General features: G+C 38.2%; 71 protein-coding genes. 49 read left to right on the top strand and 22 right to left on the bottom strand.

What is annotated here, in order from left to right; translation table 11 throughout:
- Positions 1–111: 111 nt before the first annotated feature.
- Positions 112–3,033, top strand: a complete 2,922-nt coding sequence (locus L2567_RS19140; protein ID WP_235299465.1) for a MopE-related protein — start codon at positions 112–114, stop codon at positions 3,031–3,033.
- 138 nt (positions 3,034–3,171) lie between these two features.
- The gene (locus L2567_RS19145) at positions 3,172–5,214 is read left to right on the top strand and encodes a M48 family metalloprotease (RefSeq protein WP_235299466.1); all 2,043 of its coding nucleotides are present in this window, start codon (positions 3,172–3,174) and stop codon (positions 5,212–5,214) included.
- 116 nt (positions 5,215–5,330) lie between these two features.
- On the opposite strand, the gene L2567_RS19150 is transcribed toward L2567_RS19145, so the two are convergent.
- Both L2567_RS19150 and L2567_RS19155 read right to left on the bottom strand, forming a co-directional pair.
- Positions 5,331–6,761, bottom strand: coding sequence for an IPT/TIG domain-containing protein (locus L2567_RS19150; protein ID WP_235299467.1), 1,431 nt, complete (start codon positions 6,759–6,761; stop codon positions 5,331–5,333).
- A complete protein-coding gene (locus tag L2567_RS19155; protein WP_235299468.1) occupies positions 6,754–7,950 on the bottom strand; it encodes a hypothetical protein in 1,197 nt (398 codons plus the stop codon). Before L2567_RS19155 ends, L2567_RS19150 begins: the two co-directional genes overlap by 8 nt.
- A 483-nt stretch (positions 7,951–8,433) precedes the next feature.
- On the opposite strand from L2567_RS19155, the gene L2567_RS19160 reads away from it, so the two are divergent.
- The 11 genes from L2567_RS19160 to L2567_RS19210 all read left to right on the top strand — a co-directional run bounded on the left by L2567_RS19160 (position 8,434) and on the right by L2567_RS19210 (position 18,207).
- Positions 8,434–9,186 carry a DUF6090 family protein gene (locus tag L2567_RS19160; RefSeq protein ID WP_235299469.1) on the top strand — a complete coding sequence of 251 codons (753 nt, stop codon included), beginning with the start codon at positions 8,434–8,436 and terminating at the stop codon, positions 9,184–9,186.
- Positions 9,187–9,361: 175 nt separating this feature from the next.
- Entirely contained in the window at positions 9,362–10,216 is an 855-nt protein-coding gene (locus tag L2567_RS19165; RefSeq protein ID WP_235299470.1) for a sulfite exporter TauE/SafE family protein, read from the top strand.
- Between the two features lie 172 nt (positions 10,217–10,388).
- On the top strand, positions 10,389–10,805 hold the full coding sequence (locus L2567_RS19170) for a VOC family protein (RefSeq protein ID WP_235299471.1): 417 nt from the start codon (positions 10,389–10,391) through the stop codon (positions 10,803–10,805).
- A gap of 647 nt (positions 10,806–11,452) precedes the next feature.
- Complete coding sequence (locus L2567_RS19175) at positions 11,453–12,295, top strand: DUF6090 family protein (protein WP_235299472.1); 843 nt, start codon at positions 11,453–11,455, stop codon at positions 12,293–12,295.
- 9 nt (positions 12,296–12,304) lie between these two features.
- Complete coding sequence (locus L2567_RS19180) at positions 12,305–13,444, top strand: phosphatidylserine decarboxylase (protein ID WP_235299473.1); 1,140 nt, start codon at positions 12,305–12,307, stop codon at positions 13,442–13,444.
- Positions 13,445–13,533: 89 nt separating this feature from the next.
- Positions 13,534–14,028: an RNA polymerase sigma factor gene (locus L2567_RS19185; RefSeq protein WP_235299474.1), complete on the top strand. Its 495-nt coding sequence runs from the start codon at positions 13,534–13,536 to the stop codon at positions 14,026–14,028.
- Positions 14,018–14,644: a hypothetical protein gene (locus tag L2567_RS19190; RefSeq protein WP_235299475.1), complete on the top strand. Its 627-nt coding sequence runs from the start codon at positions 14,018–14,020 to the stop codon at positions 14,642–14,644. The genes L2567_RS19185 and L2567_RS19190 overlap by 11 nt, the downstream gene beginning before the upstream one ends.
- Positions 14,645–14,785: 141 nt before the next feature.
- Complete coding sequence (locus L2567_RS19195) at positions 14,786–16,144, top strand: NAD(P)/FAD-dependent oxidoreductase (RefSeq protein ID WP_235299476.1); 1,359 nt, start codon at positions 14,786–14,788, stop codon at positions 16,142–16,144.
- Between the two features lie 338 nt (positions 16,145–16,482).
- Positions 16,483–17,013, top strand: coding sequence for a serine hydrolase (locus tag L2567_RS19200; protein ID WP_235299477.1), 531 nt, complete (start codon positions 16,483–16,485; stop codon positions 17,011–17,013).
- Between the two features lie 117 nt (positions 17,014–17,130).
- A complete protein-coding gene (locus L2567_RS19205) occupies positions 17,131–17,571 on the top strand; it encodes a hypothetical protein (protein ID WP_235299478.1) in 441 nt (146 codons plus the stop codon).
- A 249-nt stretch (positions 17,572–17,820) separates the two neighbouring features.
- Entirely contained in the window at positions 17,821–18,207 is a 387-nt protein-coding gene (locus L2567_RS19210) for a RidA family protein (RefSeq protein ID WP_235299479.1), read from the top strand.
- Positions 18,208–18,561: 354 nt separating this feature from the next.
- Here the strand turns inward: L2567_RS19210 and L2567_RS19215 are convergent, their stop codons facing one another.
- Positions 18,562–19,929: a hypothetical protein gene (locus tag L2567_RS19215; RefSeq protein WP_235299480.1), complete on the bottom strand. Its 1,368-nt coding sequence runs from the start codon at positions 19,927–19,929 to the stop codon at positions 18,562–18,564.
- Between the two features lie 649 nt (positions 19,930–20,578).
- On the opposite strand from L2567_RS19215, the gene L2567_RS19220 reads away from it, so the two are divergent.
- The 6 genes from L2567_RS19220 (at position 20,579) to L2567_RS19245 (ending at position 24,733) form a co-directional block, all read left to right on the top strand.
- Positions 20,579–21,367: a DUF6090 family protein gene (locus tag L2567_RS19220; protein WP_235299481.1), complete on the top strand. Its 789-nt coding sequence runs from the start codon at positions 20,579–20,581 to the stop codon at positions 21,365–21,367.
- Positions 21,368–21,390: 23 nt separating this feature from the next.
- Positions 21,391–22,149 (top strand): DUF6090 family protein, encoded by a 759-nt coding sequence (locus L2567_RS19225; RefSeq protein WP_235299482.1) that lies wholly within the window; start codon positions 21,391–21,393, stop codon positions 22,147–22,149.
- Between the two features lie 25 nt (positions 22,150–22,174).
- Positions 22,175–22,966, top strand: coding sequence for a hypothetical protein (locus L2567_RS19230; protein ID WP_235299483.1), 792 nt, complete (start codon positions 22,175–22,177; stop codon positions 22,964–22,966).
- Positions 22,967–23,038: 72 nt separating this feature from the next.
- Positions 23,039–23,224, top strand: a complete 186-nt coding sequence (locus L2567_RS19235; RefSeq protein ID WP_235299484.1) for a hypothetical protein — start codon at positions 23,039–23,041, stop codon at positions 23,222–23,224.
- Between the two features lie 6 nt (positions 23,225–23,230).
- Complete coding sequence (locus tag L2567_RS19240; protein ID WP_319942143.1) at positions 23,231–24,181, top strand: DUF819 family protein; 951 nt, start codon at positions 23,231–23,233, stop codon at positions 24,179–24,181.
- 57 nt (positions 24,182–24,238) lie between these two features.
- Positions 24,239–24,733, top strand: coding sequence for a peptide deformylase (locus L2567_RS19245; RefSeq protein WP_235299486.1), 495 nt, complete (start codon positions 24,239–24,241; stop codon positions 24,731–24,733).
- A gap of 188 nt (positions 24,734–24,921) precedes the next feature.
- Here the strand turns inward: L2567_RS19245 and L2567_RS19250 are convergent, their stop codons facing one another.
- A complete protein-coding gene (locus L2567_RS19250) occupies positions 24,922–28,170 on the bottom strand; it encodes a S41 family peptidase (protein ID WP_235299487.1) in 3,249 nt (1,082 codons plus the stop codon).
- A gap of 200 nt (positions 28,171–28,370) precedes the next feature.
- Here L2567_RS19250 and L2567_RS19255 point away from each other — a divergent pair, with 200 nt between their 5' ends.
- The 3 genes from L2567_RS19255 to L2567_RS19265 are packed head-to-tail and all read left to right on the top strand — an operon-like array spanning position 28,371 to position 31,716.
- Positions 28,371–28,916 carry a pyridoxamine 5'-phosphate oxidase family protein gene (locus L2567_RS19255; protein WP_235299488.1) on the top strand — a complete coding sequence of 182 codons (546 nt, stop codon included), beginning with the start codon at positions 28,371–28,373 and terminating at the stop codon, positions 28,914–28,916.
- Positions 28,917–28,938: 22 nt separating this feature from the next.
- Positions 28,939–31,392, top strand: coding sequence for a replication restart helicase PriA (priA, locus tag L2567_RS19260; protein WP_235299489.1), 2,454 nt, complete (start codon positions 28,939–28,941; stop codon positions 31,390–31,392).
- Positions 31,393–31,401: 9 nt separating this feature from the next.
- Positions 31,402–31,716: a DUF6787 family protein gene (locus tag L2567_RS19265; protein WP_235299490.1), complete on the top strand. Its 315-nt coding sequence runs from the start codon at positions 31,402–31,404 to the stop codon at positions 31,714–31,716.
- A 116-nt stretch (positions 31,717–31,832) separates the two neighbouring features.
- Here L2567_RS19265 and L2567_RS19270 read toward each other — a convergent pair whose 3' ends face one another.
- The 7 genes from L2567_RS19270 to L2567_RS19300 form a co-directional block, all read right to left on the bottom strand.
- Complete coding sequence (locus L2567_RS19270) at positions 31,833–32,252, bottom strand: hypothetical protein (protein ID WP_235299491.1); 420 nt, start codon at positions 32,250–32,252, stop codon at positions 31,833–31,835.
- A gap of 8 nt (positions 32,253–32,260) precedes the next feature.
- A complete protein-coding gene (locus L2567_RS19275; RefSeq protein WP_235299492.1) occupies positions 32,261–33,886 on the bottom strand; it encodes a glucose/sorbosone family PQQ-dependent dehydrogenase in 1,626 nt (541 codons plus the stop codon).
- A 71-nt stretch (positions 33,887–33,957) separates the two neighbouring features.
- Positions 33,958–34,710, bottom strand: a complete 753-nt coding sequence (gene truA, locus L2567_RS19280; protein ID WP_235299493.1) for a tRNA pseudouridine(38-40) synthase TruA — start codon at positions 34,708–34,710, stop codon at positions 33,958–33,960.
- Positions 34,711–34,714: 4 nt separating this feature from the next.
- Complete coding sequence (locus tag L2567_RS19285; protein ID WP_235299494.1) at positions 34,715–35,059, bottom strand: PadR family transcriptional regulator; 345 nt, start codon at positions 35,057–35,059, stop codon at positions 34,715–34,717.
- Positions 35,056–35,748: a hypothetical protein gene (locus L2567_RS19290; protein WP_235299495.1), complete on the bottom strand. Its 693-nt coding sequence runs from the start codon at positions 35,746–35,748 to the stop codon at positions 35,056–35,058. Before L2567_RS19290 ends, L2567_RS19285 begins: the two co-directional genes overlap by 4 nt.
- 41 nt (positions 35,749–35,789) lie before the next feature.
- Positions 35,790–36,566, bottom strand: a complete 777-nt coding sequence (locus L2567_RS19295; protein ID WP_235299496.1) for an enoyl-CoA hydratase/isomerase family protein — start codon at positions 36,564–36,566, stop codon at positions 35,790–35,792.
- Between the two features lie 4 nt (positions 36,567–36,570).
- Positions 36,571–38,595 carry an NADPH-dependent 2,4-dienoyl-CoA reductase gene (locus L2567_RS19300; RefSeq protein WP_235299497.1) on the bottom strand — a complete coding sequence of 675 codons (2,025 nt, stop codon included), beginning with the start codon at positions 38,593–38,595 and terminating at the stop codon, positions 36,571–36,573.
- A 364-nt stretch (positions 38,596–38,959) separates the two neighbouring features.
- Between L2567_RS19300 and L2567_RS19305 the strand changes: the two genes are divergently transcribed.
- Genes L2567_RS19305 through L2567_RS19320 form a run of 4 tightly spaced genes read left to right on the top strand, consistent with a single transcriptional unit; the run spans position 38,960 to position 43,357 of the window.
- On the top strand, positions 38,960–39,544 hold the full coding sequence (locus L2567_RS19305) for a hypothetical protein (RefSeq protein WP_235299498.1): 585 nt from the start codon (positions 38,960–38,962) through the stop codon (positions 39,542–39,544).
- Positions 39,541–40,008 (top strand): (2Fe-2S)-binding protein, encoded by a 468-nt coding sequence (locus L2567_RS19310; RefSeq protein ID WP_235299499.1) that lies wholly within the window; start codon positions 39,541–39,543, stop codon positions 40,006–40,008. Before L2567_RS19305 ends, L2567_RS19310 begins: the two co-directional genes overlap by 4 nt.
- A complete protein-coding gene (locus L2567_RS19315; protein ID WP_235299500.1) occupies positions 40,005–42,158 on the top strand; it encodes a xanthine dehydrogenase family protein molybdopterin-binding subunit in 2,154 nt (717 codons plus the stop codon). The genes L2567_RS19310 and L2567_RS19315 overlap by 4 nt, the downstream gene beginning before the upstream one ends.
- Positions 42,159–42,175: 17 nt before the next feature.
- Entirely contained in the window at positions 42,176–43,357 is a 1,182-nt protein-coding gene (locus L2567_RS19320; RefSeq protein ID WP_235299501.1) for a glycoside hydrolase family 16 protein, read from the top strand.
- 36 nt (positions 43,358–43,393) lie between these two features.
- Here L2567_RS19320 and L2567_RS19325 read toward each other — a convergent pair whose 3' ends face one another.
- From L2567_RS19325 to L2567_RS19335, 3 genes are all read right to left on the bottom strand, one after another.
- Positions 43,394–43,603 carry a YwbE family protein gene (locus tag L2567_RS19325; protein ID WP_235299534.1) on the bottom strand — a complete coding sequence of 70 codons (210 nt, stop codon included), beginning with the start codon at positions 43,601–43,603 and terminating at the stop codon, positions 43,394–43,396.
- A 1-nt stretch (position 43,604) separates the two neighbouring features.
- Complete coding sequence (locus L2567_RS19330; RefSeq protein WP_235299502.1) at positions 43,605–44,093, bottom strand: cupin domain-containing protein; 489 nt, start codon at positions 44,091–44,093, stop codon at positions 43,605–43,607.
- Between the two features lie 121 nt (positions 44,094–44,214).
- Positions 44,215–44,592: a T9SS type A sorting domain-containing protein gene (locus L2567_RS19335; protein WP_235299503.1), complete on the bottom strand. Its 378-nt coding sequence runs from the start codon at positions 44,590–44,592 to the stop codon at positions 44,215–44,217.
- A 90-nt stretch (positions 44,593–44,682) separates the two neighbouring features.
- Between L2567_RS19335 and L2567_RS19340 the strand changes: the two genes are divergently transcribed.
- Positions 44,683–45,600, top strand: coding sequence for an oxidoreductase (locus L2567_RS19340; protein WP_235299504.1), 918 nt, complete (start codon positions 44,683–44,685; stop codon positions 45,598–45,600).
- Here L2567_RS19340 and L2567_RS19345 read toward each other — a convergent pair.
- From L2567_RS19345 to L2567_RS19360, 4 genes are all read right to left on the bottom strand, one after another.
- Complete coding sequence (locus L2567_RS19345; protein WP_235299505.1) at positions 45,587–47,824, bottom strand: S9 family peptidase; 2,238 nt, start codon at positions 47,822–47,824, stop codon at positions 45,587–45,589. The two genes, L2567_RS19340 and L2567_RS19345, sit on opposite strands and share 14 nt — an antisense overlap.
- A 3-nt stretch (positions 47,825–47,827) precedes the next feature.
- Entirely contained in the window at positions 47,828–51,082 is a 3,255-nt protein-coding gene (locus L2567_RS19350; protein WP_235299506.1) for a S41 family peptidase, read from the bottom strand.
- A gap of 66 nt (positions 51,083–51,148) precedes the next feature.
- Positions 51,149–51,898: a hypothetical protein gene (locus tag L2567_RS19355; RefSeq protein ID WP_235299507.1), complete on the bottom strand. Its 750-nt coding sequence runs from the start codon at positions 51,896–51,898 to the stop codon at positions 51,149–51,151.
- A 130-nt stretch (positions 51,899–52,028) separates the two neighbouring features.
- Positions 52,029–52,832, bottom strand: coding sequence for a hypothetical protein (locus tag L2567_RS19360; RefSeq protein ID WP_235299508.1), 804 nt, complete (start codon positions 52,830–52,832; stop codon positions 52,029–52,031).
- Positions 52,833–52,969: 137 nt separating this feature from the next.
- Between L2567_RS19360 and L2567_RS19365 the strand changes: the two genes are divergently transcribed.
- The 14 genes from L2567_RS19365 (at position 52,970) to L2567_RS19430 (ending at position 73,028) form a co-directional block, all read left to right on the top strand.
- Positions 52,970–53,518, top strand: coding sequence for an RNA polymerase sigma factor (locus L2567_RS19365; protein WP_235299509.1), 549 nt, complete (start codon positions 52,970–52,972; stop codon positions 53,516–53,518).
- 1 nt (position 53,519) lies between these two features.
- Positions 53,520–54,278 carry a HEAT repeat domain-containing protein gene (locus tag L2567_RS19370; protein WP_235299510.1) on the top strand — a complete coding sequence of 253 codons (759 nt, stop codon included), beginning with the start codon at positions 53,520–53,522 and terminating at the stop codon, positions 54,276–54,278.
- A gap of 85 nt (positions 54,279–54,363) precedes the next feature.
- The gene (locus L2567_RS19375; protein WP_235299511.1) at positions 54,364–55,227 is read left to right on the top strand and encodes a DUF4097 family beta strand repeat-containing protein; all 864 of its coding nucleotides are present in this window, start codon (positions 54,364–54,366) and stop codon (positions 55,225–55,227) included.
- Positions 55,228–55,239: 12 nt separating this feature from the next.
- The gene (locus L2567_RS19380) at positions 55,240–56,049 is read left to right on the top strand and encodes a DUF4097 family beta strand repeat-containing protein (RefSeq protein ID WP_235299512.1); all 810 of its coding nucleotides are present in this window, start codon (positions 55,240–55,242) and stop codon (positions 56,047–56,049) included.
- Between the two features lie 112 nt (positions 56,050–56,161).
- Positions 56,162–56,668 (top strand): pyridoxamine 5'-phosphate oxidase family protein, encoded by a 507-nt coding sequence (locus L2567_RS19385; RefSeq protein ID WP_235299513.1) that lies wholly within the window; start codon positions 56,162–56,164, stop codon positions 56,666–56,668.
- Between the two features lie 102 nt (positions 56,669–56,770).
- Positions 56,771–57,550: a molybdate ABC transporter substrate-binding protein gene (modA, locus tag L2567_RS19390; protein WP_235299514.1), complete on the top strand. Its 780-nt coding sequence runs from the start codon at positions 56,771–56,773 to the stop codon at positions 57,548–57,550.
- The gene (locus tag L2567_RS19395) at positions 57,540–58,367 is read left to right on the top strand and encodes an ABC transporter permease (RefSeq protein WP_235299515.1); all 828 of its coding nucleotides are present in this window, start codon (positions 57,540–57,542) and stop codon (positions 58,365–58,367) included. The genes modA and L2567_RS19395 overlap by 11 nt, the downstream gene beginning before the upstream one ends.
- A complete protein-coding gene (locus L2567_RS19400) occupies positions 58,364–59,008 on the top strand; it encodes an ABC transporter ATP-binding protein (RefSeq protein ID WP_235299516.1) in 645 nt (214 codons plus the stop codon). The genes L2567_RS19395 and L2567_RS19400 overlap by 4 nt, the downstream gene beginning before the upstream one ends.
- A 131-nt stretch (positions 59,009–59,139) precedes the next feature.
- Positions 59,140–63,261: a hybrid sensor histidine kinase/response regulator transcription factor gene (locus L2567_RS19405; protein ID WP_235299517.1), complete on the top strand. Its 4,122-nt coding sequence runs from the start codon at positions 59,140–59,142 to the stop codon at positions 63,259–63,261.
- A 217-nt stretch (positions 63,262–63,478) separates the two neighbouring features.
- Entirely contained in the window at positions 63,479–66,607 is a 3,129-nt protein-coding gene (locus L2567_RS19410) for a SusC/RagA family TonB-linked outer membrane protein (protein ID WP_235299518.1), read from the top strand.
- 17 nt (positions 66,608–66,624) lie between these two features.
- Positions 66,625–68,406, top strand: coding sequence for a RagB/SusD family nutrient uptake outer membrane protein (locus L2567_RS19415; RefSeq protein ID WP_235299519.1), 1,782 nt, complete (start codon positions 66,625–66,627; stop codon positions 68,404–68,406).
- 3 nt (positions 68,407–68,409) lie between these two features.
- Complete coding sequence (locus L2567_RS19420; RefSeq protein ID WP_235299520.1) at positions 68,410–69,840, top strand: sulfatase-like hydrolase/transferase; 1,431 nt, start codon at positions 68,410–68,412, stop codon at positions 69,838–69,840.
- Positions 69,840–71,387 (top strand): sulfatase family protein, encoded by a 1,548-nt coding sequence (locus tag L2567_RS19425; protein WP_235299521.1) that lies wholly within the window; start codon positions 69,840–69,842, stop codon positions 71,385–71,387. The genes L2567_RS19420 and L2567_RS19425 overlap by 1 nt, the downstream gene beginning before the upstream one ends.
- Positions 71,388–73,028, top strand: coding sequence for a right-handed parallel beta-helix repeat-containing protein (locus tag L2567_RS19430; protein WP_235299522.1), 1,641 nt, complete (start codon positions 71,388–71,390; stop codon positions 73,026–73,028). It begins immediately after the preceding gene.
- Positions 73,029–73,332: 304 nt separating this feature from the next.
- Here the strand turns inward: L2567_RS19430 and L2567_RS19435 are convergent, their stop codons facing one another.
- The 3 genes from L2567_RS19435 to L2567_RS19445 form a co-directional block, all read right to left on the bottom strand.
- Positions 73,333–74,877, bottom strand: a complete 1,545-nt coding sequence (locus L2567_RS19435) for a serine hydrolase domain-containing protein (protein ID WP_235299523.1) — start codon at positions 74,875–74,877, stop codon at positions 73,333–73,335.
- Between the two features lie 4 nt (positions 74,878–74,881).
- On the bottom strand, positions 74,882–75,526 hold the full coding sequence (locus L2567_RS19440; RefSeq protein WP_235299524.1) for a GntR family transcriptional regulator: 645 nt from the start codon (positions 75,524–75,526) through the stop codon (positions 74,882–74,884).
- A gap of 111 nt (positions 75,527–75,637) precedes the next feature.
- The gene (locus L2567_RS19445) at positions 75,638–76,786 is read right to left on the bottom strand and encodes an alpha/beta hydrolase (RefSeq protein WP_235299525.1); all 1,149 of its coding nucleotides are present in this window, start codon (positions 76,784–76,786) and stop codon (positions 75,638–75,640) included.
- 536 nt (positions 76,787–77,322) lie between these two features.
- Here L2567_RS19445 and L2567_RS19450 point away from each other — a divergent pair.
- The 7 genes from L2567_RS19450 to L2567_RS19480 all read left to right on the top strand — a co-directional run bounded on the left by L2567_RS19450 (position 77,323) and on the right by L2567_RS19480 (position 84,065).
- The gene (locus L2567_RS19450) at positions 77,323–78,543 is read left to right on the top strand and encodes a multicopper oxidase family protein (protein WP_235299526.1); all 1,221 of its coding nucleotides are present in this window, start codon (positions 77,323–77,325) and stop codon (positions 78,541–78,543) included.
- Between the two features lie 38 nt (positions 78,544–78,581).
- A complete protein-coding gene (locus tag L2567_RS19455) occupies positions 78,582–79,250 on the top strand; it encodes a multicopper oxidase domain-containing protein (RefSeq protein ID WP_235299527.1) in 669 nt (222 codons plus the stop codon).
- Between the two features lie 481 nt (positions 79,251–79,731).
- On the top strand, positions 79,732–80,976 hold the full coding sequence (locus tag L2567_RS19460) for a tyrosine-type recombinase/integrase (protein ID WP_235299528.1): 1,245 nt from the start codon (positions 79,732–79,734) through the stop codon (positions 80,974–80,976).
- Between the two features lie 7 nt (positions 80,977–80,983).
- Entirely contained in the window at positions 80,984–81,760 is a 777-nt protein-coding gene (locus L2567_RS19465; protein WP_235299529.1) for a hypothetical protein, read from the top strand.
- 50 nt (positions 81,761–81,810) lie between these two features.
- Positions 81,811–82,026 carry a helix-turn-helix domain-containing protein gene (locus L2567_RS19470; protein WP_235299530.1) on the top strand — a complete coding sequence of 72 codons (216 nt, stop codon included), beginning with the start codon at positions 81,811–81,813 and terminating at the stop codon, positions 82,024–82,026.
- Between the two features lie 179 nt (positions 82,027–82,205).
- A complete protein-coding gene (locus L2567_RS19475; RefSeq protein ID WP_235299531.1) occupies positions 82,206–82,496 on the top strand; it encodes a hypothetical protein in 291 nt (96 codons plus the stop codon).
- A 3-nt stretch (positions 82,497–82,499) separates the two neighbouring features.
- Complete coding sequence (locus tag L2567_RS19480; RefSeq protein WP_235299532.1) at positions 82,500–84,065, top strand: hypothetical protein; 1,566 nt, start codon at positions 82,500–82,502, stop codon at positions 84,063–84,065.
- 411 nt (positions 84,066–84,476) lie between these two features.
- Here L2567_RS19480 and L2567_RS19485 read toward each other — a convergent pair whose 3' ends face one another.
- Positions 84,477–84,686, bottom strand: coding sequence for a hypothetical protein (locus L2567_RS19485; protein ID WP_235299533.1), 210 nt, complete (start codon positions 84,684–84,686; stop codon positions 84,477–84,479).
- Between the two features lie 339 nt (positions 84,687–85,025).
- On the opposite strand from L2567_RS19485, the gene L2567_RS21375 reads away from it, so the two are divergent.
- Positions 85,026–85,232 (top strand): helix-turn-helix domain-containing protein, encoded by a 207-nt coding sequence (locus L2567_RS21375; RefSeq protein WP_406626731.1) that lies wholly within the window; start codon positions 85,026–85,028, stop codon positions 85,230–85,232.
- Positions 85,233–85,941: the final 709 nt, after the last annotated feature.

Raw genomic sequence — 85,941 nt, forward strand, 5'->3', positions numbered from 1 at the left:
CTATGGAAAAGCCGCATAGTTTTCCACAAAAAAATGTGGAAATTAAAAGAAGCAAAATATTATGATAATAATTAATATGTTATATTAATTCTTTAAGAAAACGGTCCCACTTTGTGGGGACACTTCATTTCTAATGGCAAAATCTATATTGTTACCACTCAGACAGACGAATTGAGTATAGATGTATACAATCAATATGGGGACTCGTTACATTCCGGAAGAAATAATATAACTGACCCATTTATTTTCAATATTGAGATTCTGAATGACTCAATAATAATGGCATGGAATTGGTCCTTCCAACAGAATATAAATGAAGTAAGATTCTTTGATCTTAACGGAAACGATATTAGCAAAAGGTCGCTCGATTTTGATGGTTATCTAGATTTTGGATTGTTAAGTGATGGTGCCATTTTAATAAACGACAGAGATGGAAAGACCCTATTGAAATATAATTATGAAAATGACGAAGTCAAAGAATTTGAATCCAATAATGGAGAGATCATTTTTGTAGAGGAATTAGGGAATTCTAATCAATTCGCCTTGTTAGGTAATCTTTTTACTGCGTTTCAGGTAAGGTTGTTGGATGAAGAGGGAAGTAATCTTCAAGTCATAGTAGATACTTTTGGAACCTATGAAACAAAATATGAATTCGATTTTCCTTTGTTCCCTCAAGGATTAGCAACCAGTAATTCAAATCTTTTGGTTGTTGGAGCAACAATAGAAACTGGTGAAACCACTGAAATTCGATGTTATACAGGAGATTATCAGAACCCTTCAATTTTAAGTTTTACGGATAATGTAGGTAGTTCATGGGATAACAATCGAGGAATTTCTAATCAAACTGGAGGATATACTTTTGGTATATACCGCAAATTCGATACGAATAGTGGACCATTTAATGCTGATTATTATCCAGTAATTATTTCAGTGGATTCGACTTGCGCCATTCAACCTCAAGAATCTTTTAAAGGACGTATTTATCATGATACGAATAGGAACAACATGTTTGATGAAAGTGAAGAAATCATTCCATATAGTCCAATATTGGTCCTCCCAGATTCTTTCTATGTCTATTCTGATGGAAATGGTTTTTATGAGTTTCCCGCGGGAATCTTTGATGTTGATTTTGAATTTTTAGAATCAGATTGTTACGAACGAGGTTCTACTTTATTTGCGTCAATGGACTCGTTAGACAAAGATGGCATTTACAATATACCAGTGTATACCAAACAAAATTCAGGCCAAGCTCCCTATTTGATCTTTAATATGACACGGGCAAGATGTAACGGAGAAGCCGAAATAGATGTAAGTTTGGTTAATTCTACATGTAACCTCCTTGACGGGAAAATCGAAATAACTGATTTGAAACTTGTTGACCTTTTAGATTTGGCACTGCCACTCACTAAAGAGGTAAATGAGCTAGAACCTCAAGGAATAGAAACCTTGACTTTTAAAGTTTCTATTGCCAATGAAGAATTCACTGGTGAAGAATTAGAATTGGCCGTAATTTTTGAAAACGACGACATAGAGATTGACACTACCTTTGGTGAGATTATAAGGTGTGGTTTTGACCCGAATGACAAACAAGTTATTCCAGTGAAGATAGGTAGTGACAGTCTTGATTATTCGCTTATCAGTGATGAAATTTTTTATACCATTAGATTTCAAAATGAAGGGAATGATACCACTTACGATGTAAGAATTGAAGATACCTTATCGAGTATTTACGATATCAATTCCTTTAGGCCGATAAATTCCAGCCATTCCTATAGACTGCAAAGGACTCAAGATCATAAAATACTTTACTATTTTGATGATGTGAAACTCCCTCCTAAAATACAAGATGAGGCAGGAAGTCAGGGTTATCTTACCTTCGCTATCAAAGCATTAGAAGATGTTCCGGAATTCACCGAAGTAAATAATACTGCCTATATTTATTTTGACTTGAACAGACCTATTCAAACAAACACGATCGAACATAGCTTTGTGTCATCTTTCGATAAAGATTTGGATCAATATTATTTCTGGGACGATTGTAATGATAATAATGCTAGTGTATTTCCTGGGGCGGAAGAAATACCCAACAACGACCTAGATGAAAACTGTGATGGAGAAATATTGGTGATCGACGAAGACATGGATGGATTTAACTCGGATGTGGACTGTGATGATAGCAACGCATTGATTAACCCTGAAGCGGAGGAGATTCCGAATAATGAGATCGATGAAGATTGTGATGGAGATGCATTGATCGTTGATAAGGATATGGACGGTTTTAATTCCGATGAAGATTGTGACGATTCCAGTGAATCAATTAATCCGGGAGCACAAGAAATACCCAACAACGACATTGATGAAAACTGTGATGGAGTGATCCTGGTGATCGATGAAGATCTGGACGGTTACAACTCAGATGAAGATTGTGATGACAGTAACGCATTGATTAACCCTGAAGCGGAGGAGATTCCAAATAATGAGGTCGATGAAGATTGTGATGGAGAGGCATTGATCGTTGATAAGGATATGGACGGTTTTAATTCCGATGAAGATTGTGACGATTCCAGTGAATCAATTAATCCGGGAGCACAAGAAATACCTAACAACGACATTGATGAAAACTGTGATGGAGAAATATTGGTGATCGATGAAGACATGGATGGATTTAACTCGGATGAGGATTGTGATGATAATAGCGCTTTAATCAACCCTGAGGCCGAAGAAATTGCGAATAATGGTATTGATGAGAACTGTGATGGTGAAGATTTGATTTCTTCCTTATTTGAAAATGCATCTGATTTTGGGATTGATATCTTTCCGAATCCTTCACGTGGAGAAGTTTATATTCGAAATGAAAAGGAGATTAATTACTTGCTATCTATTTATCTAATTGATGGTAGGAAAATTCTAGATAGAGAGTCCATTAATTATCAGAAAGTGTATAAGAAGAACTTGGAAAAAGGAGCCTATTTCATCATACTTGAAAACAAACAACAGGAAGGAGTCCGATTTGAGAAGTTGATCATTTTTTGATTGCAAATGAAAATTTTTGTCAAAGCCAAGTGGCTTAGAATTAAGAGGAAGAAATAGTTTGATCGTTCGCTCTTTCGCCTTAAAAGTAGGTAATTTCTTTTTGGCGTATTTGTAATTGAATTAAAACCAACAATACCATTGAAAAATATTAAAATCTCATCAAAATTCAGATATCAAACCATCAAATCAGTTGGAGGAATTATACTTTTCCTATTTACTTATCTAATTATGTTAGCACTAGCGATAGCTCTGACAGTCGTCTGCATTTATGCAGCTATTGCAATGATTAGAGCTTCTCCAGGTTTAGTCGTTGGAGCCTTGGGTGTAGGATTGTCAAGTTTAGGTATTCTAGTTTTGTATTTCCTTGTAAAATTTCTTTTCAAGGCCAATAAAGTCGATCGCTCTCTTTTGACAGAAGTTCGGCGTAAAGAGGTACCTCAGTTATTTGATATGATTGATGCCATTGTTAAGAAAGTAGGGACTAGTCCTCCGAAGAAAGTCTATCTCTCATCCGACGTAAATGCTTCTGTGTTTTATGACTCAAGCTTTTGGAGTATGTTTTTCCCAATAAAGAAAAATCTTCAAATTGGACTTGGTTTGGTCAATTCTACCACAATTTCTGAACTTGAAGCCATCTTGAGCCACGAATTTGGTCATTTCTCACAAAAGACGATGAAGGTAGGAAGCTATGTATATCAAGTCAATCAGCTTACTTTCAATTTGTTGTACGATAACGATTCCTATGAAAATATGATAAACAAGTGGGCCAATGCAAGTGGTTACTTCACATTCTTTGTGATCATAGCAAGCAAGATCGTAGATTTGATTAAGTGGATTTTAGCTCAAATGTATGGTCTGGTCAATAAGTCGTATATGGCATTGTCAAGAGAAATGGAATTTCACGCAGATGCGATTGCTGCCTCTGTCACCGGATATGAACCGTTGAAAGAATCGCTTTTAAGGTTATCTCTTGCAGATCATTCCTTTTCAAATGTATTATCCTTTTATGAAAAGAAGGTGACTGAAAACCTTAAGACTGATAATATTTTTAAAAACCACGAATATGTCATGAAGTTTCTCGCTGAAGAGAATGGAGTGAATATAGAAGGTCGTTTTCCAAAGGTTGATGAAAACACATTGACCAAATTCAATAAATCAAAGCTCGTTATAAAAGATCAATGGGCATCGCATCCTAGTACTGAAGATCGCATTAAAAGACTCGAAGCAACAGGATTTATGATGGATGAAAATAAGAGTGATCCAGCCTCTGTACTGTTTGAAAACATCGAGGCGATTCAACAAAAGCTTACCTACAAATTATTTAATGACATTGATAAAAAGTCCGAATTTTCTGTGATTTCACATGAAAGATTTAAATCAGAGTTTATATCTGAATATGAAGATGGTAGCTTTCCTAAAAAATTCAATGGATACTATGATCGTAAAAATCCCACCGCATTTGAAACGAGTGAGATGATGGATTTAAGTGGAGCTCAGCAATTTAACGACTTGTTCTCGAGTACTAAAGTTGAGTGGGTCAATGAATCATTGGCATTGGAACAAGATATTGAAACATTCGAGCAGATTTCGAACGGCTTGATAAAAGTGAAAACTTTTGACTTCGACGGCAAAAAATATAATAAGAAAGATAGTAAAACTCTTGTGCCAAAGTTGAAGCAAGAATTGGACACGATCTACTTAAGAATTAAAGAAAATGACCTTCAAATTTTTCAATACTTTGTGAAACAGGAACGTGAAAAGGAGCTTTCGCCACAATTGCAACGTATGTATGATAAATTGTTTGCTTACGAAAGAGAAATTGATGAAAAGTCTAAGCTGTATAGAGAAATATCCATGGCATTAGACTTTATCAATGTTACAACTCCTTTCGAACAAATAAGAGGTAACTTTGCGAAAGTCGCAGGACTTGAAAGGAAATTGAAAGTGGAAATAAGAATGATGCTTGAAGATAAAAAGTATGAGCAAGTAATAACACCAGATATAAGGGAAAATCTTGATTTATACCTATCCAGGGACTGGACTTATTTCGGCTACGATAAATACAATGAGCAAAGTCTAGAAGTACTATTTTTAGCTATTAATAACTATGTATTTTTATTATCTCAAGGTTATTTTATTTTGAAGAAGAGACTGCTTGTGTATCAAGAAGGATTAATATAAAATGGTCTGTATATTGAAAGTCTTCGGGTGAACATTTTTGCTGGGTATAGAAAGTTTTACAATATCACAATGCAAGATCTTTCTTTAAGATTCTATGGTTTTTATATTGTTATAATCTATTCGAATTTATACGGTATTGCAATGATCTCTTCATACCATGCATTTGTCATTCTTATTTCAATAATGCCTTCGTCTCCCGTTTCAATCCCATTGAATACACTAGTATTTTCTAAAAAAATTGTCACTCCATCGCTGTGATATTCAATGAAATCGTCTTTCCATAATGTAGCCCATCCAGAATTCCAAATCTGAAATTTTGGTCTTGCTGAGTAACTCTCGAAATGATCTACGTATATTCTAATTGAAGATTTATTTTCGATCACTGCAGGCGTAAATGATATAAGTTTTGGATCTTCCGCAATAAAGATACCTAATTCTTCTTTGAAAAAATTCATCACAAGTCTTACTGGAGTTTCTTTTTTCATAATTCCTCTTGGAACAATGGCGACGAACTCTTCTCTTTCAGCAGTGATTGTTGAAGCGTCTGATTCATCTACAAAACTGAGTATAGCTTTATTCTTATCTGCGATGAACCCATTGCCCTTTATAGTAATCGTGTCCCCAGGTTTGCCAGCTAGCACAGTAAATTCAGAAACAATGGGATCTTCAATAAATAATCCGTTGTATGTGTCAACATAACCATTAGATTTAACTTTAATATTTGCTCGTTGCCTATCTACGATCGATCCAATTGTTGTTCGAATCGAATTTTTTGTAAATGAAATTATTTCTGATGGTTTATTTGCAATTTGTAGTTCAAGTCCATCTCCGTAAACATTTTCAACAGAAATATCAATAGTATCATGAAACTTAACATTCTGAACTTCTTCAAAGATCATTGGTTTCGCATAGATAAATTCACTTTTAAATTGTTTGCGTCTTAATCCAGAATTTGGTGCTTTACCAATGACTTGTAACTTAGCCTCAGAACCATTAAATATTGGTTTGACGACAAAATTCAACGTAGTGTCTGTTAGTTCGATAATCTCCTTATTAATACTTCCCAATTTGACGGAAACTTGTTTCAAGTTCTCGAAGTCTTTTCCATAGATAGTAATTGTGTCACCATATCCTGCGGTTTTTGGATTAAAATCAAAAATCTTGAAAGGCGGTTCTGGTTTAAACATAAGTATGCTTGCCTTTCCTTCCGAATGAAAGTCAGCGGTTTCAATGAAAGCATGGGCCTCCACATAGTAATATAGACTCTGGTCAAGTTCAATTACTTTGTGGAACTCTTTTGAGCCCTTTTCAACACTATATTTTGTTTGCTCTGTTTCATCACCATGAGTAATGAAAACAAACCCCATATCAACGATAGGCTCACTTCCAAAGTTGATGACTTCGGCACTTAGATTTAGATTCCCATCTTGCGTTATCGTGATGGGATTGGTCAAAATACGCGGATAATCCTTTTCTAAGACCTCATCTTTATCGCAACCCCAACCGAATGCTAATATGGCCAATAAAAAAAGTAAAAACTTATTCATAGTTCTTATAATATAAAGTGATGCCGTAAAGCAAATCCCGATCAAAGGAATTAAAGAATCCGGTCTTGTTGAAACGATCTCCGAGTCTAATTTTAATATCTGCAGATAACTCAACAATCTTAAAATCGAAAACAAGTGATGTCCCTGCAATAATAGAATTTTGCCATTTGTTTATTACCCAGGGATCTCTTATTTGTGACGTAGTAATCTGGTTTTGCTGAATTTCATCTGTTATGTATCTTATGTCTTGGGATACGAAATCGGTACTAATTCCAAGTTGAAGAAAATTAGATACAAAGCCTTTATTCACTTGATATGTAAAATACATAGGAAACTCATATCGACGAGTATCAATGACCACTTGGTTATCCCTCATTATACCTTCGTTAGAAATAATGTTTGAAGAATAAAATCGCTGCTCATAATATAAGAAGTCCAATTGCAGGCCAAATCTTCGATTGAGTCTTGGAGAATGCAGATGCAAACTTAATCCTGAAAATAAATTATCGGCATGATATTGTTCTTGTACATACTCTTCAAGCCTGCTGCGATTAGAGAATCTAAGCCTTGAATGTCTTTGTCCAAAGGTGGCTCCATACTTAAATCTGGCCCATTCATTGGATTTAGTATATAAGGTCGACGAAAGTGCATAGCATTGATTGTACTCTTCGACTGCGGTGATAAAATTTTTAGTATTGGGCACCAATAAGGTGATCTCTTCAAGGTACGAAGTCTTGCAATCCGCTGTTAGAGCAGTGATGATATTTTTCCATTGTGGATCTATAGTTTGAATTAGGCTATTATTGTCTTCAACGTTTATAGGTGTTGTGTTAATCAAATAAATACGGTCATTCTTTTTGAAGTAAAACAAATCCCCTCTTTGATAGAGTGAAAGTACTCCTTCTACCAAAACTTCCGTATAAGTGTTTTCTACAATTGCTGCTGTGAATTTTCGTCCTTGGTCGTAACTGAAAGTAATGGCCTTTTCATGATCAATCGTTTCTGTTTTTGACCCATTTCTAAATACAAAATCGTCGAATCTGGATTTGAGATCAGCCTGTAAAATCTCACCCTTAATCGTGTCTTCTTCAAGATTTATGTAATATCCAGGAACAAAAACCCTTTGGCCAGTCAGATTAGGTATAGTTAATACGATAAATAAAAAGGATAATAAGTGGTCTCGGTTCATTCTCCATTGTATTTGCAAAAAGCGAAGATACAAATATCATTGAGCAATGCCCAATTAAGTCTTGAAATTCATATTTACTTCTATTGACTTACTTGAATTTTGAGGTAGTTCTTGTCCCAAAACTTTCTTGATATTATTTTGATTACAACGGGGAATAAGTGATTTTAGCATGTACCTTACTTTAGAGCAATTGAAGAAGTCTTAATAGATAGATGGGCACTAGAAAACCACAAATATTGATCTTCAAACTAAATTCAGATACTCTATAAGTTTTTGTCGTAATTGCTCACTTTATCTTGATGCTAAAAGCGATATGCTCTTCCTTTCGTTTCGGCATAGAAGAAAACGATATAAGTCAAAATAGAAAGGACAAGAAATAGAAGAATTAAAGAAACTGTGATTTGCTATACCGTTAAGATATATTAATTTTTATACAATCAATTCCCATTTCGTTACTTTCCGTTATCGACTAACCACTAACCAATGATAAAATTCTTCAGAAAAATTAGACGAAGACTTGTTGCTGAAACCAAATTCAGTAAGTATTTACTTTATGCAATTGGAGAAATTGTTCTGGTCGTTATCGGTATATTAATTGCTTTGCAGATCAACAATTGGAACGAGAAAAGAAAAATCCGGAAAAATGAAATCATTATTTTGGAGCAATTAAATGAAGACCTTTCTAAGAATCTTGAGGAAGTACTTGAAATAAAAAGCATCTTAACTAAAGCATCAGGTAACTCCAAGTCTTTTTTAAGGTTCCTGAATTCCCAAAATAATCATGTGGATTCCATTTCCGTATGGTTAGATAAGCTCGATCGAAATCCCATTTTTAATAATGCAAACACTACCTACAAAAACCTGGAAAACAATCCGAATAAAATCATTTCTAATGATACGCTGCGACTTAGGATAACACTGATGTACGAAAAGGAATTCAAAAATATAGATGTTCGTGAAAACGGCTACAAAACGCACTTCTATCCTGAGTTTAAAAAACATCAGAGAGAAAATTTTACCATGACTACTTCAGTTTCAGAAGATGGTAAAGAAATTATATTCGATTATAACCGACCCAAGAATATTGAAGATTTAAAAAAGAATGATGGGTTTAAAAACGCCTTGATTGATATGTATAATTTTTTAAAACTTAGAATTAATTTTCTGACGATGACCGAAAATATACTATGGGCTTTAATTCAAGATATTGAAAAAGAAATTGCAAGCTTAAAATGATCAAATTCTTTAGGAAAATTTGAATAAAGCATCCACATTATGCTTATTGCAAAACATAAAGTCGTCTACGTTCCGGAAAGGGTACTAATGCTAAGGCATTCTATTTTCAGGAATCGCACCCACTGCTTTTAAAAATCGACGCCTTTAAGTTGATAAATAAACCTAACTTAACTTTATGATCCTTGCTATTTGGATGGGACTCGTTGTCCTCATGATCTTCTTTGTTTATAGATTTGCAAAAGATCTTGTCCTGCACAAGAACTCCATGGAGGAGGTGAGTACATTAAAAACAGCGTTAATTGGTTTTGTGGTCAATTTTTTCGATGTGCTTGGAATCGGAGCTTTTGCCCCACAAACAGCCTTGCTGAAATTCACAAAGCAAACGGAAGACAGGGTTTTGCCGGGAACGCTTAATGTTTCCAATACCATTCCCGTTTTGATACAAGCGTTGATCTTTATACAAATTGTAGAAGTGGATGCAATAACCTTACTCGCCATGCTGGCTTCAGCAACCATTGGAGCGATCTTTGGCGCGGGTTATGTTGCAAGAATGAAGGTCAAAAGAATTCAGCTCATTATGGGATTTGCTCTGCTCGTTACTGCCTTTTTCATGTTGGCAGGTCAACTAGATTGGATTCAGGGTGGAGGAGAGGCGCTTGGTCTAAGAGGGTGGAAACTACTTTTAGCCTGCATGGGGAATCTTATTCTTGGTGGATTAATGACAGTAGGAATCGGCCTTTATGCCCCATGTATGGCTCTGGTCTATGCGCTGGGTATGTCGCCTTTGGTTGCCTTTCCGATCATGATGGGGTCCTGCGCTTTCTTAATGCCACCGGCTTCCGCTAAATTTATAAGTACGGGTAGTTATAATAGAAAAGCAGCATTGGCAATGGCCGTTCCTGGAGCGATTGCGGTATTAATAGCGGCCTTTTGGGTCAAATCTTTGCCTTTGGATACTTTGCGCTGGATCGTAATGGCTGTGATTGTTTATACCTCATTAGTGATGTTTAGATCAAGTATGAAAAGCTAAACTGACGAGTTTGTCCTTCTTTTTCTGAACACCCGACCGATAAAGGAAGGATTATGATATTCTTTTCGGTAGTTGCGGAATTGAATAGTTAGCTTAAGGTCAGTTTTTTGGATGAAAAAGAAATGGATTTCGAATACGAAGAAAAATTGAACAACGAGACAAATCAAGAATTATGATCAAATCTGACATGGATCCTTTTGAAAGCTCAGCCCTAACTACCATTCTAGTGGTTTCAGACATTTCTATTTCCAAGGCATTCTACGTCGAAGTATTAGGAGCAAAAATTTACCGTGAATATGGGGGTGATTCCCTTGTACTAGATTTTTTGGACAATTGGCTTCTGCTCGTGACCTCTGGTGGTCCAACAGAGGATAAACCTAACACGTATTTTATGGTACCCAATAACAAAGATCAGGTGAGTCACTGCTTCACGATTAGGGTCCGGAATTGTATGAAGTCGTATCAGATTTTAAAGGATAGAGGAGCAACTTTCATTACGCCACCTTTAAAAAGAGGAAAAGAGACCAGATGTTTTTTTCGCGATCCTGACCATCATCTTTTTGAAATAAGCGAATATAGTTCCACTTAGGTCTGATATGGGGGGGGACCTGATAAGAACCCCTGATCATAGCATATGCCTCTTCAGATAAATCACCCAAAGCTCTACTCTCCCCTGTGAATTGGAATCACAGCGATGTGCATATGAAGGCTCAGCTCCTGCATTGGTATTTGCAGTATCTGTAGCATTGGCACTTTGAGGAAAATTGTGAGAAGCGAGATTTATATTCCAAGAATTTGGGATTCTAAACAGAATACTATTAAATTAATTAGAAATTGGCGACCATAGTAAATTGCTGAAATCATAAAAAGTAAGCAACACGTTTAAATTGCTATCGCAGAAGAGCCAAAAACGTGCATCATAAGCGCTTGCGTTTGAAGTTAAAATAAAATTTATAAATTTAGCCTAGATCCGATTTGCAGCTGAATCTGAGAAGTGTCTGATTTCGCACAAATCAAAAAGATAACCGTTTAAGAACTTCAAAACTATGCGAAAACACTTCTATTTCATACTAAGCATCATTCTTTGGTTGATCATGCTGATAGGATTTTCGGACAATTGGTTAACTGATATTGGTCAACCAAGCAACTCTCAACCAAAATTTCTTATCCATGCATTTTTCGCTTTTAGCTGGTTCACTATTCTAATCGTTCAAAACGGATTGATTAAGTGTAATAATGTCTAAAACCTTACTTTACCCTTCGTTTCCGTACGCACGTACCATAGCAGGGCTAGTTGTACTTCACCAAAACAAAAAACCAATGATTAAATTCTTTAGAAAAATTAGACAAGACTTTATCTCAGAAAATCCGACTGCCGGGACCAACGGGCGAGCAGGTAAATTCAGTAAATATTTGATTTATGCCATTGGTGAAATCATTCTGGTTGTTATTGGAATCTTGATTGCACTTCAAATCAACAATTGGAATGAAAATCAGAAATCTAAAAAGGACGAACGTTATATCTTGACTGAAGTAATAAAAAACCTGGATGAAGATGGTGGCTTTGTAGATGATATTATTCTACAACGTCAAAAGACAAAAAATGCCTTCATCCCTTTGCGGCAATTCGTAGACTCCATAGGGGTATATAATGATTCACTGCAGTTTCATTTGGCTAATTTACTTACGTTTGAGCGCTACTTCCCCATTAATAATGCTTACGAGATATTAAAATCTAAAGGATTACAACTATCCGATAATACTCTAACAACGAAAATTTCGAGATATTACGATTACGAACAGCCAAAAATGAGCAGCAGTATTTTTGATATAGAAGTCTCCATCCTCAAAATTTATAATGATCCCAATGGTTTAATGCGGTTCATGTCATTCATAGAAAAAGATGAGCGTATGGTGGTGGAAAATCCTGAAGACCCAATTTTTAAGGATGAACTATCTAATTTCCTCATAGCTTTTCAAGATAATAATGGTGGGACTCTCGACAAGTTATTGCAATTTAAAGACCTCAATACAACTTTAAGAGAGCAAATTACAAATGGATTAATAAAACTAAACTAAAACAACATGATGCTCAAAAATGTAATTTGCCTATTTCTAATGTTACTCATTGGATTTACTTTATCGGCACAAAATGAAAGTTTACCGGTTAAGGATCTTAAAAGTCTTTATAACAAAAACGAGGAGTTGAAAAAAACCGTTGACTTAATGCTAAAAAATGTTCATGATTTACCCAATGGGGAGCCTAACCCTTGGAAGGACAAAAATGTGAATGATTTATATGATTTCTTAAACGAATGGTTCTATTTCTTGCCCAATACACATAATGGCCTGGATAAGATTCTACAATTCACCTTTCTGTACTATAAAAATCCTGATGGAATGAAGTTCGTTCTTAGCGAACCAGGACTCAGTTGGTCTAATTCATTCATCGAAGAACGTGGTAAATTTATGGACAGTCCAGAATCAGCTAAAATAATTGAGGACTGGTTATCTGACAACTCTCTCGGGAATGAAGACTTTGTATTGCCAGATGAAGGATTCAAGTCATTCAATGATTTTTTCACCCGAGACTTAAAACCTGGAACACGCCCTATTGATGATCCAACAGATAATGCTGTTCTTGTTTCACCAGCTGATGGAATTATTAATATGATAGCTAATGAGCTGGAATTGGACACAGAAATCCCAACAAAAGGTAGAATGACAATGAGCCTAAATTCACTGCTTGACCATTCGAAATATGCCGATAAATTTGTTGGAGGTTCAGCAATGGCTGTTTTTCTCATGCCAGACAACTATCATCACTATCATTCGCCAACAACTGGAAAAATAGTTGAATCAAAGGAAGAAGTTGGGAACAGACTTTTTGGAATGCCTAATATGCTAGACATGATCAATAATGGCAATCCGGGTTATAATAAGGACTATAGCGTGTTTGAGAATTTTAGACATGGGTATTTTATTATTCAAACCAACGATTATGGATTCATAGCAATGGTTCCTATAGGTTTGCAGACGGTAGGTTCTGTAGTGTTTGAAAATGACTATAAAAAAGTAACAAGTGAAAAACCAATAAAGATTTATAAGGGAGAAAAGCTTGGACATTTTGCGTATGGAGGATCTACAGTATTATTAATTTTTGAAAAGGGCAAGTTGAATTCGATGACTGTTGAACAGGGTCAAAGAATAGGAAAATTTAAAAACTGATCACAAGATATAGCAAGCAACTGCATTAAAATCCAGAAGGTGTGTAATTATTTTTAGCAATCTGCACTAACTACATAAAGATTTGAAAAGTGAGTGAAGATTTCTATTTAAAATACATCAAGCCTTATGAACTCATCATCTATAAAATTACCAGAGCATATACCAATAGCGATGACGACTTTAAAGATTACTATCAGGAAGTTTGTTTGCAAATTTGGAGAAGCCGCAAGAGCTTTCAGGGTAATTCCCAATACTCAACTTGGATTTATCGTCTTACACTTAACATTTGTTTGACACTCAAACGAAAAGAAAAGCAAAGAAAAGAAAGTTCTCTAGAAAATTCCAGTATCTCAATATACGAAATAGAGTCAGAAAATTATTCTTCCGAAATGGATAATCAATTGGCTCATCTCTACCAAGGTATTAAACAGCTCAGTGAAATCGACCGAGCAATTATTCTACTTCACCTTGAGAAAAAAAACTACCAAGAAATCGCTGAAATAATAGGATTAAAGGCTAATAATATTGGAGTGAAAATCAATAGAATTAAAAAAAAATTAAAATCAATAATCAATGGAAGCTAAAAGTATAGAGCAAATTTGGGATCGTGGTTTTTTGCAACAACCCATACAAACAGCAAAAATCAATAATTATTTAGATGTTCGATCAATCAATGTGGTAGAAAAACTTTGTAAATCCTTCAGCAAAGGAGTGAATTTTAACCTTTTGGCTGTGATTACGGTATTTGCCTTGAATATCTGGCTTGATAACGACCATGCTATTCTATGGGGAATTATAGGTTCATTGCCGGCATTGTTTTGGTTCGGGCTGGGTAGAAAGCAATTGCATGAAATCAAACAAATTAACTATCAGAATAATTGCTATGAATACTTGAAATCAGTACATTCAAAAATGGAAATAATAAGAAATTACAACCTTAAGACGGGAGTCATAAGCATTCCTGTTATCTTAACTCCATTGCTTATCTATACCTTTTATAATCAACAAGGGAAAACGCTAGGTCAAGTTTTCGGAATAAATGGCATGGACCTATCCCTGGGATGGATTTTTGTGCTTATTCCACTGTTGACTGTTACCGCCTATTTTGTAAGCAGGATTATTTTAGAATGGCAAAGCCGGAAGCCAAACGGTATCGACACGCTCATAAAAGAAATGGAGATCATAAACACCCTAAAATAAAACAGCGTGAAGGCAATGACGTTTCCGTACGCACTAACCACAACAACGGCAATGAGTAATTGCTTTTTCTTGTCTACTTTAGCGTATCCTTGCAAATCATAACTGCCTATAAACCAGACCGTTCACATGAATATCTAAAAAATGCATAATCTAATCTTTATATTATCTCTTTCATTCACATTATTAGCATGTCAAACCGGTGATAAAATAGAAGACATCGTGGTAATTGGTGGTGGTCTAATGGGCAGTTCAACGGCATGGGAGCTATCAAAATACGGCCAAAATGTTCTATTGATTGAGCAGCAGGATTCAATTTACACTTTTGGCTCTAGTTATGGAGAGGCAAGAATTTCTAGAAGTTTAGGTGCGAGAGATGATATTTTCTCATTCCTGCAACAAACCTCTGTAGCGGAAACCAAAGATCTCATTGACTTTCTCAATAAAGTCGAATTGCAGGAATTACATACTATGGAGGATATCTACACCACCTCACCAGTAACCTATATTTATTCTAAATCCCAATTAGATGAAGTTGAAGAATTGTTAGACGGGCAAAGCGATAAATATGAAATCGCCTCAACCGCAGGTGAAGCCAAAGAAAAATTTGGAATGAAAATATCAGATACTACTATGGTCATTAGAGAGTATAAGCCATACTCTGGCACTCTTAATCCCAAGGTATTGATTAAAAAACTACATCAGGGAATCAGAAAATCCGGGAGTAGAATCAACTACAACCAAAAAGTTACCAGTTTAAAAAAAGAGAATGGATACTATGTTGTTAAAATTAGAGATTCTAAAACCGGAACAAGCGAGACTATTCTGAGCAAAAAAGTAGTTGCCGCTGCTGGTCCATATAATGGAGCTTTAGTGAAAGATATAGCACCATACTTTGACCATTTAATAAGTCCAAAGCGTTTATTTCTTTCTTTTTTAAAAATAAAACCAGATAAGTATGATATGTTGACAAGTGACCAGAAGGACAGACTTGTTTCCTCTTATCCTGTTGCATATTTAAATTCTGAAATATTTTATTCTATGATTGAGAAGTTTGACAGTGACCGAAGACCTCTATTGAAAGTAGGTGGACATTTTTTAAGGACTGATATTAAGAATTTGGACGAAGTATGGGCAATGGCATTGACCGAGCAAGAAATTCAATGGAGCAAAGAAAATACGGCGGACTATTTGGCTAAACTCGATTTACCTATAAAATCTTCTGATTTAGAATTTGACCATGGCTACTCTTGTGTATATTCTCTAACTGAATCTGAAATACCATACGTAAGTCATACCTTGAAAAATGGAACAGAAATTGATTCCAGCTTTTTACTTGTCGGAGGAATGTCAGGTATTGGTGCGAAAGGCTCATTAGCTTATGGCTTAATTGCTGCTGATCATATTTTGAACATCGATAATGCATCATTAATGTATCAAAAGGCTAAATCAGCCTTAGGCGCAAGGCGATTGATGGTGGATCTCAAGAATCTAGACCAATAGATCCAGATGCCAAACAAACACTAAAGTGAATGGACAACGTAAGTCCTTTTTTGTGACCCGTAAAAGCAATTACTGCGTTTATTTCAAGATTGTATTTGACGAAAATTTAGGATGGGTTTGTAGGTCAATGGTGAGGTCTCTATATGGATAAGGTTTCTTGTGTCTAAAAATAATTGTACAACCCAATTGTGAGTTCTAAACGTTGATTCGTTGAATTCTGAATTCCTCTAGATAATGAGCGATTAAAATTGCATTACAGCTATAGAAGAAAAAACGTCAAAAATAATATATTTAGATAAGAATATTATTGAGTTTGTGGTCATTAGAAAGCTGACAAAATGAAAAGAAATGTATTAGTTTTTATGACCATTTCACTGCTGTATTCAGCTGTTTTTTCCCAAAGTGAAACGAATCAGATTATATTGGAAAGGATGGAGTCTAAGAATATTCCTGGAATCGCTTTTTTGATAGCAAAAGATGGAAAAATACTTGACCAAGGGTATTATGGAAAAGCAAATCTGGAGGTAGATGCCGATATCACTGAAATTCATTTTAATGAAGAATTGAAATTTAAACCTGGAACTGATGCATCTTATTCAAGTGTGCCATTTGTATTAGGTGTTGTGATTGAAAAAATAACCGGTCAATATTATGGAGATTATATGAATGAAGTACTATTGAAGCCATTATCCCTAAATGAGACATACATTGATGACCCCATTAGAATTATACCACATAGGGTATCCGGCTATCTTAATTATGACCCTGAAATAATGAAAACGCGAGTATCTGGAATGGGTAATGGATATTTGATGGCTCCTAGAGCCTACGGCAGAGCTGATGTGGGCAATTTGTACAACAGCCAATGATTTGCTTAAATTTTACAGTGCTCTTTTTTCAAGTGAATTTCTAAATGAAAAATCAAAAAAGCTGATGTTTGAATTGGCAAAGCTTGATAACGGAAATTTCGTTTCGTACGGTGCTGGATGGAAGAATTGGCTTATTGGTGGTATTTTGGTTTGCATCGAGCTACTAGTTTATCCTTGTCCAAAGAATTAGCCACATTATATTACCCCGAGCTAGAAAAATTATCTAAGAAAGTACCAGTTGAGGATACAAATCCTAAATTAACAAAATTTCATTTAGAGTTTTTGCAAAACATAAACTCAGACAAAAATAATGTAAATGTGCATCCAAATTTCCCATTTTCATACTATTCCAACTATTTAAAAGAAGTTATGTCAGAAACTCAGTCAATAACATACTTGGGAATGAAGAATGTTGACAATAAAGGAATACATTTTTTTGGTGAGGATATCCAAACTTTAAGATATTATCGTTTAGAAAGTAGCCAAACTCTTTATACAACTGCTTATCTTGACAAGGCTGAGAAGATCGTATTTCTTGATTACCCTGAAACCGAATAATGATGAAAATGAGCACTAACTTTAATACGTATCGATTTCTTACTCGGAAATTCTGCAGAATTTTCACGCTGCAGGATCATACACGAACGCATTAGTATACATTAGCAAACGATAATAATCATGAAACATTTAATGAAATCATCATTTATAATCCTGTTAGTCCTGGTGAGTTGTAAAAATAGTCAAGTTGAAAATATCAATAGTCCTATTGATACTAGCACAATGGAAAGAACAGAATCAGAAGTTTACTTGGAGAAACAGGCTCCGAAGTTTACACCTTCTGGACTCCCTTATCCCTTTTCAAGTGCAGTACAAGTTGGCGATATCCTTTTCCTTTCTGGTGAAATAGGAGATGCTGGGGAAGGGACGGGAGTTGTTCCAGGTGGAATTGAACCTGAAACTCACCGTATGTTTGAACGAATACAGGCTACGCTCGCTCAGCACGGACTTAGTCTAGATGATGTCTTTAAATGTACCGTGATGTTAGCAGACATGTCCGAATGGCAAGAATTTAATAAAATATACGCTGGCTATTTTGAGGACGGTAAATACCCTACACGCTCTGCCATGGGCGTTAACGGTCTAGCACTTGGTGCTCGAGTGGAGATGGAATGTTGGGCCTATAATCCTCAATAGCACCAAAAATGCTGGTCATTAAGAAACGTATGCTAATACGGTGTCTAATTAAGTGTGGTAGGTAGCAAGTTGAGAAAATAAAAATTCTGGAATAGAATCTTGAGTAGCGATAACAAAAGCTAAAATGCATACACAGAAAGTCTTGCTCAAGATATTTACGAAATGCAGCGCTTCATTATTGGATAAATGAAGATTGCCTTGTCTATCTTAAGCAAATAAAAGAGGAAACATCAGTTTTTATCAATTTGCTTGAAAGTACTATTCAAAAGAAATCTTACATTCAATAAATGATAAGATTCCGTAACGAACTATTCAAAAGAATTCTGAGTGAATTGTACTACCCAGAATGATATATTAATCATTCCCAACAAAATTGGCCCTTCCAAAAAACCTTTGATTCACGAAGTTATTGAGATTAGAACCAAAGCGGTAATTGAATCCAAATCTGGAATCGATGGTATATGCCGAAGGTAGGTTTACCCTCCCACTCAAAATATCTTGTTCGGTGAAATCTCCTGCTGCCAGGTAAATCTGATCCTTTACATAATTTCCTTCTACCCTCATATAGAATGAAAAATTCCCAGTGACTCGGACTTCTGCCCTAATATTCAAACCTGTGGTCCAGGAGCTAAAATCATCTAAATAATTTCTCAATCGATAGCCCACTTCCAGATTACCCCAAACTTGATTAAGTCCCAGACTTGTTCTCAAACTATGAAGGAATCTGGTTTCTTTAGTAACGCCATCAATCGTTTCTTCGACATATTGATTATTCCTCACTTCAACCCCATAATTCATTCTTAGAAATCTGTTGTTCTGCTCCGATTCCGGAAAAAAATTGTATTCTATAGCGGGTCTAAAGCTAGTTTGAAACTTATAATTAAAACGAGTATTCTGAAGACCTTCTATATCATAGCCATACGACCACTGGGGTGAGATAGACTTCACCAGCTGGTGACCAAATCCAAATTCTGACACATCAAAACTATTTACATTTTCATCGATGATTGGATTACCGTTTTCATCAAGAACCGGTAGGCCATTTTCATCAACTCTTGGTTCTTTTTGAATCGTTCTTCTCAGCCTTTCCTCAATTCTTCCCGATAAATTTATTTTCCATTTATCAGTGATACGGTTAACATTGATGTCTCCACCAATATTAATTTCTCTGCTCAATTCCTCTAATTCAATGTTCGCATCACTCCCCACATTAAAAACCCAATAATTCCAAGGATCAATAGTTTCCTGCTCTGTTTCTTCCATCATGCCAGAGCTAGTCTTCATATTGATTTCGATTCCCTCACCGGCTGTTGTTTTCGCAACATACGGAGCTAAACCTAATTTGATGAACCGAGTAAGTTTTTCCCGAACTTCATAGTCGGTATCTGTTTGTTTGGTATTTACAAAGAGGGTGTCGTTTCTTCCCGCATGGATATTTTGCTGACCAATAAACAGAAGTTGATATTGTCTTCCACCTCCACCAGATCTGTTATTGTTAATTAACAGAAACAGATCAGCCGTTTGATTATCCCTGTAGAAATTAACTGCTGTAATTTCTGTTCTGATAAAATCCATATCACAACCTCCATCCCACCGCTCACAACCATCTATAAACACTCTGAGTTTAGCTGGAGCGTTGGAATTATCAAATAATGTCTGACTTATAGAACGGGAAGTAATTGCACAGAAGGCCAGAATCAATAAAAGCGGTATTTTTGTCATTTAATTAGAGTCAATTCTTGTTGATCGCATCCTTAACATTAAATTTAGATGCAAAATAATAACCTTACAATTGCGTTTTGTCATAATTGTTGTCAAACAATAATACTTATTACCTGGAAACTCATATAAAATAATTGCCGATTTCAGTGCTTTTACGCTTTGAGTCCTTTTGTAAGATGTACCCTTATTGATTCTTAATGCTCTAGAAATCGCTTCCATACCTCTCTGGGATTCGCTCTCTTTTGAAGCTTTATAATCTGGTCTTGCCCAAATTTACTTTTTTTCGAAACAATTCAAATTTAGTTAATTTTAGATTGGTATTCATTTTCGGTAAGGCTACAGGTACCCTTAGACTATGATTCGCTTCTTGAAAAAAATACAATAATACCGCTTCTTCAAATGAGTTTATTTCATGCTTCAGTAATGAGAGAGAAATCAACAACCTTGAAATCAGATATTGAAGTTTTGCAAGGTAATATTAGGAATTACCTAGAAAAATAAGAGACCACTTGTTTACAAATCACTCAAAGGGCATACTTTGCAAAAAGAGTTGAAGGACCAAGTTTTGTGAAACTTGAAGAATGGATTTACGAAACAGACTTCTTTTGTAAAGCAACAAATGTACTATATTTAGAGAAACGATTCCCCAATGATCCCATTCTTCAGAAAACTTCGGCAAAAATTTATCTTCGATAGCCTTCCAGCCACCCGACGAGGTAAGATGAGTACTTATTTGGCCTATGCTATTGGGGAAATTATATTGGTAGTTTTGGGAATTTTAATCGCATTGCAGGTGAATAATTGGAATGAAAATCAAAAGAATAGTGTAATAGAAAACACTTACTACTGCAGAATACTTGAAGATTTTGAACAGGATAGAAAGTTAATATTCTCCTCGATCGCCTTGGCAGATGAGAAAATAGAATACTCGAAACAGTTAATACTAGACCTTCATCGGTCTGAGAAGGATAAACAGACTTTATTAAACGATTGGATTAAAACCATACGGCTTGAAGTCTTTGTTCCAAGAACAGTAGCATTCGACAACTTAAATTCCTCTGGTAATCTCAACCTATTAAAGAATTTGGATCTTAGAAATGCATTATCTCAGTTCTATAGCAATATGGAAAATATTCTCAGGCAAATCAATCAAAACAGAGATGAGCTAGTGGAAAGGTCTTATCCTGAAAATGCAGCTGGCTTCGGTCTACAAGAAGTTGAATATATGCAAATGTCTTTGGGTTCGAAAGTTTTAGAGGTGCTGCCCAAAATAGATTGGATTAAGGACGAGAACCATATCTATTTTAAAAAATTTGAGAGTGATTTAATATTTAATATCGCAATGTATGAACGTCACAAACAACATTTAAACAGAATTCTCGACGAGATAGAAGAGCCTCTTAATCGTCTGGAGGACACATGTAAAAAAATAAATTAATAACAGCTTAAGCTATCCAGTAAATGATCAAATTCTTTAGAAAAATTCGCCTCAATTTTCTTTCAGAAGGAAGAACCAAAAGGTATTTGACATATGCCATAGGAGAAATTGTTTTGGTAGTCGTCGGAATTTTGATTGCCCTTCAAATTAACAACTGGAACGGACATAGAAGAGAGCGTGAAATGGAAGAAAAATATTTATCGTCCTTGCATACCGAATTTAGCATCAATCTTGAAAAGGTTAATACATCCATTAGGGAAGCAACCGATATTTTGCAAGATGTGAATCGCTTATTGGTATTGTTTGATAAAAGTGTATTAGATACAGTTACCACTGACTCTGTGGATGTAATGCTGCAATTTCTTGGACAAATAGCAACTTATGAACCCTCAAGAGGAGTATTAAATGATATCATTAGTTCTGGTAATTTAAACTTAATCACTAGTCAGGAACTTAGACAACGTCTGGCATCTTTTGAAAGCTTGCTAGAATATTACAAGCGTCAGGAAAATGGAGGAATATCTAGAAAACAAAAAATAAAGGAGATATTTTTTAAAAGAGGCAGTCTGAAAAAAATAGCCTTTCATGAGAACAGAATAGCCTATCACTCATATTCAGAAAAAGTAAACAATAAATTGCTGTTTGATTCGGTGGAGTTTGAGAATTATTTATTTGAATATGCTTTAGTACTCAAGTCATTAGCTTCAGATGAAATGTTTTTGGGTACCATAAGAAAGGAAATAGAAACCATATTGAAAGAGATTGAACAGGAACTTTCATAAATCCTCAAGTAATTTTAGAAAACCAATGATAAAATTCTTTAGAAAAGTAAGAAAGAGTTTCTTAGCAGAGCAGAAATTCAGCAAGTACCTACTTTATGCATTAGGTGAGATCATTCTAGTGATTGTTGGAATTCTGATTGCGCTTCAAGTTAATAATCTAAACAATGAGAGAACTAACTCCATAGAAACTAAAAATAACCTCACTACACTACAAGCAGAATTGATTTCAAATAAAGAAAAAATACCGCACAATATCAATTTAGTCAATGCTCAAATTCGAAATAGCCTGAACCTGATGGACACTTTGAATAACAATTTGGATCTGGCAAATGAGGACCTTTATCTTTTGACGAAAATTGGAAAATTGGGTCCATTGCGACTTAAATCCTTAACGACAAGTTCGCTTAGTGATTTCATAAACTCGGGAACTTATACTGCTTTTTTGACGAGTGAAGTGAAAAATTATTTATTATCCTATAATTCAGAAATCAAAAACGTCGATATTACACTAATTAGATTTGAAGAGTACTGGAAACAAATTGAGATGCCCTATCTTATAAAGCATTTTAGTGTGTTAGATATGTATACTCAAAGTCCGGATTATAGAAAAAGAATGTTTGAGATTCTAGGTGAAGATTCAATACTTAGCTCAGGGGATAAATTTTTCACAAACGACCTCGATGCATTTTATAATAATAGGGAGTTTGCAAGTATGTATACTGCAAGATTTGCCGAATTGCGAGCGGTTTACTTTGCCATGGAGTCGCTCAACAGCTCTATAGATGATCTTATTGAAAGTATTGATATGATCTTATAAGTCTCATTGATTGGTGGATAAATTTTGAATCTGTAGAGATGGAAAAGTTAGTGAATGAAATAGGACAAAATAATGAACTTTGTAAGTAACCCGATTTACGTATTATCTATATTATGTTTACTGGTTGTTTTAGCCGTCTATGCCGGCAAATCCAGATGGGGTAAAAAATTTGGAGCAGCCTTGTTGGTTATCCTATTTACCGCTGTACTGGCAAACCTTAAGTTGGTCCCTTCTGCTTCCAATAGCATTTCCTTATAGGATGCGATCTTCAAATATGTTGCACCTATATCAATTTTCTATTTGTTGCTCAATGTCAATTTGACCTCCATTAAACAAGCGGGCATACCCATGATTGGCTTGTTTTTATTAGGCTCATTGGGAACAACAATTGGTATTCTTGCGTCCTGGTATATTCTTTCACCCGCAAGTGTTTTGGGTGAGAATGCAAAGATCATTGCCGGCATGCTTACTGGTACATATACTGGAGGCAGTGTCAATTTTAATGCGATAGCTCTGGAATACAACTTTCAGAAAGAAGGTATTTTATATGCCGGGACGGTTGCGGTAGATAATGTGATAACCACGCTGTGGATCATTGTAACCTTGTCGTTTCCAGTGATTTTAAGTCGCTTTTGGAAAGGCAGGAAAGGCTTAGAATCAGAGACTTCTATTAAAAGCGTTGTTCATCCTGAAGATGAAAGCATCGACTTAGTTACACTTGCATGGTTGTTTTTTTTAGGGTTTTCGGCCTTCTACACCTCTGATTTTATTCATACATTTTTGCCTCAAATACCTGCGATCTTGATACTGTCAACAATTGGTATACTCGCAGCTCAGATTAAGTTTATAGCAAATCTGAAGGGTAGCCATATTCTAGGATTGTATCTCATGTTTCTGTTTCTAGCTGTCATAGGTGCCTATTGTGAACTAAGTGCTGTTGCCGAACTAAAGAACGCTGGTATTTCCTTGCTCCTATTTACTGGATTAGCTGTTTTTTTACATGGTGTCATCGTAGTTCTTGTAGGAGGCCTAATTTATCGGGATTGGGAAATGATAGCTATAGTGAGCCAGGCCAACATAGGTGGAGGTGCTACAGCTATTGCCTTAGCAGAATCCTTCAATCGTAAAGAATTGGTGCTACCTGCAATTTTAGTGGGTACTTTGGGAATGGCTTTAGGTACCTATTTAGGATTTCTTGTGATTTATATTCTGTAGATTCAAGGTGTAAAAAATACGAAAACGTAATGGTTAAATTTTTTAGATATTAGCAGAATGCAGAGGAAGACGATCGATGACTTATTACTACTTGGAAACCCTTTACTTTATGAGGTCAGTGAACCCATTGTGGAATCGGAGATGCCCTTTGTTAAAAAATGGGTTGCTGACTTACATCATGTGATGGAAGCAATAAGGGCTAAGTATCATTTTGGTAGAGCCATCGCAGCTCCTCAGTTGGGAATCATGAAGCGGCTCATCTACATGAATATTGATCAGCCGACCGTCTTTATTAATCCAGTATTAAGCAACTTAAGTGAAGAGAAAATGGAACTTTGGGATGATTGCATGAGCTTTCCCAACCTGCTAGTCAAAGTCAGAAGACATAAATCCCTCACTATAAAGTTTCGCAATGAAAACTGGCAGGAACAAGAATTGGAAATGCATGATGACCTATCTGAGTTAATACAACATGAATACGATCATTTGGAGGGCATTCTTTGCACCATGAGAGCTATTGATAATCAATCCTTCAAATGGAAATCTTTTTGAAAAATGATCAAATTCTTTAGAAAAATAAGACATCAGCTGCTATCCAAAAAACATTCAGCACGCCTTACGGTACAAAATACTGTTGCCTATCATGAAATGATTTTCTCGATATATTAAAAAGGATACAAAATCATTACGCCAATAAAGGCCTCTTACCTGTTAGCAAAACAAACTAAGCAATGATGACATTATGGTTTGATCATTCTAACCTCTTTAAGCAATGCTTCCACTGCCGCAGCTAATTGCTGATCTTCGCCTTTGATCACTTTTTCAGGATCATTAGCCACCTTAATGTCTGGCTCCAGTTGCTTGTTTTCAAGATAATCCCCATCCGTATCTACCATACCTACCTGTGGAATTCCGAATACCATTCCATTCTGTAATCTTTCCCACCACACCGCTGTCCCAGTTCCCGGAACAGGCATACCCACTAACTTTCCTATGCCCAGCGCCCTATAGGTGTAAGGGAACATATGAGCATCCGAGTAATTGCTTTCACCCATCACAACGATCGATGGTTTCGTCCATTTGAATTGAGGTTCACTTCCCAAATTTTGACCGCGAGGCATAAAGGTGATGTATTTTTGCCCATTCAGGAAAGTAGCTAAATCATCGTGAAGCCAGCCACCACCATTGAATCGGGTGTCCACAATTAAACTCTCTTTACCGGCATTTTCTCCGAGCACTTTTTCATAGACAGTGCGATAACTCTGATCGTTCATCCCTCTGACGTGAACATAACCCACTTTTCCGTCTGAAAGCTCTTCGACAATCTTAGCACAATTTTCCACCCATCTTTCGTATCTGAGTTGACTTTCTTCACCGGTAGATATGGGCTTGACAACTTCATCCCATGTTTCTCCGGTACTTGGATCCTTCAAGGAAAGTAGCACATTTTGTTTCAGCTTCCTATTCAGTAATCGGTAGTGATTAACTTCAGGAGTGATGGTCTCACCATCGATAGCCGTTATGATTACTCCGCTCTTGATTTTCGATCCTTCTTTTTGAACGGGACTCTTATCCATTACTTCTGTGATCTTCAACCCTTCACCCATGTACTCCTGATCATAAAATAATCCCAGACAGGCAGTCTGATCATCGGTGGATTCGTTAGGCCTATATCTTGCTCCTGTATGCGATGCGTTTAATTCTCCCAACATTTCGCTTAACATCTCAGCGAAATCATAATTATTGTTGATGTGCGGCAAGAATCTTGCATATTCGTCGCGATAGAAGGTCCATTCTACTTCATGCAAATCCTTAAGGTAGAATTTCTTATCTACTTGCCTCCAAACGTGATCAAATAGGTATTCCCTTTCCTCTGCCTTTTTTAATACCATTTCACCACCTGTAGAAATATTCTTATTCTTATCACTGTCGATCTCATACTCCATCACCTTATTTGAGGCGAGGATATACAATTTTTTGCCTTTTTTACCAGGAACAATGGTGCCTCCACTCTCTGAATTAACCTTGGCAGCAAGCTTGGTCTCTTTAGTTCTAAGATCAGTCTTCCATAGGTCGTACCCTTTTTCAAATCTGGCGAAATAAAACAAGTATTTGCCATCATCCGTGACATATGCATCTGACATTCTGGAAGAGTGCCTTGTAAGCCTTACTTTACGGTCATCTATTCCGTCCAGGTTGATTTTGATTTCTTTAAGCGTATCCTTCGTCGAGTCTGTTGTTTTATCCGCGTCAGTTTCATCCTCCTTTTTCTTCTCTTTTTCTTCTTCTTTTTCTTCCTCCTTTAATATTTCATACTCTTCTTCAGTAAGTACAAACTCATCATAGGCCTTTTGATTGAAAAACATTCCATACACGTCAAGTTCTCCACCCCAACTAGCGTCATTCTTCATGCCATCTCGATCCGAAAACCAGGACACCATCTCACCTTTCATCATCCATTTTGCCCGGGAATTAGAATAGCCACTTTTGGACAGGTTAATGATTTCACCTGAACCATCGGCTTTTACTAAGCCTACCTGGCTTATCCATTGCTGGGGTTGGTTAAAATCAACCAGAAACCATTTGCCATCCGGCGACCAATCATAGTGTTGATCACCATCTGAGTAGGAGTAATTGTGTTGCGCACCCATCACTTCTCTAACTGATTTACTATCGAGATCAATGACTTTAAGAATAACTCGCTCTTCTAAGTAAGCCACTTCTTTACCATCTGGAGAATACGCTGGCTGAAATGTTTCATATGGGGATTCCAGAATAACTTCTTCGTCAAGTAGGGTAGAACTAAAGAAATATTTCTCCTCATCACGTGCGATTGAGGTTTGATATAAATTCCAGCTTCCATTTCTTTCACTAGCATAGAGAATGGAACGGCCATCAGGAGAAAAAGAGACGGACCTTTCCTGCTCGGGTGTATTGGTGATCCGCTTACTGGTCCCTTCTTTAATGGAACTTACGAAAACTTCCCCTCTGGAGATAAAGACCATTTCTTTGCCATTTGGAGCAATATCCATTTCAGATATGTTGCCTTTTATAGGTAGAATTTCTTCGGAGTTGTATCGATTATCAGCATTAAGTTCTATGTTGACTTTAGCCGGTTGACCACCATCAGTCATGGTGTATACTTCTCCGTTAAAACTAAAACACATCATTCCGGTATCAGAGATCGACAAATAGCGGACCGGATGCTTGTCGAATGTAGACAACTGTATGGAAGGTGAAGCAGGATCGGTCATGGATTTTGCATGGATATTATACGAACCACTTTCTTCGCTCAAGTAATAGATCTTGCTTCCATCAGGAGAAAATAAAGGGTTGCGGTCTTCACCCTCCCAGGTGGTCATTATTTCGTAATCACCTGTTTTAGTATCATAAACCCATACATCTCTTGTCACGGAAGAAATATGGTGTTTTCTGAATGCATCTTCGTAACCTTTTCGGTCATGGAAAGCAATCTTGCTGCCATCTGCACTGTATACCGCGTTTTCAGCCGGGGTAGTGAGCACCTGTAAAACCCGACCTCCGTTTACGGGTACCGAATAAAGCTCAGACAATACTCCGGAAGGATATTGCTGATTTTTGTGATCGTCCAGCCTGGAAGAGGTAAAGATTACCTTCGTATCATCGGGCGTAAAATCTGAAGGAAAATCACCAGAGGAATGATAGGTTAATCGTTCCGCTTTACCACCTTGCGAAGACATGACATAGATGTCAAAATCTCCATATCTATCAGATGCGAAAGCAATCTTTGATCCATCATTTGACCAAACAGGCATATAGTCATGTGCTTCGTGCAAAGTCATAGGAAGGGCCATACCACCTTCAGCGGACACTTTGTAAATGTCACCCTGGTAAGTAAAAAGTATCTCACTGCCATCTGGAGAGATCGCAGTATATCTTAACCAGAGTGGTTCATTTGCCCACGAAGCCAAAGTCAAAAGAACAAACAAGAGGGTCAGTGTTTTTTTCATATTCAGATTTTTAAATTTTTTAGGATTTGCCTTAAATATCTATAATTGGAAGGATACTTTAAAATAATTGGTGGTTTTGTATTCTGCCATTCAGGATTATTGGCTTTTTTACTCCAAGTGGACTTGCAAAATGTGAACGTAGATCTATGATATCTCATCACAAACATCAACCCTTTCCACCAATTCATTGTTAATAGACTATGGAAAAAAACGCATCTGACCTGCAGGAATTTTTCGAGAAAGCCAAAGCAGAATTATTTAGAGCCAACCAGGACAAAAGACATCCTTTTGGTTCATTGGTATTGGCAACGCTGGGAAGCTATCCTGAGCAGAGAACAGTGGTCAAACGCAAGACACTCAATGATCTAAGCACCTTAATTTATACAGATGAACGGTCTGGTAAAATGGATCAAATTCAATCAAACGCGAAGTGTTCACTCTCGTTCTACCATTCCAAAAAGAAAATTCAGGTCAAAATTTTAGGTCAATGTCAGACCATTACCCAAGGCCAGTTATATGAAGAACATCGATCAATTGCACTCCAAAATAAGTCCGATTATAGCACTACTAAGCCACCCGGGACACCCATTGGTAAACCTGAATATGAAAGAGGCGCCGAGGCCTATTTTGTACTCCTTCAGGTCGTTCCGGAATTCATTGAGATTCTGCAACTAGATCGACCACACCATAAACGCGCACGTTTTTCTGCTGCCGAAGATTGGAAAGGTTCATGGTTGGTTGCATAATATTGCTTTTCTTTACAAGTTCATGAGTTCGCAGACCCTGTATATCGATGTAATTTTGCCATTGGCATTGCCTAAACAATATACCTATACTGTCCCAACAGAACTGGCATCTGAAGTAGGCTTTGGAAAAAGGGTGGAAGTGTCTCTAAAGTCAAAGCGATATTCTGGCCTGGTAGTCAATCAAAGAAGAGGTCTTCAATTGGGATATAAAACCAAGGATATACTAGGAGTCATTGATGAGCTGCCCATTATTTCTGATATTCAGTTTAGACTATGGAAATGGATTGCTGATTATTACTGCTGTACCGTTGGAGAGGTAATGTTGGTCGCATTGCCTTCAGGTCTAAAGTTGACCAGTGAAACCAAATTGGTATTGAAAAAAGGGGTAGATGTTTATGAAAAGGATTTGAACGACGACGAATTCCTGGTTTCGGAAGCCATTGACATACAGAATGAACTGACCATAGAGCAAATTCGAGGTATTCTGGGCAAAAAAACAGTTTATCCTGTCATCAAGTCTTTGATGGAAAAGGGCGTAGCGTTTATCAAAGAAGAGCTGCAGCACAAGTACAAACCCAAGACCATCAAAGTGTTGAATCTTTCACCGCAACTCGAAAAAGATGAAGCGTTACTAAGTGAGACTTTCGATCAGATTCAACGGTCGGATCACCAGACGAAGGCCTTATTGGCTTACATACAATTGCGCAGACAGTCGAAATGGGTGCCCCAGACTGCAATTTATCACCTTTCAGGTGTGACGAGCGCCGTGATTAATGCTTTGATTAAAAAAGAAATTTTTATCCAGGAAGAACGTGAGATCAGCAGATTGGATAGTGGATTGGTCGAAGTAGAAGATAAACACCAGCTGACCTCCTTACAGGAAAATGCACTTCAATTGATCCGATCAGAATTTGTGGAGAAGGATGTTGTTTTGTTACATGGTGTGACAGGCAGTGGTAAGACCAACATTTACATTGAATTGATCGAAAAAGAATTAGAAGCTGGTGGACAGGTATTGTTTCTACTGCCAGAAATTGCACTGACCGCTCAGATTGTGGCTCGAATTAAGAAAGTTTTTGGTGATGACGTGGGACTTTACCACTCCAAAATGTCAGACAATGAGCGTGTTGAACTTTGGAAAGCCTCCATGTATCAGAAGAAGGTGATTGTCTCTGCCAGATCAGGGATTTTTCTGCCATTCCAACATTTAAGCCTCATCATCGTGGATGAAGAGCATGATCCTTCGTACAAGCAGAATGACCCGGCTCCCAGATATCATGGCCGTGATGTCGCTATTTATCACGCTTCTACTACCGGAGCCAAGGTATTGTTGGGCTCTGCAACGCCATCATTTGAAAGTTACTCCAACTGTAAGATGGAAAAGTATGGCTTGGTCAAATTGAGTGACCGGTACAACAAGGTAGAAATGCCGGAATTGGAATTGGTGGATTTGAAATACATGTACAAAACCAATCGCATGAAGGGAATTTTCTCCCTTCACCTCCTGGAGCAGATTGAAGCTACATTAGCCCGAAAGGAGCAAGTGCTGATATTTCAGAATAGACGCGGATATGCCCCTACGGTCAACTGTGATTTATGTGGTTGGACCACAGAGTGCGTCAATTGTGATGTGACCTTGACCTTGCACAAATACCTGGAAGAGTTGCGGTGTCATTATTGTGGCTACAAGATTAAAATGCCTCCATCCTGCCCTGCATGTGGCAATCCGAATTTAAATAAGAAAGGCCATGGTACAGAGAAAATAGAGTTAGAACTGAAGGAGTTGCTTCCCGAAGCAGGCATTAAACGTATGGATTATGATACAGCAAAGACCAGACGCCAACAAGAGCACCTCATCAGTGATTTTGAAGAGCGAAAATTTGACATTTTGATCGGAACACAGATGATTACCAAAGGGCTTGATTTTGAAAATCTTAAACTGGTAGGCGTGGTCAATGCAGACGCTAGTATCCATTTTCCGGACTTTCGGGCACATGAGAGGGCCTACCAAATGTTGACTCAGGTGAGTGGCAGAGCGGGAAGAAAAGGCAGTCAGGGGAAGGTCATTCTTCAAACTTTTATGCCTGAACACCAGGTGCTTAGAGATGTGGTGATGGACAACTATGATAGCTTTTATGCCAGAGAAATCCAGGAGCGAGACAAATATTTGTATCCTCCCTTTTACCGAACGATCAATATTACTTTGCGTCATAAAAAATTCAATATTGTCGAGGAAGCTTCCAGGATTATGGCTGCGAACCTGACCAAGCATATTGGATCGAGGTTAATGGGACCTGCTCAACCTTCAGTGGCCAGGGTCAGAGGTATGTACATCATGCATATTTTTATTAAAATGGAGAAAAACCCTAAAGTGATCAGATGGATTAAAGACCTGGTTTTAGCTGAGAAGAATTTATTTCAAGAAACGCGTGGATTTCAGTCAGTGAGAATAAAAATTGATGTAGATCCTTATTAATTTTAAGCGATGGATAGCGAGAAAAAAAGCTGGGTCTCCAGATTAGAAAAAAGATGGGGAGTCACGAGAGCCCAGGTTTTTATTATTTTATTGGTTTTTGCCTGCACAGGCTTCACTGTAATGTTTTTAAAGCGTCCTATCGTCGGATTTTTCACGGAAGATGGTGAAAGAAATCTGCTTTTTTCAGTGATTTACTACATCTTGATTCTGCCTGTTTACAATCTCATATTATTGATCTATGGCTTTATTTTTGGCCAATTTCAATTTTTCTGGGAGTTCGAAAGGCGGTTTTTCAGAAGGATTATTGGAAAGAAAACGGAGTGATCCTAATATACAAGAGTAACGGTATCGGAGTTTATTTCTTTAACTCCAGAGTGAAATAGATTTGGATTGATGGGGATGAGTTGACCGGAAATAATGAGGTCATAAGATACTTGTTCTTAGTTGATATTGAAGTTGTACTTTGCATCAATCTCTTCTATGGCAATAGTAATGCTATTACCATTGATAGTAGTACTTGCATTTAATGTTTTTTCAAAGGGCTTTAGGGGCGTCACTACGTATGAAATTATTTTAGCATTCCGGTAGTTAGGTCGGCCTTCAGGGTCCAATTTGGAGTATTTCGTCAAATTGTCAACGTTTATGTTAAGCTTAAGATTACTTAGATCTTCATACCATCTCATTTTCTCGGTACTGCTGGAAACAATACGCAGCTTTAATGGAAATGTCTCACCTAAAGATATACTTTCATCATCAATTATAATTCTGGCCGTGATTCTATTGAAATGATCACAAGCTGGAATTTTCAGTACCAAAAAAGTTACCACCAAGAGGAAAAGAGCGAAAAAAAGGTACCTCATTTTTTTAATTAAAATACGATCAACTTCTTCGCTTCTACCTCATCTCCTTGTTGTAAGCGCAAATAATATACACCACTGGTTAATCCGCCAATGTCAATTAAATTTTCTCCAGCTTTAAAATTGATATCCTGAATGATGGTCCGGCCATCTGAAGTCAATATCCTTCCAGTGAAGTTGGAGGTCTCTACGGAAACATGGACATATAAGACTTGACTTGCGGGATTTGGAAAAATCGTAATCTGTTTTGCGAAGCTTTCAACAGTAGCTACAGAAGGGGCATAAGTGAATTTGAGAATCATTCCTGGATGGCTTAGATTGTTCACTTGACCAAGGTCATTTTGAGTGGATAATCTGCCTGTCTCATCAGTAATGACATAAAAGGAATTTCCATCCGGATCCACGACCACATCACGATACCGATTGTGACTATAAAAGTGTTGAGTAGTATCTCCGATCATCTCGGTTCCATCCTCACTGAGTTGGAGTCTATAAATTCTGCCTCTCTTCAGGCTGGTGACCAGTAGTGAATTCTTCCATCCTGGTATGGCGTCGCTTTCATAAATGCCGATGCTTGAAGGTGCAACATTGGGTCTACACACCCATGAATTTGTACAATCAGGATTATTGAAGTCATAGCTGTCTGTTACGGCAAACATTGAAAGTAAGGGCTCTTTAAAATTCTGTGCTGTAAATTCACTTTCTTCCTGAAAAGTAGCGTCTTCAGGACAAAACGATTTGTCATATCCTATGTTTTCGCAATTGGCCGAGGAAGACCAATTACAGTAATCGTAAGCACTGTCATCGTTTTGATAGCCTGCCACATTGGGCCAGCCATAATTTTGACCACCCTCGATCAAATTGACTTCATCATCGGTATCAGGCCCATGCTCGTCAGAGTACAAGATACCATTGGAACCAAAAACAATGCCCTGTGGATTTCTGTGTCCATAACTATAAATGTGACTTCTGACACCATTTAAAACTGGGTTACCTTCGGGTATCGACCCATCGAGGTTTAGCCTTAATATTTTTCCCGGATAATTGGTCCAATCCCTTGCATCTATTTCTTCTTGAGTCGGTAAAACCTGGGATAAAACAGGATCGCAATAGTTTCTATTCTGATTGGCGCCCTGATCGCCAATCGTATAATATAACTTATCGTCCGGACCATAAACCAGTCTGCCACTGTTATGATCATTGCTCGCGGGCATTTGGTCTAGAATGACAATGGGATCTGTCAGACTTCCATCATCACCTTCCTTACTGTAAGTATAGCGCACTAATTTCTGACGGGCTTCATTATTCACAAGCTCCGTATATGATAAGTAAACATATGGCTCTGAACCTAGAATGTCTTTGTGTAGCGCCATTCCCAATAAGCCATCCTGCCTTGAATCCACGTATAGATCATCGATTAAAAGTAATTCATCCCGCGCTCCCGATTCCTTATTTATCCTAACTACTTTTCCAGCTTGCCGCTCCGTTACCCACAAATGACCTTCTGGTCCATAATGCAAATCCCAGGGTGTATTCAGGAAGCCCCTGGTTCCAATTTCGGTCATGATAAATTGAGCTTGAAGTTGGACTTGGAAAAATCCAATTACTAAAAGGAGTAAAGTCAGAATTCTAGTCATCTTTTCTTTTCTGTAAATGAACAAATACCATTCAATCTAATGAAGCAAAATTGTAAAACTGTAATGTAGTGTTATGCATTAATCTTATTGAGGTCGTAGATGACGTTTGAAAGGATTAAACCTTGAGCTGGTGCAATTTCAAAGTACTTAGGATCATCTCGGAGATCTAAATAATCTACAAATTTGCTAATGGGAAGTCTTCCCTTTCCAACCTTGATGATGTTTCCCGCTATAAGGCGCATCATATGATGCAAAAATCGGTTACTGGTAATTTCGAGGACGTAGGTTTTCTGCTTTTTTTGTCTGGTTAGTTGGGCATTAGTGATATGACACATGGTGTTGTCAACCAGATCAGGTCTTTTGCAAAAGTTTCTGAATTCGTGTTTGCCAATGAGCTTTTGTACACATTCCTGCATTTTTGAGTAGTCCAAAACCTCATAGACATAGGTGTATGGTGAAGTGGTAAATGGGCTTCTTTGATTGGTGAATTGGTATTGATAGGTTTTGTGTATGGTGTGTCTTTGTGCGTTAGCCAATTGATTAACTTTTTGATAATGAAGAACTGAGATATCATTGGGCAATCCCATATTTAGCATTGGAACGAAATCAACCTCTCCGGCTTCCAGATCCATATGAAAAAAGTATTGTCGGGCATGTACACCGGCATCCGTTCTGCTGCAGCCGTGAATTTTTACCTGTCTGTTCAGCAGTCTTTCAAAAGCTTCTTCAATGGTCTGTTGAACGGTCGGGACACTTTTTTGCCTTTGCCAACCCGAATATGCGGTGCCATCGAAAGCGATTTCAAAAAAGTAGCGATCTGACATTGAGTTATTGATCAAGGCTGAGATTATGGGTAGGCCCAAAGAAAGATTGCATGATTCTTAAATACTGATTCATTTCTTCCAGAATACTGGCTGCCTGATGCTGTCCTTCTTCAGTAATTTTATAATACTTTCTATTTCTATTCCCCATGTTTTTAATATAAGATTCAATAACACCATCCGCCTCCATGCGATGGAGCAGAGGATACAGAGAACCTTCTTTAACTTGAATCTCATTCTTTGTAAGGTTCTTGATGGCCTTGGTGATCTCATAGCCATACATGGCCTGATGTTCGGTGAGCAGTTTTAAGATGATCGGCTCCAGACTTCCTTTATAAATTTTTGAATTCATATGTTCGTGCTTAGTTGCGGGTATTGAGATTTTAAATCATGAAGCAAACCCGAAGGGATCTTGAAGTAGAAAACATATAAAAGGAAAATGCAAATGGTGAAATAAGCTGACGTTAAAGAGACGGTCAATGGGGTTGCGACCAGCTCCTTTTGCTCACCAATGGCAAATATTGCATTTGGTAAAGACAAGAAGAAGATAACAAAAATTATTCCTGCATAGGTATGATAAGATTTAAGGAACAAATAAGTTTCCATCTGCACCTCTCTGACATAGTAGTTGTAGCACATGATGATGGCAAATAATGTAATGCAAAACGATATCGTCACCGGACGTAAATAAGTAAATCCTAAATAGGTTTGGGAACCGAAGAAAAGTATGAAAATTAATATCGTTGCTAAAAGTGCCGGTGGTCTGAGGGTATCCAGCACATTTTTCCAAATATGCTTACGCCAAAACTTTTGCATCGCCTTTTCCTTCTCCTTTACTATTTGACTGAAACCTAAAGTTCCGAAGTTCTTATACACCTGATTAAGGGCCTGTTCAAAACTTACGGATTGATCCTCTTCCATTTTTTCTTCAATGGCTGACGCCAAATGGTCGATTAACTCCAATTGAACATCCTCATATTTCACATAATGATGACGTAGAAACCTTTTCAGGTGCAGTATTTGCCATTTCGATAACTTCATGACCACAACATACATAGGATTCCTAAGTATTCAAAATTGATTTACTGTTTTCTTTTGGACATTAACTCCATTACTTTTTGAGTAAGAATCTCCTTGCCGTTATTATTTTCAAAGTGATCAATAGTGGCAACATGGCCGTTAGAACGGTCTTCTTCCATCGTCTGTATCAATTTGGTGCGAAGATTTCTTTTCATACCACACCAGGTTTTGTAATCAAAAGATAAATACTCCTGCATCTTCATTTCTGCGATTTCCAAAACTTCTTCCTGGGATACGATCTCATCAACCAATCCCACCTTCTTGGCCTCCAATGGGCTCATTTGTTTGCCTGTCAACAAATACTGGTAAGCATTTCTTGACCCAATCCAGAAACGATACAAATGAAATATCGATGGGGTGGCCATTATTCCTACCGGTAATTCGTTTAATCCGATCTGAAACCGATCATCGTCTGCCATCACTCTGAAATCTGAAGCAATGGCAAGGACACAACCGCCTGCAGGACTATGTCCATTGATGGCACTAACAATGGGGTAGGGAGCTTTGACCATATTCATCACCAATTCGAAAAAGGACTCAAAGAATACTCGGGTCTCCTCGATTTCTTGAGCAATTAATTCTTTGATATCGAGGCCAACCGAAAATATATTTTCCTGTCCTGAAAGTATAACGCCTTTGGCTTCTCGCTCGGGAAAGGCTAGGATGTATTTGTTGAGACTCTGAATCAATTCAAGATTGAGGGCATTCCCCCTTCCGTTGTTGAATTGACAAATTTCGTAGTTCTCCTTTTGAGTAATGTTAAGCTTGCTATCATTCATATCATTATATTTTTGCTGCGACATGTGCGGCTTCGTAAATAGCGCGTTTCGCATCTAATTCCGCCGCTTTTTTGGCACCACCTATCAAGTGTACCGTTTCACCAGCCTTGTCTAATTCATCGTATAATTTTCTCAATGATTCCTGCCCGGCACAAATCACAACAGTGTCAACTTTTAGTACTTTTTGTTGGTCATCATGAAAGATATGCAAGCCCTCATCATCGATTCGCTCATAATTTACATTGGCCAACATTTTTACCTTTTTCATTTTGAGTGAGGCTCTATGAATCCAGCCAGTCGTTTTACCCAGATCCTTCCCATGTTTGCCACCAGAGCGCTTTAGTAGGTATATTTCCCGAGCAGGTGGCTCGATCTCAGGTGGTTTTATGGCGCCAGCATTTTGATAGCTCATGTCCACTCCCCATTCATCCATATATTCTTGAACGTGAAGCGATGGTAAAATGCCTTCGTGAGCAAGATATTCCGCTACGTCGAAACCAATACCACCAGAACCAATGATGGCCACTGAGCTTCCGACCACCTTTTTGTCGTAGAGTACTTCAGCATAATTTAACACCTTTTGATGATCCATCCCCTCAATTTCTGGAACCCTTGGTGTTACACCGGTAGCAATGATATACTCATCAAAGTTGCCGGCTTGCAGCATCGATGAAGTAGCCCTCGTATTCAGACGTATGTCTACCTGATGCTTGTCCAGCATCACCCTGTAATATCGAATGGTTTCTGCGTATTCTTCCTTTCCAGGAATCACCTTTGCCATATTGAATTGCCCGCCTAGTTCCCTTCCACTTTCAAACAGTGTAACATGGTGACCTCGTTCTGCTGCGATGGAAGCAGCCGCCATGCCTGCAGGTCCAGCTCCCACAACTGCTACTTTTTTCTTATGCTGAGTTTTGGGATAATTAAGCTCGGTTTCATGACAAGCTCTGGGATTCACCAGACAGGAAGACACTTGCATTTGGAAAGTATGATCCAGACAGGCCTGATTACAGGCGATGCACGTATTGATTTCATCCCTCCGGCCTTCCATGGCTTTCTTTACAAATTCAGCATCTGCTAAAAAAGGGCGGGCGAGCGAAACCATGTCAGCCTGACCTTCCGCAATGATTTTTTCAGCAATTTCCGGTGTGTTGATCCTATTGACTGCAACCAGCGGAATATTGACCTCTCCCATTAACTTTCCCGTAACCCAGGAAAATCCACCCCTGGGTACTACGGTTGCAATGGTGGGAATTCGGGCTTCATGCCAACCAATTCCCGTATTAATGATGGTAGCTCCCGCTTTCTCAACCTCTTTTGCCAGATGAACTACTTCTTTCCAGGTGGATCCATCCTCTACCAGATCGAGCATTGAAAGACGATAAACTATAATAAATGATTCGCCTAGTGTCTGTCTGGTTTTTCTGATGATTTCAAGTGGAAACCTAATTCTATTCTCGTAGCTTCCTCCGTATTCATCAGTTCTATGATTGGTTCTGAGTGCAATAAATTGATTGATGAGATATCCTTCGGAGCCCATGATTTCTACGCCGTCATAGCCCGCCTCTGAAGCCAGCGAAGCGCATTTTACGAAATCATCGATCGTACGATCAATATCAGCCAGACTCATTTCACGCGGTTTGAAAAAATTTATAGGGGCCTGAATGGGACTAGGTGCCACCAGATCTTGAGCGTAAGAATATCGGCCTGTATGTAGTATTTGCATGCATATTTTTCCGCCAGCCTCATGTACGGCATCAGTAATCAGGCGATGCTGCGCCACCTCTTCGGTATTGGTCAATTTTGCTGCATGCGGAGCAACAACACCTTCGGTATTTGGTGATATTCCACCAGTAATGATCAATCCCACTTCCCCTTTAGCTCTCTCAGCATAATACACGGCTGCTCTTTCAAAGCCATCCGGCAACTCTTCCAGCATGGTATGCATGGAACCCATAATGACCCTGTTTTTTAAGCTGGTAAAACCGAGATCAATGGGTTGTAGTAAATGATCGTAACTGCTTGACATATCACATTCTTTAGAATTTCAATATAGAATAAAATTACGGAGATTGGGAAGTTTTTGATTTTATTTGACTTAGAGTCAGAAAAAAGATAAAATATTTATAATTTGAGATTATAATTATCCTGATATTCACAAGTCAAGTTATGTTTATAATAGGATTTCAATTTGGATGGTCTGTAATGTTCATGTTGATCATGCTTATCTCCATCATTTTTTTAGTAGGCTTTGTTTTTCATGTGGTAAGAAAAAAGGCCCAAAATGATGATGAACCTGTGGATGTTCACAGGGAATAGAACAAAACATCATCGAAGATGTTGAACTATATGGTGAGGAAAGCGACGTGCCTTTATTAATATCTATCATACATATGAAAATCTACGGAACACTGTTCATTATACTTTTACTGGGAATAGGAAGCTTTGTCGGCTTTTCTAATCCGCCTCGGAATCAAGAGCCCGTTCAAAATACCACTCAAGCTTTTAACACCATGATGAAAGTGGTGACGCACAAAAGATGTATGAACTGTCATCCTAACGGTGATCGGCCCAGACAAGGAGAAGACAGCCACATTCATAATTTTAATGTTCAAAGAGGTGATGATGGCCATGGTACTGCAGCATTAAAATGCAGCACTTGCCATCAAAAAGCGAACAACGATAATTCTGGTGTTCCTGGTGCGCCTCACTGGCATCTTGCTCCAATATCGATGGCATGGGAAGGTCTGAGTGATGCAGAGATTGCAAGGCGCATCATCGATACCAAGTTCAATGGCGATCGAAGTATTGAAGAAATTGAAAAGCACATGACAGAAGACGACCTTGTACTTTGGGCATTTGATCCAGGTGTCAACAATGAAGGGATTCCAAGAGAAAAGCCTCCGGTCTCAGAAAAAGATTACATTCAGGCTGTAAAAGAATGGATTGCAGGCGGAGCTCAAATTCCAGAACAATGAAAATACAATTTAATATAAACGGCAAAGCAGTTTCAGTTGATGAGGATGCACGAACCCCCTTACTCTGGGTGGTTCGCGATGTGTTGGATTTAAAAGGAACGAAGTTTGGGTGTGGCAAAGCAGCTTGCGGTGCTTGCACTTTGCATGTTAATGGTGAGGCAGTGAGATCTTGTTCGTTCCCTGTAGAATATGCCGAAGGCAAAGAGATCACGACCATAGAAGGTTTAGCCAAAGGAGATCAACTGCATCCTGTCCAACAAGCCTGGATGGAAGAGATTGTCCCACAATGTGGATATTGCCAGCCGGGTTTCATGATGTCGACAGCGGCCTTATTGGACAAGATCCCTAATCCGACCGATCAGGATATAGACGACAACATCGCTAATATTTGCAGGTGCGGTACCTATTACCGGATGAGAAAAGCCATTCACAGAGCTGCCGAAATTAAAAATACACCGTCATGAAGAAAGTATCACGAAGAAGATTTTTAGTGAGTACCGGAGTGGGTGGCGGTGTAGTCCTTGGAGCGATGTACTTTGGCGGTTGTGGTATTGTCAAACGCAAGATTGCAGGCTATGCGAATACTGCTGAATCACCATACCTTGGCAATACCAAAACACCGTTAATTTGGTTCGAGGTCATGCCAAATAATCAAATTATTTTCAGTTCCTCGAAAGTAGAAATGGGACAGGGCGTTTTTACGGGTCTTGCTCAAATAGCAGCAGATGAGTTAGATGTTGAGATGGGCCAAATGGAAGTGAGGCATGCTCCTTCTCAGACAGGGAATGTAGATCGATTCGCGACTGGAGGTAGTACTTCGATCAATAGTCTTTGGACACCTTTAAGAGAGTTGGCAGCTACGATGCGGGAAATGATCAAAAACCATGGTGCTGAGTTGATGAATGTTTCTGTTGACAAGCTCAGCACAAACAAAGGTATCGTTTCTGGGGAAAACCAGTCGATGACATATGGTGATATAGCTTCCAAAGTTTCTGAATGGAAAGTTCCTTCCACACCCTCTTTGCGTAATATTGATCAATACAAACACATCGGGAAACCCATTGTACGGGTAGATCTCGAAGATAAAGTAAAAGGAGCCCACATCTTTGGGATGGATGCGGTGATGCCTGACATGCTTTTTGGTTCTGTCGTCAGATCTGAAAGGGTAGGGGCCAAGTATGTGGATGCAGACATCAGTGAGGCTGAGAAAATGCCAGGGGTCGTAAAAATTGTGAAAGAACCGGATTTTGTTGGGGTTATAGCCACCTCATACAATGCTGCAAACAATGCCAAGCATAAAATTAAGGCTCAGTGGGATGTGGACAAAGTCTGGCAATCCAGCGAGATTGAATCCATGATAGAAGTGGGCAAGGGCAAACCTGTGGTGATTCAGAAAAATGGTCAGCCCAATAGATTTCTTGGAGAACAAGATGAATTTATTTCGAGCGAATACAGAAGCCCGATCGGAGCTCATGCACAATTAGAGCCCAATGGTGCGGTAGCTCACGTAAAAGATGGCAAAGCCACCATCATGATGTCTACACAGGTCATCAAATTAACAGCGGGCGAAGTGGCAGATCGACTAGGTATCAAAGAAAAAAACGTCAATATAATTCCCACTTTTCTAGGAGGAGGTTTTGGTAGGAGGCTTCATACCCCCAATGCCATGGAGGCAGCCGTGATGTCCAGAGCAGTTGGTCGACCGGTCAAATGTTTTTTTACCAGGCAGGAAGAGTTTCAGAATGATTATTTCCGACCACCGACACATCATATTTTAAAAGCTAAACTTTCGGCAGAGGGTATAATTGAAGCATTAGAACACAATGTGTCGAGTGGTGATGTAATGTATGGTTCTCCCCTTGTACCTAATTTTGCACAACCACTGATTGGATCAGACATCGGTGCATGGAGGGGTGGAATGGTGCAGTATGGCGCAATTCCTAATTATCAAGCCATTTCCTGGCGGGTTAAATTGCCATTTGCAACAAGTTGGTGGAGATCTCTAGGGCTTTTAGCCAACACTTTTGCGATCGAGAGTTTTATGGATGAGCTGGCTATTTTAGCCAATGCTAATCCTGCTGATTTTCGATTAAGGCATATTCAGAAAGATAAGGCAGGAGATCGGCTAAAGAAGGTAATTGAGGCAGCCGTGGAGAAGTCAGGATATAGAGATGAGTTGCTATCCAATGGCAGAGCCATGGGAATTGCTGCTTCTACGGATGTCAATACACCTGTATGTCATGTAGCAGAAGTCAGTGTAGAAAATGAGCAGATCAAAGTACATAAAGTGACATGTGCGATTGATGTGGGATTGGCTATCAACCCCGATCAAATCAGAGCTCAATGTGAAGGAAGCATAGTCATGGGAATAAGCGCAGCCATGTATGAGGAGATGAAGGTAGTCGACAGTGTTTTAAGACCTACCATTTATGGACCATACAAAATGGCTTTGATGAAAGATGCGCCCAAAGAAATAGAGGTAGTAATTCTCGAAAATGATGAGGAGCCAGGTGGAGTAGGAGAGCCTCCTCTAGGTCCTATAGGAGCGGCGATCGCCAACGCTGCTTTTCGGATCACTGGAAAAAGAAACCGAACGATGCCATTACAAACGTAGATAAATAAAGAATTTAGATGAATAAAATATATCAATTGACAGTCCTTTTTATTGCGGTATGTATCACCCTTAGTTGTGAAGATAATATGGTCGAAACGCCTGAGGATAAACCCATACTGACTATATCAAATAGTGAAGGCTTTGAGAATACGAGTAATCCTAATCTTATTTTCGAGATTACCATCAGTGAGGCACTAAATGAAGATCTAGAAATTCCAATCACCGTTGAAGGCCTTACAGCGGAACCAGGTGTGGATTTTAAGCCATCTGATGAAAATGCTTTGACTTTGCCAGCTGGGCAATTAAAAGTAGAGGCAAGGGTGGAAATTATAAATGATCAGTTAAGGGAGGTAGATGAAAAGTTAAAGGTCATAGTAGGTGATATGGAGGCAGTGGAAATTCAGAATGACGTTGCTATAGGTATTATTAAAGATGGTGATGAAGCCGAAGTATCCGATCCCACTGGATATCAAACTGATCGTATGCTTTATGGGTATGACCTAGTTTGGGAAGAAGACTTTACTGGTAGTACACTGAATGAAGAGTTCTTCAATTACGAACTGGGAGATAATGGTTGGGGCAACAATGAATTGCAAAACTACACCAATGACCAGGAAAACGCATTCGTTGAAAATTCTAATTTAACCATAAGAGCAAAGGATCTTGGAGGTAAATACACATCTGCCAGACTTACAACGCAGGATAAAAAGGAATTTAAATTTGGAAGAATAGACGTCAGAGCAAAGTTGCCCAAGGGACAAGGTATATGGCCTGCGATCTGGATGCTTGGTGAAAATATAGATGAGGTGAGTTGGCCGGCATGTGGTGAGATAGACATTATGGAGTTAGTAGGACACCAACCGAAAACGGTTCATGGAACAGCGCATTGGGGTTTAAGAGGGGAAGCCAGTACTTACAAAACATCTTCTAAATCAATTGCAGATAATTTTGCTGACGCCTATCATGTCTTCAGTATTGTGTGGGAGTTTAATCAAATTACCTGGTATCTTGATGAAGAAAAGTTTCACAGCATAGATGCGAGTCAAACACAGGGTAAGCCATATCCATTTAACAATGAGTTTTTCTTCATTTTAAATATTGCAGTTGGAGGAAATTGGCCGGGTTCACCGGATGAAACGACTGAATTTCCGCAAGAAATGAATATTGATTATATCAGGGTTTTTCAAGAGATAGAATAAGGTAAACTGATTCAGGATGTTGACTTGAAAAGAACTTTAATTATTGTCTTCAATGATGTTTTTGACCCTGCCTACTTCTTTAGTATCCAGCATGACTTTAATGCCATGCGGATGATAAGAGGACTTGGTCAAAATTCTTTGAACAAAGCCTTCAGTTAGTTCGCCGCTTCTCTGGTGCTGTTTCTGAACAATCTCGACCAGGCTGCCCTTTTTTATGTTTTCTCTATGTGTTCCAGCATCTGACATTCTACCTCCGTTTAAAGTCATCTTGTAAGCGTACAATATCGTCTTCATCTGATGGATTTTCAGGATCGGTATGTTGCCAAATTTCTGCTACTTTGCCCCAATCGTTTAATCCTACCAACCGATGGCGCTCTCCTTGCTGTAAAGTAATGACATCACCTTCTTCGTAGGTTTCAATATCTCCTTCTATGTCATTGTCACTTCTGACAATACCCACTGTACCTTCTATCACCCTCCATACTTCTGATCTTCGGTAATGATATTGCCAGGAAAGTCTTTTTTTAGGTTCCACAATTAAAATCTTGGGACTGACTTTTTTATTTTTTGTCAATTCATCTACTTCAAATTCAGGGAAATATTCCTTAATAAATTGTTCCGTATTGGATTCATCGATGACAAAGAAACCACCCCATGGACGTGAAATGTCATAGCGCTCCAGACCATAACCCTTCTCCAGCAGCTCTTCTCTAGTAGACTCAAAAATATTACTCATTTGCCTTTATTTGTCCACAAAATATTGTAAAACTTTAGAATATGAAACTATTTTAAGTGGATGAGCCACCGTAGATATGAAAATCAAAGTTAGTAATCAGTCGCAAGTCGAATATATATTATCAAGTACCAGCTTTAAACTCAATTTTTCTGACGACTGCTTTTGAACCTGATTTGATGACTAAAAAATAAATTCCGAATGTCGCATGTTCAGGGAATTCAAAGTCATAAGATTTTACACCTGCATCTACCATCTGGTTTTTTAGTAAATGCTTCACCGGATCACCTGATGTATTAATCACATACATTTCCATGGGTGCAGATTTCGGAAGTAAAAACTCCAATTGAAAATTGCGGTCTGTAGGATTGGGATAAATCGTAAAAGTAAGATTGGCTAAAGAAATCTCGGAATGTGTAGCCGTGCTGGTGTAAGTAGTTTGACCATTGCCATAAAAAGAAAATGTCAAGAGGAATAAGGTGCTTAGCATTAATTGTTTCATAAAATCCTTTTGTTATTAAAATTACATATTACAAATAATCATAATTCGTGCCAGACTTGAACTTAATAGATAATGTTTAGTTTAGTTAGTATGAGCGCATTTTCAATCATTAACATGCCTTCGCAAAAAGGGAAGGTTGCAATAGTAACCGGTGGAAACGCCGGTATTGGTTACGAAACAGTGAAAGGTCTGCTGGCCAAGGAGTCTCACGTCATTATGGCCAGCCGAAATCCTGATAAAGCCAATGAAGCTAAAAACGCCTTACTATCTGAAATACCCAGATCTTCACTTGAGTTCATTCAACTTGATCTGGCCAAAAAATCCAGTATCGAGGCGTTCGTAAGTGAATTTGAGTCAAAACATGACCGCCTTGATTTGCTCATTAACAATGCAGGGATCATGATGCCACCTTATGGGGAGACAGATTTTGGATATGAACGTCAATGGGGCGTCAATTATCTAGCTCACTTTTATCTCACAGGGTTATTATTTCCGATTTTAAAGAAAACTGAAGAAGCCAGGATCGTTACTTTGAGTAGCCTGGCCCATCAGAATGGAAAGATTTATTTTGATGATGTGAACAGAAAGGATAACTATGATAGAAATGAAGCTTACAGACAGAGCAAAGTGGCTTGTCTGATTTTTGCGTACGAGTTGAATAGGAGACTAGATCAAAATGGCATGTCTCAAAAGTCACTAGGAGCGCATCCAGGAGTGGCCATTACTAATTTATTAGATGATGGACCGTGGTACATAAAAGCATTAGCGCCTTTCTTTAAATGGATGCTTCACTCTGTTGAAGATGCTGCAAAACCTACATTGATGGCAGCTCTAGATCCTGCCTTGACCGGTGGTGAATATATTGGACCAACAGGTAAAAGAGGAATGAAAGGCGAACCTGGCAAAGTAGATTCGAATGATTTGTCTAAAGATCCTGATGTCGGCGATCGATTATGGAAACTTTCTGAACAGCAAATTGATTTTAAATTTGAGGTTAGTCCAACTTAAAATCCCATATAGGCTCTGCTTCTAATAGGTGTTCCACGAAGTAATTCCATCTTTTTTTGGTAAAATAATCCCTGTGCTTGCCCTGGTAACCATGTCGCTGGCTTGGAAAAATGAGCATATCAAACTCCTTATCAGCCTTCACCAATGCTTCGGCCAGTTTATAAGTTGCTGAAACATTCACGTTGTCATCCATATTTCCATGGACGAGAAGCAGTTTACCTTTTAAATTTGATGCCATGGTAATGTTACTGACTTCATGATAAGTCGAGTCAACCGGCCATCCCATATACATTTCAGGCCACCATGCTTTTTCCATTCTAAAATCATGATCTGCAGAGCTGGACACAGCAACTTTGTAGAAGTCCGGAAAGGCCATCATGGCATGTCCTGCATCGTAACCTCCCGCCGAATGGCCAAAAATTCCAACTTTGTCTGTATCAATCCATCTATATTTGGTACCAAGATGCTTAATGGCCAGAACGTGATCTTCCAGATTGTTGCCCATATTTTTATAGGAATGATTGGCAAACTCTTTTGACCGGCCAATAGTCCCGAGACCGTCCACCATCATAACTATAAAGCCAAGTTCTGCAAGAGCCTGATTATTTAAAGCACGATCGAAAGATTTAGGAAATACTTGTGTGTGTGGGCCTGTATAGCTATGATCGATAATCGGATATGTCTTATCCGGATCAAAATGGGTCGGTCTCCAAATTGCACCATAGATGGTTGTTTTTTTATCCTTTCCGATCAGACTGAATTCCATAGGAGCAGTCCATCCTTTTGACTTTAAATCGTCGACATCAGCTTCAGTCAATTCTGCCTTCACCTCACCGCTGTCCGCTTTTCTAATCACTGTTTTAGTTGGGATGGCAACGGTGGAATAATTGTCAGAAAAGTGTAGACCATCCGGAGCGAAATCGATTTGATGATGAAGCTTTTCGGGTGTGAGAAGTATCAATTCACCACTAAATAAAACTTTATACAACTGCTGGTGGTAAGGATTCATTTCCGGATCCTTCCCGGAAGCGAGGATGTAAAAGGCTTTCTGATCTTCATCAAGATGAACAATATCATTGATCACGAATTCCCCTTGGGTTAAAGATGTGATGGTGTTATCTCCTAAATCGTAGTAATACATTTGTCTCCACCCGCTCCTTTGGGAAAGGAAAGCTATTTTCCCTTCGTTTTCCAAATAACGGAACTCAAAATCATCAATGTTGGTAGGGCTTGTCTCCTTAAATAGTTCTTCTACCTGCGCTTTATTTAAATCAATTTTCGCGATGCTAATCTCCTGAAATCCTCTTTTTCTGTCTGTTGCTATAACTACTCCACTTTGCTCCGTCCATTCAGTACCCATGGAATTGATATGTGTTCGTGCAGGTAGCTTGAGATTAACTTCTTTTTTTGTTTCTACATCATAGAATTTTGCGGTGACCATGACCATATTGGTATCTCCTGGAGAGCCCCTATAGTAAGCATATAGGTCTGGACGGAATTTATCATCCTGACTATAGTCCAGCATGTACATTTTATCTGCATTCCTCAAATCGACAAGATTGGTCCTGATAAATTTGGAGTCAGGAGACCAATCTACCCAAAAGCGTTCCGGTCGCTGTCCATCTTCCCCTTCCATCTTATCAAACCAGCCATAGTAAGTTCCATACTCATAATCTTTAAAGCCGTCAGAGGATAATGGATATGATGTGGAATCAGTGGTAGATCTGATGTATAGATTGAAGTCTTTTACAAATGCCATCCATTGACCATCCGGAGAAATGGATTGCATTTCAGGTACTTGCTTTTCATTTTCTATTTTACTGGCGGATAAATCGTAGTTTTCAAGAGACAAAACGAAGGAAGAGTCAGCATGTCGAAAGTACAATGAATCTTCCTTCATCTTGATTTCTGAGATTTCTATTGATCCAGCATTGTCAATTTGCAGCAAAGCAGCAAGTCGATCATGATCAAATAGTTTCGATATCTCATAACTTTTCAAATCCACCTTATGGTACCATTGGCCTGCCTCATCATATTCTTTAAAGATTGCAGCTGACTGATCTTTCTGCCAGTTTACATCAGTATAAAGATTGAAAGCAGTTTTATTGTGATAATGGTCTCGCATAAAGCTTACTGCCCTGTCATAGTCTTCATATGTCAATGACTGATTGTAGCTGATGGTAGCTATTAATGCAAACAGAGAACAGAACAAACCTTTCTTCATTTTTTACTCATTTAAGTCTTGAAGCATGACTTCGATGGCTTTTTCTAACTGTTGATCTCTTCCTTGATCTATCACGCCCGGCATGTTTTTCACTAGCACATCGGGCTCGGTTTGTAGATTTTCCATCCATGTTCCGTCAATGTCCTTAGCAGATATTGGAACAACACCCCAAACGGACCCATCGGGAAGTCTTTCCCATCCTGCGAAGCTACAGGTTCCAGGCGTCGGCATACCTACAGTTTTGCCGATGTTTAAGTCAGAGTAACCCTCAGCGAAACAGTGACCATCACTGTACTGAGCCTCATTGATCAGGGCGAGAGTTGGTTTCGTCCACCGTGAAGTGGGCTCTCCTCCCACTACCTTCGCCTCAGTAGCGTAGGTAATAAATGGTACACCTGTAAAGAACATGGCTAAGTCCGCAACAAGGTCACCGCCGCCATTGAATCTGGTATCTATGATCACGCCTTCTTTTTCAAAATACTTTCCCATCATATCCTCATACATACTTCGGTATGGCTCATCGCTCATGCCAGGAATATGAACATATCCTAATCGACCGTTACTTTTTTCTTTGACTTCCTCCTCGTTTATTTTCACCCATCTTGAATAGAGCAGACGGCGTTCTTCAGAAAGGCTAATAGGTTTTACAGTAATCAATTCGCGTTTTTGATCATTAGGATTTACCACTTCCAAAAGGGTAAATTTACCGGCTTTACGATTTAGGTATTCTGCCACATCGCGATCAGGACTGATCGTCACGCCATCTATTTTCTCTATGACCATGCCCGGCTCGACATCGATATCCGATTTATCCAGTGGTCCTCCTTCGATCACTTCTTCTATCCGTATGCCGTCGCCCTGGTGGTCGTAATCCATAAAAATACCCAATGATGCCGTCTCATCTTCATTCTCTACGTTCATGCCCCTGTATCGCGCACCAGCATGTGAAACATTGAGTTCCCCGATCATTTCACTGACCATCTCCGTAAATTCAAATGAATTGCCAATAGATGAAAGGAAAGGTTCGTATTCCTTTCTCATTTGATCCCAATCGATACCATGAAAATCAGGATGATAGAATATGGCATTGGTCCTTAACCAGATATGATCAAACATAGCTTCTCTTTCTGCATCAGCATCATACTCCATTTCACCATTGATCTTAACCGCGTCTTTTTTGCTCTTCTCTGGGTCAATTTTTGAAATTTTTCCGCCACTTAAAAGGAATAGGTTTTTCATTTCCTTATCCCATGTTAAACTGCCACCATTCGCGTCCAGCTTTAGAGCCATCTTGGTTTCTTTTGTTCTGAGATTGGTGCTCCACAAATTGGTCTTACCTTCAAATCTCGACAGATAATATAAGGTCTCTCCGTCTTTCGAAAGAACGGCATCACTTAGAAGTGAAGAGTGGATGGTCAGTCGATCGGTCCAATCTTCCATTTCGTCCCATTCAAAGGTTAAGGTAGAATCTTTCTTTTCTTCCTTTTTTTCATCCTTGTCTGTATCCTTATCTATCTCCTTCTTCTCTGCTTCCTCTTTCTTCTTTTTCTCCTTTTCTTTTTCCTCCTTGATGGCTTTTTGCAACTTGTATTCTTCTTCGCTCAGATTGTGTTTATCCCATGCATCTTGAGTGAAGAACATGGCATAGACGTCAGATTCTGTCCTGCCACTGGTAGCGTATGATTTTAATCCATTTCTGTTACTAAACCAAAGCATTTGTTTGCCACCATTGACCCAAATGGGACTGTAATCCCTATAACCACTTTTTGTTAAATTTTCCCTTTTTGATCCATCCGCTGCCAACAAGAGAATATCGCTGTTGCTCAACGTTTTATCCCAATCTACCAAAAGCCACTTGCTGTCCGGGCTCCAGCGAAAATACTTATCACCATCTCTCATGTGAAACAAATCTTCAGGTGTCAATAACGTGACTTCTGTACCGGTTGAGTCATCTTTAACTTTCAGCGTTCTCCTTCCTTCTATATACGCCAGCTTTTTGCCATCAGGTGAGTAGCGAGGCATGTAATTATCTTGATCGTTTGAAATGACCACAGTTTCTTCCAGTAGGGTAGAAGCAAAAAAGAAGGGTTCTTCCTCTCTAGCTTTGGTGGTCTGATAGATGCTCCATTTGCCATCTCTCTCAGAACTATACAATACGGACTTGCCTTCAGGTCCCCACGTTATAAATCGTTCTGCTTCCGGTGTGTTGGTTAATCTTTTGGTGAAAGATTCTTCTACAGAAGTTACAAAAACTTCACCTCTTGAAATGAATGCAATCTCTTTGCCATTAGGGGAAATGGCCATTTCCTGTACGTCTCCATTGATAGAAATGTACTTATCAATGTTTATGCTTCCTTGTGTCTTTATGTCAATGTTTACTTTAGCGGGTGATTCACCATCTTTCATTGTATATATCTCTCCATGGTGACCGAATGCCAATAAACCATCCCCACGGCTTAGAAATCTTGCAGGGTGCAACTCAAAATTAGTCAGTTGTTCCGATTGAGCCGGGTCGTCAAGGTTAAGCCGATGAACATTAAATACACCACTCTTTTCGCTCAAATAGTATAGTGATTTTTCATCCTGGCTTAAGATAGGCTGCCTGTCTTCTCCTATAAAATCAGTGATTTTAGAATGCGTGCCTGATGCCACATCGTAAGACCAAATATCTCTGGTGATGGCAGAAACATGATGCTTTCGCCAGGGGTTTTCTCCTCCTTTTTTATCATGATAATAATACATAGTGCCGTTGGAATTGATTTCTAGATCTTCGGCAGGAAAGGTGAAAACCTGATCTACTCGTCCACCTTCAACAGGTACACTGTATAATTCGGATTGAGACCCATGTGGAAATTGGCGATGACTGGCCAGATCCTGCCTGATGCCTCCGAACATAATATTTTTATCATCAGGCGTGTAAGTGTAAGGCACTTCATCATTAGAGTGATATGTAATTCGATGCGCCTCACCGCCATTTGCTTCCATGACATAAACATCAAAATTCCCATATCGATTGGAAGCAAATGCCAATTTAGAGCCATCATTAGACCAAACAGGCATGTAGTCTTGAGCTTCATGAAATGTAAGTCTTGTTGCGGTTCCGCCCTTAGATGATACCCTATAAAGATCCCCTTTATGGGTAAAAACAATCGCGCTGCCATCTGGTGAAACAGAGGGATAACGGAACCAACTTTGATCGTCTTGTCCCATTAAAGCAAATGATAAGCCCAGCGATAATATTAATATTTTCAGCTTCATAATTTTAAATTTGTAAGAAGCCGAAAATAGGAAAATTTGCAGATTAGAATTGATTTATTTCAAACGTTAATTACACGAAGCCACTGCCTCTTTAGCCAGACGCTTGGCCATAGTGGCATTTTCGTCAAAATTTTCGCTTAAATCTGAAATTACGGTGAAGACTATATTGCCATGTAAGGTATGCACCCTTGCTTCCGAGTTTAGATCGTTGCCTTCCAAAACCGCTTTGTCTCCAATGCCCTCTGCTTTTGTAAAAAAAGATTTTGGAATCATACTCGTGATTGTTTTTGCTGCCGATTTGACCTGCTCTGATTCCTCCTCCATTTCTTCTTCAACTTTCTTATGGAAGGCAGCAACCTCTTCATCTGTCATGGTTCGGTAGTAGTTATCGAAATATTCACCATAGGGCTTATCGATTTCTTCTTTGTCCAACAATTTGAAACCACCGATTCCAATGGTGTTATCCTTGTCCACCTCAATAGTTCTAGAACCGACAGTGAGACTTTGTTTTCTGCCAGTCGACCAATTGTAGTTACAATATCTTACCATGGGATTACTTAATAGTTTGGGTGCATTTTCCAGCTCAGGAGGTCCTTTCTGCTCTAATTCTGCAGCTGCCATCTCTAACCATCCAGCGATTTGGTTTAAATCAAAAATATTGCAAGGTTCCATCGCATGTTCTGCCAGACAAGAACTGCCTGTTTTGTTTTTTTCAGAAACATTGTTGCTGAGCTTAGAGACCTGGTCGGTGGAGTTACCACCACAGGCCGAAAGCATCAATGCCGTGATCATTAAAGGAAAAAGTAATTGCTGCATGAGTTTAGGTTTTATAAAATATCAGTGGCCTTTAGAGACCAGTTCTAAAGTAATAAAAATTATATCGTGATAAAAATCCAGGGATAGAATGATGAGGTATTTTAGATGTAAGAACCTTATCTATACCTTCTTATTGATTTAAAGCATCCAACAGTTCTCCAATGAATGGAAAAAATTCCCTGGTGATCAGGTGTTCAAAATCTTCCTTTATCAAGGGTTGGTTCAGTTTGCCTCCTAGTATGATTGCAGGAGAAAGTGGTGCTCCGGGAATGGTGATTTCAATTTCAAAAGAATAATTACTGGGATCGAAAGAGATAAGTCCAAGCTGAGGTTTGAATTCAGCTTCCAATCCACAAGACGGAAATTTCCAGATATTACCTGATAATTCTCCAAGAGGAAGCAAGTCTGTTTTAATAGCAAAGCTTCCATCTGCAACATTGAATTCAAATCCAAGCTTATTGCCATTTACGCCAATAGTCCCTCCACTATCAACTGTCAATGGGGAACCTTCGGAAAGTACCTTAAGTTTTGCACTATTAAATTGAACATATTTTTGTTGTTCAATCTTTCTCACAGGTTTGACCAAATCTCGATACCCTTGAGTGTATGGCTGGTAAAATTGATTGCCAATTTCCCCAATAAACCATGGCTCCTTTGTTTGAGGATCATGATAAACACGGTATTTGCCATGATCTTCCGGCATGACCAGTTTGGCCCCCAGTATTTCAGATTCATTGACAAAATTTATGTCATCGTTAAGCAATCTGCTATAATCAGCTGCCCAGTCATGACTTTGAGTCGAAGAGCTTCCCGATTGAAGTGAGAATTGCAGTGGAGGAGGCATCAGGGAATTTCCCTGGTTGATATTTTTTTGAGAAGAATATGCAGCGGGAAAAGCTTGTTCTTTTTTTTCTTGTTCAGTCAGATAACTCATTTCTTTTGTCTTCCAATCTAGTTCAAGTCGTAAGAGCAATCCTCACCCTTTAGGGTGATTTTATATAAAAAAAACTGATGGATTGCAACCTTTTAATAATGCCATCGTATTTGTGTTTATATTCAAAGAAAAAGGACTTGCAAAGCGATAACGAAATCATACAGTTGGTACAGGACGGCGAAACTGGGAAAGTGGGAATCCTGTATGAAAGGCATAAGAAGGATCTATTTTACTATTTCTACAGGATGACCAACGATAAATTGAAGAGTGAAGATTTAGTACAAAACACTTTTATCAAAGTCCTTCGATTTAATCACCATTATAAAAGAGGTCAGCCCTTTAATTTTTGGTTGTACTCCATTGCACGAAACCTTTTTCTGGACTCTGTAGCAAAAAAAGATGTTTTGAAGCATTCAGCAAATGAGGAGGCATTGTACAACCATTATGATGAAGATCAAGGTGTTCAAAAAGCGATGGAGCAAGAGGAAAAACACCAAATATTACAGATTGCTTTAAACAGACTGGATAGTAAGAAAAAGGAAGCAATCGTACTCAGTCGATTTCAGGGAATGAAGTACAAAGACATTGCACAATTGACCAATAGTACAGAGACCAATATTAAATCAAGGATCCGTAGGGGGCTTGAGGATTTGAAATTAATTATGAGCAAATTAGAATTACAATAAAATGGAAAATTCAAGAGATTGCGCACATGCTAAGGAGCAATTATTAGAAGAGATTCAGGAAGGCTTGTCTGAAAATGGCTTTGATCTTTTTATTGAGAAGCACATTGCCTGTAGAGAGGAGTTGATATCAATGTATAATACTTTAAGGCAACTCGATCAATTGGAAATGGTAGAGCCATCATCTGATATGGATCAGGGCTTTTATGCCAAGTTAGCTGCGGAACCTAAACAAAAATTGAAGCTAAGAAGGAGCACGATCTGGTTTAGAAATATAGCTGTAGCCGCTTCAATTTTCATGGTAGGAGCCTTGATCGGATTTTACCTGCTTGATAGAGGAGATCACGAGATGATGATGGTTGAAGATGATTTGTTGAATCAAGAAAACATCGTATTGACCTCTAATTCATCCATGAGTAGATTAGAAGACATCTCTGAAATGAAGAACGCTCCGAAATTGGACAAAAAGATCATCGAAGCGTTAAATCGAGCATTGTTGAATGATCCCAATGTCAATGTTAGATTAAGTGCTATAGAAGCGATGTTACATTATGCGGATAATCCTAAGGTAAGAGAGAATCTGATCAAAGCGATTCCCTATCAGACCTCTCCGATCATACAGATGACATTGGCAGAAGTGATGATAAGTCTTGATGAATCGGAATCAAAAGATGAATGGTTGCAATTGTTTCGCTCTGATCGACTGGAAGATGGATTTAAAGAGCAGTTAGAAGAGGCTCTAGCCCCGGTAATGAAATTGTAAGTAATAAGTGCACAATTATACAGCTGAAACCGGCCATTTCTGCTGACCATTGACATAAATTTTATTTAAAAAAAAAGATTCTAAAATGAAAAGAGTATTACTAATAATAGCGGTTATGATGACTGCATCATTGGCCTACAGCCAAAAAAGTACAGACAATATGAACATGGATTTCGATGTTTCCGCTTATGAAAATATTCGTATCCATAATTACAACGGCAATGTCACGGTCAATGCCAAGCCTGGAAAGACGCTTAGTCTCAAAGTAAAAAGAACACTCACCTCAGGATCTGGCAGTGAGCTGGCCAAAGCAAAGGAAGAAGTTTACCTGGACACGACCGTCATCGATGGAGAATTCATTGTTTTTATGGTTGCTCCACAAAAGTTCTTTAAAGTTGACGATGAGGGAAATAGTTATTATAACGGACCTTCCTGGAACAACTGGTCGAAAGGTAATATCAAGGAATACGGAGTGGAATACGAATTTGAAATTGAAGCCACCATACCGCCTGAAAAGAATTTATATGCTGCCACACATCGAAAAGATGTGGACGTCATCGGAATTCAAGGGAAAACCACCGTCAAGACACATCACGGAAGTGTGAAAGCCAAGACTGGTGCCGAAGAAGTAATAGCTAAATCTCATCATGGAGATGTCACTGTTGAGCATACTGGAAATAACGTTACAAGTGGTGTTTACAAAACACACCATGGGGATATTAGAACCACCTTTCCTTCACTAAACGCGGTGGCATCTATGGATAGTCATCATGGGGATTTTTACATTGATTACGATTATGAATTCGTCGCTCAGAAAGTAAGTATCATTGAAGACGGGAGGAAAACAAAATATAAATACGGTGGAGAGACAAACATTAAAGTAGGTAATGGCAATGGTAAGCTTACCTACAGAACGCACCATGGAGATACATACATTACAAAGAATTAAAATAATTATAAAATGAAAATATTGAATATAGTAATTGCAATTTTGTTGGGCTTCACCTTATCGGGAAATGCTCAGCAAGCCAAGAGTGAAGAAATTAAAGTGACGCTTTCTAAACCCGGCTCGCCAGGTGTTCTCAAAGCAAGTTCTCACAGGGGCAGCATGACCGTAGAAGCTCACAGCGGTAATGAAGTCATCGTAACACTCATTACGGATGAAGGTGATGATAATGACGGTAATTCCTGGGGTGACAGCAGAAATGGTTTAAAGAAGATTTCGGCAGGCGCCTATAATGCAGAGATTGTTGAAGAGAACAATACCATCAGAATTGAGACAGGAAGTCAGACCACCACACACTTGAAAGTCAAGGTACCTAAAAATTTCGATGTCGATCTTCATACCCATCATGATGGAGATGTTTATGTCAAAGGAATTGATGGGACTTCCGAAATTGATGCTCACCATGGACAGGTAACGCTGGAAGATGTAGGTTCATCAGCCAATGTTAATACGCATCACGGAGAAATCAAAGCCACTTTCAGAGCCGTGGATACATCAGTTCCTATGGCGCTGACAACTTACCATGGAGATGTAGACATTACATTACCTGCTGGAAGTGTTTTTAAAACCAAATTGAAAACGACAAAGGGTGATATATACACAGATTTTGAACTGAATATGGACTCCCCTGTCCAAAAAGTTAATCAAAGTGGTAGTAAGACAAAGATAGAAATAGGAGGATGGAGACATGGTAATGTAGGTTCTGGTGGTCAGGAGTACATGCTAAGTACATATCATGGTGATATTCTGATTCGAAAAGGTTAACTCTGTTTTTGAATTGAACAGATTAGTAGTTGTGAGGTCTGACTTTTCCAAAGTCGGACCTTTTTTTATTCGAACAATAAATCAGTCGAAGCAGTAAGACTTACAAAAAAATATGGGAGATATCAAACCTTTATCGAATAAAGACGCTATTAAGAAAATTCAAGATATGACAGGTGGTGGGACCATGATGATGTTTTGTTGTGATTTAGAAAATCAACCATTTCATGCCACTCCAATGTCAACTCAAAAAGTAGAAGACAATGGAATCATTTGGTTCTTTAGCGCTGCAGATAGTGAACGAAATCAGATTTTGAAGAGAGATCCGAAAACTCAGCTGCTAATCGTAGACGATGGCTCCAGTAATTATCTAAGCCTTTATGGTAAAACCGAATTTGTAGACAATCAGGAAAAAATAGAAGAGTTGTGGTCTCCTATGGTGAAAACATGGTTTCCAGAAGGTCCAACTGATCCTAATCTCAGTTTATTAAAATTTGTGCCCCAGGAAGGATTTTATTGGGATACCAAACATGGAAAATTAGTAGCCATGGCCAAAATGCTGGCTTCGGTAGTGACAGGTAAAACCATGGATGACAGCGTGGAAGGCGAGTTAAAAGTTTAAACCATTACATAAAGGACGAATTTTGAAGTCTGCGCAGTTTTACTGCGCGGGCTTTTTTCATTTACAACTGTAGTAAGACCATTAAATTATTACATTTACAACATGATTTTTTGTTTTAGAAGGATCCATGTGGTCATCATTCTGCTATCGATAACGATTTTACTTTCCTGTGATCGCAAGGAGGCCGATCATGAGCAATTGTTGGTTTTTTGTGCGGCAGTCATGAAGCCCGTAATGGAGAAAGTTGTCGATGTTTATGAATCAAAATTTGATGTTAAAATTGCAATACAATATGGTGGTTCTGGAACCCTGCTTTCTAATATTCGGGTTTCAAAACAAGGGGACCTGTACCTGGCAGCAGACGAGAGTTTTGTTGTCGATGCAGAACGATATGACCTGATAGCGAATTCAGTGCCACTTGCTCATATTTATCCCGTCATTGTCGTAAAGAAAGGGAATCCTAAAAACGTGCATACTTTAGAAGATCTTTTAAGAAATGATGTAGATGTGGTGTTGGCCAATCCTGAAGCTGCCTCCATTGGCAGACAGACCAAACAAATTCTGGAACAGAAGGAAATGTTTTCGAAAATAGAAAAGAAAGTTGTGGCTTTCGTACCAACAGTTAGCGAAGTGGCCAACAGCATAAAACTGGGAACATCGGATGCTGGTATAGTCTGGAATGCAATGCTCAATCATTATGATGATCTTCAGGCTGTAGAAATGGCCTCGCTGCAAGAAGAATCTCAAAATGTGAGTATTGCTCTGCTTAAGCATTCTAGAAATAAGAGTGGTGCTCGTCACTTCATAGCGTTTATTTCAAATGATGCAGATGCTCTACAGATTTTTGCTGATTTAGAGTATAAAAAGACAAATGATCATTAGCGAGTCTAAGAAATATCATCAGCATAAACCATCCCGATCAAACCTTGGGTTTTATCTGATCATGGGTGTGATCGCTTCAACCTATATTTTGCTAATTGTTGCTATGATCGTTGCTGATTTTTCATATACTTCACCAGATCATATTTTGGAGGCCATCGCCACTCCCGAAATCAGGTATGCCATCAAATTAAGTATGGTCACCAGCACGATAACAATGTTGCTGAGTTTACTGGTAGCTATTCCTCTTGGTTATATTATGGCGAGGGTTGAATTTAGATTGAAGCGAATCGTCGATGCGATAGTCGATATTCCCATTGTATTGCCACCTCTGGTTATCGGTCTCAGTCTTTTGATACTTTTTCAGACTGTTCCAGGCCAATGGATTGAAAGTCAGGTGCGTATTACCTACACCATAGGAGCAGTTATTCTAGCACAATTTATGGTGGCCTGTGCTTTTGCTGTAAGAACGATGTACGTGACATTTGACCAGATACATGAAAGGCAGGAGCAAGTGGCTTTGACCTTGGGATGTAATAGGCGGCAGGCTTTTTTTAAAGTCTTGTTACCTCAGGCAAAGAATGGTATTTTAACAGCAGCTTCGCTAGCGTGGGCAAGAGCTTTAGGTGAATTTGGTCCCATATTGATTTTTGCTGGTGCTACGAGAATGCGTACGGAGGTATTACCCACTACAGTCTTCCTTGAAATGTCTGTTGGAAATATTGAAGCAGCTGTAGCGGTATCTCTCCTCATGATATTAGCAGGGTTTTTAGTGTTGTTTATTGTCCGTTATCTCGGTGATCGAAATGCTATCAGATGATAAAGGTCAGGGATTTACATATCAACCAGGGAGATTTTATACTTAAACAAATCACATTTAATTTGAGCGAAGGCGAGTATGTCGTTCTTATGGGTAAGACAGGTAGTGGGAAGTCGACCATTCTAGAAGTCATTTGTGGCCTGCGAAATATCGAACATGGAGAGATTTTTTTGGGTGACAAGGTCATCACTTCTCTTGATCCGGGTCAGCGACAAATTGGTTACGTGCCACAGGATGGTGCGCTGTTCAGCCATATGAGTGTGATGGGAAATATTGCATTTCCTCTCAAGTTGAGGAAGTGGCCAAAAGCTTCCATAAAAACCAGAGTGAATGAATTGGCAGATGAACTGGGAATATTGAATTTATTAAATCGAAGTACGACCAATCTTAGTGGAGGCGAAATACAACGTGTGGCATTAGCCAGAGCGCTGAGTTTTAAGCCTTCGGTATTGTGTCTGGATGAACCATTAAGCGCTTTAGATGATGAAACTAAAGAAGATATGATCTCCGTATTAAAGGTTTTGCAACGTAAACATAAGGTGACCATGCTCCATGTTTCTCACTCGCGAATAGAGGCTGAGCGCCTGGCAGATCGAGTGCTTCACATGGATGAACTGTGTGGCCAGCAGAGAGAAAGGTAAAAGCCATAAATGAAAGTGTTTGATCATTAAACACGATCTTTTTTAAATAAGAGTTGAGCCTGGATCTTGTACCTATCGTCGATAATTTTATTAAATTGAGACTATCCAAAAAGGCATTTTAAATTTGATCAATGCGAACACTCGTTATTTTCTGTATTCTGTTCACCTTGTCTTTTGGACTGATCAAGGCTCAAGGCGAATCCCATACTTTTAATCGAATTACTGTCAATGAACACCTGGCGCACAGCGACATCATGGATCTGGTACAAGATCATGACGGATATCTTTGGATTGCCACTAATAATGGATTAAACAAGTATGATGGCTACCAGATGAAGACTTTCAAATCTGATGTAGACGACAGTACTTCCATTCCTGGAAACAGAATCACTCAGCTGGAAAAGGATGAAGACGGTTTTATTTGGATTAATATAGAACATAAAGGTCTCTTTTCATTTGATCCTCACAGCATGAAGTTTCGAAAACAGAATTTGTCTGCTCTGGGTGGTCTGTACACGGATGGCCAATTAGGTACCGATTTCTATCTTTTTCAAGAGCAATTTATAGCTTTCATAGAGGGAGTGGGATTGATCAAAATACCGGTGGATGAAGGTGAATTTGCAGGAGGTCTTCAGCTCTTGTCTAAAAGCAAATCAAGCCGTGCCAGACTATCATCATTTATGCTCAGCGAGCAAGGCTTGTTATGCCTTTTGAGCGATGGAACCATTGAATTATTAGATCATCAGGGTGTCATTTCGCAGGTACTTTTGCCTGTTGGCCATACCACAAATATTCAAAAGATTTATTACAAAGACGATCGGTTATATACCTTATCAAGCGATGAAGTAGTGATCTTTAATTGGAGATTAGGTCAATGGAACTATGAGAAAAAGCATGACCTGAACTTGGAAGAAGAGGTGCGATTTCGAGACTTGTTGGTAGATATTAACAACGAGATTTGGTTTTCTAATTTAAACCATGTTTATAAGATTGAAACTTCGAGTGGAAAAGTAATCGATATAGGGATAGAGCATTGTTCATTTCTCTTTCAGGATCGTTTTGGAGTCCTATGGCTACCCACTGTAGGTTATGGGATATATTTTACAAGTCTCATCAAAAAGCAGTTCAAAAAGATCATCAATGAGGAAGATCCAGATCGGATAGTATCTTCAATTTACGTTGATCATCGTGGCAGAAAATGGATAGGTTACAGGGATGGTTTGACCATTTTTAGCACTGATGCTGATGCTGATGGTGATCATATCCCAATGCAACATTTTTTTCTGGGTCAGTATATTTCATTTATCAAAGAGGGACCAGATCACACCTTATGGATTGGCGTCAAGCACCGGGGTTTATTCAAAGTACGAGAAAACCGGGGTCAATTGTCATTTTACAATATCAGGAGCGAGGTCAATGGAGATCTTTCATCATTTGACAACCTGATGAGAATGACCATTGACAGCAGCCACAGATTATGGGTGTCTACCTTTGTGGAAGGCCTGTTTATTTTTGACTTGGAAGCCAATACAGTAGAAAGATTGAACAGTAAAGAGGGTCAACCTAATGGATTGGTGAGCAGCAATCTTACAGATGTTTATTACGATCAGTTAGCTCATAAGATCTGGGTCGGTTCCAGAGATGCTGGCCTGCAAGCCATAACTAGTACTGAGGATCATGAGTATCATGTTGACTCGTATCAATATGATCCATCAGATTTTAATAGTATCAGCAGTAATCATACATGGCAGATTGTAAGAACGGAAGATTCCATTCTTTGGGTTGCAACTTTAGGAGGAGGGATGAACAGGGTCATCGAAAATGATGTATCTGGTGATTTGAGATTTCGTCGGTATACCACAACTGATGGGCTGATCGACAATGATGTCGAGGGTGTACTGGAAGACGAATGTGGTAATCTATGGCTAAGTGGGGTAGGGATTACAAAAGTCTTGGTTCAAGAGGAAACTTTTGAGCACTTTGACTATGAAGACGGTTTGCAAAGCAATTCTTTTAAAGTAGGAGCTAGTTTCAAAGATAGAGAAAACAGACTTTATTTCGGGGGTATCAATGGCGTAAATTACTTCTTACCACAAGACATCACGTATGATACCATCGTGCCGGAAGTGGTCATTTCACAGGTAAAAATAAACGATGGTAAAAATGAATATATACTAACTCCCTCTCAGGGCATTGAAACCTTCGTCCTCCCTGCTGATGATAATAACATCACCTTTAGTTTTGTAGGATTGCAATTCAATGCACCTACCAATAATCAATATCAGTTCAGACTATCTGGACATGATGAAGGCTGGTCACATGTGAAATACCCGAATCTGCAAGCCAATTATCTGAATGTTCCTCCCGGAAATTATCAATTTCAAGTGAAAGCATCAAACAGTGATGCGAGGTGGTCTCCCGAAATCGCGAGTATTGAGATCTTGATCAAAAAACCATGGTACGTCACCATTTGGGCTTATTTGTGTTACACCTTGCTGATGCTTTTGGGACTATTTCTCTTTAAGAAGTTTACAGAGAAGCAATTTCGTTTGCAGAATGAACTTCTATTGGCTGAAAAAGAACATGAACTTGACCGTTCTAAATTGTCGTTTTTCACTAAAATATCGCATGAATTAAGAACACCATTGACCCTGATTAAAGGGCCGCTAGAAGAAATTTTACTATTACCCAAGCTTAGTCATAAGGCAAAAAATAAGCTTGATCTAATGCAAAAAAGTACCAATAGGCTGCTGAATTTAACCAATCAACTACTGGATTTTCGCAAGATGGAGACCGGTAACATGAAGTTGAATGCATCGCGACAGAACATTGTGAAATTTTCGCAGGAATTGTTTTTGCTTTTCTCGCAAAGCGCTCATAAAAAAGATATTAATTACCAATTCTGTTCTAATGTGAAGTATTCAGAACTTTATTTCGATGCGCCCAAACTTGAAATCATTTTGATGAATTTGCTGATGAATGCTTACAAGTACACCCCTAAAAACGGAAAGATTGTCTTTAAAATCAATGAGGTAGGTCATATGCACGAGAATGCCGTCTGGACTGAAAAAAAGTTGGTCGAGAACTATGTGGAAATTAGAATTTTAGATAATGGTCGGGGAATGAAAGTGCAAGAAATAGCCAAAGTATTTAATCCTTACTATCAAGTTAAGAATGTCTCTGCCAGTGATACACTGGGAACAGGCTTAGGGTTGTCTCTGGTCAAGGGTATGGTGGAACTACACAGTGGTGAAATCAACATCGAGAGCGCTGAAAATCAAGGTACTGAATGCATTGTGAGATTACCTCAAGGTCGAGAGCATTTGAAAGCAGAAGAAGTCCTAGAAATAAACCATCCATCACCTTCTTGTTTTTCACATGAAATCGATGAAGTATATGTGACGACAGCAGAATCGAGTGATGCCTATATCAACGGTTTACTGAATAAGGAGAAACAGTATAAAGTGTTGATTGTGGAAGATAACCCAGAAATCAACAGCTACATTAAAAGTGTTCTGGAGAAGGAATTTCATGCAGAATGTGCCTATGATGGTAAGGAAGGATTCGAAATGGCTCTTGAATTTGAACCTGATTTAATATTGAGTGATGTGATGATGCCCGTACTTGACGGAATCGCCTTATGCGAAAAGATTAAAAGTGATGAAGCTACAGCCCATATTCCAGTGATTTTGCTCACGGCACGTACTTCTATCGTCTATCAGCTCAATGGACTAGAAAAAGGAGCGGAAGACTACATCAGTAAACCTTTCAGTGCAAATATTTTGCAAATGAAAATCAGGGCGATTTTGAAAAACCGAGAACTTCAACGCGAATTTTATCGACGCCAAATGCATCTTTTACCCATAGAAAAAAACAGTCTGAATGAAGATGAATTATTAGTATGCGAAGCGATCGCGCACATTGAGAAAAATATAAATAATAGTGATCTGGACGTTGAGTCATTGAGTGAAAAACTTTGCCAAAGTCGTTCTAATCTGTATCGCAAAGTTAAATTGGTTACTGGAAAGTCACTGGTGGAATTAATAAGAGATGTCAGATTAAGATATGCAGCTTCACTTCTCAGGGAAAGAAAATTGACGGTGACAGAAATTGCATACCAGTCAGGGTTTAGCAGCATTAAATATTTTAGGAAGTGCTTTAAGAAGCAATATGAAGTTAATCCCTCTGAGTTTCACTTAATCGATCATGTCCACCGTGAACACCTCGTCAAAACACAAGTAAAATACAACTGATTTTGCGAATCCTTTGAAAAGAAGTAAGATGTATCGCATGGCATTGCATGAAAAAAATTAATTACTGAACATCCATCTCTTATGACTATAAAAGTCTGAATTCAGGGCATTTGAACAATATGTACCCCTGATTTGATCGATTTGTTCCCCTGTATAATGGACAGTTATTTTCAACTTTAAATCTGAGATAACTTTCAATTCTTTAAAAATTAACAGTATGGTAAAAAGATCAAATTTTGGTTCACCACTTCTGCTATTAGTGCTGCTGATATTCACTACTCAATTGTCATCGCAGATCGTAGTGGAAGGAAGTGTTTCAGACGCTAATGGAATTCCGCTAATCGGGGTTGCCATTTCAGAGCAAGGCACAAATAATGGTACGATATCCGACATCGACGGAAACTATACCATTGAAGTTAGCGAAGACGCTATTTTACAGTATTCGTATTTAGGGTATTTTACGCGTGAAGTTGCAGTCAATGAGACTACAGATTACAATATTACATTGCGTGAGGAAGCTGCTCAACTGGATGAAGTGGTTGTGGTCGGCTATGGAACCGAACAGAAATCTAATTTGACGGGGTCAGTTGCCAGTATTAAAAACGAAGAGCTGACCATGGTTCCAACAGCAAGTACTACAGGACTCCTTGCGGGAAGAACGCCTGGTGTTATTACAAAACAGAATTCAGGTTTACCCGGCAGTGACGATACTTCCATTAGAATAAGAGGATTTGCAGGAGAGCCATTGGTGCTGGTGGATGGTGTTCAGATGACCGGAGGACTAACCAGAATTGATCCCAATGACATCGAGAGTATTAATATTTTGAAAGATGCCTCGGCTGCTGTGTATGGTTCCAGGGCCGGTAATGGTGTCATACTAGTCACCACGAAAAGGGGATCAAGTGGTCCGCCGAAGATTTCCTATGATGGCAGTATTACTTTTCAAGAAGCTACAGCAGCATTGCAACACGTTAATGCCGGAGAATTCGTAGAACTTTCAAGGGAGGCAGACTTACTGGATGTAGGAGATATTAATGCCACTTTCACTGAAGAAGACCTTAGAAATTATCAAGAAGGTGCACCAGGATTTGAGGGAGGTGACTGGACAGGCGCGCTATTTAATAATTTTGCTCCACTTCAGCAACACAGTTTAAAAGTATCCGGAGGTTCAGAAAACGCGCGATATTTCTCCTCGCTTGGATTTACGCAGCAGGAGAGTTATTTTGCTTCCCGGGATTATGACTATGATCGGTTGAATGCCAGAACCAATATTGACATAGATGTTTCTAAGAATATTCTCTTTACAATGGACCTTTCCTATCGTTACGACTTCAGAGAATCTGCAAGAGATATCAATGGTGTATACAATGATCTGGCTACTGCCCAACCGATTTATCCTGTTACTCTTCCTGACCCCACACTTGGAGTACCCTATACAGGCTTTAGTCAAAGAAATCCAATAGCAAGTTCTACACAGTCTGATTTTGGTTGGAACAAAAGAAGAGACGACACCTTCAGAGGTAGAATGGCGCTACAATATAAACTTCCTTTCATAGAAGGATTGAAAATTAGAGGAGAGCTCAATACTGTACAGGTCAACAGATCCATTAAGAATCTAAGAACACCATATCATGTTTGGCAATACGATCCGGCGACCGATTCGTACATCGACCAGGGGGTTAATAGTCCTACTAGCTCTATTTCCGATTACCAATTCAGGAGTAATCAACTTTATCCTCTAGTTTCACTAGAATATGAAAAGTCTTTAGGTCAACATGATTTAAAGTTCTTGGCATTGGGTGAGCAACAGACCAGAACTTTTAGTTTTATTTCTGCCTCAAGAGATAATCTATTGTCTACTGCCATCCCAGAACTGTTCACGGGATCAGAAGACTTTCAAACGAACAATGGATCTTCGGGTGCTGACATCGGCCGTAAAAGTTTGGTGGGGAGGCTAAACTATAAATTTGCAGATCGATATTTGTTTGAAGCCACTTTCAGAGCTGATGGCAATGTTTTATTTGCGCCAGAAAAGAGATGGGGCTATTTTCCAAGTTTTTCAGCTGGATGGATCATTTCACAGGAACCATTCATGGCGGGTACTTCAGGCTTTTTAGATCGACTAAAATTGAGGGCTTCCTACTCCGAGTTAGGAGATGATACAGCTAATGGTCTTAGTGGTTTTGATTACTTGACCGGTTACAGGCAGGTCAATACAAACGATCCTTATTTATTAGGAAACAACTCTGTGCAACCACAAATCGTAACTTTAGGATTGGTGAACCCATTATTGACATGGGAAGAGATTACCATCTATAATTTAGGACTAGAGATGGCCTTCTTACAAGGTAAGTTGGCAGCGGAAGTGGATGTTTTTTACAGAGAACGGGATGGATTACTCGGTGAAAATTTGAAAGAAATTCCAAGCACCTTTGGAGGGTCGCTTCCTTTAGTCAATCTAAATAGTCAAAATAATAGAGGGATTGAAGCGATGGTTTCATATCGTGAAAATATTGGCAATGTGAGAATTAATATCTCACCAAATTTCACTTACGCAAGGGCCAGATGGGGTGATGTTTTTGATGAGGAAGAATTTACAGATCCGGATCAATTAAGAATCAATGGTCGTGAAGGTCAATGGGTTAATCGAAATTTTGGGTATGTAACGGATGGCATTTTTATGAGTCAGGAGGAAATAGACAACTATTCGATTATTCAGGATGATGGAGACAACTCAACACTTCGACCTGGGGATATTCGGTACGTAGATCAAAATGATGATGGCATCATTGATTTTAGGGATCAGCAAGTGATTAGTTATGCCAGTGGCATACCTGATATCTCTTACGGAATGAATACAGGAATCACCTACAAGAATTTCAGCTTTAATATGTTGTTACAAGGGGCTTCAAATTTCAGCATCAATATCAATGGTTCTGCGAGAAATATGTTCAGTAACTTTTCTACGCCTTTGACTTACCATTATGATTTAAGATGGCAACCGGATCCTGAGAATCCTGGTGAAAACATAAATCCGAATGCTGCCCTTCCAGCTGCCACATTATCACCGGGTGTTAACAATGGCAGGGATTCAGATTTCTATCGAATTGATGTGACCTATTTGCGAATTAAAAACGTCAATCTAGCTTTTAATATTCCACAGTCCATGACAGAGAGAATAAGAATTCAGCAGTTTCAGGTTTATGCAGCGGCAGAGAATTTACATACTTTTTCAAACCTGGGAATTTATCGCAATTCATTCGACCCCGAATCGGCAGGCGGTAATCCTTCCAGAAATTTCCCCAATAACAGAAATTACACGATTGGGTTAAGAACTACATTCTAAGCAAAAAAAGAATAAAAATGAATAAAATATATATTATAGTTTTCTGTCTTGCCCTGGTTCAGGCTTGTACAGATCCATTTGAACTTACTAGAAACGACATCATACAGGAGGATTTGGTTTTCGAGGATGAAAATCTATCCAATGCTTTTTTAGCTGATTTATACAGTGACGCTTTGTTTCAGTATACTTCAGGACAAAGTAACTTCAATATGAATTTGATCAATGCCATGGGTGGTGAATCCAGAAATTTTGCTCCTTGGCAGGCCCCCTTCGGCCAGGTCATTGGTCCGATTTTTAATGAAACTGGTGCGGGTGTTATTTCTTATTGGCCATACGACCATATTAGGCAATGTAATATTTTCATAGAAAAGCTTGGTGAATCTTCACTTGATCCAGAGTTCGTGGAAGTTAGGGTGGCTGAAGCTAAATTTATAAGAGCACATGCCTACTTTGAAATGGTTAAGCGATATGGCGGCGTTCCGATTGTCACAGAAGCTTTACCAATCGACGCAACACAAGACCAACTTTTTGTAAGCAGAAATTCAGAGAAAGAGGTTTATGATTTTATTGGTAGTGAGATGGATGCAATTGCAGCAGTATTACCAGGTATTGCAGATGATGATGGAAGAGTGACCAAGTGGGCAGCGCTTGCCATGAAAAGCAGAGCGATGTTGTATGCTGCAAGTGTGGCTCAATTTGGAAATGTTCAATTAGACGGCTTGTTGGGATTTCCGGCTTCAGAAGCTCAAAGCTATTATCAAAAATCCCTGGCTGCTTCAAAAGAAGTCTTAGATGACGGACCATTTACCCTTTATCGCAAGCAAGAAGATAAAGTGCAGAATTTCACTGATTTATTCATAGATGAAGCAGGAAACCCTGAAGTGATTTTAGCTGAAAAATGGGATGCGGTTGCCGGAAAAGGACACGATTGGGACTTGACAGCTCATCCGGATGGCTACGGATTCAGTTGGAATTCTAATTATCCGGTCTACCTGGAAAAGTTGGAATTATTTGATTTCATGGATGGAAGTTCTGGCAAAGTGGACAGAGCACTGTATGATGATGCAACACCAGTAGACCCAGAATGGTTTTTTGGCCAGAGAGATCCCAGAATGCGTGCCTCGATTTCTTATCCGGGGATGATATGGAGAGGGCAAACGGCCTTTTATCACAGAAGTACCGACTACACAGACCCAACCGATGGAGAAGTGAAACGAAGTACAGATAATTCATTTATTATTCCGGGTTCAGACGGATGGAGAGGTGCCGGACCCCGAAGGAACATCAACGCAGCAGTAACTTCTCTGCAAATCAGGAAGAGGTTGGATGAAAATCTTCCTGCCACAGGTACCAACCTATCAAGTACTGATTTTCATATTTTCAGACTTGCGGAGATTATGCTGAATTACATTGAGGCTGCCTATTATTTAGGAGATCCCAATGGTGATATGGCCACCTATCTCAATGATGAAATCAGGGATAGAGCGGGCATGCCAGCTATTCCTAAAGGAGAAATAACGGAGGATAGAATTCGTCAGGAAAGGCAAGTTGAATTAGCCTTTGAGCAGCATGTCTTTTGGGACTTAAGAAGGTGGAGAATTGCTGTGGAAGAATTGGACAATAAGGAAAAAACCAGGATGCATTTCCGATATAATTACGATACAAAGATGTACACGATTGAAACTGCCCCAGGAGATAGAGGCAATGTGCGCAGCCATACGGAACGAAATTACTACTACGCCCTGGGCTTGGGAATTATATCTGATAATCCTAATTTGATCGAAAATCCAGGGTATTAAGAAATGAAAGTGAAAGTTTTTCCATACTTGATTTTGTTGACTTTGGTTTGCGGTGCGCTGCAGACTAAAGGTCAACAAAAATCGATGGAACTTCAAAAACCAAATCTGATATTGATCATAGCAGATGATTTGGGGTACGCTGATGTGGGATTCAATGGTTCTACCGAAATTCCCACACCTTATATTGACAGAATTGCCAACGAGGGTGTTAAGTTTACCAATGGCTATGTCAGTTATCCCGTTTGTGGGCCCAGTCGAGCAGGCATTATTACAGGCAGATATCAGGATCGATTTGGCTTCAGTAGGAATCCATTGTTTACGCCCAATGATTCCTTGAGTGGTCTCCCGTTGGCAGAAGAAACGCTAGCTGATGTGCTGGCCAAAGCTGACTATAAATGTGTGGCTTTGGGAAAATGGCATCTTGGTGCACATTATTCCCAGCATCCCAATCAACGCGGATTTTCTGATTTCTATGGTTTTTTAAGTGGGGGCCATCATTACTTTCCGGAGAAATGGACTTTGAAAGATGAGTTTGAGGCCAAAACACAATTTGATGGATATAAAACCAAGCTACTGAGAAATCAAGAGAGGATTGAGGAAACGGAGTATCTCACTGATGCGATTTCCAGAGAGGCCATCTCATATATAGATAAGTACAAGGAAGAACCTTTCTTTTTATATGTTGCTTACAATGCTCCACATACGCCAATGCAAGCGACTGAGATGTATTTGCAAAGATTTAGTCATATCGAGGATGAAAAAAGAAGGACCTACGCGGCAATGGTCAGTGCTGTGGATGATGGTGTGGGAGGTATTCTAGAAAAGTTGAAGGAACTTGAACTTGAAGAAGAGACTATTGTTTGTTTTATTTCCGATAATGGAGGACCACTGAAGATAAATGCTTCACTCAACACACCTTTAAGGGGAAAGAAAGGAGACGTTTTTGAAGGAGGATTAAGAGTGCCATTTGCCATGAAGTGGAAGGGCGTTATTCCTCCAGGCTTGACATTTGAAGAGCCTGTTATTTCATTGGATATTTTTGCAACGATGGTTGGACAGATCGCCCCTGACATTGACACGAAAAATGAGATAGACGGAGTAGATCTGATTCCATATATTTCCGGTGACACTGACCACCCACCGCATCCTTTCCTCTATTGGCGAAAATATGATCAAAAGCATTACGCCATGCGATCCGGAGAAAATAAACTCATCGATATGGATGGAAACAGGATGTATTATAATGTTGAAAAAGACATCGATGAGTCTGAAAATACCATTGACCGCAATAAAAAGACCTACGAAGAGGAATGGACAAAGTTTAATGAATGGTATCATTCATTGCAAGATCCAGTTTTCCTGGGTTTAAGACAAAATGATCAATATGAAGCTAATCATCCCGATCGATTTAAAAGACCTGAAACTAAGAAATGATGAAACTTATACTAATTCCTACTATTCTTGCGATTTTTGTGCTGATGTCATGTGGTACGCAGCCTCCTGTGGAAGATGCGACTGAAGGTGACTTACCCAATATCGTCATAATTTACCTGGATGACCTGGGTTATGGTGATGTAGGAGCTTACGGAGCAACAGAATTGAAGACCCCCCATATGGACAGATTGGCCAATAATGGAATCAGGCTAACCAATGGATATGCTTCTTCTGCAACATGTTCTCCTAGCAGATTTTCATTATTGACAGGAGTTTATCCTTGGAGAAATCAAAATGCAAGAATACTTTCCGGAACTGCACCTTTACTGATCGATACTTCACAAACGACCCTACCTAAAATGTTAAAAACTGCTGGTTATGATACAGGAATTGTAGGCAAATGGCATCTTGGATTAGGAAACGGAAATGTCAATTGGAATGAGCACATTTCACCAGGCCCCAATGAGGTAGGCTTTGATTATTCATATATAATGGCTGCCACTCAGGACAGGGTTCCAACCGTTTATATTGAAAATGGAAATGTTGTTAGACGGGATAAAAATGATCCCATTGAAGTCAGCTATGAGGAAAATTTTCCAGGTGAACCAACAGGGAAGGACGAGGATGCGGATCTGAAAATGATGTGGCATCATGGACACCATAATAGCATCGTCAATCAAATCCCCAGAATAGGGTTTATGAAAGGTGGAGAAGATGCCAAGTGGGTCGATGAAAATATGGCAGATACCTTTTTAATAAGGGCACAAAATTATGTCAGAACGAAGAGAGAGGCACCTTTCTTCCTGTACTACGCGCTTCAGCAGCCACATGTGCCTCGCACACCCCATCCAAGATTCGTTGGACAGTCCGGTATGGGTCCGCGAGGTGATGTCATCGTTGAAGCCGACTGGTGTATTGGTGAATTTCTCAAAACTTTAGAAGAAGAGGGATTGCTGGAAAATACACTCATTATTTTGTCCAGTGATAACGGGCCTGTTTTAAATGATGGCTACTACGACGATGCCGTTGAAAAATTGGGTAATCATACTCCCGCAGGAGCTTTGAGGGGAGGAAAATACAGTCTTTTCGAAGCGGGTACCAGGGTTCCGTTTATTATTTATCATGAAGGTCAATTGGAAGCTAAAGTTTCTGATGCACTTGTTTCGCAGGTCGATCTGTATTCCAGCCTGGCTGCACTTGTCGGGAAAGAAATGAACACAGAGGACAGCCAGAATTTATTGGATGTACTTTATGGGCGTTCAGAAAAGGGAAGAGACCAATTGGTCATGCAGGCCACTTCCAGAACCGCATTTCGCAAAGGGAAATTTGTCATGATTCCGCCACATCGGGGCCCTGCGGTAAACAAATCGGTCAATATTGAACTAGGTAATGCAGTTGAATACCAATTATACAACCTGGAAGAAGATATCGGCCAGGCTGTTAATTTAGCGTCTACGAAGCCGGAGAAGTTAAAGGAAATGCTCGAAGCTTATAAAGAGGTGGTGAAGGGAGCGAATTTGCAAGAGCATGAATTAATTCTGAAGTAAATGAGAATTTACCTGGTCTGTATTTTCTTAGGCATTGCTTTCCATTTATCCGGTAAGAACATCTACATCGATGGCCTGAAGGGCTCGAATAATAACGATGGCAGGAACATAAATTCTGCCTACCTCAATCTAAGTGCTTTAGATGATATTAAATGGGAAGCTGGAGATAGCCTTTTACTGGCAGGAGGTCACCGTTACAAAGGAATGATAGACTTAGAGGGAGTGATCTCTTCAGAGGACCAATGGATGGTTATCACCAGTTATGGTCAGGATATGGCGATCATTGATGGGAGCGGATACGAAGCGGCCATTCGCATCAAAAATTCAAGATCAATTAAGATATATAATGTTAAAGTAACTGCCAATGGTGGTAGGGTGGTAATTCCATCTCATGGGATTCAACCCATGCGTTGTGGAATTCTATTTCTCGCCAATAAAGCCGGGGATTTTGGAAATCTGGTCATAGACAAGGTAGATGTTTTTGATATATTTTACGGAAGTCAGGAGGTTAGGAGAAGTGAAGATGAAGTCCGAACAGCCAACGGAACACAACCATATGGATGGGGAATTAGAATCATCAATAGCCACAATGATGCAATGGTTAGTGATGTCAATATCGTAGCTTGCAAGATAAATAATACGGGTCACACCGGATTAAAATTGACTTCGTCAGTAGATTGGTCAAGTCATCGTATTCATACCGTTAACATCACGGATTGTGAGGTAAGACATACCGGTGGTCCGGGAATCCAGATGAGTGGTGTACGGGATGTGATGGTTTCAGGAAATACAGTGGATCATTCAGGAAGTACTTCTGATACAAGAAAGTGGGGTAGGGGAAGCGGATTATGGACCTGGGGTTCAAAGAATATCCAGATACAAAAAAATAGGTTTACGAATGCCAATGGACCTGCCGATTCTGCGGGTGTTCACATTGACTTTAATTGTAGCAATGTCGTCATACAATATAACCTGAGCATGAACAATGCAGGAGGGTTTTGCGAGATTTTGGGCAATAACTACAATTGCTGCTATAGATACAATATAAGTGTCAATGATGGTCATAGAATCAAAGGAGAAAGCGGAGCGTTTCAGGAAGGTAAAATCTTCTGGTTGAGCGGATATAGCGGTAAAGGAAAGAAGCGAAACGGTCCATTTAACAGTTATTTTTACAATAATACCATTATCGTACAAAAGGGTATACAGGCTAATATCGCGGTGGCCAATACCAGTGAAGGTGTGCTGATTGCCAATAACATATTTCACATCGAAGGCGAGAGCAGTGTGGTCTTAGGTGATCAATATCAACCAGAGCAACAAGGAGATAGCCTTCAGCAGATTCCCAGAGTAATCTTCTCGCATAATCTGTTTTTGCGTAAGGAAGGTTGGCCAGAAAATGTCATTATTCAACCCAAGCACTCTTTTTTTGGAGATGCAGAATACAATAAAGTTGGCAAGAACTTGCTTGGCTTGGAACATCTTATGCCCCAAAATCATGCGATTGTCAAAGATAAAGGTATCATCATTCAGAAAATTCCATTTGATGAGATTGGTTTAGAAATCGGTCTGGATGTTGAACGAGATATATTGGGAAACAAAGTGGTGGGATTGCCGGATCTGGGAGCGATAGAGGTCAAGTAAAATGAAATCCTATAAGGTTGTAGTAATGAAATAATAAAAAACAAAATCCAAGTGAAATAATGATTAAGGCTGTCACGGCTTTTGAAGCTATTGAAAAATGAGCGTTGTAAACATCCTTTATACCAAAATAAATTGAGAATGGATACAAAAGGACAGACAAAAGCGGAAACATGAAAAGGATTTTTAAGGTTAGAGTTGGACCATATTCTAATTTTATATCGTTTGATGATATGGCGAACAAGACAGTGAATAGTATCAATAGAAGATTATTGAGGTTCAACAATGCCATTGACTTCGATGGTTGTCAGTTTTTTTCTCTTCTTAATTTGAGCAATAGAAATCGGGTTAGAGAAAAAAGCATAAAAATGATTGCTAAAATGAAGTAAGTTAAAAAAAGATGTCGATGAATATTTGGGTCTTCCCAGGCTTTGATTTTTCTATATGTTGATCGACCGAAAGAAAAATAACCAATTTTCTCCTGATCATTTCGCAGGAAAATCAGTTCTGTATCTTTGTTTTTTTCTTTAAGAATTAACGGATCTTGCGCTGGAATAAAAATTCTCTCGTTTAGATATAACATGGAATCTGCTTCAACCCGAACGCTGATTTTTCTATTCCCTAAGAGGAAACCTAATCTTTCAAATGTAGTATGACTATCATTCATATATAGATAATCACCGGCAACATCATTTGGAATTTTTAAACTGATCTTATTTGGCGAACTTGGCGTTGATTCCTCGTTTAGTATATGGAATATTTCATTTTCAATTTCGACCTTGACATCATATCCCATTGGATTATTAAAGCACATGAAAATTCCCAGACGAGATTCAGGAAAGATAATTATGCTGCTTTCAATACCTGTATCATCCCCATAATGATATAAGATTTTCTGATTATCAATCATTTTGATCCTCCAACCCAATCCTTGTTGATAGGTAAGACCTGGATGATAGGTAAAATGTGTAGAGAAAGCATTAGCAATCGTTTCCTGGCTAAGGAGGTTGATGCCATTGAATTTTCCATTGTTTAAGTAAAGTTTTAGAAAATTCACCATATCTGCACCAGTAGTTTTAAAGCCAGCAGCACCCATCAAATTCGAATAAGACTCATCTGCTACCTGACTGTAAATCTCGTTTTGATCGTTTTCTCTTAATCGATACCGTCTCATTTCTGGTAGCGTATTTATATTTTCGCTAAAGCCGGAATATTCCATTTTTAATGGCACCAGTAAATTCTCTTTGATATATTGTGAGAAATCCTGACCACTTACTTCTTCAATCAGAAAAGCGGTCAGTACAAAGGCATAGTTACTATAGTTGAAAAATCGACCAGGTGTCCAAATAACCTGAGGAAAATATTTCTCTATATATTCTGCCAACTCCGGAATGGCTTCAATACTTTTAGATTCCATATAGCCCGATCTGTCGTCGATTCCCGAAGTATGCGTTAATAAATGCCGGACCAGTAAATCTTCTCCATATTTATTTCTAATTAAATTTTCACCAATATAAAACTCAACTGGTTTATCAAGCTCAAGTTTTCCAAGTTCCACGAGTGATAAAAGTGCAGTGGTGGTAATCAACTTTGAAACAGATGCAATTTCTAGTTCGGTACTATCTGCTGAAAATTTTACCTGCGATTCAAGGTCAGCAAGTCCGTATCCTTTTTGCAAGTAGGTGGAATCTTTACTTACTATACAGATCACTCCACCAGTCAAATATTCTCTTGCACTTAAATATTCCTTTACTATTGAGTCGATAGCTGAAATAATACGCTCCTCAACGACCTGTGCTTTTGCATTGTTTGCAAATAGTATAAGATAGAAAAAGGCTAATATATACCTCATCATATTATTCATTGTAAGATTTTGGCACCGCCGAACATTTTTCAATAAATTCATAACTTAGATCCCAGTGATCTACAATGGCCTTTTTTACTTCACTAAAGTTTTTGTTTTCTATCAGATCAATAATTTTGTCGTGTGTTTCATTGGTTTTTTCAATGAATTCACTTTTCATGTACTCTAATTCATTGATGAATACAGTAGTCTTAAGACTCTTTAAAACTTTTTTCAATGTGGTGTTAGAATAGCTTTTGATTAGTAACTCGTGGAATTGAAGGTCTTTTTGCTGTCTTTTTAAGGGATTGATTTCGGTTTGGATTTCAAGGTGAATCCTTTTAAGATTAGCAATTTGCTTGGGAGACCATTCCGAGTTAGTTACAGCCATCGCTTCAATCAAACCTATGGTATGGTAGATATCTTTTGCGTGGCCTGGATCTATTCTCTTGATATAAAACCCCTGATTAATTTTATATTCCACTATACCTGATTGCTCTAATTGTGAGATTGCTTCGCGTATTGGTGTTGCACTAACATCTAAGTCTTTGGCGAGACCGGCAAGTGAAATTTTTTCACCAATAGCCAGCGTTCCTGACGTTACCCGGGAGATTAATAAGTCCTTGACCTGCTGTCGCAGTGAAATTTTATGGAGCATTATATCAATAATATAAATCGTATATCATATATGATTATAAAAGTATGAAATATATTTGATATGTCAAATAAAAAATCGAAAAGTCTAAAAATGCAGGATGCTTTTATGTATTTATTCCCTAATTCTTATATCTACGTGAAAGAAATCCTTAGTTCCTTTACGTTTTGTCCACAATGCATCACCAGCCTCTGTATCATCTTTTAAGTAAGCTTCGTAAAAGTTTTTAACAGTTTCAAATAGAAAGTAGTGTTGATGATTGAATGGCTCGTCCAATTGATCCAGGATTAATAAATTTCCGGTAAGGTAAGCGTGGCCAAAATCTTTAAGGATAAAGTAAAATCGATTAGCCTGACTCAATGAATCGAATAGAGATGTGTTGATATGCAATGCTTCATTTTCTGGCTTTTCATGTTGATGAAATTCTAGCCTCGGGATATCAATGTTCTTAACATCATAGTATACAGAATTTTTCAATTGTTCAAATCCGTTATTCTTCCCTTCCCAACCATCCAGAGAAACCATCGCATCTGCTACCTGGTTTTTCATTTGGTATAGTAATGTTGGAATACCATCACCATTTAGTCCCAGCAGACCTATCCTCTCCGGATCAGCCATCTGAAACTCACTAAGCATGCCTTTCACTATTTCGATCGTTCTTATTCGTCTGTTGATCGCTTGTTGAGGGCTATTTCTATACAGCTGATTGTATGAAGAAAGAGGGCCGGTAGATATGACAAAGTATCCGTGACTTGCAAGGTATTCGCACAATGTACTCATTTTCCAAGATCCTCCATCATGCCCAGCGATGACAACAGGAAATCGATTTTCTGCACCCACGGCATTATGCATAGCAGCTGTAGGTGATGAACTTATGGATTCCATTTCACTTTGAGACAAATCGATTCCTGCACCGAACTTTGCATAATTGTAGAATATCTCCATGGCTGTAGCTTTCTCTTCCTCTTTCAGTTCTTCAAAATCATTTTTTTGTAGCGTTTTTAAAAAATAGTGTTTAAAGGGTAAGGCTTTCTGAGCATTCCAGGCTTCGTTGCTAGGGTACCAAATTGATATCTGAATAGGTAAAAATTGACTTACCTTTTGAGTGATAATTGACCTGCTATGATCCCAATAATCAATGGTTTTAAAACCAACCTGATGATTTCCTGGTTTCAATTCTTTCCAACCAGGATAAACTTTCTGACTGTTCATGGAAGGGAAAAGCGTAAGCATACTGACTGCTATGAGCACTATTCTAATCATATTTAATATTAATTAAACTTTTTTAGTTACACTTCTATAACTGTGCTTATTCACTTAAGTGTTCTTCACTAGGATACTGAAAATTCTGCGTGTATCTTTTCACACTCAATGCATTTTCTTTTAAGAATAAAAAAACCTCCTTCATTACTCCTCCTTGGTGATCAAAATAGCATTGTATTTATTTTGAATATTGATGATGATAGAATGCCATCTCAGAGACTTTGTAAAAACTGTTTTCATATCGTATGAAACTTATCAAACAAAAATGAAATAGTCATCATCAATATTGCTATTTAGAATGGAGTATATGTAAAGATTTATTAATTTTTATCCATGATGTACTTGAAAACAACCGAATGTTACGGAGCGGGAAAGGCGTATTTCGAAAATTTTATTTGCTGAATCCATTATTTTGTTTTACTTTAATAGCATTAACACCTCAATTTCTTGTAACCCTTTTATTGCTTTTAAGACTGCAGTCTTGACATAGGTTCATATGCAGCCTTTCTGAAAGTAATGGAATAAAAAATCACAGCATGAAAGCGAGATTCAGTGTTATTTTCCTACTTGCCTTGACACTAGTATGCCTATCTGCACAAATTTGCGACGCGCAAAAATTGTTTACCAATGAGGTACCAGTTCCATACGCCATCGAGGGTCCTGATTGGCGGATCGACATCATTGATACGCTGCACAATTTTGACCCAAATGGAGCAGTAAGTACGGTTATTGACCAAAGCAATGGTGATACCATGACTTTCAATCTAAATGCTTCGGTACAGGCATTTGCCTATAATAATCCTGATAGTACGAATGTTCCCGGAGCTTTAACTTATGCAGGACCTACCTTCATAGCTGACAGGACAAATGACAAAATTGATTTTCCAATCACCAATAAAATTGACACACTAACGACGGTGCATTGGCACGCATTAAATTTACCAGCGGAATCTGACGGTGGACCCCATCAAAGAATTCAGAAGAATCAAACATGGCATTCCGTTTTTTCGATCATTGATGAAGTGCAGACAGCTTGGTATCATAGCCACCTGATGGATTTTACAACTGATCAGGTCACGCGTGGTATGGCAGGTGTGATGTATGTACAAGACCCAGGCAATGATCCATTGTATGCCCAACTGCCCAATGAATATGGCGTTAATGATTTTCCTTTAAATATTCAGGCTAAGAGCTTTCTCTTCGATTCCAATAATAAGGTGACATCCATCAAAGCTGGTGAAAAACCAGGTCCAGGTAGTTTTGGTATGGTAAATGGAGTATTGGGTGGCGCGTTACATGTCCCTTCCTCGATGGTGCGATTGCGGATGCTCAATGGCTCCACCATTAAAATATTAAACATCGGATTGACCCGAGATTTACTCTATAACTACACAACTCAAAATGATTCTATTCATTTTGACACCATGTATTTGGTGGCAACCGGAGGAGGTTATGTAGACTATCCTCGGCCATTTACAAATAATTTACTTTCACTAGGAGATCGTAGAGAATTTGTCGTTGATTTTGGTCAATATGATCATGGCGACACCCTGTATCTTACCCATTTTGACAATAAATTACCAAAGGATGCGAAGTATTCAAAGCATTGGTATTCTTCTGCTATGTGTGCCTTTGTCGTCGACACTACCATTCACCCTGAGCAACCAGTGACTGTTTTGCCTGCTACATTGAAGTCCTATGAAATAGCCCCGGGCCCAATATTTAAAACCAGGGAAAAAAAAACTTACTCGGATTAGGTGGATCAGGTAACTTATGGTCGATTGATGGTACTCCGATGGTTTTAAATGTCATCAACGATACTGTACTTGTCAATACCAAAGAGAAGTGGATCATCAATAATACCACTGAACATGCCCATCCGTGGCATATTCATAAGGTCCAATTTCAGATCATAGAATATGTGGGTGATGTGGGAATTCCGGATGGAAAAGGAGGATTCACAGAACAGCCAGGAGTTTATACCTATCCCGACCTTCCAGATGAATTGTTTGGGTGGAAGGATGTCCAACTTATTCGGGGAGGAGCGGAGATGACATATGTTGCCCGCTTCGATAGCTTCCCCAGTCCATATGATATGGACAGTCTATATACACATGGTTTTATGTATCATTGTCATATTCTCACTCATGAAGATAACAGCATGATGCACCAGTTCGTAGTGGTGGACTCTTTACTTACGACCGTTAATACAGACGAAATTGAAGAAGTAAAAACACTTACTTTTGCACCTAATCCAGCTTCTCATTCGATCAACTTTAAAGGAGACTTTACGGGTGCAGGAGTATTGCGCTTTTATGATGTACAAGGGAAAGTTTTGGATGAAAGGAAAATGTCTTCTTTGCCTGGTACAAACGTATCCGTAAGCCATTTGCCAAAGGGGACCATCATTGTGGAATATGTGTCAGGTAATCTCAGATTCGTAGAAAAATTAGTGGTTCAATAATAGTCGCGATCGCTATAAATGCAGTTTTTTTCAACTGTCGATCACAGAGGCTATCATTAAATGATATAAAGCGTCATCATTTAATATTTGGTCCTGGTCGTAATCGACAAGTCAGAATCGATATTCAATCAACGTCAGCCTCCTCAAGTATCTTTTAGATTAAAGATGTAGATATAAAATCTTTGCGGAGTTATGGATTTAAGCAATCAATAAACTATCTTGCGGCTCGAATGCACTTACAATGCGTATGAATTCATTAATACTCTTCGTAAGTAATTGATTTTGAAGTGATGGGGGATTAGCTCAGTTGGCTAGAGCGTTTGACTGGCAGTCAAAAAAAATAATTTTATTATTATTTATCACATTTAATTAATTTTAGTCAACTCTCTCAATATCAAGGTTTTAACAAACCATTCATTTATCATGTTTAGTTAGGCTTGTAAAACATTATTCAATATTGTTTATCAAAATGTTTTACAGAATGAGAAGTTTTCCTACAGTATCAATTGTTTTACACAAGAATTATAGAAACAATGCAGGTAAGTACCCAGTAAAGATACGTGTAACCTATCAAAGAAAATCTAGATATTTTAAAACGCAATATGTCTTAGATGAGGATGAGTTTGATAGATCATACAAATCTATACGCCCAAGAGGCGAGTACAAATTGCTTAAAGATGCTCTATTAAAAATAGAGTTCGAAGTTCAAGAGTTCATTCGTCAAGATGAACGCTTTTCTTGGGAAGCTGTGGCGGATTTTCTTTACGGTGTTGAAAGGAAACAAGATGATGTCATATCATCTTATCAGAATTATATTGATTTACTTGAATCAGAGAAACGATACGGAAATGCAAGGGCATATCGGTACAGCTTAAAGTCCTTAGAGGATTTCCTAGGATCGAGATCCAAGCTTGAGTATAATGAGATCAATGTCAATTTCTTAAAAAGATTTGATTCTTTCATGAGTCAAAGAGGACTGTCAAAAACGACAATCGGGGTTTATATGAGATGCCTAAGATTCATCATTAATGAAGGAATTCGTAATGATCATCTATCGCAAAACTTATATCCTTTTGGTTTAGAAAAGCATGGTAAATATGCTATCCCGAAAGGAAATAACACAAAGAAAGCTTTATCAAAAGATGAACTTCAATCTATAGCAAATCAGGATTTATCAGGGAATCAATCTTTGGAGTTTTGTCGAGACTTCTGGATGATAAGCTTTTATTGTGGAGGAATTAATTTTGCTGATCTTTTAAGGTTGAGGATAAGAGACTACAACAGAAAATCAATAAGCTTTATAAGAGAAAAAACAAAACACACTAAAGTTAATGCTTCAAAAACAATAATACATTTGACAGATAGCTGTATACAATTAATTGAAATTTATAGATCTCATACAGAAATCGAAGATAGTTACCTATTTAGCTATCTTGAGTCAGCGTCGAATAAAAAGCAAGAAAAATCACTTGTTGATTCTTTCAATAATCACATTCGCAAAGGAATGAATAAACTTTCTTCGCTGCTACAATTGTCGTTCAAGGTTGGACCTATTCATGCAAGGCATTCTTTTGCAAATCTAAGTTGGAACAAGAAGGTGCCAATTAGCTATATTGCAAATACAATGTCGCATTCCTCAATAAAAACTACTTCGTCTTATCTAAAGTCCATATCTGATGAGAATAAAAAAGAAACTATGGATGTAATATTTGAAGATTTTAAATAAAAGAAAAATGAAATTTCTTGATAATAATTTTAGTGTGATCCCATTTGAGATACTATCAAAAGCCCTTGAAAAAGAATCCAAAAAATACGAAGGTCAATTTCTGATAATTCAGGCAATGTATGATCATTTGACTAGAATAGAAGATAACATTTCTTCTAAAAGAATGACTTTTGACTATTTGTATTATGATATAGTTTCTTACCTAAAAATGCCTTTTTTACAGAAAAAGGAAACCGATTACCTCGATGCAATAAGAGATGGTGTTTTTAGACGTATTGGACATATTTTGAAAATCTTAGATCAAGATTCACATGCATATGTGGCACAGATAATTTTTGACCGTTTAACAGCGGAGTTAAACTCACTTAATAATTTGAAGATTGAAGATTTAGATCTTATGTTAATTAGTGAGAAAGAATTCTCAGAAATTTGTAGCATAATAGAAGTAGATAGGACAGAAATATTTGTTGTAATCGAATACAATAAACCAGAAATTGTTCTATCACAACAGAATGTAGAGAATATTGCACCTCTGAAGTTTAAATCTCATAAAGTATACTTCATTCATGAACTAGGAATTTTTGAGTTTTTGAAAAGTAAATGGAAAAGAACAGATGGCAGTGAATTAGGTGAGACTGATCTATCTAAAATAATTTCTATAATCACGGGTTCTGAAAAGGATGATACTTTCCGCGAATCTATAAGAGATTTGAATATTGCAACAGAAGCGGCGAAAAATAGTGTCTCGAAAAAACTAAGCGATCTAAAAATTTCAAAAAAATAGGGTTGCCCCTACATTTCCCCTGTGATATCCTTGTGTTATAATTTAAAATTATGGACAACATTTATATTACAGTAGAGGAAGTGGCAACTAAAATTCAATGTTCTATTCCGACAATTTATAGATATGTTTCTAAGAAATCTATTCCTCATATCAAACAGGGGCATAGACTGCTTTTTATTTCTAATGAAATTGATGAGTGGTTATTATCCCAACGAGTAGAGGTAGAACGCTCTCCCAGAGACTCACTTGAAAGATTTAAAAAGTAGCGAATTATTATAAGTATCGAGTACATATATCAAATTATCAGGACTCTAAAATAGAGCAGTCCTAATCTCAAAACAAAGTGCATTCTAGTGTATCAGAATTCTTAGTCTGACCTTGACATACTATGCTATGTCTGAAGTAAAAGTCTTCATACTAAATGCACAATCTAACAATATGTAAAATGAAGTCAGAAGTATACAAGCTTAATAATATAATAAAGAAGAATGGATTCATATATCAGCAGATTAGAAGATCTGCCAAAGCAGCGATTTACAAACAAGTTGATCCTAAAACAGAAGACGTGATTGCCTTTGAGGTTTTCAAAATTTCCATACAAAGATCAAGGACATTTGAAGGAAGATTCTTTCCTAAAAAAGAGAAGTTTCCCTCTAATGAAGATTTCGGAAAGATCGCATGGTCAGTAAAAAGTTTAGCAAGAGCCTTATTAATTTTTAACAAATTAAATCAATAGACAATGAACAATCTAAGTCAATATTCAGAGTTTAGCTTTTATCCAGAAATTTTGGTTCCTATACCCAAGAGTGCGCTTTTGTATGTTAAAGATAACTTTCAAAATGCGGATCTTACAAATGCTTTCAAAGTGTTATTGGAGTTTGGTAAGAGATATCTTAGATCTCATGAATACATACCAATGAGTTCTCATATTACATGGAATTCTACAGATATACGCCAATTTGAAAAAGGATCGAGAGGAATCTTTAAAAGTCAGCTAATACCATTTCTTTTCGAAGTCGATAATAGCTATAGTGCAGGCAATAGTTCAAAATCGTACAGATATCTGCCCGAGGTACTGGTCTCGGGATATAAATTAGTTAGTTCAAATATTATTCAAGAGGAGAGACAAGAATTTCTAATCTATAATAAGGAAGACGTTGAGTACAATGAAAACTCGCAAATTCTTAAGGTATTAAGAAAAGTAAACTTCAAGAATATCCATCTTAAAAACAAAGATTTAGCGAAGGGTCTCCTGAACAAGGCTGACCATAAGGGTAATTATTTATTGAGGACAAAGTTTGAAGATTATACAATTACAATTAGTAGCTACACTACAAATAAGGGTAAAATAAAAAACTTTAAAAGATTCAAAATATATCAAGAGAACCTACAAGACCTAGAGAATCTAGAAAAAGAAATGATTTACCAAAGGAGCAAATATGAAATACTCAAATGTAGCAGAAAACTTAGAATTTCAAGAGACAAGACCACTAACAGACTATCTCACAACCTGACAAGTATTCCTTCTGTAACAATTAAATATCTCACGCTCAAAGATGAAAAACTTAAAGAAATCGATATGAGAAATTGCCACTACGCACTCTTTGCAAACCTAATACTAGACTTTGACAAAACATTCTCAGATCAATTACTACTCAAAGCCATCAACAGACATAACATATCATTCCAACGCCTCATCAGGGAGGCGAGAGAGAACAAAACAAGAAGAACACACGCATATATGTTGTCACATTTAAATAATGAATTGGAAGATGTACAATCATTTATGCGAAGTGCTCTTAATGGTACACTTTATGAAGAAGTTGGTAAAGCTCTTTATGGAGAAGGCTATTCGGAAGAGAAACGAGATATAATAAAGCGTATGATTATGCAAGTTTTTTATGGAAAATTTGATAAAAATTTATCAGTTGAAAAACTGCAATTTAGAATGCATTTCCCTAATGTTTTAGAAATTGTAAATGACTTAAAAGCTTATATGTTTCGCAACTTCCGAGTAATTGAGTCTTCTGAAGATGGACTTTATACATGTTGTATTCATTCAAAAGTGTCAAAGAAAAGATCTGATTATATAATTGGAAATAATTGCCTATCAATTTTACTAATGAATTATGAGGCAAAATTATTTGTTGATGTCCTGCTATACGAATTACTTGGAAAAGGGTACGAAGTTATTTCTAAACATGATTCAATATTAGTTAAAGAATCACAATATGACGAGATTAAGCATGAAATAGAGTGTATCTTAGATCGAGAGCTTGGAAGGGGAATGTATTGTCTCAAATAAGGGTTGTGCATTTGGAAATTTTCGCTCTTTTATTGGATGAGATATTAATTAGTGTCTCTACCACTTAGAAAATATGGCGAGCAATGCACAATCCGATTTCATGATTCTTCATTTCAAAAATCTTGGTGATTATTACCCCGTATCCTATGAAGAAGATAGTACATTACTAAAGTGGTGAAACTGAAAAGTAGCACTAAAAACAGATAAACAAGCGTACTCATCATAGATCTGAACAAAAGAAACTGAATTGTGGAAAAGGTTGATAAAATACCTAATATGAAAATGAAGAGTTTGAGTAGCACCTCGGCAAGTTTTTTTAAGGTAAAATCTTTAAAAATCTCTCGAAGTAGATCATAAACTCCTTTACCTATGTATGCAGAAAATGCTTTTATCTTTTTCATATTTTATAATTCAGTAGCTAAAATCACCAAACGGATCATCTAAGACACTATTTATCCTTCTTTCAAATACCGAAAATTGAGAAAGTGCAAGTTCGTGTTGTTGAAGTTCTAAAAACAATTTTCTAATATTATTTTGATTGCTTGCCATGCTAGACCGAAAATCATCATATGAACCAATCTTCCTACCTTTCCTTTTCAGAAAAGTATCAATTTCTTTCAAACCCCAGTTTTTTTTGCATCATTCATTGGTTACCATGAGCCATATAAAAGAAACCAAGACTTTTCTGTCCTTTTGTCAATTTTTATAATGCACTCCTATCCTTTAAATTCTTTTATCTGATACCTGTCACTATTACACCCGAGTGCAGACACAGTCAAAAATGCTAAAAATAAGATTCTCATATTAAATGCAAGTAAATGATCACTTTGACCTATATAGCCAGTATAAGATAACATATTATTGCATCTGATCAAATTTGATCTTGTTTTATCTTTGACACAGTAAGAGTCTTCCTGAGCAGACTCTGACTATCTTAAAGTTTTAGTATCAAAGCTAATATTGTTCAGGATTGAAAAGGACCTGAGTCAAGAACAATTGGCACACTTATGTGATACAAGTGCATCATATATTAGAAAAGTAGAAGCTGAGAAGGTTAACATCTCTATGTTAAGACTCCATGAAATAGTAGCTGAATTCGAATTGAGTTTGGGTGAGTTTTTTAGTATGATGAAGTGTAAGTTGATATTTACTTACCTATCGTTATAGGTATTTTTACCTGTTTTGACACGATTCATTTACAAGTTCTAATAAATGCTTATTTTGGTGTTAATCAACTTTACACCATGAGCGCTCTTATTTCAATTTTTTGAACTATTCACTCTCACATTTTAAAGAAAATTTGTCATTTATTTACAGATGGTCATACATACCTTTTGTTTTATATTCTAAAAATTGGAATATAGTATATATTTAGTTGTTGATATGGGAGAGTTATAGGCAAGCAAAACTAAAGAAAGATGAGACTAATATTTTTGATGATAATAATCATATGTTTTAGCGCATGTAAAAGCGATCAGAATGTTGTTGGTCAATATAATCAATTGGAAAATCAACGCAAATAGATGGTTAATAGTCTTATGAAAGAACATGACTCAACCATAATGAAAATTCAAATGAACCAAATGATACTAGAAGAATTAAAGACTGTAGGAATTGCTAATAATCGAGATTCAATTCAACAAATTTTACTAGATAATCAGCAGTATCTTAGAACGGTTACAATACTCAAAAACAAAATTATTTCAAACGATAAGACTTATATTCAGCAATTTGCAAATCAATTGAAAGTGAGCTTCCCCCCAATTGTTAGACAGAAATAGTCTGTTTTTAAGTTTGAATTTGGCAGTTCGGTTTTCCACATTTCAATATCAAAAATATCCATGGTAAGATATTTTCAGATGTTGAACATAGTGGG

The sequence above is a fragment of the Portibacter marinus genome, assembly GCF_021533195.1.
Taxonomy (GTDB): Bacteria; Bacteroidota; Bacteroidia; order Chitinophagales; family Saprospiraceae; genus Portibacter; species Portibacter marinus.

Coding starts and splice junctions, on each gene's coding strand:
- L2567_RS19330 (WP_235299502.1), bottom strand. CDS start 44,093: ATGAGTAATATTTTTGAGTCTACTAGAGAAGAGCTGCTGGAGAAGGGT.
- L2567_RS19270 (WP_235299491.1), bottom strand. CDS start 32,252: ATGAGGTACCTTTTTTTCGCTCTTTTCCTCTTGGTGGTAACTTTTTTG.
- L2567_RS19170 (WP_235299471.1), top strand. CDS start 10,389: ATGATCAAATCTGACATGGATCCTTTTGAAAGCTCAGCCCTAACTACC.
- L2567_RS19305 (WP_235299498.1), top strand. CDS start 38,960: ATGAAAATCTACGGAACACTGTTCATTATACTTTTACTGGGAATAGGA.
- L2567_RS19385 (WP_235299513.1), top strand. CDS start 56,162: ATGGGAGATATCAAACCTTTATCGAATAAAGACGCTATTAAGAAAATT.
- L2567_RS19455 (WP_235299527.1), top strand. CDS start 78,582: ATGGTTTTAAATGTCATCAACGATACTGTACTTGTCAATACCAAAGAG.
- L2567_RS19320 (WP_235299501.1), top strand. CDS start 42,176: ATGAATAAAATATATCAATTGACAGTCCTTTTTATTGCGGTATGTATC.
- L2567_RS19395 (WP_235299515.1), top strand. CDS start 57,540: ATGATCATTAGCGAGTCTAAGAAATATCATCAGCATAAACCATCCCGA.
- L2567_RS19195 (WP_235299476.1), top strand. CDS start 14,786: ATGCATAATCTAATCTTTATATTATCTCTTTCATTCACATTATTAGCA.
- priA (WP_235299489.1), top strand. CDS start 28,939: ATGAGTTCGCAGACCCTGTATATCGATGTAATTTTGCCATTGGCATTG.
- L2567_RS19450 (WP_235299526.1), top strand. CDS start 77,323: ATGAAAGCGAGATTCAGTGTTATTTTCCTACTTGCCTTGACACTAGTA.
- L2567_RS19470 (WP_235299530.1), top strand. CDS start 81,811: ATGGACAACATTTATATTACAGTAGAGGAAGTGGCAACTAAAATTCAA.
- L2567_RS19275 (WP_235299492.1), bottom strand. CDS start 33,886: ATGACTAGAATTCTGACTTTACTCCTTTTAGTAATTGGATTTTTCCAA.
- truA (WP_235299493.1), bottom strand. CDS start 34,710: ATGTCAGATCGCTACTTTTTTGAAATCGCTTTCGATGGCACCGCATAT.
- L2567_RS19360 (WP_235299508.1), bottom strand. CDS start 52,832: ATGAGTTATCTGACTGAACAAGAAAAAAAAGAACAAGCTTTTCCCGCT.
- L2567_RS19405 (WP_235299517.1), top strand. CDS start 59,140: ATGCGAACACTCGTTATTTTCTGTATTCTGTTCACCTTGTCTTTTGGA.
- L2567_RS19150 (WP_235299467.1), bottom strand. CDS start 6,761: ATGAATAAGTTTTTACTTTTTTTATTGGCCATATTAGCATTCGGTTGG.
- modA (WP_235299514.1), top strand. CDS start 56,771: ATGATTTTTTGTTTTAGAAGGATCCATGTGGTCATCATTCTGCTATCG.
- L2567_RS19375 (WP_235299511.1), top strand. CDS start 54,364: ATGAAAAGAGTATTACTAATAATAGCGGTTATGATGACTGCATCATTG.
- L2567_RS19255 (WP_235299488.1), top strand. CDS start 28,371: ATGGAAAAAAACGCATCTGACCTGCAGGAATTTTTCGAGAAAGCCAAA.
- L2567_RS19155 (WP_235299468.1), bottom strand. CDS start 7,950: ATGAACCGAGACCACTTATTATCCTTTTTATTTATCGTATTAACTATA.
- L2567_RS19415 (WP_235299519.1), top strand. CDS start 66,625: ATGAATAAAATATATATTATAGTTTTCTGTCTTGCCCTGGTTCAGGCT.
- L2567_RS19325 (WP_235299534.1), bottom strand. CDS start 43,603: ATGTCAGATGCTGGAACACATAGAGAAAACATAAAAAAGGGCAGCCTG.
- L2567_RS19445 (WP_235299525.1), bottom strand. CDS start 76,786: ATGATTAGAATAGTGCTCATAGCAGTCAGTATGCTTACGCTTTTCCCT.
- L2567_RS19460 (WP_235299528.1), top strand. CDS start 79,732: ATGAGAAGTTTTCCTACAGTATCAATTGTTTTACACAAGAATTATAGA.
- L2567_RS19370 (WP_235299510.1), top strand. CDS start 53,520: ATGGAAAATTCAAGAGATTGCGCACATGCTAAGGAGCAATTATTAGAA.
- L2567_RS19340 (WP_235299504.1), top strand. CDS start 44,683: ATGAGCGCATTTTCAATCATTAACATGCCTTCGCAAAAAGGGAAGGTT.
- L2567_RS19200 (WP_235299477.1), top strand. CDS start 16,483: ATGAAAAGAAATGTATTAGTTTTTATGACCATTTCACTGCTGTATTCA.
- L2567_RS19160 (WP_235299469.1), top strand. CDS start 8,434: ATGATAAAATTCTTCAGAAAAATTAGACGAAGACTTGTTGCTGAAACC.
- L2567_RS19215 (WP_235299480.1), bottom strand. CDS start 19,929: ATGACAAAAATACCGCTTTTATTGATTCTGGCCTTCTGTGCAATTACT.
- L2567_RS19430 (WP_235299522.1), top strand. CDS start 71,388: ATGAGAATTTACCTGGTCTGTATTTTCTTAGGCATTGCTTTCCATTTA.
- L2567_RS19475 (WP_235299531.1), top strand. CDS start 82,206: ATGAAGTCAGAAGTATACAAGCTTAATAATATAATAAAGAAGAATGGA.
- L2567_RS19250 (WP_235299487.1), bottom strand. CDS start 28,170: ATGAAAAAAACACTGACCCTCTTGTTTGTTCTTTTGACTTTGGCTTCG.
- L2567_RS19165 (WP_235299470.1), top strand. CDS start 9,362: ATGATCCTTGCTATTTGGATGGGACTCGTTGTCCTCATGATCTTCTTT.
- L2567_RS19345 (WP_235299505.1), bottom strand. CDS start 47,824: ATGAAGAAAGGTTTGTTCTGTTCTCTGTTTGCATTAATAGCTACCATC.
- L2567_RS19440 (WP_235299524.1), bottom strand. CDS start 75,526: ATGCTCCATAAAATTTCACTGCGACAGCAGGTCAAGGACTTATTAATC.
- L2567_RS19295 (WP_235299496.1), bottom strand. CDS start 36,566: ATGAATGATAGCAAGCTTAACATTACTCAAAAGGAGAACTACGAAATT.
- L2567_RS19350 (WP_235299506.1), bottom strand. CDS start 51,082: ATGAAGCTGAAAATATTAATATTATCGCTGGGCTTATCATTTGCTTTA.
- L2567_RS19220 (WP_235299481.1), top strand. CDS start 20,579: ATGATCCCATTCTTCAGAAAACTTCGGCAAAAATTTATCTTCGATAGC.
- L2567_RS19480 (WP_235299532.1), top strand. CDS start 82,500: ATGAACAATCTAAGTCAATATTCAGAGTTTAGCTTTTATCCAGAAATT.
- L2567_RS19335 (WP_235299503.1), bottom strand. CDS start 44,592: ATGAAACAATTAATGCTAAGCACCTTATTCCTCTTGACATTTTCTTTT.
- L2567_RS19190 (WP_235299475.1), top strand. CDS start 14,018: ATGGAAGCTAAAAGTATAGAGCAAATTTGGGATCGTGGTTTTTTGCAA.
- L2567_RS19225 (WP_235299482.1), top strand. CDS start 21,391: ATGATCAAATTCTTTAGAAAAATTCGCCTCAATTTTCTTTCAGAAGGA.
- L2567_RS19400 (WP_235299516.1), top strand. CDS start 58,364: ATGATAAAGGTCAGGGATTTACATATCAACCAGGGAGATTTTATACTT.
- L2567_RS19300 (WP_235299497.1), bottom strand. CDS start 38,595: ATGTCAAGCAGTTACGATCATTTACTACAACCCATTGATCTCGGTTTT.
- L2567_RS19420 (WP_235299520.1), top strand. CDS start 68,410: ATGAAAGTGAAAGTTTTTCCATACTTGATTTTGTTGACTTTGGTTTGC.
- L2567_RS19425 (WP_235299521.1), top strand. CDS start 69,840: ATGAAACTTATACTAATTCCTACTATTCTTGCGATTTTTGTGCTGATG.
- L2567_RS19355 (WP_235299507.1), bottom strand. CDS start 51,898: ATGCAGCAATTACTTTTTCCTTTAATGATCACGGCATTGATGCTTTCG.
- L2567_RS19235 (WP_235299484.1), top strand. CDS start 23,039: ATGAACTTTGTAAGTAACCCGATTTACGTATTATCTATATTATGTTTA.
- L2567_RS19180 (WP_235299473.1), top strand. CDS start 12,305: ATGCTCAAAAATGTAATTTGCCTATTTCTAATGTTACTCATTGGATTT.
- L2567_RS19435 (WP_235299523.1), bottom strand. CDS start 74,877: ATGAGGTATATATTAGCCTTTTTCTATCTTATACTATTTGCAAACAAT.
- L2567_RS19410 (WP_235299518.1), top strand. CDS start 63,479: ATGGTAAAAAGATCAAATTTTGGTTCACCACTTCTGCTATTAGTGCTG.
- L2567_RS19290 (WP_235299495.1), bottom strand. CDS start 35,748: ATGAAGTTATCGAAATGGCAAATACTGCACCTGAAAAGGTTTCTACGT.
- L2567_RS19245 (WP_235299486.1), top strand. CDS start 24,239: ATGCAGAGGAAGACGATCGATGACTTATTACTACTTGGAAACCCTTTA.
- L2567_RS19285 (WP_235299494.1), bottom strand. CDS start 35,059: ATGAATTCAAAAATTTATAAAGGAAGTCTGGAGCCGATCATCTTAAAA.
- L2567_RS19465 (WP_235299529.1), top strand. CDS start 80,984: ATGAAATTTCTTGATAATAATTTTAGTGTGATCCCATTTGAGATACTA.
- L2567_RS19380 (WP_235299512.1), top strand. CDS start 55,240: ATGAAAATATTGAATATAGTAATTGCAATTTTGTTGGGCTTCACCTTA.
- L2567_RS19315 (WP_235299500.1), top strand. CDS start 40,005: ATGAAGAAAGTATCACGAAGAAGATTTTTAGTGAGTACCGGAGTGGGT.
- L2567_RS19205 (WP_235299478.1), top strand. CDS start 17,131: ATGGAAGAATTGGCTTATTGGTGGTATTTTGGTTTGCATCGAGCTACT.
- L2567_RS19265 (WP_235299490.1), top strand. CDS start 31,402: ATGGATAGCGAGAAAAAAAGCTGGGTCTCCAGATTAGAAAAAAGATGG.
- L2567_RS19310 (WP_235299499.1), top strand. CDS start 39,541: ATGAAAATACAATTTAATATAAACGGCAAAGCAGTTTCAGTTGATGAG.
- L2567_RS19230 (WP_235299483.1), top strand. CDS start 22,175: ATGATAAAATTCTTTAGAAAAGTAAGAAAGAGTTTCTTAGCAGAGCAG.
- L2567_RS19175 (WP_235299472.1), top strand. CDS start 11,453: ATGTCTAAAACCTTACTTTACCCTTCGTTTCCGTACGCACGTACCATA.